The organism is Pseudomonas sp. MF09156, assembly GCF_059862305.1.
Map to the genome: position 1 here is coordinate 1 of NZ_JCBCUR010000006.1, position 115,343 is coordinate 115,343.

99 protein-coding genes and 2 pseudogenes (1 of these 101 running past the window's edge) are annotated in these 115,343 nt (G+C 58.1%); 39 read left to right on the plus strand and 62 right to left on the minus strand.

What is annotated here, in order from left to right:
* Together AC19YY_RS15645 and gmtX are read left to right on the plus strand one after the other, a co-directional pair.
* Positions 1-1,664 (plus strand): annotated as a pseudogene (locus AC19YY_RS15645) (hypothetical protein); the annotation flags it as partial.
* Positions 1,661-2,257: a gamma-mobile-trio protein GmtX gene (gmtX, locus tag AC19YY_RS15650; protein WP_500604472.1), complete on the plus strand. Its 597-nt coding sequence runs from the start codon at positions 1,661-1,663 to the stop codon at positions 2,255-2,257. The pseudogene AC19YY_RS15645 and the gene gmtX, both read left to right, overlap by 4 nt.
* 186 nt (positions 2,258-2,443) lie before the next feature.
* Here the strand turns inward: gmtX and AC19YY_RS15655 are convergent, their stop codons facing one another.
* The 4 genes from AC19YY_RS15655 to AC19YY_RS15670 all read right to left on the minus strand — a co-directional run bounded on the left by AC19YY_RS15655 (position 2,444) and on the right by AC19YY_RS15670 (position 4,520).
* Positions 2,444-2,728, minus strand: a complete 285-nt coding sequence (locus tag AC19YY_RS15655; protein ID WP_500604473.1) for an aldehyde dehydrogenase family protein — start codon at positions 2,726-2,728, stop codon at positions 2,444-2,446.
* Positions 2,721-2,894: an aldehyde dehydrogenase family protein gene (locus tag AC19YY_RS15660; protein ID WP_500604474.1), complete on the minus strand. Its 174-nt coding sequence runs from the start codon at positions 2,892-2,894 to the stop codon at positions 2,721-2,723. Before AC19YY_RS15660 ends, AC19YY_RS15655 begins: the two co-directional genes overlap by 8 nt.
* Positions 2,845-3,048 carry an aldehyde dehydrogenase family protein gene (locus AC19YY_RS15665; protein ID WP_500604475.1) on the minus strand — a complete coding sequence of 68 codons (204 nt, stop codon included), beginning with the start codon at positions 3,046-3,048 and terminating at the stop codon, positions 2,845-2,847. The genes AC19YY_RS15660 and AC19YY_RS15665 overlap by 50 nt, the downstream gene beginning before the upstream one ends.
* Positions 3,049-3,467: 419 nt before the next feature.
* Positions 3,468-4,520: a hypothetical protein gene (locus tag AC19YY_RS15670; protein ID WP_500604476.1), complete on the minus strand. Its 1,053-nt coding sequence runs from the start codon at positions 4,518-4,520 to the stop codon at positions 3,468-3,470.
* Between the two features lie 811 nt (positions 4,521-5,331).
* On the opposite strand from AC19YY_RS15670, the gene AC19YY_RS15675 reads away from it, so the two are divergent.
* The 4 genes from AC19YY_RS15675 to AC19YY_RS15690 all read left to right on the plus strand — a co-directional run bounded on the left by AC19YY_RS15675 (position 5,332) and on the right by AC19YY_RS15690 (position 10,192).
* Positions 5,332-6,192, plus strand: coding sequence for a hypothetical protein (locus AC19YY_RS15675; protein ID WP_500604477.1), 861 nt, complete (start codon positions 5,332-5,334; stop codon positions 6,190-6,192).
* Positions 6,192-6,635 (plus strand): hypothetical protein, encoded by a 444-nt coding sequence (locus AC19YY_RS15680; RefSeq protein WP_500604478.1) that lies wholly within the window; start codon positions 6,192-6,194, stop codon positions 6,633-6,635. Before AC19YY_RS15675 ends, AC19YY_RS15680 begins: the two co-directional genes overlap by 1 nt.
* A gap of 2 nt (positions 6,636-6,637) precedes the next feature.
* Positions 6,638-8,749: an AAA family ATPase gene (locus AC19YY_RS15685; protein ID WP_500604479.1), complete on the plus strand. Its 2,112-nt coding sequence runs from the start codon at positions 6,638-6,640 to the stop codon at positions 8,747-8,749.
* Positions 8,750-9,103: 354 nt separating this feature from the next.
* Positions 9,104-10,192, plus strand: a complete 1,089-nt coding sequence (locus AC19YY_RS15690; protein WP_500604480.1) for a DUF6602 domain-containing protein — start codon at positions 9,104-9,106, stop codon at positions 10,190-10,192.
* A 27-nt stretch (positions 10,193-10,219) separates the two neighbouring features.
* On the opposite strand, the gene AC19YY_RS15695 is transcribed toward AC19YY_RS15690, so the two are convergent.
* A complete protein-coding gene (locus tag AC19YY_RS15695; RefSeq protein WP_500604481.1) occupies positions 10,220-10,750 on the minus strand; it encodes a PAS domain S-box protein in 531 nt (176 codons plus the stop codon).
* 585 nt (positions 10,751-11,335) lie between these two features.
* On the opposite strand from AC19YY_RS15695, the gene AC19YY_RS15700 reads away from it, so the two are divergent.
* From AC19YY_RS15700 to AC19YY_RS15715, 4 genes are all read left to right on the plus strand, one after another.
* Positions 11,336-13,324, plus strand: a complete 1,989-nt coding sequence (locus AC19YY_RS15700) for a hypothetical protein (protein WP_500604482.1) — start codon at positions 11,336-11,338, stop codon at positions 13,322-13,324.
* A gap of 33 nt (positions 13,325-13,357) precedes the next feature.
* Positions 13,358-14,032, plus strand: a complete 675-nt coding sequence (locus AC19YY_RS15705; protein WP_500604483.1) for a vWA domain-containing protein — start codon at positions 13,358-13,360, stop codon at positions 14,030-14,032.
* A 3-nt stretch (positions 14,033-14,035) separates the two neighbouring features.
* Positions 14,036-14,830 (plus strand): PP2C family serine/threonine-protein phosphatase, encoded by a 795-nt coding sequence (locus AC19YY_RS15710; protein ID WP_500604484.1) that lies wholly within the window; start codon positions 14,036-14,038, stop codon positions 14,828-14,830.
* A gap of 64 nt (positions 14,831-14,894) precedes the next feature.
* Positions 14,895-15,389 (plus strand): hypothetical protein, encoded by a 495-nt coding sequence (locus AC19YY_RS15715; protein ID WP_500604485.1) that lies wholly within the window; start codon positions 14,895-14,897, stop codon positions 15,387-15,389.
* A 63-nt stretch (positions 15,390-15,452) separates the two neighbouring features.
* Here the strand turns inward: AC19YY_RS15715 and AC19YY_RS15720 are convergent, their stop codons facing one another.
* On the minus strand, positions 15,453-15,662 hold the full coding sequence (locus AC19YY_RS15720; RefSeq protein WP_500604486.1) for a hypothetical protein: 210 nt from the start codon (positions 15,660-15,662) through the stop codon (positions 15,453-15,455).
* A gap of 302 nt (positions 15,663-15,964) precedes the next feature.
* On the opposite strand from AC19YY_RS15720, the gene AC19YY_RS15725 reads away from it, so the two are divergent.
* A complete protein-coding gene (locus AC19YY_RS15725; protein ID WP_500604487.1) occupies positions 15,965-20,041 on the plus strand; it encodes a KAP family P-loop NTPase fold protein in 4,077 nt (1,358 codons plus the stop codon).
* 125 nt (positions 20,042-20,166) lie between these two features.
* On the opposite strand, the pseudogene AC19YY_RS15730 reads toward AC19YY_RS15725, so the two are convergent.
* Positions 20,167-20,458 (minus strand): annotated as a pseudogene (locus AC19YY_RS15730) (LysR substrate-binding domain-containing protein); the annotation flags it as partial.
* Between the two features lie 83 nt (positions 20,459-20,541).
* On the minus strand, positions 20,542-21,927 hold the full coding sequence (locus AC19YY_RS15735) for an AbiJ-related protein (protein ID WP_500604488.1): 1,386 nt from the start codon (positions 21,925-21,927) through the stop codon (positions 20,542-20,544).
* A 166-nt stretch (positions 21,928-22,093) separates the two neighbouring features.
* Between AC19YY_RS15735 and AC19YY_RS15740 the strand changes: the two genes are divergently transcribed.
* The 4 genes from AC19YY_RS15740 to greB all read left to right on the plus strand — a co-directional run bounded on the left by AC19YY_RS15740 (position 22,094) and on the right by greB (position 24,326).
* On the plus strand, positions 22,094-22,285 hold the full coding sequence (locus tag AC19YY_RS15740; protein ID WP_500604489.1) for an MbcA/ParS/Xre antitoxin family protein: 192 nt from the start codon (positions 22,094-22,096) through the stop codon (positions 22,283-22,285).
* Positions 22,286-22,568: 283 nt separating this feature from the next.
* Complete coding sequence (locus tag AC19YY_RS15745) at positions 22,569-23,168, plus strand: HEPN domain-containing protein (RefSeq protein ID WP_500604490.1); 600 nt, start codon at positions 22,569-22,571, stop codon at positions 23,166-23,168.
* A 325-nt stretch (positions 23,169-23,493) separates the two neighbouring features.
* Entirely contained in the window at positions 23,494-23,712 is a 219-nt protein-coding gene (locus AC19YY_RS15750) for a hypothetical protein (RefSeq protein ID WP_500604491.1), read from the plus strand.
* Between the two features lie 140 nt (positions 23,713-23,852).
* Positions 23,853-24,326, plus strand: a complete 474-nt coding sequence (gene greB, locus AC19YY_RS15755) for a transcription elongation factor GreB (protein WP_500604492.1) — start codon at positions 23,853-23,855, stop codon at positions 24,324-24,326.
* A 348-nt stretch (positions 24,327-24,674) separates the two neighbouring features.
* Here the strand turns inward: greB and AC19YY_RS15760 are convergent, their stop codons facing one another.
* Positions 24,675-25,025, minus strand: coding sequence for a hypothetical protein (locus AC19YY_RS15760; protein ID WP_500604493.1), 351 nt, complete (start codon positions 25,023-25,025; stop codon positions 24,675-24,677).
* A gap of 50 nt (positions 25,026-25,075) precedes the next feature.
* Between AC19YY_RS15760 and AC19YY_RS15765 the strand changes: the two genes are divergently transcribed.
* The 3 genes from AC19YY_RS15765 to AC19YY_RS15775 all read left to right on the plus strand — a co-directional run bounded on the left by AC19YY_RS15765 (position 25,076) and on the right by AC19YY_RS15775 (position 26,979).
* Complete coding sequence (locus AC19YY_RS15765) at positions 25,076-25,270, plus strand: hypothetical protein (protein ID WP_500604494.1); 195 nt, start codon at positions 25,076-25,078, stop codon at positions 25,268-25,270.
* A gap of 915 nt (positions 25,271-26,185) precedes the next feature.
* Positions 26,186-26,605: a hypothetical protein gene (locus AC19YY_RS15770; RefSeq protein WP_116552589.1), complete on the plus strand. Its 420-nt coding sequence runs from the start codon at positions 26,186-26,188 to the stop codon at positions 26,603-26,605.
* Entirely contained in the window at positions 26,602-26,979 is a 378-nt protein-coding gene (locus AC19YY_RS15775) for a hypothetical protein (RefSeq protein WP_116552588.1), read from the plus strand. Before AC19YY_RS15770 ends, AC19YY_RS15775 begins: the two co-directional genes overlap by 4 nt.
* A 220-nt stretch (positions 26,980-27,199) precedes the next feature.
* Here the strand turns inward: AC19YY_RS15775 and AC19YY_RS15780 are convergent, their stop codons facing one another.
* The 3 genes from AC19YY_RS15780 to AC19YY_RS15790 form a co-directional block, all read right to left on the minus strand.
* On the minus strand, positions 27,200-27,697 hold the full coding sequence (locus tag AC19YY_RS15780; protein WP_500604495.1) for a hypothetical protein: 498 nt from the start codon (positions 27,695-27,697) through the stop codon (positions 27,200-27,202).
* 218 nt (positions 27,698-27,915) lie between these two features.
* A complete protein-coding gene (locus AC19YY_RS15785; RefSeq protein ID WP_500604496.1) occupies positions 27,916-28,233 on the minus strand; it encodes a hypothetical protein in 318 nt (105 codons plus the stop codon).
* The gene (locus tag AC19YY_RS15790; protein ID WP_500604497.1) at positions 28,233-28,967 is read right to left on the minus strand and encodes a metallophosphoesterase; all 735 of its coding nucleotides are present in this window, start codon (positions 28,965-28,967) and stop codon (positions 28,233-28,235) included. Before AC19YY_RS15790 ends, AC19YY_RS15785 begins: the two co-directional genes overlap by 1 nt.
* Before the next feature lie 254 nt (positions 28,968-29,221).
* Here AC19YY_RS15790 and AC19YY_RS15795 point away from each other — a divergent pair, with 254 nt between their 5' ends.
* Together AC19YY_RS15795 and AC19YY_RS15800 are read left to right on the plus strand one after the other, a co-directional pair.
* Complete coding sequence (locus tag AC19YY_RS15795) at positions 29,222-29,743, plus strand: helix-turn-helix domain-containing protein (protein ID WP_500604498.1); 522 nt, start codon at positions 29,222-29,224, stop codon at positions 29,741-29,743.
* A 48-nt stretch (positions 29,744-29,791) separates the two neighbouring features.
* On the plus strand, positions 29,792-30,598 hold the full coding sequence (locus AC19YY_RS15800; protein WP_500604499.1) for a hypothetical protein: 807 nt from the start codon (positions 29,792-29,794) through the stop codon (positions 30,596-30,598).
* 811 nt (positions 30,599-31,409) lie between these two features.
* Here AC19YY_RS15800 and AC19YY_RS15805 read toward each other — a convergent pair.
* From AC19YY_RS15805 to AC19YY_RS15815, 3 genes are all read right to left on the minus strand, one after another.
* Positions 31,410-33,143 (minus strand): DUF6119 family protein, encoded by a 1,734-nt coding sequence (locus tag AC19YY_RS15805; RefSeq protein WP_500604500.1) that lies wholly within the window; start codon positions 33,141-33,143, stop codon positions 31,410-31,412.
* Between the two features lie 589 nt (positions 33,144-33,732).
* Complete coding sequence (locus AC19YY_RS15810; RefSeq protein WP_500604501.1) at positions 33,733-33,939, minus strand: transcription elongation factor GreAB; 207 nt, start codon at positions 33,937-33,939, stop codon at positions 33,733-33,735.
* Positions 33,940-34,078: 139 nt separating this feature from the next.
* Positions 34,079-35,224, minus strand: a complete 1,146-nt coding sequence (locus tag AC19YY_RS15815; protein ID WP_178121056.1) for a hypothetical protein — start codon at positions 35,222-35,224, stop codon at positions 34,079-34,081.
* Between the two features lie 300 nt (positions 35,225-35,524).
* Here AC19YY_RS15815 and AC19YY_RS15820 point away from each other — a divergent pair, with 300 nt between their 5' ends.
* From AC19YY_RS15820 to AC19YY_RS15830, 3 genes are read left to right on the plus strand one after another with little or no spacing between them, the layout of a single operon-like run.
* The gene (locus tag AC19YY_RS15820) at positions 35,525-36,451 is read left to right on the plus strand and encodes an ABC transporter ATP-binding protein (RefSeq protein WP_500604502.1); all 927 of its coding nucleotides are present in this window, start codon (positions 35,525-35,527) and stop codon (positions 36,449-36,451) included.
* Positions 36,448-37,173, plus strand: a complete 726-nt coding sequence (locus tag AC19YY_RS15825) for an ABC transporter permease (protein ID WP_169952681.1) — start codon at positions 36,448-36,450, stop codon at positions 37,171-37,173. Before AC19YY_RS15820 ends, AC19YY_RS15825 begins: the two co-directional genes overlap by 4 nt.
* A 13-nt stretch (positions 37,174-37,186) precedes the next feature.
* Positions 37,187-38,980, plus strand: coding sequence for a Gldg family protein (locus AC19YY_RS15830; RefSeq protein WP_500604503.1), 1,794 nt, complete (start codon positions 37,187-37,189; stop codon positions 38,978-38,980).
* A 10-nt stretch (positions 38,981-38,990) separates the two neighbouring features.
* Here AC19YY_RS15830 and AC19YY_RS15835 read toward each other — a convergent pair whose 3' ends face one another.
* From AC19YY_RS15835 to AC19YY_RS15845, 3 genes are all read right to left on the minus strand, one after another.
* Positions 38,991-39,299 (minus strand): class I SAM-dependent methyltransferase, encoded by a 309-nt coding sequence (locus AC19YY_RS15835; RefSeq protein WP_169952685.1) that lies wholly within the window; start codon positions 39,297-39,299, stop codon positions 38,991-38,993.
* A gap of 247 nt (positions 39,300-39,546) precedes the next feature.
* Positions 39,547-39,981 (minus strand): DoxX family protein, encoded by a 435-nt coding sequence (locus AC19YY_RS15840; RefSeq protein WP_057439195.1) that lies wholly within the window; start codon positions 39,979-39,981, stop codon positions 39,547-39,549.
* A 103-nt stretch (positions 39,982-40,084) separates the two neighbouring features.
* Positions 40,085-41,506, minus strand: coding sequence for an MltF family protein (locus tag AC19YY_RS15845; protein ID WP_169952687.1), 1,422 nt, complete (start codon positions 41,504-41,506; stop codon positions 40,085-40,087).
* 235 nt (positions 41,507-41,741) lie between these two features.
* Here AC19YY_RS15845 and AC19YY_RS15850 point away from each other — a divergent pair, with 235 nt between their 5' ends.
* The 3 genes from AC19YY_RS15850 to AC19YY_RS15860 all read left to right on the plus strand — a co-directional run bounded on the left by AC19YY_RS15850 (position 41,742) and on the right by AC19YY_RS15860 (position 44,634).
* Complete coding sequence (locus tag AC19YY_RS15850) at positions 41,742-42,548, plus strand: TatD family hydrolase (RefSeq protein ID WP_500604504.1); 807 nt, start codon at positions 41,742-41,744, stop codon at positions 42,546-42,548.
* A 96-nt stretch (positions 42,549-42,644) separates the two neighbouring features.
* Positions 42,645-44,126, plus strand: coding sequence for a methyl-accepting chemotaxis protein (locus AC19YY_RS15855; protein WP_500604505.1), 1,482 nt, complete (start codon positions 42,645-42,647; stop codon positions 44,124-44,126).
* A gap of 145 nt (positions 44,127-44,271) precedes the next feature.
* The gene (locus tag AC19YY_RS15860; RefSeq protein WP_170042804.1) at positions 44,272-44,634 is read left to right on the plus strand and encodes an Mpo1-like protein; all 363 of its coding nucleotides are present in this window, start codon (positions 44,272-44,274) and stop codon (positions 44,632-44,634) included.
* 7 nt (positions 44,635-44,641) lie between these two features.
* Here AC19YY_RS15860 and AC19YY_RS15865 read toward each other — a convergent pair whose 3' ends face one another.
* From AC19YY_RS15865 to AC19YY_RS15875, 3 genes are all read right to left on the minus strand, one after another.
* A complete protein-coding gene (locus tag AC19YY_RS15865; RefSeq protein WP_169952696.1) occupies positions 44,642-45,439 on the minus strand; it encodes an acyl-CoA thioesterase in 798 nt (265 codons plus the stop codon).
* A gap of 101 nt (positions 45,440-45,540) precedes the next feature.
* Positions 45,541-46,302: a CHAD domain-containing protein gene (locus AC19YY_RS15870; protein WP_170042802.1), complete on the minus strand. Its 762-nt coding sequence runs from the start codon at positions 46,300-46,302 to the stop codon at positions 45,541-45,543.
* A gap of 95 nt (positions 46,303-46,397) precedes the next feature.
* A complete protein-coding gene (locus AC19YY_RS15875; RefSeq protein WP_029300795.1) occupies positions 46,398-46,676 on the minus strand; it encodes a hypothetical protein in 279 nt (92 codons plus the stop codon).
* A gap of 216 nt (positions 46,677-46,892) precedes the next feature.
* On the opposite strand from AC19YY_RS15875, the gene AC19YY_RS15880 reads away from it, so the two are divergent.
* Positions 46,893-47,930, plus strand: a complete 1,038-nt coding sequence (locus AC19YY_RS15880; RefSeq protein WP_169952699.1) for a patatin-like phospholipase family protein — start codon at positions 46,893-46,895, stop codon at positions 47,928-47,930.
* Positions 47,931-48,054: 124 nt separating this feature from the next.
* On the opposite strand, the gene AC19YY_RS15885 is transcribed toward AC19YY_RS15880, so the two are convergent.
* The 6 genes from AC19YY_RS15885 to kdpF all read right to left on the minus strand — a co-directional run bounded on the left by AC19YY_RS15885 (position 48,055) and on the right by kdpF (position 56,229).
* Entirely contained in the window at positions 48,055-48,750 is a 696-nt protein-coding gene (locus tag AC19YY_RS15885) for a response regulator (RefSeq protein ID WP_170042801.1), read from the minus strand.
* 49 nt (positions 48,751-48,799) lie between these two features.
* Positions 48,800-51,451 (minus strand): DUF4118 domain-containing protein, encoded by a 2,652-nt coding sequence (locus tag AC19YY_RS15890; RefSeq protein ID WP_500604506.1) that lies wholly within the window; start codon positions 51,449-51,451, stop codon positions 48,800-48,802.
* A gap of 256 nt (positions 51,452-51,707) precedes the next feature.
* Positions 51,708-52,253: a potassium-transporting ATPase subunit KdpC gene (gene kdpC / locus AC19YY_RS15895; RefSeq protein ID WP_170042799.1), complete on the minus strand. Its 546-nt coding sequence runs from the start codon at positions 52,251-52,253 to the stop codon at positions 51,708-51,710.
* Between the two features lie 114 nt (positions 52,254-52,367).
* Positions 52,368-54,431 (minus strand): potassium-transporting ATPase subunit KdpB, encoded by a 2,064-nt coding sequence (gene kdpB, locus AC19YY_RS15900; protein ID WP_500604507.1) that lies wholly within the window; start codon positions 54,429-54,431, stop codon positions 52,368-52,370.
* Between the two features lie 5 nt (positions 54,432-54,436).
* On the minus strand, positions 54,437-56,131 hold the full coding sequence (kdpA, locus tag AC19YY_RS15905; protein ID WP_432754416.1) for a potassium-transporting ATPase subunit KdpA: 1,695 nt from the start codon (positions 56,129-56,131) through the stop codon (positions 54,437-54,439).
* An 8-nt stretch (positions 56,132-56,139) separates the two neighbouring features.
* Positions 56,140-56,229, minus strand: coding sequence for a K(+)-transporting ATPase subunit F (gene kdpF, locus AC19YY_RS15910; protein WP_032863112.1), 90 nt, complete (start codon positions 56,227-56,229; stop codon positions 56,140-56,142).
* Positions 56,230-56,606: 377 nt separating this feature from the next.
* On the opposite strand from kdpF, the gene eat reads away from it, so the two are divergent.
* The 3 genes from eat (at position 56,607) to AC19YY_RS15925 (ending at position 58,975) form a co-directional block, all read left to right on the plus strand.
* Entirely contained in the window at positions 56,607-57,971 is a 1,365-nt protein-coding gene (gene eat, locus AC19YY_RS15915; RefSeq protein WP_172313989.1) for an ethanolamine permease, read from the plus strand.
* Between the two features lie 111 nt (positions 57,972-58,082).
* On the plus strand, positions 58,083-58,250 hold the full coding sequence (locus tag AC19YY_RS15920; protein ID WP_003172675.1) for a DUF2897 family protein: 168 nt from the start codon (positions 58,083-58,085) through the stop codon (positions 58,248-58,250).
* A gap of 134 nt (positions 58,251-58,384) precedes the next feature.
* Entirely contained in the window at positions 58,385-58,975 is a 591-nt protein-coding gene (locus tag AC19YY_RS15925) for a TetR/AcrR family transcriptional regulator (RefSeq protein ID WP_500604508.1), read from the plus strand.
* Positions 58,976-58,992: 17 nt separating this feature from the next.
* Here AC19YY_RS15925 and AC19YY_RS15930 read toward each other — a convergent pair whose 3' ends face one another.
* Positions 58,993-59,328: a ComEA family DNA-binding protein gene (locus tag AC19YY_RS15930; protein WP_170042796.1), complete on the minus strand. Its 336-nt coding sequence runs from the start codon at positions 59,326-59,328 to the stop codon at positions 58,993-58,995.
* A 309-nt stretch (positions 59,329-59,637) separates the two neighbouring features.
* Here AC19YY_RS15930 and AC19YY_RS15935 point away from each other — a divergent pair, with 309 nt between their 5' ends.
* Positions 59,638-60,156, plus strand: a complete 519-nt coding sequence (locus tag AC19YY_RS15935) for a GNAT family N-acetyltransferase (RefSeq protein ID WP_500604509.1) — start codon at positions 59,638-59,640, stop codon at positions 60,154-60,156.
* A 51-nt stretch (positions 60,157-60,207) separates the two neighbouring features.
* Here the strand turns inward: AC19YY_RS15935 and AC19YY_RS15940 are convergent, their stop codons facing one another.
* The 23 genes from AC19YY_RS15940 to mtnA all read right to left on the minus strand — a co-directional run bounded on the left by AC19YY_RS15940 (position 60,208) and on the right by mtnA (position 88,770).
* Entirely contained in the window at positions 60,208-62,202 is a 1,995-nt protein-coding gene (locus tag AC19YY_RS15940) for a polysaccharide biosynthesis protein (RefSeq protein WP_169952718.1), read from the minus strand.
* A 222-nt stretch (positions 62,203-62,424) separates the two neighbouring features.
* Positions 62,425-63,435, minus strand: a complete 1,011-nt coding sequence (locus AC19YY_RS15945; protein WP_169952720.1) for an MraY family glycosyltransferase — start codon at positions 63,433-63,435, stop codon at positions 62,425-62,427.
* A complete protein-coding gene (locus tag AC19YY_RS15950; protein ID WP_492633524.1) occupies positions 63,432-64,400 on the minus strand; it encodes a UDP-glucose 4-epimerase family protein in 969 nt (322 codons plus the stop codon). Before AC19YY_RS15950 ends, AC19YY_RS15945 begins: the two co-directional genes overlap by 4 nt.
* Complete coding sequence (locus AC19YY_RS15955; protein ID WP_170042790.1) at positions 64,397-65,308, minus strand: glycosyltransferase; 912 nt, start codon at positions 65,306-65,308, stop codon at positions 64,397-64,399. The genes AC19YY_RS15950 and AC19YY_RS15955 overlap by 4 nt, the downstream gene beginning before the upstream one ends.
* 65 nt (positions 65,309-65,373) lie before the next feature.
* On the minus strand, positions 65,374-66,279 hold the full coding sequence (locus AC19YY_RS15960) for a glycosyltransferase family 2 protein (protein ID WP_169952726.1): 906 nt from the start codon (positions 66,277-66,279) through the stop codon (positions 65,374-65,376).
* Position 66,280: 1 nt separating this feature from the next.
* Complete coding sequence (locus AC19YY_RS15965) at positions 66,281-67,384, minus strand: hypothetical protein (protein WP_500604510.1); 1,104 nt, start codon at positions 67,382-67,384, stop codon at positions 66,281-66,283.
* An 84-nt stretch (positions 67,385-67,468) separates the two neighbouring features.
* Entirely contained in the window at positions 67,469-68,896 is a 1,428-nt protein-coding gene (locus AC19YY_RS15970; protein WP_492633526.1) for a hypothetical protein, read from the minus strand.
* A complete protein-coding gene (locus AC19YY_RS15975; protein ID WP_170042786.1) occupies positions 68,893-70,170 on the minus strand; it encodes an O-antigen translocase in 1,278 nt (425 codons plus the stop codon). Before AC19YY_RS15975 ends, AC19YY_RS15970 begins: the two co-directional genes overlap by 4 nt.
* A complete protein-coding gene (locus AC19YY_RS15980; RefSeq protein ID WP_500604511.1) occupies positions 70,167-71,294 on the minus strand; it encodes a DegT/DnrJ/EryC1/StrS family aminotransferase in 1,128 nt (375 codons plus the stop codon). Before AC19YY_RS15980 ends, AC19YY_RS15975 begins: the two co-directional genes overlap by 4 nt.
* A gap of 107 nt (positions 71,295-71,401) precedes the next feature.
* Positions 71,402-71,806 carry a sugar 3,4-ketoisomerase gene (locus AC19YY_RS15985; protein WP_170042784.1) on the minus strand — a complete coding sequence of 135 codons (405 nt, stop codon included), beginning with the start codon at positions 71,804-71,806 and terminating at the stop codon, positions 71,402-71,404.
* A complete protein-coding gene (rfbC, locus tag AC19YY_RS15990) occupies positions 71,803-72,369 on the minus strand; it encodes a dTDP-4-dehydrorhamnose 3,5-epimerase (RefSeq protein WP_170042783.1) in 567 nt (188 codons plus the stop codon). The genes AC19YY_RS15985 and rfbC overlap by 4 nt, the downstream gene beginning before the upstream one ends.
* The gene (gene rfbA / locus AC19YY_RS15995; protein WP_500604512.1) at positions 72,366-73,259 is read right to left on the minus strand and encodes a glucose-1-phosphate thymidylyltransferase RfbA; all 894 of its coding nucleotides are present in this window, start codon (positions 73,257-73,259) and stop codon (positions 72,366-72,368) included. Before rfbA ends, rfbC begins: the two co-directional genes overlap by 4 nt.
* A 479-nt stretch (positions 73,260-73,738) precedes the next feature.
* Positions 73,739-75,091 carry a Wzz/FepE/Etk N-terminal domain-containing protein gene (locus AC19YY_RS16000; protein ID WP_432754423.1) on the minus strand — a complete coding sequence of 451 codons (1,353 nt, stop codon included), beginning with the start codon at positions 75,089-75,091 and terminating at the stop codon, positions 73,739-73,741.
* A gap of 368 nt (positions 75,092-75,459) precedes the next feature.
* The gene (locus tag AC19YY_RS16005; protein WP_170042780.1) at positions 75,460-75,693 is read right to left on the minus strand and encodes a lipopolysaccharide assembly protein LapA domain-containing protein; all 234 of its coding nucleotides are present in this window, start codon (positions 75,691-75,693) and stop codon (positions 75,460-75,462) included.
* Positions 75,694-75,718: 25 nt separating this feature from the next.
* Entirely contained in the window at positions 75,719-76,015 is a 297-nt protein-coding gene (gene ihfB / locus AC19YY_RS16010; protein ID WP_169952746.1) for an integration host factor subunit beta, read from the minus strand.
* Between the two features lie 329 nt (positions 76,016-76,344).
* Positions 76,345-78,039, minus strand: a complete 1,695-nt coding sequence (rpsA, locus tag AC19YY_RS16015; protein ID WP_029298694.1) for a 30S ribosomal protein S1 — start codon at positions 78,037-78,039, stop codon at positions 76,345-76,347.
* A gap of 121 nt (positions 78,040-78,160) precedes the next feature.
* On the minus strand, positions 78,161-78,850 hold the full coding sequence (gene cmk / locus AC19YY_RS16020; RefSeq protein ID WP_032863151.1) for a (d)CMP kinase: 690 nt from the start codon (positions 78,848-78,850) through the stop codon (positions 78,161-78,163).
* Complete coding sequence (locus tag AC19YY_RS16025) at positions 78,847-81,057, minus strand: bifunctional prephenate dehydrogenase/3-phosphoshikimate 1-carboxyvinyltransferase (RefSeq protein ID WP_500604564.1); 2,211 nt, start codon at positions 81,055-81,057, stop codon at positions 78,847-78,849. The genes cmk and AC19YY_RS16025 overlap by 4 nt, the downstream gene beginning before the upstream one ends.
* 28 nt (positions 81,058-81,085) lie before the next feature.
* A complete protein-coding gene (gene hisC / locus AC19YY_RS16030) occupies positions 81,086-82,198 on the minus strand; it encodes a histidinol-phosphate transaminase (RefSeq protein ID WP_169952748.1) in 1,113 nt (370 codons plus the stop codon).
* 9 nt (positions 82,199-82,207) lie between these two features.
* The gene (gene pheA, locus AC19YY_RS16035; protein WP_025113086.1) at positions 82,208-83,302 is read right to left on the minus strand and encodes a prephenate dehydratase; all 1,095 of its coding nucleotides are present in this window, start codon (positions 83,300-83,302) and stop codon (positions 82,208-82,210) included.
* Complete coding sequence (gene serC / locus AC19YY_RS16040; RefSeq protein ID WP_169952750.1) at positions 83,302-84,387, minus strand: 3-phosphoserine/phosphohydroxythreonine transaminase; 1,086 nt, start codon at positions 84,385-84,387, stop codon at positions 83,302-83,304. Before serC ends, pheA begins: the two co-directional genes overlap by 1 nt.
* A 227-nt stretch (positions 84,388-84,614) precedes the next feature.
* Positions 84,615-87,269 (minus strand): DNA gyrase subunit A, encoded by a 2,655-nt coding sequence (gene gyrA, locus AC19YY_RS16045; RefSeq protein WP_029298707.1) that lies wholly within the window; start codon positions 87,267-87,269, stop codon positions 84,615-84,617.
* A gap of 424 nt (positions 87,270-87,693) precedes the next feature.
* A complete protein-coding gene (gene mtnA / locus AC19YY_RS16050; RefSeq protein ID WP_172313997.1) occupies positions 87,694-88,770 on the minus strand; it encodes an S-methyl-5-thioribose-1-phosphate isomerase in 1,077 nt (358 codons plus the stop codon).
* 109 nt (positions 88,771-88,879) lie between these two features.
* On the opposite strand from mtnA, the gene AC19YY_RS16055 reads away from it, so the two are divergent.
* From AC19YY_RS16055 to AC19YY_RS16075, 5 genes are all read left to right on the plus strand, one after another.
* On the plus strand, positions 88,880-90,211 hold the full coding sequence (locus tag AC19YY_RS16055) for a TRZ/ATZ family hydrolase (RefSeq protein WP_172313999.1): 1,332 nt from the start codon (positions 88,880-88,882) through the stop codon (positions 90,209-90,211).
* Positions 90,212-90,274: 63 nt separating this feature from the next.
* Positions 90,275-90,973: a bifunctional 2-polyprenyl-6-hydroxyphenol methylase/3-demethylubiquinol 3-O-methyltransferase UbiG gene (gene ubiG, locus AC19YY_RS16060; protein ID WP_003172645.1), complete on the plus strand. Its 699-nt coding sequence runs from the start codon at positions 90,275-90,277 to the stop codon at positions 90,971-90,973.
* A 4-nt stretch (positions 90,974-90,977) separates the two neighbouring features.
* Complete coding sequence (gene mupP / locus AC19YY_RS16065; RefSeq protein ID WP_169952756.1) at positions 90,978-91,649, plus strand: N-acetylmuramic acid 6-phosphate phosphatase MupP; 672 nt, start codon at positions 90,978-90,980, stop codon at positions 91,647-91,649.
* A 137-nt stretch (positions 91,650-91,786) separates the two neighbouring features.
* The gene (locus AC19YY_RS16070) at positions 91,787-92,527 is read left to right on the plus strand and encodes a YciK family oxidoreductase (RefSeq protein WP_032863166.1); all 741 of its coding nucleotides are present in this window, start codon (positions 91,787-91,789) and stop codon (positions 92,525-92,527) included.
* Positions 92,528-92,885: 358 nt separating this feature from the next.
* Complete coding sequence (locus tag AC19YY_RS16075) at positions 92,886-93,812, plus strand: GGDEF domain-containing protein (RefSeq protein WP_169952758.1); 927 nt, start codon at positions 92,886-92,888, stop codon at positions 93,810-93,812.
* 22 nt (positions 93,813-93,834) lie between these two features.
* Here AC19YY_RS16075 and AC19YY_RS16080 read toward each other — a convergent pair whose 3' ends face one another.
* The 7 genes from AC19YY_RS16080 to AC19YY_RS16110 all read right to left on the minus strand — a co-directional run bounded on the left by AC19YY_RS16080 (position 93,835) and on the right by AC19YY_RS16110 (position 101,633).
* On the minus strand, positions 93,835-94,593 hold the full coding sequence (locus AC19YY_RS16080) for an iron-containing redox enzyme family protein (protein ID WP_178123756.1): 759 nt from the start codon (positions 94,591-94,593) through the stop codon (positions 93,835-93,837).
* A 79-nt stretch (positions 94,594-94,672) separates the two neighbouring features.
* The gene (locus AC19YY_RS16085) at positions 94,673-97,135 is read right to left on the minus strand and encodes an EAL domain-containing protein (RefSeq protein ID WP_500604513.1); all 2,463 of its coding nucleotides are present in this window, start codon (positions 97,133-97,135) and stop codon (positions 94,673-94,675) included.
* 95 nt (positions 97,136-97,230) lie between these two features.
* Positions 97,231-99,036, minus strand: a complete 1,806-nt coding sequence (locus AC19YY_RS16090; protein WP_500604514.1) for an ABC transporter ATP-binding protein — start codon at positions 99,034-99,036, stop codon at positions 97,231-97,233.
* On the minus strand, positions 99,029-99,631 hold the full coding sequence (locus AC19YY_RS16095; protein ID WP_169952869.1) for a DsbA family protein: 603 nt from the start codon (positions 99,629-99,631) through the stop codon (positions 99,029-99,031). The genes AC19YY_RS16090 and AC19YY_RS16095 overlap by 8 nt, the downstream gene beginning before the upstream one ends.
* A 36-nt stretch (positions 99,632-99,667) precedes the next feature.
* Positions 99,668-100,609 (minus strand): oxygen-dependent tRNA uridine(34) hydroxylase TrhO, encoded by a 942-nt coding sequence (trhO, locus tag AC19YY_RS16100; RefSeq protein WP_170057031.1) that lies wholly within the window; start codon positions 100,607-100,609, stop codon positions 99,668-99,670.
* 205 nt (positions 100,610-100,814) lie between these two features.
* Positions 100,815-101,114 carry a BolA family protein gene (locus tag AC19YY_RS16105; RefSeq protein ID WP_115127821.1) on the minus strand — a complete coding sequence of 100 codons (300 nt, stop codon included), beginning with the start codon at positions 101,112-101,114 and terminating at the stop codon, positions 100,815-100,817.
* Positions 101,115-101,117: 3 nt separating this feature from the next.
* Complete coding sequence (locus AC19YY_RS16110; protein WP_115127820.1) at positions 101,118-101,633, minus strand: DUF2059 domain-containing protein; 516 nt, start codon at positions 101,631-101,633, stop codon at positions 101,118-101,120.
* Between the two features lie 194 nt (positions 101,634-101,827).
* Between AC19YY_RS16110 and AC19YY_RS16115 the strand changes: the two genes are divergently transcribed.
* Entirely contained in the window at positions 101,828-103,216 is a 1,389-nt protein-coding gene (locus AC19YY_RS16115) for a class II fumarate hydratase (RefSeq protein ID WP_169952765.1), read from the plus strand.
* A gap of 105 nt (positions 103,217-103,321) precedes the next feature.
* Here AC19YY_RS16115 and AC19YY_RS16120 read toward each other — a convergent pair whose 3' ends face one another.
* From AC19YY_RS16120 to AC19YY_RS16135, 4 genes are all read right to left on the minus strand, one after another.
* Positions 103,322-104,284 carry a DMT family transporter gene (locus AC19YY_RS16120; protein ID WP_170042771.1) on the minus strand — a complete coding sequence of 321 codons (963 nt, stop codon included), beginning with the start codon at positions 104,282-104,284 and terminating at the stop codon, positions 103,322-103,324.
* Between the two features lie 268 nt (positions 104,285-104,552).
* The gene (locus tag AC19YY_RS16125) at positions 104,553-105,737 is read right to left on the minus strand and encodes a thiolase family protein (RefSeq protein WP_169952767.1); all 1,185 of its coding nucleotides are present in this window, start codon (positions 105,735-105,737) and stop codon (positions 104,553-104,555) included.
* A 101-nt stretch (positions 105,738-105,838) separates the two neighbouring features.
* On the minus strand, positions 105,839-107,356 hold the full coding sequence (gene pap / locus AC19YY_RS16130; RefSeq protein ID WP_500604515.1) for a polyphosphate:AMP phosphotransferase: 1,518 nt from the start codon (positions 107,354-107,356) through the stop codon (positions 105,839-105,841).
* A 90-nt stretch (positions 107,357-107,446) separates the two neighbouring features.
* On the minus strand, positions 107,447-112,237 hold the full coding sequence (locus tag AC19YY_RS16135) for an NEL-type E3 ubiquitin ligase domain-containing protein (protein WP_500604516.1): 4,791 nt from the start codon (positions 112,235-112,237) through the stop codon (positions 107,447-107,449).
* A gap of 194 nt (positions 112,238-112,431) precedes the next feature.
* Here AC19YY_RS16135 and mnmC point away from each other — a divergent pair, with 194 nt between their 5' ends.
* Both mnmC and AC19YY_RS16145 read left to right on the plus strand, forming a co-directional pair.
* Positions 112,432-114,429, plus strand: coding sequence for a bifunctional tRNA (5-methylaminomethyl-2-thiouridine)(34)-methyltransferase MnmC2/FAD-dependent 5-carboxymethylaminomethyl-2-thiouridine(34) oxidoreductase MnmC1 (gene mnmC, locus AC19YY_RS16140; protein ID WP_172314012.1), 1,998 nt, complete (start codon positions 112,432-112,434; stop codon positions 114,427-114,429).
* A gap of 509 nt (positions 114,430-114,938) precedes the next feature.
* Positions 114,939-115,343, plus strand: the beginning of a protein-coding gene (locus AC19YY_RS16145) for an N-acetylglutaminylglutamine amidotransferase (protein ID WP_169952772.1). The gene runs 1,368 nt beyond the window's last position; 405 of the gene's 1,773 nt are visible here — the first part of the coding sequence; it begins with the start codon at positions 114,939-114,941; its stop codon lies beyond the right edge, outside the window.

Below are 115,343 nucleotides of genomic sequence, written 5' to 3' on the forward strand. Positions count from 1 at the left end.
TCGCGGCGGGTTTGCTTGCGCTTGCCGGCGTACTCGAAGTCGGAAAAGCTCATCTGGCTCATGGGAGGCTCGGATCAGGTGGTCGGTCGATTTTCGCATATCCGGGACTTGTTCGGAGATTCCTTAGCAACCCCATGCGATGGGAAGACTGCGAAAACACCAATTTGAACTTGGAAGATCGAAAGGCAAAGCAAGAAAACTGCTTTCTATTTCGAGATCTTGATAAAGAAGAATGTATCGGAAGTTTTGGCTTACGCCTAGGCTGGCGGATTGCCATTGCACTTTATAACATTCAGCCGCCTGAGATAGAGCTGGCCACGCTTCAGGGCGACCCGACTAACGTCAGCTCATATTCCTCTCAGTACACAGCCCACACAATGAGGGTCAGCCTCATTACTGCGTACGTGATGGAGTTCAGACTGCCTCTTGAAGATATTGTAAAGATTGCAGGCCACAGCTCAGTAATCATGTCCATCTATTATGTCAAAGCGAATGGAGAAATGCTGCGCATGAAGTTTGAGGAAGGCGAAAAACGGGCATTAGCAGATCGAGCCAAAGCTGTTTGGCAAATGGTTCAGCAAGGCCGAGCCAATGCAGTTAAAGGCCAACTCGTCGCCAACAACGAGGAAGCCATCAAACGTTTCGCAGGAGACATCGTTGCTGGCAGTGCATTATTCCGAGATTACGGCCTCTGCACGTTTGCTGGCAGCCGATGCCACGACGGCTACTTGAATGAGCTTGGTAAGGCCATAGCAGTTCCCGCCGGTTACTTGGGCAGCGAAAACTGCATCCGTTGCCGTCACTTTGTAACGGGGCCCGTTTTCTTAGGCGGCCTTCTTTCCCTGGCTAATGAAATTTCACTTGCTGCCAGAATGCAATTTGACCACCTTAACAGCATGGGCCAGAAAGTCACCGAGATCGACGAGCACCTGCAAGAACTTGGCTATCAGCAGTATGATATGGAGAAAAAAGGGCTGGTATTTGACGAAACGCCCATTCGCGAACTCGAACTCGAAAAGCTCGCCATTAAGGGGCAGATAGAGACTGCCTCCCAGAAAGCGAACATGTATTTGTCGGACATGAACTCTATCAACCGGCTTGCCGGCCAGTGCCAGGCTGTCATGAACGAGCGCATTGAAAACGACGATCACGCTGACTCGACCCAGCTGATTATGCACAGTGATCATGAGACCACGCTTCAAGTAGATGAAACGTCATTCTTTCATCAACTGAACGAAGTTTGCGAAAATGCTGAGATCTATGTTTCTGCAAAGGCAGAACTGGCGGTTACACCCCGCACCCAGCTTCTCGACCGAATGATCCAGTTCAATGAAATGAAGCCGTCGCTTTTCATGCTGGACGCAAAACAGCAATTGACTATCGGCAACCAGCTAACCAAGTTTATGTTATCCCGACTTAACTCGTGGACAAAGCTTGATGCGGTGGTAGAGGGGCGCCTTCTGATGCGTGATCTTCCCGAGGATGAGCGGCTGTCGGAACATTCCATTAAACAGTTGCTGTCTGGCGCGAAAGCTCAAGAGGTGCTGGCTCTCGAACAAAATGAAAAACCATACCCTAAGCAGCCCAGCGGCCTGTCTAAGGAGCTTGGCCGCGCCCCCCATCCACACGCACTGATCGAATACGATGAAGAGGCCTATGTATGATGTCGCCTGAAGAAATCCTTGAAAGCCTCAAGGCCAGTAGTCCGCCTCGGGTGCATAAAACCCTTGACGCTGTTTATCTGGCTTGCCAGGAGCAGAAGGAGCGCAAGAGTACTGACTTCAGTTATGCCACGATCGCTAAATTCGGCAAGGTATACGGCGTTCCGGCCAAACAGAGCCTTCATAATGAAGGAGGTGCCCGGTACCGCGCGCTGATCGACGCCTTTGCCGCCGAGGTACCTGCAAAACCGAAACCAGTGGCTGGCAAGTATGCTTGGATTGACGCGCTCCCGATTGGCGAACAGAAATTATTAACCAATATGCTCCTAGCGGAGTTGAAAGCTTCGGAGTTCAAGCTTCGAGAGATTGTGCCACCCAATAAAATCCTCTCCATCGACACACGCCAGCAACCCTCCGAGCTATTTAAACTTTCGCCCGGCGAACGGCGCGCACTTGAGTACCTTGTTTCAAGTGAGTTCCTCTCTGAACGCTCACTTACACTTGGTGCTCGCGGAGATGCATACGGCCCGAACGGCGAGCAGTTGTTCCGCCCAGGCACATTCGATGCGTTGAAAAAAGCGCTTGAGCACCTTTGAGCAGCGAAGCGGGTCTGCAGCACATTTTGTGGGCTCGTCGCCAGGAACCCTTGCGACGCCAAGAACATCCTCGGCGCCAGGATCTCCGGCGCCATAACCCGGCCATGCTACCCCTGAAGGTGGCGACCTCTTCAGCCCCAACCACAGGCGGGCAGCCACCCAAAGTCCTGGCGCCCAGGGCCTTTTCTACAGTGCGAACCAGGGCTGATTGACCTGAGTTTGCACAGTGATCGTTTTCACGTGGGAGTCCTGATTCAGGGTATCGTGACAATACTCGCGGCCGATCCCGCTCTCCTTCAAGCCCCCGAACGGCGCGCGACTGTTGAGGTTGAAGTACTGGTTGATCCAGACGTTGCCGGCTTCAAGCAGAACTGCGGTCTTCATGGCGTTGGCCAGCTTGGACGTATAGATCCCAGATGCTAGGCCGTACAGCACGTCATTTGGCCTGTTCGACCATGGCGTCCTAATCATTCCAGCCAATCACACACAGCATCGGGCCGAAGATCTCTTCTTGCGTAATGTGCATCCGGTTCGTTGCTTCGAACACGGTAGGCACAATGAAGTAGCCGCAACCATGTCCCGCAATGTCACGGCGCTGTCTGCCGATGAGCAGTTTCGCACCCTCCTCTCGCCCCACGCCGATGTAGCTGAGGACTCGTCTCCCCCTGCTTCTGATTGATCAAGCAAATGAGGCGCGTGGACTCGGACATCGGATCGCCCAATGTGATACGGGAAACGGCTTGCTTCAGCTTGTCGATGAAGGGGGCATAGATGCCGTCGTGGATGAACATCCCTGCAGTTCTGCGTCAGTCTGTCGATGCTCTGGGTGGGCTTGGCAGTGTGAGTTTGGTCGGCGCGTCGCACCTGGGCGCCCTGGTCTCGTTCGATGTTAACGACTGCTCATCAACGGGAAAAGCACCCGAGGCATCTGCGAGAGAGACAGCGTACCGTAGAAGTTCATCCCAGACCTGGTACGCCTGCTCATGCAAGGACGCTTCCCGTTCGACCGGATGGTGAAATTCTATCCTTTCGACAAGATCAACGAAGCAGGGGCCGGCAGCGAAAAAGGCACCACCCTCAAGCCCATTCTGATCATTGATCCGACCTTTCCAATGAGCCACGGACGTCCTACATCAACAGCACTCTCCGAGTGCACCAACAGCCTGTGGGTGCACTCGGAATGGATCGCGAGACGGCATCCTTTGGGGCTTCAATCCTCAATCCAGATCTGGCCGTCCTTGAAGGTGACGAGATAGACGTTTGTCGAGATATCCAAGAACTCGTAAATCGCCCGCACTTTGCTGACGAAGGCCGTGTCTGCGCTTAGTAGTACGTGCGAATGGGAGGCGACTGACGCATGCGCGGCGTCGCTGATCGCTGCAATGTGACGGTGTTCTTTATTGAGGCTGCTGTCTGGCTTGTAACCGATCACGTTGAGCACGTTGTAGACACTGGTCACCTTCTCATGCTGGTGCATCTCTCGCCCATAGATGGGGTGCAGTGAGATCCCGACAAAATCCTCGATGACATAGCCCATGCCCCTGTAGCCATTCAGCTCCTGGTGCATCTCCCATAATTTTCGGATGACATTGGGCGGCTGAACATTGTTGAGCTGTACAGGCCCGACACCCACCGCGCTGCGATAGGCCTGAATGCCTGACTGGCCCGAGGCATCGTCTATGTATTTTTCCAGCTCCCCACTCGACACCTCAGTCGCAATTTCGAACTGGCGTTGGAGCATGTCCATGTATTGCTTCATCGCAGTGGCGATTTCCGGCTGCTCCTCACCCACCAGCTCCAATTGCTCGGACGCATGCGACATGAAGACATTGAACGCCTCCACTTGCTCGCGAGAAATGGCTGAAAAACTGCTGTCCTTACGTCCGCCATAGAGTTTCAGATTGGTCTGATGAGCAGCGGCCAGCATCACATCGTAGATCGGCTCAATAACCAGGTAGGTTGCATAGGTCTGAAACGGCGAATGACTGGTGATCATCATGCCCCCAGTGGGCTGGAGGGTATGATCGGTTTGGAACTTGAAGTGCATCGCACTCATGGATTCCAAGGCAGCGAGGAACACTTCAGGCTGCCCACTGCGCTTGATCTCCCTGAGGGTCTCATCAGAATAAACCACCTGATAATCGTTCATCAGCCGAGAAAAAAACGCCGGATCCTTTTCCTTCACCACGAGGTCGAGGACATTCTGGTCTAAGTAGACAGTGGGTTTACCGACATAATCCGGGGGCGGCTCTTGTTCAACCATGTGTGGGCATCCCTGCGAGTACCATTAACTGCGTAGGCCTTAACCTTAGCAAAGTGGCGCCCCCCGTCGAACAGCTTTCTCTTCACCCAGGCCAAGGTCATCCGAGCGCCTGCCCGCTCCCAATCACAGGCTAGGCCAGGACGACCAATCAGCGCCTCTCTGATCCCAATCAACCTAGTTTCGCCCTCCCTCACCCCACGGCAGATCCGCCGTCAGGATCCATCCTAAGTGCTTACAGCCATGCTCCACCAGGGTAACCCTGGGAATGCCTCGACTACCCCTCCAGCCCCCTTTACCGACGCTTACCTCTCGATGCACATCACGTTGTGCCACCTGATTTTCTGGGAGCGCCAGGTCGGCATCGATAGCTTGGAGGTTGTTAGCACAGCAGAAGGTGGTAGAGGGTTGCAATTGCTCGCCCGTAGCTGCAAAGAGGCCCGGCTATTCGAGAGAACTGACACTCCCATTTGCGCCCTGAGACCCACTGCATTCGCAGCACCTTTCAGGACAAATGGTGGTTGTCGTGTGCGTGACTCTCGCCGCGCTTTACCTTTCCTGGCGACCTTTGGTTAGACAGTGACGACCTGAGCAACCACTTACACTGTATTTATATCCAGCTTGTTTTGATCACCCTTCCACGCGATAACTAGACCAGATAGCGGCATTTTGCTAGCGTCGCCCGATACGGTCTTTTGACTCCAACACGGCTGACGCAGTTTGGCGGGAATGGATTAACCTGATGCAGCGGGGCAGGTAAGCTTTGATTAATACATCAGTGGGCGCATTTAACGGAACCAGTTGGGAATTGTTGATGCAGCTCGTCTTAAAAGCAAAGTACGGCGCTGAAGGGTATCAGCATGTACCTGCTACGCCGGGTGACTTTGGTATTGAAGGTTTTACCCGAAGTACAGGCCTCGCGTTCCAATGCTATTGCCCCGACTTCCACTATGAGCGTAAAGAGCTCTATGAGAAACAGCGGGACAAGATGACCCAGGATCTCAAGAAGCTAAAAGATAACGAGAAGAGCCTGTGCACTATTCTTGGTGGCACGCGGATCAAAAGCTGGTACCTGATAACCCCTGACGTTATCCATAACAAGATACTGTCGCACGCTGTAGAAAAACAGACCGAAGTCCGAGAGTGGAAACTACCCCACCTTCATGAGGATTTCACTGTTTACGTGCATGATGCCGGTTATTACATGCAAGAGATCAATCAGCAAAAGAAATTCGATGGCTTGCCCATTTCTTTGGGCCAAGACCTCCATGAAATACCTAAGGTCAACGAAGGCAACACCGAGTATGACGACAACTTGGAGCGCAAGACCAACCTGCGTATGGCTGAGAAGGGCGCATTGGCGGCTGAGGGTTTGTTGAGGGTCACGAAGAAGTCGTTCCTCGATCACGACAGCTACTTCCAGAACCTGTACGACTCTCACCCTCAAACGTATTTCCAGTTGGCCAGGGCCTTACATGGCTTTGAGAATAACATTGAAGAGTGGAAATTCACGATCACTGGCGACCCTGATCAGCTGGTTGAGAAGGTCAAAACCAAGTTGCAGGAGCGCTTGGTCGGCGATGAGCTTTTGAGCATCGATGCAACCACTGCCGACGAGATCATCCGAAGGACAATGGCTCGCTGGCTGGCCGTCTGCCAGGTGGACTTCTACTAATGGCCACGCTCAAATTCACCCCACGGCCCAGCCCAGTACTGACGGAGTTGAGGCCAATTTACAAGATCTGCCAAGCCCTTTTGATCATGCATCTCACCGCGCGTGGCGACAAATGTAGCTTGGTAAAACTGCATCTCATGAACTGGGCGATAAAAACGCCACCCCGTGTCGAGACGATGAAGCTTGCAGCCGACCTCGGACAGATCACGCTACCGGTCTGGGGATTCGACCCTGCCCTTTCCATGGCGCTCAACCTCGCTTACAGCGATCGGCTGATCGAACCCACTACCACGGGCTTTGAGCTGTCTTCCAAAGGTAAACAGCTTGTGAAAACGATCATGGACGATAAGAGCGTCATGGTTGAGGAAAAAACAGCGCTACTCAAAATCGGCAAGAAAATTACGGAAGATATGGTCAAGACCGTGTCCAAGGAATGGGAATAACCGTGTTCATCAAATCGATCAAGATTTCAATTGATACCAACGAAGGACCATTTGGCTTTCTGACTTATTTCAAACGCAACCTGAACATCATTCGCGGGCGTAACTCAGCCGGTAAAAGTACCATTGTACATAGCATTCTCTACGCACTGGGCATGGAGCAACTGCTCGGCGCACAGAACGACAAAGCCCTGACCTACGTCTTGAAAGACTATGTCGAGTACGGCGGACGAAAGTGCTTCATCACCCGCTCTCTCGTCATGATGGAGCTTGAGTCGAACGGTAAAACCATTACCGTGACTCGCAAAATCAGGGAAGAAAAGGTCGATCCGCGACTTGTCGAGATCCAAGAGTGCGCGGTGCTAACCAAAGGCGAACAGGCCGAACCGCTCTACCGTTACCTGCACGACGGAGGCAGCGCACAGATCGAGGAAGGCTACTACACCTACTTGGAAAACTTCCTTGGCCTTGACCTGCCTCAAGTACCGCACAAGAGTGGCACACAGACAAAGCTCTACCTGCAGTATGTCTTTGCTGCGCTGGCCATTGAGCAGAAACGGGGATGGACGGATTACATTGCCAACCTGCCCTATTTCGGCGTCCGTGACGCCCGCATCAAAATTGTGGACTACCTGGTCGGCACCAACGTATTCGAACTGGATGCGAAACGCGCGAGGCTTGACCATGAGTCCGTCCAGCTCAACACTGCGTGGCTCGACATAACCAAGGCGCTTTTAAATGATGCGCTGAAGAACTCGATTCAAGTGCTGAGTCTACCCACGGCGCCCACGTCAGTATTCCACGCCAGTGAAGTGAGCTACCTCAAGCGTACGGCTCAAGGCCCAATGAGCCTGGACGAGTACAAAAACAGCCAATTCCAAGCTCTGATGAGACTTCAGCAAGAAGAGCTGAAATGGAAAGATACCACTCCCGAAGCCACGCTCACGCAGATTGAGGGCGAGACCGAAAGGCTGCTGAGATTGACCGCTGCGTATGAGGCGAGTTTAGGCGAACTCACCCTGCACCGGGCTTCACGCAACGCCAACACGATTCACCTGAAGCAGGCACAAGACGAACTCATTAAAAACAAAGCTGCGCAAAAGCTGATCAACTTCGGCGCATCGTTGGATCTGAGCATTGCCAAGGATGTCTGCCCGGCGTGCCACCAGGATGTAGGTCACTCCCTGACTGACCTCCATGAGCACACGCCCCATATGGACATCAAGACCAACATTGACTACCTGCAGGCACAGATCCGAATGCTAGAGCGCGACAGTGCCTCCATCGCCCTGTCCATGAAAGAAACCACCGTCACCAGTGAGGATCTGACACGCCGCATCTCCGAATCCAAATCCAGGCTGCGCGCGCTGAGATCCGACATTACGACGACCTCCACAGTCTCGAAGGCCAATCTACGTCAGCAGTTACAAATGGAGATGGACATCGAGGAGGCCTCGATGTTTTCTCAGCGTAACCGAGAGCGCCTGGAAAAGCTGGAAGCCCTCGCCATTGAGGTCGATCTGAACCAGAAAGCCCGTGCCGACTTGCCCAAAGAACATTACTCCGAGACAGACCAGACGAAGTACGATCTGTTTGCCAAACTGTTCAGATCCAACGTAGGCGCATTCGACTACCACAGCGCACCTGTCAGAGACATCATATTCAACACAGATAATCTCTTGCCGGAACTGGCCAAGATAGAACTCAGAGAGATTTATCAAAAAGACTTCAGTGAGATCAAACAAGCCTCCGAGGAGCGCTCGTCGCGAGACAGTAGCAACATCGCCCAAGAATCGAGCGCAAGCGACTTTGTCCGTCTGATATGGAGTTACATCTTCACTTTGTACGAAACCTCCTCGCACCCAACGGTGAAAGGTAACCACCCAGGTTTTCTTCTCCTCGATGAACCAGGGCAGCACTCTATGGCGACTAAGAGCCAGCAAGCCCTGTTCATGAAGCTCGCGGCAGCCAAAGACCTTCAGAGCATCGTTGCGGCGTCCTTCGACGACAGCGAATCGACCTACCGCGAGTCCACCCACAACGTAGATTTCAAACTCATCAAGCTGGGCGATAAGGCAATCACTCCAGGCGGCGACACCGATCCTGTTGGCGAATGATGCCAGTCACGTGCTCGCCGATCGATCTGCTTCTTCGACGGCGAGCCTGACCGCGATATCTACCTGTTCCTACCACGCTGGGAACCTTCGCCAAGGCTTCGAGCGCAACACTCAGCACGTCGCTTCAGGGTCAGCAGAGCGCTGGCCCCGGAGCGCTGTGCCTATTTTTTGATCGGATATAGCCCACTACGCTAAACCCTCTTCATGACGAAAGAGGGTCGCACCATGGGACATTCAGTGGCGGGCCATCCTAGTGGCATGGCGGGCTGAAGAATTGATCTAAACGCTAGTGCAAATTATCATCAGGTAAATGCAGCTTCCACAGCGATTCAGCGCCACCTCAAGGCATAGAACATGAGCGAACAAGCGGAACCCTCAAAGCTGGAACAGGGAGACAATGACTCGTGGTCGCCTCCTGTTAATGACATAGATAAACTTGAGCAGTACATGGAAGCGGAATTCATGACATCCGCAGCATATGAAAAGATAAAGAATATTTCGCTGGAGTTACGAAAATGCAGTGACAACCTGATGAGCCACTACGAGTGGCTTCAGACTGTTGTTAAGCGCAACACGGGGGTCGCCGGTGGGGATTGCGAAGACCAATTCGCTAGGTTCTTGGGGCGTTTTTTACCGTCAGGATTCGGAGTCACCACCAGGGGCATTATATTTCTAGAAAGCGGAGAGCTTTCACCTGAAATAGATCTTATCCTCACCAAGGATTTACCGGAAGACCTTTTCAAAAACTACATACCTCATGAGTACGTGGTGGCTGCCTTTGAAGTCAAGTCCACACTCGAAAACAGGTATATGGAAAAAATAGCTACGACCGCAGCGCTCCTGCGACCAGTTCCTCGCGAGGGAAAACCTAGAGAGGTATTGTTTGGGAGGATCATCTACGGTGTTTTGGCGTTATCCAGCAACTTCAAAGGGTCAAGAAAACCCACGAGACTCAAAACGCTGGATGACAATGATCAGGAGCTACATGCCTTTAGAAAATCTCTGGAGCAATGGAGACCCGCTCACCCTAGCCAGACGATTGATTTAGTCTTGGTGGCCGATGCGTTTTCTCTGGCCGCAACGAAAACCATCAACTACTCCGAGAAGTACCCTAATGATATGCCAGATGTGAATGTTAGTTACTCATACAACATATCAAGCGGCAGCGACAGAAAGTCAGCCAGCAACCTGGCCAGACTAGTATCAGCCCCCCCTAGAGACCAGATACTTGGTGCATTTATATACAAATTATCTTTGATGCTATTCCACGAGAACATCTTCACATGGCGTCATCCACAGGCATTTTTCGAGTTCAGATCGAATATGGCTGTCGGATGCTATGAGTGGGATATAGAGTCGTTAGGTGAGGATTTTAAAAGCGAGTGGATTAACCATCCAGGAGGGTGCGACTATGATTGGACTTCAACGCACCCAGTCGAATGATTAAATAGACCCCATCGAATCTGGAGATTACGTACTAGCTTTGGGCGCGCTAGCGCATACACCAGCGAAGACTGCAGCACCCCAATCAGCGCTCAGCGCACCCACACCAATCGAGGAAATGATCAGTCCGCACAGCATTGCCCCAGGCAGGTAAGATCGCAGGGCCGGAATCCAGTCTCTGAATTTTCCCCGCCCAACAGGTGCGCTAACCTCAAATCGGTCATAGAAACGCTCAGCACGCTGTTGTAATGCCGCATCCAAAGGATGATAGAGCGCACCAAACGCGAATACTTGCCCTGCCTTCACCAAGGGCATGAAATAGGATTCACGCCAAAAAATCTGACCCTCTTTACTTCTTCCACGAAAGGGAAGGCAAAACGGCTTTCCTTGCCGGAGCCGCTGGTACCCGTGCTCCATTAAAGCCGACGGCATCGAACCATCAAATATCATTTGATGACTTTTGCCCATTAGCTGATGCCGTGAGTATCCACACATAGCGAAATACTCATCGTTAAAATCAATGAGCTCTCCTTGAAGATTAATTCTGGAAAATGGCAAAACATCCCTCGCCCTAATCCTCGGGTAGATTTCGCAGAGCGCTTGCCCGTTCAGCAACCAGGCACTTCAAGTACCGCAACCCAGAAACAGGTCAATCCATCAACAGTTCGCGCTCACCGCACGAGGATCTAAATTCTTAAACTTAGAATTCCAAGTCAAAAACCATCAAAGCCTCTTCTCCACGCTCGGCCATCGTGCTTTCTCGCCTCTAGCGGTCTGTTTGGTGAGCGCTTAATGCGTGTGAAATTAGATAGAGCCACCAGTCGTACGTCTATCCAGTTAATTCGAGAAACCCATCCGGTAATTATGCTAAATCGCAGCCAATAATCTTCTACGGCTTCGGCCCTATTCAGAGGGACGAGGAGTGTGCTGACAGTTGATGAGTTGTGATCCATCAAGAACGCTTCATCGCTGCTTCAGTCAAAATTTCCCTTTCCACAGGACTGAAAACGTGATGCGCGTCACAAAAAAAATGATCTCTAGATGGCCAAGAGCCATTTCGGCATGGGGTGGCCAACCGAGGAATGGCTTTCGTTGTAAGCTCGGGCGACCCAATCAAATGGAATTGCGCGACGCCCCGAGCCCATGAAGGAACCACAAATTCGCAAAGTGTTGATCGACGCGGGAGTGCTTCTCGCCTACCCAGACATCATTACGAAAATTCGCCTCAAGAATAATCTGCCCGTGCTCCTCGCTCAGGTGATGACGACGCTCATTGAGCACAGAGGTAAGCCTACCGTTCAAGGAAAGAACGCCGAGCGCGTCCTATCGCAGATTGAGGGTGGTCATGCGAAAGGTATCGCTTCCTTCCCCACTGGCGAGCCCATCCGCTCAGGTGATCTGCTGGCCAAATTTCGATTCGATGAAGATTCTGCATTCATCTTGAAGCGCCAGGTGTTTGCCGCGCAGGGCATGAACGCCCAGCTGATTGAAGTGGCCCGGGACTACGGGATGGCCGTGGTGACCTGCGATGATCACTTCAAGGGCCAGGCGGAGGCTGCCGGCGTGGCCTGCCACAAATGGCCGCCTCAAACTCAAGCATCAACGCCCCCTCAAGCTCAAGCGCCACGGCCAGGCCCTTTCCCGCTCAAGCCATTTGCCGAGCACCGCACGCCCATGAGCACTGCCGACGTGCACGTCGACGTCAAAATGCTCCCGGGCTCAAACGATGCCGTTGTTACACCAAGTGGAAAACGGGTGGTGCTGGGCAAAAAGATCAGTGAAGGCGGTGAAGGGGTCATTTACGAAACCGATACCCCCTCCCTGGTGTGCAAGATTTACCACATGGGGAAGATGACCCGGCTCAAACGTCAGAAGATAGAGTTGATGGTGTCGCGCAAGATCAACCGCGAGGGCATCTGCTGGCCCACTGACCTTCTGTTCAACCAACACGCCGAATTCGTCGGCTACCTCATGCCGAAGGCTCAAGGTAAAACGATGCAGGTCTCGATGTTCGTGAAACCTGTCCTCGAAAAGTCGTACCCGGCCTGGGGACGTATTGACCTGCTCAATCTCTGCCTCGTCTTCCTTGAGCACCTACGTTTCCTGCACAGCCTGAACATCCTGGTTGGGGACATCAACCCGATGAACCTTATGGTCACCCAGGACAGCAGCAAGCTCTGGCTGGTTGACACAGACAGCTTCCAGATCGAGGGCTTTCCCTGTCCGGTGGGCACCGTGAATTTCACTGCGCCTGAGATCCAGGGTGTTGCCTACGAAAGCTTCCTGCGCACCCGAAGCCATGAGCTTTTCGCAGTGGCAACCATGCTGTTCATGATTCTGTTGCCTGGCAAACCGCCGTACTCGCAGCAAGGCGGCGGGTCACCCTCGGATAACATCAAGGCGATGAAGTTTCCCTATCGCGACTTCAGCGACAAGGACAATCACGCCGGAGAGAACGCTCCCAGGGGCTCCTGGGAGATCATTTGGAATCACCTGAAAAAAGACGTCCGCGAAGCGTTTCACCGCACCTTCCGCCAGAATGACAGGGTCTCCATTGAGCAGTGGATCGACCTGCTATCCCGCTACCGCTTCTCTGTAAAAAAGGGATATCTGGCTAACGAAATCTTCCCGACCTCGTTCTTCATGATCAGGGATCCGGTGGAGGTCGCGTGCGGGAAATGCTCGGAGAAGATCACCACCTCGAAGAAGAATGTTGAGATTCAGGCGAGCAAGGGCCGCAAGGTGTGGTGCCAAGACTGTCACAAGCAGTACCGACTGAAACGCATGGCTGAGGAAAGCTATAAAGAAGGCTTACAAGCGGAACAGCAAAATCAAGGAAGACCCGCCCCACCTGCGCAAATCACTCGGCCGGCAGGCGCTCCACGCCCGATGGCCGCACCGGCCCCAGCGAGGGCCGCGCAGGCAGTCCAGACAGCGCCAGTACGCCCGTCACCGCCAAAGCCTGCGAACCAGCAGCCGCAACCCAGCAGAGCAGCCGCGACGCAGCCGCATGCAGCACAACCTACCCGCCCGCAGCCAATACATGCACAGCGATCGGTATCGCAACGCCCCAGACAACAGTCCAAGGTTGCTGAATTGCTCAGCAAACTCTGGCGCGCAATCTTCGACTGATTTTTCGATGACCATGCAACTGAGAGATCGACCATGAAGGAAGAATACATCCTCAGCCAGGAAGACCTGGTAGATAACCCAACCGCAAGGGTACCCATCTGCCTCGTGCTGGACGTCAGCGGCTCCATGAGCGGCGAGCCCATTCGAGAACTTCAGGCTGGAGTACAAATGTTCTACGAAGCAATCCGAGATGATGAGATTGCTCAGTACGCCGCTGAAATCAGCATCGTTACCTTCGGCAGTCAGGCGCAAAGGACGGTCGACTTCATGTCAATCGAACGCCAGGACGTGCCTGCATTGATAGCAGAGGGAACCACCGCCATGGGCCAGGGTGTAAACCTTGCACTGGATCTGCTGGAGGTGCGCAAAGGCGACTATCAGCGAGCGGGCGTCGACTACTACCAACCCTGGATGGTGATCATGACCGACGGTGAGCCCACCGACGACATCAGCCGTGCAAGTGAACGCGTCCGACAGCTGTGCGAGACCCGAAAACTTTCGGTGTTCCCGATTGCGATCGGCGCCGCCGCCAATATGGACACCCTCGCCCTGCTCTCGCCTGGCCGCCCTCCCCTGCGCCTGAAGGGACTGAACTTCAAAGAATTCTTCCTGTGGCTCAGCCGGAGCGTATCGCGCGTGTCGCAGTCGACTCCGGGTGAAACGGTGCCGTTGGATCTAGCCGGTATCGAAGCTTGGGGTCAGGCGTAACTCATGAGTGAAGCGGATCGCAGCTACTCCTACCGCACGTCGTGTGGGCAAATCGCCGGACGGTCGCACCTGCAAAGCAATGCCCCCTGTCAGGACTACGTTGCGGCCCGCGCTCAACGAGACGTTGCCTGTGTCGCTCTCGCAGATGGTGCCGGCTCCAGATCGCACTCGGAGCATGGCGCTCGGGTTGTCGTAAAAGCGACCACGCGCTTGCTGATGGATCAATTCGAGGAGATCTGGTCGCTTGCCGGAACGAATCCCAGCCAGGCCACCGCTGATCTGCTGGATCACTGCCTGACAGCCTTGCAACGCCAGGCATCTGAGCGGAACTGCACTGTTTCGGCCTTAGCTAGCACGTTGCTCTTTGTCGCGCACTCCAAAGGCCGTTTCCTGGCAGGCCACGTGGGCGACGGCTGCATCATACACCTGCAGGACGACGGCCAAATCGTGGTGCTATCGCATCCCGACAATGGGGAATACGCGAACACCACGTTCTTCGTCACAGACGCGACAGCGCATGATCGCTTTCGGTTGTACCGAGGTCATTGTGCACAAGGTTCTGGATTTGTGATCATGAGTGACGGAACGGCAGAGAGCTTGTATCGCAGACTGGACAAAACACCCGCCTCTGTGGCGTTACGGCGGATGTTCGCCTGGAGTAATAGCTCAACGCCTAGCGAAATGCGGGACGCGCTGAGCCGTAACTTGAGGGAGATCTTCGCCGTGAAATCAGCCGACGATTGCTCCATCGGCGTTCTGACACTCAGCTGCGCCAGTGAGAGCCAACAAGCAGGCTAGGAACGCGAAGTTGGCCAGGCCTGCTCAGCGTCTCAGCCCCAAGGTTAATCGCCAGGGAGACATGATGAAGCAGTTGCACGACCGAGCATCAGACCCCATGAGGCAGGACGTGATCGCGTTGCGGCCTGACAACTTGGCTGAGCTCGAAGTCATTGAGCGACTGGCAGAAACAATTGGCCTCGCAGCGTTCGCCGTCCAGGTGCAGCGCTTGGCTGAGCTGCATAAAATTGACCCAACGGCGCCGATTCAGTCGATCACGCGCTGCAGCCACCCCACTCAGATCGGGATGACCGATGGGCCCTTTGAGGTGTTGAGCAATCTGTGCGAGCAGCTGATAGCGCGTGAACCCTCACTGCTGGAACGGCTGAGCTATCGGTCTCGTGACATCCAACGCACAGCACTACCCTTGCTGCTCTGGCTCGACCTGGTCAGGTACGCTCGCGAATGCTTTGACCCAGCGGCACTGGACGCAGAGTTTTTGGTAGCAAAGCTGAAGGAGGGCCTGTCGAGCGAAGAGGCCTTTTATGCCCTGATCGCTTCCAAGCGACGCAAGTCATAGTCCTTCCCTGAAGCAAGCGCTGGCAATGGTTGCGCGACGTGTTGGCACACGCCTTTGATGGCGTCAATGGCGGGTGAGAGGCTGGTAGCCCAACGCTGCGAGTTGATACTCGCCGATCGTGGCAAAAAAATGTTCTGCCTCAAGACGCAAGCGCTCGACCTCCGCCTCAGGAAGCCCCGCTTCCTGCGCTTGGTGGTAGCGTTTCATTGCATCGATGGCCTGGGTCATCAAGGGATCACCTGGCATGATCATGGCTTCGAGTGTGCGTTTCATACTCCCTCACTGCCCCCGCTGTAGGCTCTGATCATAGCGCATGGACTGCTTTTGCGCTTTCAGGGGTAGGCGTAAGCACCCGAGACCAAACCGGCAGGGCCAGCGAAAAATACGCCAAAAACCTCCCGCGCTCATCAATAAAACCTCTCTTGCCCAGCAACCTTGTCCGCTTCACGCCGTGTGAAAAATCGTGTGACGGCATCGTCTTGGGACTTCGCGTTCGATGACTGGCGTCCTGCTGGCGACCCCAGTAAGCTTCGTCTCACGTTGGCCACATGCCATTATGATTTAGGGATGATCGAATGCTAGATTCTCGTCGCTCAATGCCCGCTGTGCTGGATCGTCACATTGAGACTGAAGACCAGGATGCTTTCGGGCATCGGCACTATGCCCAGGCACTCCGATGCCTGATCGAAGACCAAGGCCATCGGCCTCCTTTCAGCATCGGCCTACTCGGCGGCTGGGGTACCGGCAAAAGCTCGATCAAAGAACTCTACACGCGGGGCTTAGCTGACGACACCTCGACATCTGGAGGGCGTCACCCCCGAAGCCAGCGCTTCAAAAGCATCACATTCAACGCATGGCGCTTCGGTGGGAAAGAACAGGACATCAAGCGCGCGCTGCTGCGTCATGTGTTCCTTGAGCTCGGTGGTGACGAAGGAAAACTTCATGACGAGCTCTACCGAAATGTGACGCACACGGAGTCGGTCACCAAGCCCATTGGTGAATTGACCAAGCAGCATCTGATCAGCTGGGCCGCTCCGGCACCGGCCTTCTTGATCGCTTTCCTCGTTTATCTTCTGATCGTTGCTGCAGGTCTGAGCTTGCTGCCGCTTCAAAACAGTTTCGTCCAGTCACTCTTCCTTGCAGCTGTCACCGGCATCTATTACTACCTCATCAAGGTCATGAAACCGTCGGCAGTGAGCCCGTTCAACACCATCACCCGGGTGCACCTCCCCAGCGTGAGCGCAGAGCAGTACGAGGAGCTGTTGCTCCAGCAGTTACGCAAGTTCAAGCCTGCAAGATCCAACGCCGTCCCCTACGAGCGCCTCGTCATTTTCGTGGACGACCTTGATCGCCTCTCCGCAGAGGAGATGGTCTTGGGCCTGGACGCGGTTCGCACATTCATGGAGATTCCGACCGACAAGCTTCCTGAGAACCTGGGGCTGGTGTTCGTCATTTCCTGCGATGAAGGCAAGGTCGCCGACGCCCTCTCCCGCCGGCGCGGCAACCCCGAGCAACCTGGCTCCATCTTTAACCCGACAGATGCCAGACGCTACCTCGACCGCATTTTCCAGTTCCGACTGGAAATCCCACCACCGCCACGAAACGACATGCGCCAATTTGCGCTGTCGAAGCTGAAGGATTTTCCGGAGCTCGTGAAAGAGGTCGCGGACAAAGGCGCAACGGTTGAACAGGTGGTAGATCGGATGATCCACACCAATGTCAGCGATCCGCGCAATGCACTCCAGATCGTTAACGCGTTCACGCAGACCTGGTGGCTCGCTAAGGCGCGCGAGCTTGACGCCATCGGCAGTGAGCGCCCCGGCGGACTTCATGAAGGCGCCGTGACCAAGCATCCGATCGCCCTCGGCGCACTGAGCGCTGCAAGGGTCAGCTTTCCAGGTTTCTACCGAGACCTGCAGGACGATCCTCAACTGCTCCATCGCCTGACCAACCTGATGGTCAGACAGACGCTGCTCAAGGACGAACCGCTGGAGTCCCAGCACATCCTCAAGCGGTACGTGGCAGAGGATGACAAGGGGAAAACCATCTTGGTCGAGGGTTGCCGCGACCTGCGCCAATTCTTGGCAAGCCTGGTCGGCATCAATTGGCCGGATTCACTGCAGAGCCTGCTGCTTCTGTCGGAAGACTTTGCCACTCGCCAGTACGGTGGACACGCGTCACGAATCTACAGTTACCTGGTTTCCGGTGATACTCAAGGCTTCCTCGAAGCCCTCTCCCCTCGCGCCAATGAGTTCCTGAGTGACAAGGAGATGGAGCTGCTTCACGGCATGCTGAGCGAACTTCATCGCACCGAGGAGGCTCTGAAGTTCAACGCCATGCGCGTGGTCGCGGACGTGATTGATCGGCTGCCTCCGCGCACCCGCAGCATGGTACTGGGCATCCTGTGCAACGATATCGTCACCTCCCGAGAACTCAGGTCGCTGCTGGGCGTGGAGAAGATCGGCCGAATCACTGCCGTCGCCAACGCCACCGACCAGCAACTCATCGCCTCAGTCCTCATTGATGAACTGCTCACCATCGGCAAACAGAGCACAATGCGGCTGCAAAGCGGACAGACTCCCAACATGGAAGAAGCCATTGCCATGGCCAAGGGAGCGGCAGAAATCGCGTTGTCCGTGCTGGATGTTCACGGCCTGCCTGCTCATCCAAAAGCGATGTTCATGGCATGGCTGTGCGAGCGCAATATCCTGGCTGACGCAGGCTCTTACAAGCTCCGTTTCATTGAGCTACAGCAGTGGGTAGACCGCTTCGAGACCGCTCTTTTGCCTGAAATAGGGGCAAGCTACATCGAGCAACTCACGAATGCGCTTCACCAGTTTGAAGCTAAGGCGAATGAGGACATCGAGCCCCTCGAATCGCTGGACTTGCAGCTCACCGCAATACGCATAAACACCGTGTGGGAGCGCTTGGCCGCCGAGGGAGAGGAAAGCCGTACGCAGCTATGGCAGCAAGTGACCAAGCTTTCAACCATCACCGCTTCGGAGTTGATCGACAGCGTGATCAACGCGCTGGAGCGGTATGTTCCCCACGCAAACGATGAGACACTGCTGGACTGTCTGGCCAGATTCAGCCTCCGAGTAGCCGGCTTCAACGCAGAGCCGCTTGACTACAAGCGCGCGTTCCGCCTGCTGGTAGACTTGGGCGCTCCAAGGCTCGCACAGTTCAATGACGACCATTATGAGCGTTATGCCGGCCTCGCTATTTCGCTGAGCAGTATCGAAGGCTGCGAAGAAGATGCATGCGAAGTGTTCCGCACGTTCGTTGCTCACAATGAAGATGCGCTCAGCCAAGTCGCAGACAACTGGATCGGCGAGCTTTTGCACATACCAAGCGCGTGCCGTATCGAGTTGTTCTCCGCCTACGCGAGCCTGGGTGAAGCCGATCAAGAGTCTCTGGTCACTTACCTCAAGGATCTGACAAGTAATACAGAACTCGACAGCGACGATGAGGCTCTGTACTCCGAGGCTGCGACACATATTCCCGCTGCGAACTGGGAAGAAGGTTACCTGCAGCCGCATCTCGACGCGCTGCTGCCAACGTTGCATACCAAGGTCAACAACTGGCCCAGCTACTTACCTCACATTCTGCCCGGTCTCACGAAGGTGTTTACGCATGCGACCCCTGGCGTGCTCGGCCCCGCCCTGCAGAAGCTGGTAAGCACCGCCAAATCGTACGAAGACGCCCTCGATCCACTGCATGGTTATTTCATTGGCCTATGGCCAACCGTGGAGCAACTCTCTACCGGATACGCACCTCAAACGCTGCTTGCTGAGGCTCAGCAGACCGCCGTCTCATCCCCCGGGTTCGTGGGAAGAAACACACTGGCATCCCTGAACAGCATGCTGTCTGACGGAGTCATTCCTCAGGCGCTGTCTTCAAACCTGGTTGAGACAGCCTGTGTGGTCTGGCAGCAAAGACCTCTTGAAGCTGCAGATTTCCTGAGCACTGGCGTGGATATGTCCATTACCCAGATCGCGGGACTGTCTGACGCCATTGATTACAACAAGCCTGAGGAAGTGGTACTGCTGGAGCGCGTTTGGAAGACAATCACTCCAAACCTGTCCATTGTGGATGATCTGGAAGCTACGAAAGCCGTTCTGGTCAAGGGCAAGCGTGGCTCCTCTACCGACCCTGATCTGTGCCTGGCGTTGTGGTGCCGCGCACTGGGTATGGAAGCACACAGCAACCTGAAAAAACTGATACTCGCCGAAGAAACCAGCGACGGACAGCGCACGCGACTGCTGCATCAAATCATTCGAAACGAAGGACAGCACAGCGAAAAAGAGTCAAAGGAGATACCCGCTTTGGCCCTACAGCTGCTGAAGATGGAGGAAAGCCCGCTCACATGGGCAGCCGTCAATGCCCTGCGCGCTGACGTGAACAAGCGCCTCATCACTCACGAAGACCGGTTGGCTTACGCGAGGTTGCTGCTCAGTGAGCTGGCGAATGGGGGGTCTGACACCGCCAAAGGGCACATAGTGAGCTGGGCAAAAGCCCTGGGAACTGAAGCCGTGCTCAGAGACGTCAGACCAGAGGTGCTGAGCGAGGCTGATGTCACGATCATCAACAACATTTTCGGAAACAGTCGCGCAATGACCGGCCTGTGGAAGCGTTGGAAAAACCGCCAGTAGATTTCCAGACCTCAGCCCCTGCCCGACCGTACGCGGAAAGGGGCACTCAGATATTCATAACGCATAGGCCACGGAAATTATGGCCGTGGCCCCTCACATGAGGGGCTCGCAAGCCGCTCACTCAGTTAGCTAATCAGGGCGCGCACCTTCGGCGCCACGTGCTTGCGACTTGGATAAACCGCATAGATCCGAGCTCGACGGAGCTGAATCCAGGGAGTACTTCGACTAAGTCACCTCTCGTCAGATCGTCCGCCACCATGAAGCCAGGTTGCAGTGAGATCCCCCGCCGACCAACGTGATCATTCGAAAGGTATCGCCGTTGTTGAAGCGAAACGCTGACCGTGTGCGAACGCTCTCTTGCCCTTCAGGGCCCTCAAAGAACCATTCATTGCCGGTGGCAAAATGGGTGGTTGCAACGCGTGCTGCCGCGCGCTGAGTGGTCTGCGAATCACTGCCGACAACGCCGTGAAGCCCATCAACTGACGGTCACACAGTGCCGCTCAAGCTTCCTTGGTAGGTAGAAGAGCGTACCGTTTGAAAAGCGCCCGGTAGAAGGCGATCAACTGCTCTTCAGCATCCGGCTGGGAAAGTTCGTGACCTCCAAATCGATACACCTCATACCCGGCAAGTCTCAAAGCCCTGTCTGCCGACATCATTGCTGAATAGCGGCGGGGGCTCGCTCGCCCATCATCTGTCGCGTAGTGATGATCACCATCGACCTCGATGACTACTCGGACTCCTCCAGGTAGCAACAGCAGAAAGTCCATGCGTGAACGGAGCAGCGCGTCCTTGCCTCGTTGAGAGACCGTCTGCGGATCCCAGAAGAACCAGACCTCCGGCAGGAGGACTGGGAGCTCGGGAATTCGAGCTTTATCAAAGGCCTTGTAGAAGCTTGTGAAGGCCAAGATCTGAGGCGGCGATGACTTGGGTAAACAGTTGCCCAATCGTTGATACAACGCCTTCTTGCCCTCGCCTGCTGCCAACCCCTGAGTGTCCTCGAACCAGGACTGCAGGTCACGCCAAAGCAGCCCCGCCGGCCCTATCGCGCGGTCGTACATCAAGACTTTGTCAGCATTGCTGACCACTTCAACGTCGTTGTCCAAGGCGCTGCTGAATCGCAGGTCGGGCTTGGCCTTGGATGCAAAGATAAGGTTCTTGGGCGAAGCCTTTGCATGACCGCCAAGATACGTGAGCTGCCCCTCCAAATAGGCATCAGCCCCGATCGTAGCGATGAAGTGGACGCCGTATGGCTTCAACACTTCATCCACTGCATCCATGAACGCCCGCTGAGCGGCCTCGTCGGGTCGCACCGAGGAAGAAGCCAGTGCTTCGATGAATCGCACGAAACGGGCATCCGTGGATTTGAAGGCGCCCATCTTTTCAAAGAGTGTCGTGGCGTTCCAATCATCGTTGGCAATGCAGTGACGCTCAATATGGTCACGCAGGCTGGGGGCCAGCGAAAAATCCGCCAGCAAGCTTCGTTCATCGATACGCCAGAAGCTGGCGAGGGTGGAGAGAAACCCTTCCGCGTGGAGAAACAGCTCCAGTTGATCCAGTCGCCGGCATAAATCGCGCCGGTACCGCGCGGGGATGGCCGGACGAGAGCCATCGTCCCAGTAGAGTTCCTGAAGTTCATCGCGATGCACGACTGGTAAATCAAGCTGTGCCAACGCCGCTCCGGCAGCGAAGACCAACTGCCCGTCTGAAGCTTCATACACCGCGCCACGAAAGTGATCGCGCTTCGAAGGTGCACCCAAGAAGTCGTTCAGCCCTAACGACGCGAGAACGCCTGGAATTTGAGTACCGGTGTAGTGACTCTTCTGCTCGCCCAGGATCTCGCCTAGACGCTCACGTAACGCAATCAGGTTTGACGGGGTTCGGGGCATTCGAGAACCTTTGTGCAGAGGACGACAGTGAACTTGAACGTGCGTGGTGCTACGGTCTCGCCGCGATCGGCAAAGCCTACCCTTTGTGATGCCTTGAACGTAGCTGTATTCGCACTGAACAGCAGCTACGCTTGGCACACACCATTTAGGCCCGGAGGAAATCACGATGGCGTATTCAGAGCTCCTGCGCGACCAATCTGAGCGAGTCTTTGGGAACAAAGTCAAATCAGCGGTGTGGCTCAGTCAGCCACGTTCTGCGTTCGATGGGCTAAGCGCGCTGGAGTATGCCCGAGACGAGCCTACGTATCTTCGCGTAAAGGAAACACTGGACAGCATCGAGCATGGGTTTGCAGCCTGATTCCGTTTCAGCAAGGCCTCTGTCCGAAGATCACTCCGACTAAGCGCTCGGACGGTAACCGCTATCCAACATCCTGAGCGATGGCAAACCCTCATCATGGGAGGTGCAGCTGAATGTTCTACAGCCCGCCCCGCACTCCCAAAACCTCTGCTTTCCAGAATGATCCTTTCACCGAGGTAATGCGTGTTCGTAGGGGGGCGATTCTAAATCGCATGTTCCAAAACACCTGACACTGAGTTTTCATAGGTCAATCAAGTTTTTCAAATCGAGCACAGGAAGCCCCATGGACACCATCGACAACGAACCGTTAGACCTCTCGATGTTTATGAGGCGCGAGTCCTTGACGGAGATGAAAAATCATCCGAACCATTGGTTCAATCGGTCTTCAGACTTACACGCAAGCGCCGGCGCGGTATGGCACTCCATGGGCGCTCAATCAAAGGAAATTGCTCAAAAACTCGGACTTTCATCTGGTTTTGACATGGGTATAGCCTGTTACCACGTCTACCACATGCTCTGCGGCCTAGCCCTTGAAGTCATGATGAAAGCCGTGCTGATGCATCGCCAGGTCGAAGAGAGCGAATTCAAGACCCATTCCTTCGAGAAGCTCCATAGGCTCCTGGATATCTCATTGACAGAGGAAGAGCTATGCCTGCTCAAGTTCTATGAAGGTGCTCTGGTCTGGGCGGGGCGTTACCCCACCCCCGTAAAGGCAAACGATGCCAAGCTCATGGAATTTTACAGTTTGGCCAACAGCGTGCTCACCAAGGATGGGCCACCCTTAGAAGACACTAGCTTGCGATTCACTGTCGATAGCGGTGCAACAGACTGGCCGCAGTATCATGAGCTCTGGGCCAAATACGCCAGGATGTTTCACGAGTAGGATCACAATCGACCGCATGATGGGGAAGGCCCGATCCCCCTACCGGCATAAATCATCCTGCAGATCGCCTCTGAGCTTCTGAGTTGAGTACGGACTCAGCGCAAGCGGCTCAGGATGCGATCCAGCATGTGTTCTGACCTGACGCTGGAGTGACCGGCCAGAGGGTGCTCTGCGTGATTCCGTTTTAGTTAGGGCTCTGTCCGGTGGTCAAATTTTCAGCTCGTGTCAGCGTTTGAAGCGCTCCTACGGATCAAGCCTCGCGGACGTTTGAGAAGAAGCGCTCGGCAGTGCATCATCCACTGCAATACTCAATAGGAGGGTAGCGATGATCGTATGTGAAGGACAACTCAGTGGCGACTTTGAAGGCTTTGACGACACCGACACCATTTTCGAGTTCTACAACGGTCAAAAATGGCAGCAGGCGGTGTACTCCTACTCCTACTTCTACTCCTACATGCCGCAGGCCAGGGTCGTCCAGGAGGGCGGTGTTTATCGACTGCATGTGCAAGGCATGATGGGCAGCGTTGAAGTGAAACGAGCCTGAAATGCGGGTAGCGGGTACCAAGCCTTGCCCCCATTGAACGCTTGACCGAGTAGACTCCCTCAAAGTCCATTCAGGCTCTGGCCAGCGCTCTCCCACAGCCTGAAAGCTGCCAAAGAATTTCCGAGGTAAGGAGCTGTTGATTGGCTACAAACATCATCACCCGAGCAGGGCATGAGAAGCTCAAAGGCGAGCTCGATCACCTGTGGCGTGTGTACAGACCTGAAATTACTCAGAAGGTCGCCTGGGCAGCATCCCTCGGGGACAGAAGCGAGAACGCAGACTACCAGTACAACAAAAAGCTTCTACGCGAGATTGATCGCCGCGTCAGGTATCTGCGTAAGCGACTGGAGGATGTGAAGGTCGTGGACTACTCGCCGGAGCAGGAAGGAAGAATTTTCTTTGGCGCTTGGGTAGAGATAGAGAACGAAGACGGAGAACGGAAGAAATTCCGGATCGTGGGCTACGACGAAATCTACGAACGCAACGACTACATTTCCATCGATTCCCCAATGGCGCGCGCCCTGCTCAAGAAAGAGGAAGGCGATGAATGCGTGGTGAAAATCCCGGACGGCGAAGCCACCTGGTATGTGAGCCAGATCTCGTACGAGCCATGAGGATGGCTCGATGGTTCAGCGCCGGCTGTGACCATGCCCTAGCCTGCTTTGACGCATTTACTCATCGCTGCAAGCATGCACCTGCTGCTCACGTGTCGCGGGCACCGTCACCCTCCCCTGGAGGCACTGAGCCTTGGCTGATCTCATTCGCCACGGCGGGGCCTAGTGCTGAACACTTAAGTGCGAGTTGTTCAAACATCCAGTCGCCCTCTGAGTTGAACTCGCGCATCATCGACTCGAACTCTTCGTCACTCAGTGATAGTGGCACGTTAACGCTCTCCATGGGGTCTCACCGAACTCTCCCGAATCGAGTCACTGGCTCCACGCCATTTTCGACCGAATCGTTTCTCACACACCAAGATCCGCCGCGAAGAACGCGTCCCTCAAGTCAGGAATGCACAGATGGTCGTGAAAGATCTTGCGCAGCAAGTAGTCCACCAAGTAAGCCCGAAGACGGGAGCGCAGTTCGATGTAGGATCCCGAGGACTCAATGGTGTGGCTGGGCCAACAAAGCATCAGGGCATGCCTCAACGCCATGAGTGCATGGCCACCGGCAATGCTCTCGTACAACCGCGTTGAATCATCAAAACCTGCGACGCGCTTGTACCGTCCCAAAGCCTGACTCAAGACCTGGGCCAGGGACTCCCGGTACACGTCCGACGCCCGATGCCATACCTGTTTCTCAACATCACTGTTCAACGATAACCTCACTGTCGACCGTGCACTGCCCTTGACCCAGGCGCAGCACGATGACCTCCACCATCCATGACACGAGCATCAGCATGCACATCGAATTCGATTTGAATCAGAACGAGCTTGAGGCCCTTCTACGCCACTGCCAAACCTACAAGCCCACCAGTGGTGACGTTCGAGAAGATCGACGTGTACAAGACGCGCTTGAGGCTCTGGAGGAGGCCCTGCTGTCAGCCAACGCCTCGCGTTGAGCTTTGTTGCCCGCTAGGTGCGCTGATGCGTCGCTACCCTAGCAGCAGGCCGCGCACTCTCAAAAACGCAGGCCGACTTCACCCAACGCTGACACATGTTGTCCGAAATGGGTATGTCTTCAGACGCAGCTGTCCCTTCAAAAAAAAGCTGGAAAAGATGGTGCTTTGTAGTCAAAAGCAAAAGCAGCGGCCTAACGGCCGATGTACCGATCTCCCCTACCAGCCCTGCCTCGCCTATCGGCAAGGCATACCTGGCTGAAAAACCTCGAAAATCAAAACCGTAAAGCGAGTCCGCGACACCGCGCTCTACCTATGCATCGGGGGTGCAAGCATTACGTAGCTTTTTCTTTGCTCTCAAATATAAGAACTCCGTTTCGTTTAAAAATTTTCAAGAGGGGGAGTGAAAAATGAAGAAAAGTAAAATCCACTTAATTAATCAATAGAATTAGTGATAATCACTGGTTTTTTGCACCTCTACCCGTTCAAGGGTGGCTGGATCAGGTCATCCCAAATCGGCATCCATTACCTGCACCAGTGCGCATGATCGTGTGGTTTCTTGTCGAGGTCATGCTTTGGTGGATGACAGCTTAAAGCCATGCAGAACGTATGGTTAGTCATCCTGGCAAACCTCCTCCGATCACAACCCTCGATCGGCCAGGAGGCTGCTCCATTCGCCTTGTCCGCCCCGCCAGTACACAGCATAAGCTCCGGTGATGGCCTGGGGGGCGGCAGCACTCAACCGGCAAGGTTGATTCCCTCCAATGGCCTGGCTTATTCAAAGGCGCAGACCGGGTCGTCACCCCGCCCCTACCCTGCAAGCCTGAGCTAGACAACGCGAGAGAAATTGGTAAATTCCAATTGTTGCCCCCATACGGCTCGCAAGTAGCCACACCTCAGGTCTAAGGAAGATCTCAGATGTCAGTCGATAACGTCGTTCGCCATTACAAGCAGAATGAGGCACAGCGGGAAAGCAATCGGGTCAAAGAGAAGGAGCGTGAACCGCACACCATCGCACCCCTCGACGGCCACCGAGATTTCATCCTTCGTATACAGCTCAGCCACGAGCGCCACTACGACCAAATTCACGATCTGCTGGAAGAGAGCGGCTGTACTCGAACGGTCATCACGCAAGACGGGGTCAAACGTGATCTACCCCACGCGATGTTTTACCTGCGCGCGCAAGGGTCACCCACTAACCAGATGGTGTTCGAAGCTGTGGCCGAGATTCTGAATGAGCACGCTGATCTGCACCCCCTGGACGACCTCAATCCTCAAATCATTGTCATGATCGCACAGGACGTTTACCTGGATCTCGACGTGAGCAAGCAACCATGATCGGTCATACCCACGGTTTTCCAGACTCCGATTGGGCGCAAGCCAAAACCACTGCACGAGAACTCCTGATCAGGCGCGCACGGCTCAAGGATCGCGAGTTTGTGACCTATGGTGAGCTCGTGACCAAGCTCCCACTGGCTATAGAGCCCACCGATCCCCGGCTCAGCTACCTGCTGGATGAGATCTCGACCGAAGAATACGCCGAGGGTCGAGGCTTCCTCACAGCACTCGTGGTGCATCAAGAAGACTGGCTGCCGGGCACTGGTTTTTTCACCATGGCTCGCCGTTGCGGCGCTGAATACAAGAATCAGGAGACGTTTTTCTTGGAAGCGTTTAATTACGTGGTCGAATACTGGCGAGCGCACCGGGACTGAGTGTATGGGATCCCTGCTGCGACAGGGCCCACTACTCATGAGCTGATGTGGGGCACCTCCCGGACAGAGCTTATCTGGGGGCCCACATCAGCCTAAAGCGCTTGTACCGCTGAACGGATGAGCCGCGCGCAGCGAAAGGCTACTGGCTTTGAGCGTGAAGAATGCCCTCAACAGTAGCCCTACAGAAGCCCCCGTCCGAGAGGGTGAATGGCCCCCGCTGCTACCGAACAGTAACCCCATGACTGGCCAAATCATTTACCAAAGTATTGCGTCGGAGCATGCCTGGAATTTTAAAGACATTTCGATAGCCGTAATACATAAAGCCGGGAATCAGCAGTAAGCCCAAACCGTAAGTCGCAGTCGCCACAATGATGCCTGCAGGAATAGCTGCAAGGGACATCAAAACACCCTTAAACATGCTCGACTTGGCAACAATTCGCATATCATCCAAGTCATATTCCACTTTACCGTCACTCTTTTCAAACGCAATCAGCACGATAGAGCTTTTAGCAAGATGCTTGTAGTACCAAACCCTGGGCACATCAGTAACGAGCGCACCCTGATATTTAAGATACTTCAACATCACAACTTCCTTGAAGTAAAACGTATTACCTTGCTCGTCCTCTAGCCTGACCCTGCCATAGAGCGCATCGATGTCACCTACCGCCTTAACATCAAAGTTTTTAACGGTGACTTTCAGCTTCTTCAATTCAGACATGCATTGTCCTTAACTGCACTTAACCATAAGACAAGCGGATGAAAAAGGCCGCATACCTGGCGTTTTACCAACCGACCCAAATCATCGAGTTGATCGTTGATTACCTTAAAGCGCTCAAGATTGCGGGTACCCACGAAAAGATCCTGCAGGTAGCGCCCTGGCAGTCCGGGCTACAGCACGCAATCCTTGCCGGGCAAGCAACAAGATGTCCTCGTCCATCACACGCTCAGCTCACTCGTGATCACAAAGTGGTCTGCCCCGCCGACGCTGCGCATCAGCTTGAATCCCGCCCTCTCATCGACGAACTCCAACGGAGGAGTGGCAACAGTCATCCCGTTGTCGCTCGCGCCCGACAAATCGCTGAAAACAGTTGCTGCGTAGCGTTGACCCGCCCTCGCAGCACTGGCCAAGTACGCGTCAATGGTTATCCCCCAATCAATGCTCTGCGCCTGAACGACCTCGATAGGCACATTGTGCTCAAGCGGCACAGACTTCAAAGCGTGCGGGAAAGCCTGCTTTCTCACAGAAGTCGACATCAAATTTCAATCTCCAATAAAGGGTCGAAACCGTTTGCTTCGTTGGGATAGCCCCGAGGATTGGAGATCACCCGGCAGCCTGCCAGCTCGACATCAACACAGTGATGCGTATGGCCGAACACCCACGCATCGGCCTTTTCAATTAACGTCGACCACTCGTTGGTGTAGGCAGCGTTAAGATGTCCCTCATCCTTTATCCCGGCCACAAATGACGCTGGGGCATGGTGGGTAACGACGACCGTTTTGCCTTCAAATTTTTGGTCAAGCTGCTCGGTTAGCCACGCTCTGGCCGCGTGGTTGCGAGTCACGAGATCATCAGGCCTGAGCCGCCTGTAATTGGTATCTATCCGGATGTATCTAAAATCGTTCATCCACTCTTTTGCCATCTTGCATGCCGCAACCTGGTCACCGCTGCTCGTGAAATCTGTCCACGCTGTCGTGCCTAGGATCCGGACGCCGTTGATGATCAGCATCTCGTTTTCCAAGACGTGTACGTGATCGAGCGCAGCGTCCTTCATCTTCTGAAGGGTTCGGTCGATGTGACCATCATAGAATTCGTGATTTCCGCAGACATAAACGATGGGGCAGTCGAACGCTTCACTGGCCCACTTCACGCCGCGACCCTTTTTGTCGATATCACCGGCGAGGATCACTAAGCCAACGCTCGGGTCTAGGGGCGGTGGGTCGAAGCGATGAAGCTCTCTGTGCAAGTCAGAGTAAATCCGAACTCTCAAACACTACCCTCCGTTGGATCGGCCACCGTCTCATCTTGCGATAGCAGCAGATCCCGATTCGATTTAGCGGTGAATTGAAGCCACTACCCAGGCCACTACCCTGCCCCACCTCTGGAGCTACAGGCATGGCGACGGCCACTGGCTCCGGGCCTGGTAGCTCACCGACAACCGAATCAGGAAACGCCAATAGCCACCTACGACCAGCGCATCGTCCAGTTTTATACACCATATGCGGTGTAACTGTACATCCCGGCATGGCTACATCCTCCAATTTGAGGATATTCGCGTTGACGTTGATCAGACCGGCCCTCGCGGCCGTCATACGAGCAGTTCGAGGCAGCCTGGGGCTAACCCAGGAGGGCTTGTCTCACGCAACCTCTCGCACCTACGTGGCAAAGATCGAAAACGCGCAGAGCACGCCAACGTTGGACAAGTTTTCGGAGCTTGCCGAGGCACTCGGGCTGAGCCCCTTAGCGTTGCTTTCACTCGTTCTGGCCACACGTGACAACGTCTCGACTCAGAGCTTGCTCGCTCAAGCCACAGCGGAGTTGGAGGCCCTTGAGCAACGGATAAGCGCCTCAGATATCGCCGAACATCTCACCGGGGCGGGCGTCTTGAAGCGGCCGGCCGCGCGACCAGTCAACGTGGTCAAACTCAAGAAGGTGCTCCAGTGCAAAGAGTCGGGCTTGACCCAATCTGAGACTGCACGGCAACTCGGCATCACTCGATCCACGGTGAATTTCTTGTGGAAGCGATCACTGCCGGCTGACGATTGAGTAGCTGATACACGACCCGCAGCAGAAACACTGCCCAAGGAAAGGCGCATGAAGCAACGCACACTAGACTGGCGCAAACGCCGTAGCTGGCTGGCCTCTATCCGCTTCTACGCGAGCGACCTGCTAGACCCAGCACTGCGTAGCCACCTCCAGCGAAGCCGTCCAGACTGCTGGCCAGATGATCTAACCTGGCTGCCGGATCATGATGAACTCGTCCCCGCCTTCTGCGAAAAGCTGACTGGCTATTACAGCCATGTGAAAGCCTTCCACGGATGCCGCCCTGAGAACCTCCGTTCCTATTACGAACTAGGGCTACAGGGTCAACAGATCGACCGCATTCAAACGCGCTTTCGGCAGCTTTTCCATGACGTCGATCCCGCTAGAGTCCAGCAAGCACTCGATGAACTGCAGACTCGGAGCACCAGTGAGAAAGGGAAAATCTGGTTATCCGGGGATGACCGCGACATGCTCAAGGACTATGGCCACTACGCCATCAACGGCAGTGAGTACCTCATGGCGCTCGCCGCTGAGTTGAACGGCGATAGCGGCCGAGGGGTGGACTATCGCTGGCGACTTCGCGAAATCGGAGTACCGACCATTCTTGAGGTGGACATACCCTTCTCCTTCGTCCAAGAAGTGCAGCAAGTTCGACTGGCGAAAATGATCCTTTCCACGTGGGGTCAGAACATGACGGGGCGGCAACTAGGTAGGGATGCCCCACCGTGCTACATCATCCGCCAGGATATTCCGCCTGACTGCATCAAGGGTCACTATCACCCCGAGCGCATCCGCGATCCCCACCGTGCCCATGCCATGTACGTAAGTCAGGTAACCCGGTGCGAGATGTGTGCGTAGCAACCCGCTGCGCTGGCACGCCCACCCGTTCAGGGCTCCGCCATGGAGACCTAAAAGCATTTCTGGCCGCTCAACATCGATTACCCCGCGTCTCGTCTCCCACCCCACGGATCTGGTCGATTCTCCTTGGCTGAGTCGAATATCGAGGGGTTTGTCTCTCGGCTCCAGGGCTGCTGGGCTGCTGTGCTGCTGTGCTGCACAACGCCGGGCCTCTGGCGAATATGCCGCGTTTCATCTCTCACCACGCGCATCTGTCGATTCGCCGTGCATGAGCTGAATATCGGGGGGTTTGCCACTCAGAGCTGGGGCTACTGTGGGGCTTATGTGGTGCGCAACGCCGGGGCTGTGCCGAATATCACGGGTTTTGTCTCTCGGCTCCGGGGCTGCTGGGGGCTGCCGGGGGGCTGCTGGAGCCCGCAACGCCGGGGGTATGGCGAATATCGCTGGATTTGTCTCTTAGCTCCTGAACTGCGGCGCCGCGCAACAGCGATACTCAGAGGGAAACCAAAGCCAACGCTGGTGAGTCCGCGACGCTCTGATCCAGTTCTACCTGGCCCAGGGATGTGAACGCCTGCTGTAGTGGCTGCCTGCTGCCCTGGCACAACCCGTCTATTGAACGAGCACTGGCCTGCAGGCAAGCGGAGCGCGCAGCGGTGAAGGATGGAAGCCCGAAGGGCCAAGACAGGCGATGGCCTGGCTTGGTTCACGACAGCCAGCCCGCTAGGGCACCGCAAACGAGAAGACGTACCCATTGGCAGAACTGATGGGCGCGGCTGGGATGCTGAGATCAATCGTGGATATACCGGTTCCCCTACTCTTCCTCTCCGAAACCTGCCTCGGCGTCATCAACCTCGTCGCCAACCTCGCCGCCCTCCTCCTCGTCGTCAACGCCCAACTCATCCTGCTCGTGCGCCGGCTTTGCGATGATTTCCAGCGCCACTGGGATGTCCAGTCGCTCAATCCGATCCACCGCAGCCTGCAGGCTGACTTTGCTGAAAAAGGGAAGATCCAGGTCGCCGTTTCTGTAGGGCTTGCGCATCACCCCATACACAATCGTGTAATCAGCCCGCGCCACGCGGCCATTGATTGCGGGTAACAGCGCCAAAACCGCCCGCCTGCGGTTGCTCACAACCCTGCGCAGCTTCTTGCGAAAGTCTGCATCACTCACCAGCGCTTCCGCGCTGACCACGCCTTGCGACCACAGGTGGCTGATGGGGCCTGACGAGTGTCCGTCCTTCAGGTGGATGAACTGCCTGGCGTTCGACAGGAAATCGCACGGCTCAATGTTCGCGTATCGAACCCCTTCCGGGTTGATCTTCACCTGATCCAGGCACAGCAGGTCAGCCCGGTTTTCCTCCAGATGAGCGATGAGCTCCCGCTCATTCCGGCAATGCGTGGGCCCGATGATTTCCACCCTCGGAATGGCCTGGAAACGCTCCTCCACCTGACGCTTGAAGTTGCGCTCGACGCAGTACCATTGCCCGGAGAAAAGGACGTAGCTGTTGTTGACACCACCAGACCGGACGTTGGTTTCAAAGGTAAAGCAGTTGTAGACGCGCCATTGCACTTTGAAGACGTCTGAGTCCGGGGCTTTGGCCTTGATGTAGTGGCGCTCGCGGATGTCATCAATAGTGCCGTCGAATTCGCAGCGATCGAGCTCGGCGACGTAGTCCTCGATCGACAGGCTGTGAAAATCCGTGCCGCTGCTGCCGAAGCCGTTGTAGTGCAGCAGGCACCCCTCCTGGTAATCCACGATCTCCGGGGGCGCCATGTGGAGCTCGCTGTCCCTTCCTTCACGCAATGCTCTTAATGCCGCGAATAGCTTGCGATCAAGGGCGTTCAGGGTGCCCCTGTCCCGGACAACCTGCATGTTGTCGATCCACGGGAAGCGCTGCTTGTAGGTGTTGGTGCGGTATACGTGCAGGATCTGCTCGCACTTGGTCAGCAAGTCGTCCGACGCGAGCTTGCAGGTAATGGAAAGGCTGTCTCGACCCGCAACGAATTTCGCAAAATTTGCTTCGTTAGGAGTGCCGCCGGCAACGCGCGCAAGATCCCTCAGCACGTCAACGCCGAAGTCCTGGACGTCACTGTCTTTGCTGGCCTGCACACGCTTCTGGAACGTCACGGCGTCAGGGGTCGCCAGATCCAGCGTGCGTAACCCATCACGTGGCACCGAGTTCAGCGTGACTTTCAGGCCAAACTGGCGCTCGAACGCCTCTTCCTCCAACGCCATGTGGATATGCCCAAAGCAGATCGCGAAAATCCGATCATCAACGGGCAGGAACAGCACGGCACCGGCGCCGCTGGCGATCAGGTTGTCAGGCTGTGCGCCCACCTGCTCCTCGACAAATGAAATCCAGCCGGGCCTGCTGGTGAAGATCTGGCCGACCAACAAATGCGCACCTTCGACCCCTGGCCAGTCCGATCGCGTAAGTCGATTGCGACGCGCCCCCGATATGTACTCTTCCTTGAGGGCCTCGTCGGCCTCGTAGTCACTACGCAGTAACCGTACGGAAAGCGTCCTGACTTTCTCCGGATTGGGCAAGGCAGCACTCCCTAGACATGCTGATGATCTGGGCTCGGTTTTTGGCCCTGGGTGTTTGTTCGTTTGGCTTGGTTTTTTTCTTGGGTTTGGTTTTTTCTTGGGCTTGGTTTTTTCTTGGCCTGGGTTGCTTACCTGGTACCCGACACGGAGACGGGCACAGCTAGCACTGGGCCAGCATGACTATGGGCCAGAAAACGTGTTTTTTCCAGGTGAGGAATTGGCTCGCCTGGACGTCTTCGAGGTGTGTCCAGTGATGGGCGTGTATCCGGGTGATGCGCGGACTGACGGTTTATTGGCGATGCGGAGGTTAGCGGTCGTTCGGTGTTTGTTGAGAGATGGGGGGGCGTTTGCAGGTGTCGGCGTCAGGGCGAATGAGGGAGTGCGTAATCCTTGCCGGGCTGGTCGGGCGTGATGGGCTTAGGGGTTGGACGAGGGGGAAGTCGGGTTGGATTTGGGTGGGTTGATCAGCTGGGCCGACATGGATCTAGGGAAGATTGCGGGTGAAATGGGCTTGCGGCGTCTGAACAAGCCCCTCCACCAGCTCCATTTTCTACTCGAAAGAGTAGGCCTGAAATAGTAGGCCTACTATTTATGCGGGCCTACTGGGGCAAGGGGTGCGCTCGAAATAGTAGTTCCGTTGGGGTGCCTGCGCGTAGTCGGCGTTCTCGCTGCGATCTCCCAGCGAAGCGGCCCAGGTCACCTTGCGCGTAGTATCCGGACGCTTTTCTCGCCACAGGTAATCCAGCTCTTTCTTCAGCGCCTCATGACCTTCTTTGGTAATCAGCTTGGTACTCAAAAGCGTCACATCCCCAGGAAATATCCATTGGTTCAAACCAGCCTTGCATCAGCCACGGATGCACTGGCTGGCTGCCGGCAACCGGTCAGGTTTGATAATAAATGAACGCCAAAAAGTAGCCAGGCCTGATTCCCTCAGGTCAGTCGGCCCTAGGCACGTTGCCCGGCTCCTGCTCGACCTTTCCCACAGGAAACAAGGTTCCATCCAGGCGATAGAGCAACGCCTTTAGATCCCCCCTGAAACCCGACAATTGCCCCAGGCCATTCGCCAACTGTTCAGCCTGCTGTTGGGATGCCCTGTCATGGGCCTGTAGCCTGAACGACTCATCTTCCAGCTGTCGCGCCCAATCTTCCAGGCGCCGTTGTTCCGCCTCCTGCAACTGCGTATCCCGGACCAGATTTGCCTCGCGGCTATCCAAGGCTTCTGTACGCTGTTGCAAGGTAACTTCCTGGGCGCTGACTTGTTGGTGAGCCCGCTCCAATGTTGCTTTTTCCTGGAGCAACTGGCTGCGCTGTTCCTCCAACTCCTCCTGTTGCTGGAGCACCGCGCGCTTTTGCTGCGTCAACTCATGTGCCACTCGGGCCAGATTGGTCAGGGTGGTGTCTACTTCAACCAGGGTCGACTGATCCGCGACTACAGGTGGCCGCTCCTGCACCTGCTGAACGGGGGCGGTTGGCGTCGGCAATGGCAAGGACTCAACGGCCCGGATGGCGGGCACCACCACCGGCGGTTCTTCCTGGGACTCAGGCGGCAAATCCTCCGCATGACTTGCTATACCGGGTGGCGACACCATTTTTGATGAGAAGCGAATAGACGGCACAATCAACTCGGTGCTCTCAATCGCGGGCAAGCCAATGACTGACGTCCCAAGGGTGATCACCTTCATCACCAATGCTTTCTTGATCATCAGCGAATGGTGATCCTCCGGCCGAGCCGTCGGCAGCTTGCTGCCCTTCAGGTCGATGAAGTGATAAGGCACCTGCGACTCTGAGGCGTTGCCATCCTTAGCGCCAGATGCCGTGGCCAGGGTGATGATCTGCTTGAGGACGCTCATTGCCAGTTGCAGGCTCTCCTTGGACTCGATGCCTCCAAGAAAATACCGCTCGGCTTTTTTGCGCAAGGCGGCGAGATAGACCCGGGAGCTTCCGGGCTCGACCTCTTCATCCAGGCTATAGACAAGAAAGTTCGATGCGATTTGCGGTACCGCAAAACAACAGAGCAATGCACCGTTAACCGGGGAATCATGACCAGAGTGTTCAAGAACAAGAGTACGTAGAAGCATCATGAGTGTCGAACTCCATTACGGTAGTACTTCATATACACGCCATCTATAAAATCAAAAATCAACACCACACCAAGAGCAATGCAATTGTTTCAGCGAGTGATTGGGGCACATGTAGGACTTACCTTATTCGCGCGTCCTAGCGTTTCCAAGCGCCCCCATTGAACGTACCATTTTTTAACAATGCCGCAGATCAATACTTTTCATCTTAAACCTTTGGCAACTCGCAGCCTGAAGACACAGGTTAATTGAGGCCGTGTCCAACCTGGCGCGTCCTGGCAAACAACCAAGCAGAAAAGAATAATGATCGAAATAACAAATCTAACAAAGAAAGCCGGACGCACTACGATCCTCGACAACTTGACATTCAGCGCTCAGCCCCGGGAATGCATAGGATTGTTCGGACATGATGGCGCCGGCAAAAGCACCCTACTAAAACTACTTTCAGGTGGCATTCCGGCAACTTCCGGAAATATAAAAATACACGACCTGGCTATATCCACACACCCTATAAAGACCAGAAAGATAATAGGTTACCAGCCTGAATCCGCACTCAGCCATGGCAGCATGAAGGTTAAGAGCTTTCTGGGTTTCATGGCTGAAGTTCGTGGGTTCCGGGGCCTGGAAAAACGCAAGATGGTGGATCGCGCCATCACCCGCCTGGAGCTATGGCGGGTACTCAACTCACCCGTCGCCGCCTTGCCTGCGGGGCACCGACGCAAAGTGGCACTGGCCCAGGCCATTGTGCATGACCCCAAGCTGCTGCTGCTCGATGAACCCACCGAAGGCCTGGACGCCCTGCAAAAACATAAGGTCGGGATGCTCATCCAGTCACTGACCGAAGACATGACCGTGATGATCGCCTCGCGTAACCCCGAGGAGTTTTCCTCGATCTGCCAGCGGGCGCTGGTCCTGGCCGAAGGCCGCCTACTGGCTGATGCCCCGGTCACGCAACTGCTGCGCAGCTCGCGTCATTACCAGGCAATCACCCTGGCCGCCGATGCTCCCCTGGACCTGCTGGCGCTGGCCGTACTTCCTGGGGTGGCCGGCATTGAAGAAGACCGGCACGCCGACGGCAGCGTGACGGTACTCGCGATGCCGGGGCAAATCATTTATCCCCACGTCAATGCCCTGGTCGCCAATCGTCGTTGGAAGATCAACTCCTTGAGCATTGAGCCGGGACGCCTAAGCGATGTCATCCACCATATGAGCCAGGAGGCACCCAATTGAAACGTCTACCCGTGATATTCAAGCGCCAACTCAGCAGTTACTTGTCGAGCCCAGCCACTTACTTCGGCATCGCACTCTTCCTGCTGACCAATGCTGCGCTGGGTTTTTATGTAGGACACTTCTTAGATAAAGCCCCGACTAATTTACATGCTTTTTTTCAGTTCCATCCCTGGCTCTATCTAATTTTCATTCCATTTATTTCCACATTACTTTGGCTGGATGAGCATAAAGATACTGCACTGGTCTTTACCAACACCCTGCCAGTTTCCGCATTAGAACTGACATTGGGCAAATTTTTCGCCGCATGGGTCCTGTGTGCCCTGACCCTGCTGTTAAACTTTCCGCTGATTATTGCCATCAACTATCTGGCCCCGGCGGACAACTCAACGATCCTCGCGCAATGTATCGGGAGTTGGCTGCTGGCTGGGGCCTATCTTTCGTTCTCCGGTCTGATCTGCGTACTGGCCTGTAACCGACTGATTATCTTCAGCCTCACCCTTACGTTGCTATTGATAACCAGCACTTTATCATCCGTGCTGGATATGCTGGCCCATCAGACACCGATCTGGATTATTGACAGTTTGATCTCACTCAATCCACGGCTACGTTTCAGCGCCATCGACAGCGGCCTGTTGACGCTGCAGGACACCTCGTACTTCGTCAGCATGATCATCGCTTTCCTCACTGCAACCACCCTCACTTTAAATTTCAGAAAAGGCTGAGAACGGATATCCCATGAGGAACCTTATAAACTTTGGCGTGACGTTGGTCGTCATCGCCCTGCTTTTTCTCGCCTTCAATCTGGTCTGGGTCCTGAAACTGCCCAACTATCGCCTGGACCTTTCCGGGCACCAAATCCATACCCTGTCTCCCTCCACCGATGCCCTGCTCGCGACACTTGAAATGCCCATGGACCTGTACTTTTTCAACGCCAGCCACCCCCGTAAAAGTGAAGTTTTGAACAATCATGGCGAACACATCGCAATGCTGCTCAAGGCTTATGAGAGCGCGGCAAACGGCAACATCAATCTGCACCTGATCGACCCCCGGCCCTTTTCCGAAGATGAATATAAGGCGCAGGTATTGGGACTGGACAGTAAACAAGGACTGTTTGGCCTGATCGGCATCCGTGCAAACCAGGAGCCGCAGAAAATCGAAAGGTTCGACCCCAGCCAAGCGGACTTCCTGGAATATGAGATCAGCCGCCTGATCCACAACGTCGCCCGCCAGGAGCAACCGACTATCGGGCTGATCTCCGGATTACCCATAGATGGCAGCCGGGACGAGCTCAATCAGGCCACCGCGCCGCCGTGGCAGTTGCTCAAGGAGTTGCGCAGCCATTTCAACCTGATGAGCCTGGGCAACGACATCCCGCGCATCCCCGAACACATCAAGACCTTGATGGTCGTCCAACCCGCTCGACTCGCGCAACAAACACTTTTTGCCATTGACCAATTTGTCCTGGCAGGGGGCAGGTTGATGATGTTTATCGACCCGCTGAACGATCTGGACTCGACCGCCCACACCGCCATCCAGCAAAGCCTGCTCGCGGCTTGGGGCGTGCAGATGCCGGCGAATATGGTATTGGCGGACAGCCTCTATGCAACCCCGGTAGTCATGACCAGCGGCCAGCCGCCTGTACGCCACCCCGGGGCAATTACCCTGCCCAGAGAGGCGATGGCGCAGCACGATATCAGTAGCTGGGGCGTCGACAGTGTGACGCTGTTAAATCCCGGCACACTCATACCACTGAAAAAAAGCCGCACCACCTTCACCCCGCTCCTGCAAAGTTCCGAGCAAGCCAGCACGTTCGATGGGGCACGTTTCACTCAAAAGGACGCTTTCGACGCCATGCTCGGCGAGGCGGCCAATCGTGGTCGGAGGAATGTAATCGCCGCCCGTATCGAAGGGCCCGCCTATTCCGCGTTTGCGGACGGTATCAACGGCCAGAAAGCTACGCTGCAAAAGGCCACGAATATCCAAGTAGTTGTGGTTGCCGACATTGACCTGCTCAGCGATCGCGTCTGGCTGGCCCCACGCAATGCCAACGGGCAAAAAGCGCCGCGTCCAGGCAATGCCAGGTTTGTCTTGAATACCCTGGACAACCTCGCAGCACCCGACATGCTGCGCGCGATCAGCCCGCGTGCGAGTGACCAGCAACCACCCGGGTTGCTGGACCGGCTGCGCAACGAGGCTGCACAAACCTACCGAAAAAAGGCGGCCCTGCTGGAACAACGCCTGGACCAGGCAGAAAAGGAATGGCAATTACTGAACACGCCGCCATCAATGCTGGGGGGGCAGGCTGTCCCTTCGAGCGCGCTGTTGCAGGCGCTGAACAAAGAACGCCTGCGATTACGCATGGAGCTTCACACCTTGGAAGATACGGCCTACAAGAGCGTCCGCCAGTTGGAGCTCAGCGTGGTGCTGCTCACCAGCATCACCGTTGCGCTGATCGTAAGCCTGTTGGGCTTGGGGATCTTCGTCTCGCGTCGCCGTCGCCAACACCCGCCTGCCGCAGCGTTCTACTGAGCGTCGCGGCTTAACGCCGGGTAATCAAACCCTGGCGCGCCACGCGGGTCAGGTGGCGGATGAACTCGCTGGCATCCTCGGCGTTCGGCGCCTGGATCACCGCCAGGTCAAAGCTGTTGGTGGCAAAGCGGGCCAGGGACTCGCCGTCTTCGACAAACTGGATCAGGAACGCCGAAGGACGGCCAGTGCGGCGGGGCCAGCCATCCAGGTAACGCAATAGCGTCGGCTGGTGCTTGCCGCCAAGGAGGATTTTCGGGTTGCGCTGAGTCAGGCCCGCAGTGATCGGGGCCAGGCGTACAAGAGGTCGTAGTGCATTCATCGTGTCGTGTCTCTGCCTCAAAAGTCTGCGGGCAGGTGAGAGGCAACACCGAACCAGCGCTTTAGCGGTATTTCGAAACCTGGAGCAGGCTTCTGTCGGGACTGCAGCGAGTCCCTGTGGCGCCCCGCAATTAGCTGTTTAAATCGGCGCATGCAGCATCCTAGAGAAGCCGGTGGGGCGGTGTCAAGAATCCCGTACAACGAAAAAGGCCCGCACAGGGCGGGCCTTTAACACGTGTGCAGCGCGATCAATTGGCGATGGCGCGGTCAGCAGACAGTTTGCCAGCACCTTCGAACAGCACCGCCACTGTGCCACCCAGCAGTGCCAGGGCGAACTCATAGCCGTTGTTGGCCATGAACAAACCGTTGCTGATATGCACCGAGAAGATCGCCACCAGCGAGACAATGGTCAAGCCCAGCGCCGCTGGACGTGCCAGCAAGCCAATGATCAGCGCCAGCCCGGCAAAGAACTCAGTACCGCCCGACAACAGTGCCATCAGGGTACCCGGGGCCAGGCCGATGCTCTCCATCCACTGCGCCGTGCCTGCCAGGCCGCCGCCGCCGAACCAGCCGAAAAGTTTTTGCGAACCGTGGGCGGCAAAAATGATACCGACGAAAATCCGCAGGACTGTCAGGCCGTAGCCTGCGCGGGTGGACAGAAGGTTTTTGATCATTGGGCTCATAGTGATAATCCTTTTCGAAGTAGGGGTTGGTTGGTCGCTATATTAATCAGTTTAAATAATGATAAAAGCCGAAAAAAGCGCTAATCAATATCGATAAATTAGATTATTTGCGTGAGACGATCTTTGCCCCCACCGGCTCCAGGGAGTCCCGTTCCCGATCAAAGGCCAAGTAGTACTTGTTCACGCTATTAACATAGCTGACGCCGCCCATTCCGACCTGCTCCATGGCGATGCGCTCGACCTGGAAGAACCACTGATTGGGGTTCAAGCCCCGGCGTCGCGCCTCGGCGCGCATGCCCTGCACCCGTTCCGGGCCCATGTTGTAGGCCGCCAGGACGAACGCCATGCGCTCGCGCTCATTGAGCTTGGGGCTGGCGAAGAACTTGCGCCGAATCAGCGCGAGGTAGCGCGCACCCGCCTGCACATTGCTGTCCAGGGTCTGAATATTGTTGACCCCTACCCGCTGGGCGGCCGACGGAGTGATCTGCATCAGGCCGGTTGGCCCGCTGCCGCTTTTCGCGCCGGGATTGAGGGACGATTCCTTGAAAGCCAGGGCCGCCAGGTTCAGCCAGTCCATGCCTTGCTCACGTGCATGCTTTTGCAGGATCGGGCGCAGTTTTTCCAGGCGCTGTCGATCCGCCCGAGCCAAGGGGTAACGCACCTGATAGAGGCGGCGATAAATACGCTGGAAGGCCACATCCTGGTCTGACGGAGTCTTGTAGGTTTTCAGGAAGCGATCGATGCTCGCCCGCAGCATCGAGGCATCCTGACGTACGAACCAGTACTCCTCCCCCGGCTCGCTGATCGCTACTTGCTTGTCAAAACGCAACTTGGGCAGGATCTTCGACCAACGCTCGGCAATCGGCCGCTCGACAATGGTCAGGTGGAAGATCCCCGCCTGGACCATCTCCAATACATCTTCCACCGCCAGGCTGGGGTCCACCCACTCCACCTTGACCGGCGGCAGTTTGCGCAGCGCCAGTTTCTGGTTGATCTGGTTGACCGCCTCCCCCGCTGCACTCCCCGTCGTCAGGGCCAGGGTGCGCCCCGACAACTGCTCCAAGCGGGTAAACCGTCGCTCGCCCTTGAGGCCCACCAGCCACAGCGGCACATCGCTGGCAATCGGGTCACTGCTGCTGATCTTGTGGGCCGCCGTCGCATCCAGCAGTTCACCGGGCGCTACCAGGTCACCTTCACCACGGGCCAAGGCGCCCAGCAACTGATCCTTGGCCTTGGGGATGATTTTGAGGTTGATTTCCTGGCCATCGCGGGCACGGCCATTGAGGTAGTGTTCGAAGGCGCGCAGGCGGTGATACTCAACGCCAATGGACTGGCCCTGGACCTCACCGGAACTGTTACGGCTCTGGTTGACCAGCACCCGCAAAGTGCGGCTGCTGCGGATTTCTGCCAGGTCCCGGACTTTGCTCGGCTTGGTCACTTCCAGCGGCCCGTCCAGACGCGCAACCGCCGCCGTGGGCAGCAGCAGGGTCAGGCACACCATGAGCATTGCCGAGGGTCGGATCATCCGCTCTCCGGAAAGAACAAGGCCCCATGCACCGCGAAAAACGCCGCATTGGGGGACAGAAACAGAGCGCCAGAGGCGCAGACTTTGCATGCAAGGGTGTCACAGCAGCAGGCCATCGGCCAACCACGGTGTTACTTGCGACGTTCAAAGACAGCGATAACTCGTTGTAGTTCTTGGTTTTTCTTATAAATCTACAGCTCTGATAGACTTTCCGACCGCAGGCGGAGATAGCACCATGCAACTCATTGATATTGGCGTCAACCTGACCAACCCCAGTTTCGACGACAAGCACCAGGCCGTGCTCGACCGCGCCTATGCCGCTGGCGTGGGCCAATTGGTCGTCACCGGCACCAGTGTGCAAGGCAGCGAAAAGGCCCTGGAACTGTGCCAGCGTTGGGATGAAAGCGCCCGGCGACTGTTCTCCACTGCGGGCATTCACCCCCACAGTGCCAGCGACTGGAACGCCGACAGCGCCCGGCAACTGCGTGATCTGCTCAGCCAGGACCGGGTACGCGCGGTGGGTGAATGCGGGCTGGACTTCAACCGTGACTTCTCACCCCGCCCCCAGCAGGAAAAAGTCCTCGAAGCCCACCTGGCATTGGCCGTCGAATTGCAGTTGCCGGTGTTTCTCCATGAACGGGACGCCAACCAGCGCCTGCTGGAGATCCTGCGCGACTACCGTGATCAACTGCCCGCCGCCGTGGTGCACTGCTTCACCGGCGAGCAACGCGCGCTGTTCAGCTACCTCGATCTGGACCTGCATATCGGTATCACCGGCTGGATCTGTGACGAACGCCGTGGGATGCACTTGCACCCGCTTGCAAGGGAAATCCCTCGGGGCCGCCTGATGCTGGAAAGCGACGCGCCCTACCTGCTGCCACGCACCCTGCGCCCCAAACCGAAGAACGGGCGCAATGAGCCGGCCTATCTGCCGGAAGTCTTGCGCGAAGTCGCCCTGCACCGCGAAGAAAGCCTGGAAGACCTGGCCCAACACAGCACCGCCTGCGCCCGCGCCTTTTTCGGCCTGCCTGCGTTGGATTGACGCGGTGCATTGACCCATATCAACACCCATTTCCCGGATAGCGGCACAATAATGGCACCTTGCCAATACTGTTTCCGCTATCAGAGAAAACCTTCCATGGGTGCCTGGCTTAGCAATATCTCGCTGAAGTACAAATTCTGGGCCGTGAATGCGGTCGCGTTCATCACCACACTGCTGCTGGTGCTGTATGCCGTGCAGCTTGAACAACAGGCCCGCAGCCATGCCTCCCAAGCCTCGGCACAAGCCCAGGGCCGCTTGCTCGGTGCCTGGCCGGCCGGGCAAGCGCTGCCCACAGGCGAGCACTGGCTGACATTTGCCCGGGGCCAGGTTCCCGAGTTGGCGGACCAGGACTTGTCCGCCCTCAGCGAAGCCAGCGGCTGGGTCGAGTTCAATCACATGCCGCTGTTCGGCGAGAACCCGTTGATGGGCGCCGAAGTCGTCGCCCGCGCCGATGGCCAGCAAGTTGCGGTATTGGCCTATGCACCGAGCCTGAGCCAGGTGTTTACCGAACGTTTCACCAACTACGCGGTGGCGGTGCTGATCCTGATGCTCGCCATGCTCTGCGCCTCGCAGTTACTGATCCGCTTTTTGCTGGCCCAACTCAACACCTTGAAAGACGTAATGCTGCACGTCGAGAAAACCGGCGACCTCTCGGCCCGCGTGCCCCTGGCGTGCAAGGACGAAGTCGGGCAGATGGCCAGTGCCTTCAACGCCATGCAGGCCGGGTACCAGCGGGTGGTCAGCACCGTGGCACGCACCGCCAAGCTGTTGGACGATGGCGCCGCGCGCCTGGCCAGCAGCATGAATGAGGTCCAGCACGGCATGCTCGGCCAGCAAAGCGAGACCGACCAGGCGGCCACCGCGATCAATGAAATGACCGCCACCGTGTATCACATCGCCCAACACGCCGGTGCCACCCGCGACTTGTCCCAGACCGCCGACACCCTGGCCGGCAGCGGCCAGGAAGTGGTGAGCCGGGTCCAGCGCTCGATTGCCGGGTTGTCCACCGGAGTGCAGCAAACCGCCGAGATGATCCAGAAGCTGGCCGAGGACAGCCAGAAAATCAATGGCGTGGTCGGCGTGATCCACAGCATCGCCGAACAAACCAACCTGCTGGCCCTCAACGCCGCCATCGAAGCCGCGCGCGCCGGGGAAATGGGCCGCGGCTTTGCGGTGGTGGCCGATGAAGTACGCAACCTGGCCAAGCGCGTGCAAAGCTCCACCGATGAGATCACCCGCATGGTCTCTGCCCTGCAGGCCGGTACCCGGGATGCGGTGGACTTTATGCAGGAAAGCTCGTTCAAGGCCGACGACTGCGTGCAGCAGGCCCAGGAAGCCGGCGCTTCACTCGCCGAAATCACCAGCGCCGTGGCGCAGATGCGCGAGAGCAACACGCAAATTGCCGTTGCCGCCGAGCAGCAGAGCCATGTGGCCGAAGAGATGAACCGCGCGGTGGTGAGCATTCGCGATGTCACGGAAAACACCGTGCAACAGACTGTGGATTCGGCCACCACCAGCAACGAACTGGCGACCCTGGCCGGCGAGTTGAGCAAGGCTATCGGCCAGCTCAAACTGTAACGTTTGCCCACCGATCAGCCAGCGCACGCCGCTGGCTTGCTCCATCAAAACGCTATAATCCCCATAGCCAACCCCAATTCGCCGCCCCTGCCCGCCCGACCTAAACTCTGTTCATCAAGTATCAATGGACAGAGGATTTATCATCATGGGCAAACGTCACCCCAATCTCCCGGCCTGGCAATGGCGCGCCTACCCGCAGAACCATCAGCACCCGACCAACCTGGTATTGCACCTGATTGCCGTGCCGTTGTTCATCGTCGGGTTCCTGCTGATTGTGTCCGGCGTGTTCAGCCTGAGCCTGGCCAGTTTCGCCATCGGTGTGGTCGGCGTAATGGCCGGCCTGGCGCTGCAACGCCACGGCCATAGCCTGGAAGCCCAGGCCAGCGAGCCGTTCAGTGATCGTAAAGATGCAGTGCAGCGCCTGGTGGTCGAGCAGTTCGTGACCTTCCCGCGCTTTGTCCTCAGCGGTGGCTGGTGGCAGGCCTGGCGTCAGCGCCACCGCCACTGAGGATGGCTCAGGCGAAGACCACCACGGTCTGGCGGCTGATGGCGATCAATTGGCCGTCAGGCCCCCACAACATCGCCGCAGCATGGCCGTAACCGTCGCGGGCATGCTCGATCTGGACGTGGTACTGGCACCAGTCCAGCGTCGTCAACTGCGCCAGGGGCTGGATGAATTCGATGGTCCAGGTCAGGGTGCTGCCGGGTGCCGGCTTCTTCAGGTGCGGCAAGAGCGCCGGCGGCCAGGCATCCACCAGGGCGAGGATATGGGCTTCGGTCAGAGGCTCTTCTTTCACATCCCCCCGCAAGCGCACCCAGCCGCCCATTTCCCGGGATTTGTTGCCGGTGAACGGCAAGCCACCGACACTCCAGCGCATCGCCAGGTGGCGCATGAATTCAGGCGTCACGCCTTTGATATAGGGCAGTTCCTGGCACTCGTCCCAATGCTTGAAGGCCGGCGCGGGCAAGGCCGGCACGTCGATCTCTGAAGGCCGCGATGCGCCGAAGCTGGCCTGGGCCAGGGTCATCACTTCACCGCCCTGCACCACCCGCCCCAGCAACTGGCTGACCGCCTTGCCTTCGCGCAACACTTCCACTTGATAGCTCGCCGATAGATCTGGCGCCACTGGCCCGACAAAGGTCACGGCCAACGAACGCAATGGGCGATCAGCCGGCACCTGGGCACGCAACGCTTCGTATTGCAAGGCGGCAACCAGCCCGCCAAACGTGGCGCGACCCTGGGCCCACTCGGCCGGAATAGACACGTCCAACGGGTTGTTACGGGCAGCATCGAGCAAATCACTAAAGCGCATGGCGACCTCACATCAAGAAAACCGATGAGCGATCTTAACCAGCGCGCCAGCCCGGTACAGCGCTTATTCCGGCCAAATACCCAGACAGATAAGCCGCAGACTCAGAAACAGTCCGCCGCCAGCTTGTCGAGGACCCGGTCCGCCTTGCCCTCGGCCTGAGCCATGGTGCGCTGCCAGACCGCGACACAGGGCTGTAGATCGGCCTGCTGCGCGGCTTGCGCCAGCCATTGCCAGCAGTCATGCCAATCCCCCAGCGCGCCCTGGGCAGACTTGAGGCGGGACATGGCCTTGGCCGGCACCTGGCCCAATTGCGGGTAGGCCTCGGCCGCGTAGCGCACGCGCTTGATCAACAAGCGCAGGCGATGGCGGTCGTGATCGGGATCGTGCAGTGCCACTTCCAGTGCCTGCCATTGCTTGGCCAGGCGCTTTTCGATGCGCGTGCGCAGGCCCTTGAGCAGTTTTTGCTGCTGGGATGCGCGGATAAATCGTGGAAAGGCTTCGAGGATCAGCAGCAGTCGCGCCAACTCCGGGCTTTTCGCCACCTGTTGATAGGTCTGCGACTGCAGGCGCAGGCGCCGGGCGGCTGCTTGGTGATAACCGTGCTGCTGCAGATACGCCGCCAACACCTCGCGGTCGCGCAGCGGCGTGGTCAATTGGCCGACTGCGCTGGCGGCCGTCTCCAGTTGCTCGACGCCGGGCAGCCCGCGCAAGGGCCGCAACAGGCTGCGCAGACGGCGCACGGTGGTGCGCAGGTCGTGCAACGCTTCGTCATCGGTAACCGCCGCCAGGCGCGCCTGGCAACTCAACAATCCGACTTCCAGGCCAATGACCTGGGCGACTAACTGATCCACCAACGCCGACATGCTGCTTCCCCTGTTAAACAACGTCCATGCACCTGCGCAAAACAGGTGTCTGGAACCACCTTAACCATTCCCCCCGCGGGTTGCGCTGACTCGGATCAACGCCCGGCGCGCGACTCACGGATATAGAAACGGGCTTTTTCGGCTTTGCTGGCACAGCCTTCAAACGCTTCGAATTGCTGCTGGGTCTTGGCGCCGGTCAGCAACGACAGGGCCTTGGAATAGCTGACCGTGCCGGCAAACCCTTCGGCCTTGGCCAGGTCCAGTTCGTGCCACGCAGCATCCAACTGGCTGCCACAGCTATCGCGATAGGCCGTTTTGCCGGCACAACCGGCCAGGGCCAACACAATCACAGGCAAACACATCCAGGCTTTCATCAATGACACCTCAAGAAAAGAAAACAGTCGTGGGATGTAGACGCTGCCTACATCGAAAAGTGCCTTGTCACACAGCCTGAAATGCCCAGTACTGATAGCCAAAGCATACCCGAGCAAATAGGTCGGTTTACGAAATTTATCGCTCCGGTCAACTAGGATTGAAGCAGCCCCCTGGTTAGGTGCATTGTGGACAGCTGTTTTGCGAAGGATCCGGTCATGAAAAAACGCGTTGCATTGGTCCTGGGCTCCGGCGGAGCAAGGGGTTATGCCCATATCGGGGTGATCGAAGAGATCGAAAAACGAGGCTATGAAATCGCCTGTATCGCCGGCTGTTCCATGGGCGCGGTGGTGGGCGGGATCTATGCGGCGGGCAAGCTGCAGGACTACCGGAACTGGATCGAAAGCCTGGATTACCTGGATGTGCTGCGCCTGGTGGATGTGAGCTTTCGCCTGGGGGCGATACGCGGCGAGAAGGTCTTCGGGCAGATCCGCAAGATCGTCGGCGAGATCAATATCGAAGACCTGCGCATTCCCTACACCGCGGTGGCCACCGACCTGACCAACCAGCAGGAAATCTGGTTCCAGGAAGGCTGCCTGCACCAGGCCATGCGTGCCTCGGCAGCGATTCCCAGCCTGTTTACCCCGGTGATGCAAGGCAACCGCATGCTGGTGGACGGCGGCCTGCTCAACCCGCTGCCTATCGTGCCGGTGGTGTCGAGCCATTGCGACCTGATCATTGCGGTCAACCTCAACGCCACCAACCAGAAACACTACACCCTGCCGGTGATCCAGCGCCCGCCGGCGTTCAAGAGCCGCTTCGATAACCTGGTGCGTTCACTGGGCTCGCACCTGCCGTTTCGGCGCAAGCAGGCCGAGCAATTATTGTTGCTGGAACAAGAAGCGCTGCAGGCGCAAGCCGCCGATATCAACCCTTGGCTCGAAGGCGCCGAGCCCGAATCCCAGCAACCGGCTGCGGCCCCGGAAACGCCCGGCGCCCCCAAGTCGGCCACCGGTTCGTTCATCATCGACAACGTGGGGCCGGCATCGCTGCTGGACTTGATCAACCAGAGTTTCGAGGTGATGCAGACGTCGCTGGCCCAGTACAAAATTGCCGGCTACCCGCCGGATGTGCTGATCAACGTGCCCAAGCGCGTGTGCCGCTTCTTTGAGTTCTACAAGGCGCCGGAACTGATCGCGTTGGGGCGGGAGATTGCCAGTGATACGCTGGATCGGTATGAGAGTGAGCAGAGTTGAGCTCTGCGGCGGGGTTTATGGCCTCATCGCGGGCAAGCCCGCTCCCACCTTTTGCATGTATTCACACAGCTAAATGTGGGAGCGGGCTTGCCCGCGATGAGGCCGGCCCAGCAACCACAATCTTTCAGCCCTCCCCCCCCAACAACCGATACCCCACCCCCGCCTCGGTCACGATAAAACGCGGCTGGGTCGGGTCATCCGCCAGCTTTTGGCGCAAGTGCCCCACCACAATCCGCAGGTAGTGGCTGTCTTCGGTATGGGTCGGGCCCCAGATATCCTTGAGTAGTTGCTGCTGGGTGATCACCCGGCCCGGATGACGCGCCAGTTGCGCCAGGACCGCGTATTCCTTGCGGGTCAGGGCCACATCGACACCGTCCAGCAACACCCGCCGATACGCCAGGTCGACCGTCAGCGGGCCGAAACTCAGTGCGGCTTGCTGCGCTTCGCCGGTGGGCGCCTGGCGCAGCAGCGCACGCACCCGGGCGAGGAACTCCTGGATGCCAAATGGCTTGGTCACATAGTCGTTGGCGCCCCCATCCAGGGCCTGGACCTTCTGCCCTTCGCTGGCACGCACCGACAACACCAGCACCGGGGCGCTCGACCATTCGCGCAGCTCGCACAGCACCTGTTGGCCGTCCATGTCCGGCAGGCCCAGGTCCAGCACCACAAGGTCCGGCTTGCTCAAGGCCGCCTGGGCCAGCCCTTCGGCGCCGGTCCCGGCCTCAATCACTTTGTAGCCCTGGGAGGCCAGGCTGATGCGCAAGAACTTGCGGATCTGCGGCTCGTCGTCAATGACCAAAATCGTCGCAGTCTGGCTCATGGTGTTCCATCACAATCGCTGAAAAAAGATAAGAGTAGCGCAGCGGGTATCACGCTTCACTCTCCAGGCTCGGCTGCGTCTGCAACGGCAGGAACAAGGTGATGCAAGTGCCCCGCCCGTCGATGCCCTCGGCCACGCTGATATGCCCGCCGTGGGCGCCAACCATGCCCTGGCAGATTGCCAGGCCGAGTCCGGTGCCCTGCCCACCCCGGTCGCCCCGTGCGGCGGTGTAGAACATATCGAAAATCTTCGCCCGTTCGTCTTCGGGAATCCCCGGCCCTTCGTCACTGACCGAGAAAAACAGCGCCTGCTCCGCCACGCCGGCGCGCAGTTGCAAGCGGCCATGGGGCGGTGAAAAGCGTGCAGCGTTTTCCAGCACATTCACCAGTGCCTGCTCGATCAACGCGGCATGTACATAAAGCAGCGGCAACTCGGGCGGCACATCGGTGCTCACCTGCAACGGCGCCAGCACCGCGCGCAAACGGGCGAGGGAACTGCCAACGATATCGCCGGGCGACACCCAGTCCCGCGCCAGCTTCAAGGCGCCATGGCCCAGGCGGGTCATGTCCAGCAGGTTCTGGATGTAGCGGTCCAGGCGCTCGGCTTCATCGCGGGTGCCTTCCAGCAACTCACGCCGATCTTCCAGGGGAATGGCTTCGCCCAGCGCCAGCAGGCTGTCGATGCTGCCGCGCATGGAGGTCAGCGGCGTGCGCAAGTCATGGGACACCGAGGCCAGCAAGGCGCTGCGCAGTTGTTCGGTCTCGCCGTGCAAACGGGCGGCCTCCAGGTTCTGGGCCAGTTGCGCGCGGGCCAGTGCCTGGGCCAACGGTTGGCTCAAGGCCGTGAGCAAGCGCCGGCGTTGGCCACTGAGTTCCAGGCCGGCCTTGGGGCTGACGCCGAGCAGGCCCAGCGGACCGTTTTCAGCAGACAACGGCCACCACCACCAACGCCCAAACGGCAAGGTGCCGGTGCCCATGCCCGCTGGCTGATCGTGCTGCCAGGCCCAGTCGGCGGCGGCACGTTCAGCCTCGGTGAAGGTGATCGGCCCACCGGTCTCGACCTTCCAGTCACTGGGCCCGTCGCGATTGACCAGGCACAGCTGCAAATCGCTCCAGCCCTGCAGATGGTGGGCCGCAGCGCTGACCACCGCCTGGCGATCGGTGGCGGCGGTGAGTTTGCGCGACAGGTCGAGCAGTTCACTGGTTTCTTCCTGGGTGTCGCGCAGGGCCTGCAACTGCCGACGCTGGCGCGCAGCCAGGTTGCCGGTCAGCGCCGCCATCAGCAGGAAGAACAGCAACGTCAGCACATCCTCTTCACGCTGGATGGCGAAGGAGAAATTCGGCGGGATAAACAAAAAGTCATAGGTCATGAACGACAACGCCGCACACGCCAATGCCGGCCCCAGGCTGCTGCGCACCGCCACCAGCAGCACCGCCGCGAGGAACACCAGGGAGATATTGGGCAGCGGCAGGACACTCGACACGCCCCATGCCAATGCACTGGCCAGCACGGTTGCCAGCAGCGCCAGGGCGTAGTCGAACCACACCAGACCACGTACATCGGGCAAGCGCGGCGGCACCGGCGTTTCATCGCTATCGAGGACGTTGATCTCCAGGCCCCGGGCATTGCGCAACAGGCGCGCCGCCAAGCCACCGCCGAACAGCCGGCGGCGCCAGCGTGGGCGCGACTGCCCCACCAGCACCAGGCTGGCACGGCGTTCGGCCGCGTGCTGGATCAGGGTCTTGGCCACCTCGCCGGCCCGCAGCAACACCACCTCACCGCCCAGGCGCTCGGCCAGTTGCTGGGCGTTTTGCAGGCGCAGCCGCGACTGTTCGTCACGTACCCGACCGTTGTCCACATGCACCAGGCTCCAGGGCAAATGCCGGCGCTGGGCCACACGGCTGGCGTGGCGCACCAGGCGTTCGGCCTCGGCATCGCCATCCACCCCCACCAGCAAGCGCCCGCGCACGGTGGGCGCGGCCTGGCCCAGTTGCCGGTAGCCCTGGGCCAGATCGTCATCGACGTGCGCGGCGGCGGTCTGCATTGCCAGCTCGCGCAGGGCCATGAGGTTGGTCTGGGTAAAGAACGCATCGATGGCCGCGCGCGCCTGCTCCGGCACGTAGACCTTGCCGTCACGCAGGCGCTCCAGCAGCTCGCGGGATGGCAGGTCGATCAGCAATAATTCATCGGCTTCCTGCAATACCCAGTCCGGCAGGGTTTCACGCACCTGCACGCCGGTGATGCCACGTACCTGATCATTGAGGCTTTCCAGGTGCTGGACGTTGACCGTGGTGAACACGTTGATCCCGGCAGAGAGCAGCTCCTGGATGTCTTGCCAGCGCTTTTCGTGGCGGCTGCCGGGGGCGTTGCTGTGGGCCAGCTCGTCCACCAGCACCAGCTTGGGCTTGGTGGCGAGCAAGCCGTCGAGGTCCATTTCTTCGAGCATCACCCCACGGTATTCGGAGCGCAGCAGCGGCTGCTGGGGCAAGCCACTGAGCAAGGCCTCGGTCTCGGCGCGGCCGTGGGTTTCCACGACGCCGGCCACCAGTTTGACGCCCTGGCGCAGTTGGGTGTGGGCGGCCTGGAGCATCGCGTAGGTCTTGCCCACGCCCGGTGCGGCACCGAGGAACACTTTGAGCCGGCCACGGCCGTGCTTGGGTAGGTCGGCTAGAAGGGCGTCGGCGCGGCCGGAGTCACTCATGGGGCAGTCTTCTTTCAGTTAGGGATGTTGGGAACAGGTTGGCGCCATCGCGGGCTTGCCCTAATGCCAGTCAGTTAAGCGCAGATCCCCTTTGGGAGCGGGCTTGCTCGCGAAAGCAGTGGGTCATGGGCCGACGTCTTCGCGGCGATGCGGCGATCCGACAAGCCCGCTCCCACATTTGATCTTCACTGCTTTGAGCATTGCGTTCGCTTAACTGATCGGCACTAGGGCAAGCCCTCGATGGCGGCGCAACGGTCTACAACTTTTCCAGCGCCATATTCAGCGCCAGTACATTCACCACCGGCGGCCCCACCAGCGGCTGTTCGATATGCTCGTCCATCAAGCGCTCCAGGGTCGACACCGGCAGCTGGCGTGCCGCCGCTACCCGCGCCAGTTGATAGGCAATCGCCTGCGGTGGCAAGTGTGGATCAAGACCGCTGCCGGAGGTAGTCAATAGCGCCAGGGGCACCGGGCCCTGGCCGGGGCCCTGGATTTTCGCGGCGTCGTCAAACACCCGCGTCGCCAGCGCCGGGTTGCTCGGGCCGAGGTTGCTGGCGCTGCTGGACACGGTGGCAAACGCACCCGCCGAAGGCCGCGAGTGGAACCAGCGCTCGCCGGTAAATTCCTGGGCAATCAGGCTGGAACCGCGCACCTTGCCTTGGTCGTCACGCACCAGGCTGCCATTGGCCTGATCGGGAAAGGCCACCTGGGCGACACCGGTCACTACCAACGGATAGGCCACGCCCGTGATCAGGGTCATCAATACCAACAGGCTCAAGGCCGGACGGATCATGCTGGACATTTCATCTTCCTCAATTGATTCGTGACCTGTAGGAGCCGGCTTGCCGGCGACAGCGGTGTGTCAGTTACACCGCGTCAAGCGGATCGCCGGCAAGCCGGCTCCTACAGGGTTGGGTCAGACCAGGTGCAGCGCGGTCAAAAGCATGTCGATCGCCTTGATCCCGGCGAACGGCACCACAAGCCCGCCCACGCCATAGATCAACAGGTTGCGTCGCAGCAGCGCCGCCGCACTCGCCGCCTGCACCCGCACACCGCGCAGGGCCAGGGGGATCAGCACCACGATGATCAGCGCGTTGAACACAATCGCCGAAAGGATCGCGCTCTGCGGGCTATTCAGGTGCATCACGTTAAGCACGCCCAGTTGCGGGTAAATCGAGGCAAACAGCGCCGGCAGGATCGCGAAGTACTTGGCCACGTCGTTGGCGATGGAAAAGGTGGTCAACGCGCCCCGGGTCACCAGCAATTCCTTGCCGATCTGCACCACGTCCAGCAGCTTGGTCGGGTCGCTGTCGAGGTCGACCATGTTCGCCGCCTCGCGGGCCGCCTGGGTCCCGTCATTCATGGCCATGCCCACATCCGCCTGGGCCAGGGCCGGGGCGTCGTTGGCACCGTCGCCACACATGGCCACCAGGCGCCCGTCGTTCTGCTCATGGCGGATGCGCGCCAGTTTTTTCTCCGGCGTGGCTTCTGCCAGCACATCATCCACGCCGGCTTCAGCGGCAATCGCGGCGGCGGTCAATGGGTTGTCGCCGGTCACCATCACCGTGCGGATCCCCAGCTTGCGCAGCTCGGCAAAGCGCTCACGGATACCCGGCTTGACCACGTCCTTGAGGTGGATTGCGCCAAGCAATTTACCGTCGGCACACACCAGCAACGGGGTGCCGCCGCTCTGGGCGATCTTGTCGATTTCCCGGGACAGCGCGGGCAACAGGTCTTGGCGTTGCAGGCCGATAAACGCCAGCAGCGAATCGACCGCACCTTTACGGTAGACCCGGCCCTGATAGTCCACACCAGACAAGCGCGTTTCGGCGCTAAATGGCACGCCTGTCAGCTCTTGCACGGAGGGCTCGTTGTACGGATGCAGGGCGCGCAGGTATTCGACGATGGATTTGCCTTCCGCCGTATCGTCGGCCAGCGAGGCCAGCAGCGCGCCTTCGGCCAGTTCCTTGCCGTTGACGCCAGGCGCGGCATAAATGCCTGCACAGCGACGGTTACCGAAGGTGATGGTGCCGGTCTTGTCCAGCAGCAGCACATGCACGTCCCCCGCCGCCTCCACGGCGCGCCCGGACTTGGCGATCACATTGAGGCGCACCAGGCGATCCATGCCGGCGATGCCGATGGCCGATAACAGGCCGCCGATGGTGGTGGGAATCAACGTCACCAGCAGTGCCACCAAAAACACCAGCGGCAGGCTGCCATTGGCGAAATGGGCGAAGGGCTGCAAGGTCACCACGACCAAAAGGAAGATCAGGGTCAGGCCGATCAGCAGGATATCCAGCGCCACTTCGTTGGGGGTTTTCTGGCGCTTGGCACCTTCGACCAGGGCGATCATGCGGTCCAGCGTCGACTCACCGGGGTTGGCGGTGATGCGAATCAGCAGCCAGTCCGAGACCAGCCGGGTATTGCCGGTGACGGCCGAGCGGTCGCCGCCGGACTCGCGGATGACCGGCGCGGACTCACCAGTGATCGCCGCCTCGTTGACCGCCGCGATGCCTTCAATGACTTCGCCGTCGCCAGGGATCATTTCCCCGGCCGCGACCCGCACCACATCGCCTTTGCGCAGGCTGGTGGCAGGCACTACCGTGAAGCTGCCATCGGCCTTCTGGCGCCGCGCACTCAGGCCTTCGCTGCCAGCCTTGAGGCTATCGGCACGGGCCTTGCCACGGCCTTCGGCCAAGGCTTCGGCGAAGTTGGCGAACAGCACGGTGAACCACAGCCACAGGGCGATCTGCACCGCGACAAAGGTCGGCACGCTGCTGTCCGGCACCAGGCACAACACGGTGGTGAGGATCGCGGTGAGCTCGACCACCAGCATCACCGGCGAACGCTTCAGCTGGCGCGGGTCCAGCTTGACGAACGCCTGGATCAGCGCCGGGCGCCACAGGGCCGAGATCGCGGTCTTGGCCGACTCCTGGGTCTTGACCGCAGCGGTATTGTTTACAGGCATATTCATGTTCATACCCCTTAGAAGCCCATGCTCAGGTGTTCAGCAATAGGGCCCAGTGCCAGCGTCGGCAGGAACGTCAGGCCGCCCACCAGCAAAATGGTCACGGTCAGCAGCGTCACGAACAACGGGCCGTGGGTCGGGAAGCTGTTTTGGCCAATCGGTGCGCTTTTCTTCATCGCCAGGCTGCCGGCCAGGGCCAGGACCGGGAGGATGTAGCCAAAGCGGCCGATCAACATGCCCAGGCCCAGCATCAGGTTGTGAAACGGGGTGTTGGCGCCCAGGCCACCGAAGGCCGAACCGTTGTTGGCACTGGCCGAGGTGTAGGCATAAAGCAACTGGCTGAAGCCGTGGGGGCCGGGGTTGCTGATGGTCGCGGCGGTGGCCGGCACGCTGGCGGCAATCGCGCCGAGTACCAGTACGCCGACAGGCATCACCAGCAGCGTCACCACCAGCAACTGCACTTCCCGGGCCTGAAGTTTCTTGCCGAGGTATTCCGGGGTGCGGCCGATCATCAAGCCGGCGAGGAATACCGCGATCAGCACGTTGAGCAACATCCCGTACATACCGGCACCGACGCCACCGAAGATCACTTCGCCGACCATCATATTGACCAGCGCGACCATCCCGCTCAGGGGGTTGAGGCTGTCCTGCATGCCGTTGACCGAACCGTTGGACGCCGCCGTGGTGGTCACCGACCACAACACGGTGCCGGTGGTACCGAAGCGCGATTCCTTGCCTTCCAGCGGCGCAGCCTGCTCGACGGCCGGGTTGTTCAGGGTCGGGTTGGGCTGGTACTCAGACCACAACGACACCGAGCCACCGATCAGGAACAGCGCCAACATGCAGCCGAGGATCGCGCGGCTCTGGCGCAGGTCCTTGACGTAGTGGCCAAAGGTGAACACCAACGCCACCGGGATCATGATGATCGCCGCCAGTTCAAACAGGTTGGCCCAGGCGGTTGGGTCTTCAAACGGATGCGCCGAGTTGACCCCGAAGAAGCCGCCGCCGTTGGTCCCCAGTTGCTTGATCGCAATCTGACTGGCGGCCGGGCCGAGCGGGATCACCTGATCGACGCCTTGCATCGTCAGGGCGTCGACATAGTGGGCGAAGGTTTGAGGCACGCCCTGCCAGACCAGAAACAACGCCAGCACCAGGCACAATGGCAGCAGGCCATAGAGGGTGGCGCGAGTCATATCCACCCAGAAATTGCCCAGGGTGCTGGCGGACTTGCGACCAATCCCACGGCAAAGGGCGACAAGCACCGCAAGGCCAGTGGCCGCACTGACAAAATTCTGCACGGTCAGGCCGACCATCTGGCTCAGGTAGCTGAGGGTGGCTTCACCGCTGTAGGACTGCCAGTTGGTGTTGGTCATGAAACTGACGGCGGTGTTGAACGCCTGCGTCCACTCCTGACCCGGCAATTGCTGCGGGTTGAGCGGCAAGTAACCCTGGAACAATAGGATTGCAAACAACAACAAAAAGCCCGCCAGGTTAAAGGCCAGCAGGGCCAGGGTGTACTTCTGCCAACTTTGCTCTTGTTGCGCATCAACCCCGGCCACGCGATAACACACGCGCTCCACCGGTCCGAACACCGGCGTCAGCCACGTGCGCTGCCCTTCCATCACCTTGTAGTAGAACCGCCCCAGAAATGGCGCCGGAACCAGCACCACGACGAAGAAGGCGATGATCAGCCAATAGTCATAACTGTGCATAGCCGCTCCTAGCCCCGGTCCGCGCGCAACAGCGCAACCAGCAGATAAATGAACAGCGCCACGGCCAGTAGCAGTGACACCCCGTCCAGAACACTCATGGAAGTTTCTCCGTCAAACGGCGACTGCCGCGTATGGGGCATTGTCCGCAGGAGGCGCGTAAAGGAGCGAGGGCGAGTGGGTGGTGGAGGCGTAAAGACGGCGTAAAGAGTGGGCTGGGCTTAGGTCTGCGAGATGGCTATCGCGGCTAAGCCCGGCGCCTGCGCTTGAGCGTGTTCACCGAGCCCATGTGGGAGCGGGCTTGCCCGCGATAGCATCTGCACATCCACCACCGCCCTACCCTGGTGCACGAAATAACAGTCTCAAACAACAAACTATCTCCCAGGCGACAGTTCCTGCCCTTTACGACGCCCTTTTCCAAGCTGGCATGGCCGCTGCAATGTCCTGAAACATTCCAAACCGTTCAGGGAGCAGCACGATGAACACACAACTCAAGCCCACCTTGGGCACCTTGCACCTGTGGGGCATCGCCGTCGGGCTGGTGATCTCCGGCGAGTACTTCGGCTGGAGCTATGGCTGGGGCGTGGCCGGGACGCTGGGCTTTTTGGTGACGTCATTGATGGTCGCCGCCATGTACACCTGCTTTATCTTCAGCTTCACCGAACTGACCACCGCGATTCCCCACGCAGGCGGGCCGTTTGCCTACAGCCGCCGAGCGTTCGGCGAGAAAGGTGGGTTGATTGCCGGGCTGGCCACCTTGATCGAATTCGTCTTCGCGCCCCCGGCGATTGCCCTGGCGATCGGCGCCTACCTGAATGTGCAATTCCCGGCACTCGACCCGAAACACGCAGCGGTCGGGGCCTACTTCGTGTTCATGGGCTTGAATATTCTCGGGGTCAAACTGGCTGCGACCTTTGAATTGGTGGTGTGTGTGCTGGCCGTGGCCGAACTGCTGGTGTTTATGGGCGTGGTCGCCCCGGCGTTCAGCTTCAGCAACTTCGCCCTCAACGGCTGGGCGGGCGCCGACACCTTTGGCGCACCGGCCGTTGCCGGGATGTTCGCGGCGATCCCCTTTGCCATCTGGTTCTTCCTCGCCATCGAAGGCGCCGCCATGGCCGCCGAAGAAGCCAAGGACCCGAAACGCACGATTCCCAGGGCTTACATCAGCGGCATCCTGACCCTGGTGTTCCTGGCCATGGGCGTGATGTTCTTTGCCGGCGGCGTGGGCGACTGGCGCACCCTGTCGAACATCAACGACCCCCTGCCCCAGGCGATGAAAACCGTGGTGGGCGACAGCTCCGGCTGGCTGCATATGCTGGTGTGGATCGGCCTGTTCGGCCTGGTCGCCAGCTTCCACGGCATCATCCTCGGCTACTCGCGGCAGTTCTTCGCCCTGGCCCGCGCCGGGTACCTGCCCTCCTCCCTGGCCAAACTGTCACGCTTCCAGACACCCCACCGGGCCATCCTCGCCGGCGGCGTGGTGGGCATCGCCGCAATCTACAGCGACGGCCTGATCAACCTTGGCGGCATGACCCTGACCGCCGCGATGATCACCATGGCCGTGTTCGGCGCCATCGTCATGTACATCATGAGCATGCTCAGCCTGTTCAAACTGCGTAAGAGCGAACCGCTGCTGGAGCGCACCTTCCGCGCGCCGGGCTACCCTATCGTGCCGGCCATCGCCCTGATCCTGGCGCTGGTGTGCCTGGTGGCCATGGCGTGGTTCAACACCCTGATCGGCCTGATCTTCCTCGGGTTCATGGCCGCAGGTTTCATCTACTTCCAACTGACCGCCCAAGACCGCGCCGATGCGCCGGCAGATGCAATGTTGACCGGGCTCTAAACCAGCGAGGCAGAACGGGCCTACAATGGAACGACTGACGAATGCCGTCACTCAAAGCTGATAGTGCCGTGGGGAATTTTCCCCATGGCAGTCGGCCTCAAGGAGAGCCCTATGCCCTGGTATGCCTGGTTGATCATGGTGGTCGCTATCGGTTCGATCGTCGGTGGCTTGATGATGCTGCGTGACAGCGCCAACAAAGTGGAACTGACCGACGAACAACGCAAACGCGTCGCCGAGCGCAATGCTCAGGCGGACGCCAAGGATGCGCAGGATCGCTGAAACAAACGCCTCGTGCTGACCGCTACTGGCAGCACGCCAGGCGAATCGATTTAGAGTAGTGCAAATTTGTAATCGCACCGAGAAACGCCGCCAAACCTTGGTTAATATGGCCTGATGTTTCAGAGGGCCTTCTTATGCGCTACTCGCAAAATCACAAAGCTCAAACCCACCAGCGCATCATTAAAGAGGCGTCGGTCCGGTTTCGTCGCGATGGCATCGGCGCCACCGGTCTGCAACCCCTGATGAAAGCCCTGAACCTGACCCATGGCGGGTTCTACGCCCACTTCAAATCCAAGGACGAACTGGTGGAAAAGGCCCTGCAAGCAGCCTCTGCCGAGCTGGACGCACATTGTGCGATGCTCTTCAGCCAGGAACGACCGCTGGAAGCCTTCATCGACAGTTACTTGTCCGAGTGGCACCACACCTCCCCGGACCAAGGCTGTCCGTTACCCACCATGTCCTCGGAACTGGGACAGCGCGGGCAACAGAGCCCCACCACCGATACAGTCCTCGGCGCCCGTCTCAGTCAAATCGAAACCGCATTGGGCAACCCCAACGCAGACGAGCAAAGCCTGGTGATGATGTCCACACTGGTGGGCGCGTTGGTCCTGGCGCGTAGCGTCGAAAACCCGGAACTGGCGACACGCATTCTCGACGTGGTGCGAGAAAGCCTGAAAACCGGGGTCAATACAGCCTCTGCAGACATAAAAAAGGCCGGTCAATGACCGGCCTCGTGCCTTGATTACTTAACTTCCAGCCTGTCGCGATTCTTCTCCAGCAGCGACTTGCCAATTCCCTTCACTTCCAGCAACTCATCCACCGCCGTGAACGATCCATTGGACTCGCGATAAGCAATGATCGCCTTGGCCTTGGCGGCGCCAATGCCGAACAGATCACGGCGCAGGGTTTCAGCGTCTGCTGCATTGAGGTTGACCTTGGGGGTTGCTTGTTCGCTTGCACTCAACTGGGCCGCGAGCGGTACAGGCGCCTCGGGTTTGGACGATGGGGCGGCGATGGCCGTGATGGAAAGGCTGGTGAGAATGGCAAAAAACAGGGAGGAAAAAACCGATCTACGCATTGGAGACGCTCCATGACATCAGTGGGAAAAGCAGCTTTGCGAAGCTGCTTTTCAAACTTAGGTGATGTGGGATGGCTGTCAAAAATGGAGGTATTGCAAGATGTAGCTTCACTGGCTTTAGCGCTCAAAAAGCGACAGATGTTTTCGGCACTCTGTAGATTGGACTATAGATAGAACTTTTCGACTTAGACATAGGGACGTATCATGTCTATCCGGCCCCAAGCATCGTCAGCCCGAATGAAAACTTCGACGCAGCGCCTGTGAAAAACATGCACCATATATTAACAAAACCAGTTAAATGGAAAAAAAATGAACTTAGAATCAAAAACGGTAAGACTACGACTCATTGAAGAGAGCGATGCTGGATTTGTTCTGAAGCTGCGCCTCGACAACAACTACAACCAGTTCCTCTCTTCTGTAAACCCAAGTGTTGAAGCTCAAAGAGAGTGGATCAACAAATACAAGGGCGATGAGCAGAAAGGCGTTCAATATTACTTCATCATTGAACGCCTTGATGGCGTACCTTGCGGCACGGTCAGACTTTATGATTTCAAAGAAAATTCATTTTGTTGGGGCAGTTGGATTCTCAACGAAGACAAAACCAGATATGCAGCCCTGGAAAGTGCTTTCCTAGTTTATCAGTTTGCCTTTGAAAGTCTTGAATTTGAAAAATCACACTTTGATGTTAGAAAAGGTAATGATCGAGTTATCTCATTTCATGAGAAAATGGGAGCAATCAAGACAGGTGAAACCGAACTCGATTTTCTTTTTGAAATCACCAAAGACGCAGTTAATAAAACCAGAGTCCGTCTATCGAGCAAAATATAAAACCAACTTGCCAGGCATTATGCCTGGCAACATTGACGCACACCTTGCGCTCTAAGGCTCGAGGCGACGCTGCTGATAGATCCAGTCCACGATCTCGCCATCCGGAGCATACCCACTGACCGTATCGCGTAGCAGTTGACGGACCCGGCTGTAGTCGTCCGCATCAACCGCGGCGAGCAGCTCTGTCAGCTTCCCTTTGAGTAACTCCCAATCCAGATGATCCTCGTTGGCACTCATGATCATCGGGTGCTGGGTCGCCACGACGTTATCGCCAATCAGCAACTCCTCGTAGAGCTTTTCACCGGGACGTAGCCCTGTAAACTCGATGGCGATGTCACCATGTGGGTTTTTATCCGAACGAACACTCAGGCCGGACAGGTGAATCATCTTCTCTGCCAGCTCGACGATTCTTACCGGCTCGCCCATATCGAGCACGAACACATCTCCGCCCTGCCCCATAGAGCCCGCCTGGATCACCAACTGGGCCGCTTCGGGAATAGTCATGAAGTAACGCGTGATCTTGGGGTGAGTGACCGTAAGCGGCCCACCAGATTTGATCTGCTTGTGAAACAACGGAATAACCGAGCCAGACGAGCCCAATACATTGCCAAAGCGGACCATGGTGAAGCGGGTCTTGTTGACGCGGGAAACATTAGCCTTGTCGCCAAACAATACCGGGGCCAACTCACGGCTCAACGCCTGCAACGTCAACTCGGCCAAACGCTTGGTACTGCCCATGACATTGGTCGGGCGCACAGCCTTGTCCGTGGAGATCAGCACAAAGTTGGAGACCCCCGCCTGAAGCGCCGCCTGGGCGGTATTCAATGTACCAATGACATTGTTAAGGACACCCTCGGCAATGTTGTGCTCAACCATCGGTACATGTTTGTAGGCTGCCGCGTGGTAGACCGTATCAACATGCCAGGTCTTCATCACGTCGAGCAATTTTGCCTGGTTGCGTACCGAGCCTAGGATCGGTAGCAAGCGAACAGGCAGCGACTCACGAGTGATGCGCTGCTCAAGCTCGGACAGAATGCTGTAAAGGTTGAATTCACTGTGCTCGAACAGCAACAAGGTAGTAGGACGCAATGCCAGGATCTGGCGGCAAAGCTCTGAACCAATCGAACCACCCGCCCCCGTGACGAGCACGCTCTGACCTTTGATGCAATGCTCCAGCAAATCGCCCTGGGCAGGCACGGCATCCCGCCCGAGCAAGTCGGCAATGTCTACTTCCTGAATGTCATCGACCTTCACCCGGCCGCTGGCAAGATCCATGAAACCCGGCACACTCCGTACGTGCAGCGGGAACCCTTCCAACAGGCCGAGAATCTCGCGCCGCCGCGCACGATTGGACGACGGAATGGCCAACAGGATTTCCTGGGCCCCCGTGGTGTCGATCATCTGTTGAATGTGCTTGGGCTTGAACACTTGGAGGCCGGAGATGACGCGATCGGAAATACTGCTGTCGTCATCGATAAACGCCACCGGACGCATGACCCGCCCCATGCGAAGCGCAGCCACCAGTTGATTGCCGGCAGCACCTGCGCCGTAGATCGCAACCTTGGTCAGGCCATCATCGCGACTGGTAAACGGCACATGCTGGGCTGCTGCAAACCAATCCCCCAGAAAGTACTGGCGCATGGCCAGGCGCAAACCACCAATCATGATCAGGCTGAGCCACCAGTAGTTGAACACGATAGAGCGTGGTACGACGTTCTCGTGGTTGCTGTACCAATAGACTACAACCCCCAAGATCAACGCCGACAGGCTGACCGCCTTGATAATCGCGATAAGCGCATCGTTACCGAAGTACCGCATCACGGCGCGATACATGCCAAAACGAATAAACAGCGGGATCGAGACGATTGGCGCGCTGATGAACAGCCATGAATGCAACACGACGGGGTTGACCAACTCGTCGATCCCCAGACGAACCACAAATGCCATCCAGAGGGCGAGCCAGACCAGCACGATGTCGGCAATGACCTGGAGGATGCGTTTGCGTCTGCGAGGAAGGCTCAGCAAATATGCCCGTAATTTATCCATGTTATTCCCGACTACCCCTTACTGCATACAATTGAAAAAACGCCCGGCTGGAGACTTCCGACAGTTATTCTGATCCGGCGTAAAAAGCATGTTGCCACGGTTTAGCTCCTTGATACTAAGAATGTAAAGCCCGTAGAAAAAAACTGCCGGTGATTTACATATATCAGTGCCGAATCCAAGCCCACCTAGCAGCAAGGAAAATTGACGCTTTGGCCAGCGGCGCTACTCTCTCTGCCCTGCACTATATTTGACAGCCAGGAATACTAGGGGAAGATACGCAATAACTGTTCCCACCCCTGCGTCCAGCCCAAAAAGCGCCACCGCCAATGCCAACGGCAACAGCCAAACTACATTGATAACGGCAACCGCAAGTGTGACGGGCAGATGACGGCCATATTGGCGGCTGGCAAATTGGTAGGCATGGCTGCGATGGGCCTCATAGACTTTATCGCCCCGGGCAAGCCGTCGGATGAGAGTAAAGGTCGCATCCACGATAAAGACACCCAGCATGATCAGCCAAGCGAAGAAAAACTCACTACCGGCCCAGGCAGCCTGAACAGAAAGACCTCCCAGAATGATCCCCAGAAACCCACTACCTGCGTCGCCCATGAAAATACGGGCCGGCGGGAAATTCCAATACAGGAAGCCAGCCACAGACACACTCAACAACAAGGGTGCCCACATCATCGACGGCTGCCCGCTCAAAAAGTAAATAAGCGTCAGCGCAAGACAGGCACAGATAGCCTGCAGACTGGCAAGACCGTCAATACCGTCCATGAAGTTGTAGAGATTCAGCATCCAGACCAGGTAAAACACGGCCAGGACATGGCCTACCCAACCAAGATCGAACGTAACGCCAAAAGCTGAAATTGCCGGTAGTCCCTGCATCCAGGACAACATCCAGATCGCGGCGGCAAAATGCCCCAACAAGCGCCAACGAGCGGCGATATGACCATGATCGTCCATAAAGCCGATGATTGCGATCAACAACCCTGCACCTAGCAGAGCAGCACTCTCAGCAACCGTTATCAACTGGGCACCCGCCAGCCACACGAGTGCAAAGGCAAACGTCAGTACAATCGCCACTCCCCCACCGCGAGGGGTGGGGACCGTGTGCGAACTGCGGGCATTGGGAATATCAATGATGCTGCGGCGCAACGCGTATTGACGCAAGAGCGCCGTTAGCGCCAGGGAAACCAAGGCGACAATGGGAAAGATGTACCAGTACTTCATTCAGTTCGCTCGCTGACATAGTGTTGCGCAGTAACAGCAAGACCTTGCTCGAGTGTAAGTGGCGGCTGCCAACCCAACACCTGGCGCGCCTTGGTGACATCGACTTGCAGCGAGCCGCAAAGACGTTGGGACAGCGCTTTTTTGCCTAACAAGGTCGCCCCCCAGACCAGTACCCACTGTGGAACCGGTATCAACCTGGCTGGGGCGCCCAGGGCTTTTGCAAGTTTACGTAGCAGCTCACTGGTCGACACGTCATCCCCGTCGCTCGCCAAGAAGGTCTCATTGGACGCAGCCGGGTGAGTCGTACAGGTCAAGATCAGGCTCACGAGATTGTCCAGCGCAACGAGGCTTCTTTGGTTGCGTATGGCACCAAATGGCAGAGGAACGCGCTTCACGAGCCATTTCATCATGCTTTCAAAGTTGGCTTTGACTCCCGGTCCATACACAAGTACCGGTCGGATTATCACCACTTCAAGCCCGGTCTCAAGCGCAAGAGCTTTCAACGCCTCCTCCGCCTCCATCTTGGAAACACCATAAGGATCAACGGGCGCCGACGGGTCTGTTTCGCGAAAAGGTCGGCCCGGGGCGGTTTGCTCGCCGTTGACTTTCACCGAACTGACGAACACAAATCGCCTGGCTCCTGCGGACGCTGCGCTACGGGCCAACGCAAGGGTATGCCCGACATTGACCCGCCGAAACGCCGCAAGAGGATCCGTTTCGGTGTCGTTCATGACGTGAACGCGTGAAGCGAGATGAACAACAACATCTACGCCCTGCAAAGCTGGGTGCTCTGGTGACACAGCCGAGAAATCGGCAAGCACGACGTACTCGACATCTGAAGCAGAAGCATCCGGCAAACGACGGACAAGGGCACGCACCTGATAATCAGTGCTCCCCTGCAATTGTTGAATCAGATGACGGCCGACAAAACCGCTGCTGCCGGTGACCAATAACTGGGTTTTCATTTCTTTTGCCTCAAAACCGCCAACACCAGACACAAACCAGCGAATACCAACTTATCCCGTGGGCGTCTGCGGCACTTCGCGGCACTGGTCGCCAAGCGCAGCAGGTCCAGGCGCCCCAGCCCGATCCAGCGCCGGACAAAAGGTTCGTCAGCCATACCGACCATGCCGGCGATCAGTGCAGCCTGATTCAGCCACCAACCATCTAGCACTTGGGAAAGGCGTTTCTTGAACGCCTTTGAGCCGCTATTCACCCCGACCTGGTTACCACCATGCTGGCGATAGCGCATATAAGGCCGGCTATCGATCACCCACTTGAATCCGTGTGAACGGCTATAGGCATAACAATACCAATCATGCAGCGTCACACCCTGTACTTGTACAAAACGACTGTTGATATGCTGTTGAAGCTCAACAAACAGACGCTGGGAAAAGACGTAAGTGCACCCAGGGCCGGCAGCCTCGAACAAATGATCGTACGCAACCTGAGGCTGCGATTTGACAATGGTCGACTCACGACCATCAGGCCAGAATGCCGTTACATTGCCGGAGTAGCCGTCAGCCCCTGTATCGTTCATGTGCTGCGTGGCGCTGACAAGTTTGTCTGGCAGCCAGATATCGTCCTGGTCGGCGAATGAAAAATAATCAAAGTCTTCAGTGGGTGCTTCATTGACCAGGCGGAAAAAGTTTCGTGCCGCACCACCAAATTTTTCACCGTGGGCCAGGGATTTGACCCTTGAGTCTCTCTGGCACAGTTGATCGACCCATTCTTCGGTACCGTCGTTGGAGCTGTCCACACTGATCAGAATCGAGACGGATACACCCACTTGCCCCAAGATCGAGTCAACTTGTTCGGCCATCCAACGCATACCGTTGTAGGCAGCGAGCAGAACCAGAATACGTGGCTGCATCAGAATCCACCCTTAGTACTTGATCCAAAAACAATCCTTGAAAAATTACGTCCTGAAAATAGCATTCAACGCACCCCGCCCAACTTTTTCTGCCAGCCATGGCTTACGCCGCGAATCATCATTCTCAGCGATTTGAGCTTATTGTCGTCAATCAGCAGATTAACGAAAAAACGCAGTACCAATGCAGACAGCAGACGTTTTTTCCAACAGGTCGGCGTATGGCGCATACGGCAAACAGCGACGGTATTACGAAAGAAAAAATAACGGCGCACGGGGGAGTATCTAAAAAAACTCAAGCCAAAAATCTTGACGGGAGGAGCATCAGACAATGCATGGCCCATTTCCACATTCAGGCAACCATACAACGTATAGCCCTGGTCACGGACCCGAAAGCACCACTCCGTATCCGTAAAGTCGACGAACATACCTTCGTCATAGCGAATACCCTCGATCCACGCCTGAGTGCTGATAAACATCCCCGAGGTAATGAGCGCATCCGCTTTTACCAAGCCGTGCTCATCATCAGAGCTGAAAACCGGCTTGATTGCGCCGTCGATTGAACTGTAAAAAGGGAAATTGATTTTCTTTCCATCACGACGGTCAAAAAACGCCGGGCTAACAGCAATACAACTGGCGTCCTTTGCCTTGGCGCTCATCATCGCCTGATACAACCGCGCAATCAGATCGGGTTCAGCATGACTGTCCTGGTCGAACGTCACGACGTATTGCATACCCGCTTCAATCGCCATGGCAAAGCCGGTATTGAGCGCGGTGCCCAACCCCTGGTTGCCATTGAGCGAGACATAGTTGACCCGCGCACGCACTTCAGGCTCCTGCGCCAGAAATGATTCGCTCCCGCCGTTATCGACCAACACCAGAAACTCAACCTGAGCTGCCAGGGACGTCAGCAGCTCATCAAGTATCTTAATATCGGGATTATAACCGACGACTATTGCTGCAACAGTATTCAACTTACCTCCTGACCTCGGCATGCAACGCCGAAGGTTCTTGATTTTTTAACACGACAGACCAGTACCACAATATCACTAAGAACCCGAAGGAATTAAAAAGAACGGGATTACTTAAAGACATTATAAGATACATAAAAATTATCAAGCGGCTGGACGAGCCTTGCACGCTTGGCACATACCTGCGAGTAGGAAAAAGCAGAATACTAAACAAGAGAATCGATAAAGGAAGGCCAACATACCGGATTGAATCCATCCAGGTAATTTCAGTTTGCGACACCAGCCTTTGATAGCCTTCAGTATAAAAAAATGAGCCAAGGCCATTACCGAACACCAGCATTTTCCAATCCACAACATTCAGAAACGACAAAAAGTGGCCAATCTTGATACTGTTAGACGCTTCATCGGAGCTGAATACGCTAGTTTCCGCGACCAAGTATCCCACAACCAAAGAAACCGCAGGAACCAAAGCACTTAACACCAACAGGCGCACAGCCCAACTTTGGTTATAAAAGTACAAGACAAACATCGAAATCATACCCATCACCATCAACCCTCTAGAGGCTGACGAGACAATAGCGACCATTATCACAATCATAAAAAATAACGAATGAAGTCTTTTAGACTTCAAAAAATCAATAAAAAACAAAGATAAAGGAAGCAACATAAACGGAGAGGAGCGATGATGAAGCATAAACATATCCAACCCGCCAAAATTACGTAGACCGTAATATCCAAGCTCGTTAGCATTATAAAAATCGAGCAGTGTCACCGCCAGAAATGACCCTGGCTCGACCATCAATATAAAAGAAAACATACACATAATAAGCGCGAAGATAGCACCTACAGATTTGACAATTGACCCCATATCCACCCTGAATTCAGCGATGGAATAGATCAGAAAAAGCGACACCGCGCCCAATAGCATTTGCCGGGAAAAATCGGTGTCTGTGTCACCTACCAACCCGAGAAGAAAACCATATAAAAAAATCGAAACCACAATAATCGGCGCAATTGTTCTCAGTGGCCGAGTCAACAAAACATAAACCGCCATCAAAAAAAGCGGTATGAAAAACAATTTATTCAATACAAAGATCGGCACCAGCACGGTTGACAGACAATAAAAGAACAAAAGCCAACTTACAATCCGACTAGTCATTGAAAACCCACGCTCGATCAACGAAAACAATATTCATCGAAACTTCCTCGCCAAGATCATCTTCGCCAACAGCTTTAATTTTTTCCCCATAGATAGCGCGGCGAACAAGCGGCATGCCAGTTTCCGCTCAAGTCTGGACAGCAATAAAAAAGTATCCAAGGCGATATCCAAGTTTAAAGAGCCTTTTTGCTCCTCAAAAAAAGCAGTATCTCCTGCCCAATTACCGTCTGAATCCAGTGGGTTCGCGCAAAGCTGCCCATCGTACAGGCACTTCAGATAGCGCTCCTTTACCGAGTCGTACGCATTAACTTTCTCAATAGCAAAAAAAGTTTCCTTGTCGAATCTGTAGTCTGCTATAGATTCCATAACAGCGTTGATATCGGCTCGCTTGAGCCTGTCCGCCGGGGAGTAGCCCTGGACCGGGGAGATCAGCCCGACACACCGCTGCCCTTTGACGAATTGCTCTGCGAAAGCAGTCCCGCCTGGCAGAGGGTGGCTATCAACGTAAAAGTCCGCCTTAGCGACCAACTTACTGTACTCCTGAAAATCAAGGTGTGCCCTGATACTCAGCCTGGAGCCATATCGAAGTTTTAATGGCCACCACCAGAACGCTTTTTTAACGTCACTACCAATAACCATGAATGTGGAAGCGGGGTAATCATCAAGAATACGTGCTACTAACTTGAAAATACTAAAGCCTTTGCGGGGCTTGTACTTGATATCTGAGCCTGCAGAAATGAAAAGCAACGCAGCCTGCGTGGTTGGTTTGAAATCACCAGCCATCTGCGCACGTGGCATGTTCAGCGGGATACCCAGGAAGCTCTTACGCCCCTGAATACACTTCGTTAAATCAAAACGGCGGCCGTGGCCGCTGAGCTCAAAGTAATAGTCCGCGACCGAACTCCCATAGGAGAAAACGTGGTCCGCATGATTGACAAAAAACACTTCAAGCCCGGAAAGGCGTTTTGCTACTCCACACGCGATGACTACCAGGATATCGTCAGGATGGATATGCAGGACGGCCTTTTTATAGCCCGACAATAGACCAACCATCTCCGCCAGCGCATCGACAGGACACGAAGCACTAACGACTCTGGTTTTATCAAAAAATCTACAAACGTGGGCCTTGGCATCTGGTGCAGCCTGGCGTGAGATCAACAGATCGGCAGGTTCGGCATGCATGGAGGCAAGCTTTTCCATCAACCTCGTATGCCCACCGGTCATGAAGGGCTCGCTCACAACATGCAAAACCTCCCCACACTCATTTAGCGCCGCCACAGAACCTGTATCCGCCATCGAAAGACAGCGCTCAATGAGGTCCGCTTCGATAAGCGGCGCATCGTGAATCCCTACATCCGCAAACCAGAGAAGGTTGCCGTAGGCACACGCCAGTGCGAGCGCCTGATTCAGGTCAGCCGTCTCGCAAATGGCAATTTCAAAATCCTTAAGTAGTTTTTTCAAGCGTGATGTTCCAGCTTCTTATGAAAATAATCATCAAGCCTTAGATACACAAAAACATACATAACCAGACTGTAAACCGCATAATTTACCGCATAAGCCCAAGTAGCAGCTTCGACCCCCCACCATTGCGTGAACGCCATGGTCAGTAAATACAAGGAAACACAAAATATAATTTCAGTAGTGATAAAGATCTTGACCATAGCCCGACTGAGCATGACATACGCCATTATCCAGCTAAATATTTTGAGGCAGTCGCCCACTACTTGCCCGGCAAAAAACATCCTGACCGGGTAGAAATCGGCGGTAAAGAGCAAAGCTACGACAAAGTCCCGAAGCACGTACATTGCAGCGGCTGCTAACAGGGCAACAGGGAAAATCAGTTTATAACCCTGTAGAATTTCTGTTTTTACTTCAGTTGCCGTTTTTAACTCAGAAAGCTTGGGTAGGTAATAGACGCTCAATGTTGTCGTAACCAATAGAAGATACGCCGCGCTCAAACGCCACATAGCCTCCCAATAGCCAGCCATCTCCCACCCGTAAACTGTTCCTATATGATTCCTGACCAGCATCTGGGCCAACGGCGCACATGCAGCAGAAACAACTGCCATCAAGAAAAAAGCGAATAACTTTTTCGCAATCTGCTTATCCGGGCGCCCGAACAGAAAGGAAAGCTTAAACCAATGCGTTCGCAGGCATAACAATAATGTTACGACAAAACTGATAGATTGATAAACTACCAGCGCTACCAGCGCTCCATACAGACCAAAACTGGTTGCCAAGTAAAACGTCACACCAAATGACAAGAAACTACCAGCGATGTTAGCCACGATATATAGTACGATTTCCTTTCGACCGTTCAATATCGCTAACAACAATATGTTCAACGAGAAAAATACAACGACCGCGGAAAACCAAAGAAAAACACCGCCCAGGGCGGTATCCTTCAGAAATAGCGAGGCAAGCTCTTTATTAAATAAAGCGACAAGTAATGCAACGACCAGACTTCCCAGAATCGCTACAAACCCTGCCGTTCGCCATAACTTTATCTGCTGCTCAGGCTGCTCATGATATTCCGCAGTGTATTTGACTACGCCATTGGTAATCGCGCCACCCGTAAATATCGTGATTACCTGCAACGCATTCTGAAACTGCCCTATCGCGGCATATCCTGCAGGCCCGACATAGATCGCCAGCACTTTATTAAGACCCAGCAAGGTAAGCATTTTAATGGCAACTGCAATGCCATTTAACAGGCTGGTCCGAACAAGATTCATACAGCATCCGGTCTAAAGCTATTGCAGGCTTCTATTACAACGCGGGCCTCCTCTACAGACAGCGTAGGCCCTAATGGCAAGCTCAGAATCTGCTCATGTATCTGTGTCGACACCGGGAGCTCTTGACCCTTCAGTTCAGCATACGCCTGCTGGAGATGAGGCGGGATCGGATAATGGATAAGCGTCTGGATGCCTTTGGCCAAAAGGTGGGCTTGAAGACTATCCCGCTGAGCACAGAGTACGGTGTAGACATGCCATACATGGCATTCGTTAGTTGATGCTTTGAATACGGCATCTACGGGTAACGTGATCGCAGGGTTGGTGATCGACGTGCTATATAGTTCAGCGATCTCGCGACGATAAGCGGTTTGCTTGTCCAGGTGCTTTAACTTCACTGACAAACATGCGGCCTGCATTTCATCAAGCCGGCTATTCACGCCGCGATAGACGTTTTTATATTTTTCATGGGAACCATAGTTCCCCAGCGCACGAACAGTCTTGGCTAAGACTTCATCGTTGGTCGTAACAGCTCCGGCATCCCCCAATGCACCGAGATTTTTTCCAGGATAGAAGCTGAATCCGGAAGCGTGCCCCCAGCTACCGGCCTTCTTCCCATCGATCATCGCGCCATGCGCTTGCGCCGAGTCTTCCAGAACCAGTAAGTCATGGGCACGAGCTAGGTCCATGATTTTTGGCATATCAGCCAATCTGCCATAAAGGTGAACCGGTAGAATCATCCTGGTTTTTGGTGTGATCGCAGCTTTTGCATTCTCCGGGCAAATATTAAAAGTCTTCGGATCAGGCTCAACCAATACAGGAACCAATCCGTTTTCCGAAATGGCCAGGATACTGGCGATGTAGGTATTGGAGGGAACGAGAACCTCATCTCCGTCATTGAGGCGGCCCAGCTCTTTCCAAGCACGAATGACCAATACCAGAGCGTCCAGTCCGTTGGCAACGCCAATACAGTGCTGAGCACCGCAATATTGGGCAAACTCATGCTCGAATGTTTGGAGCTCTTTCCCACCGATGTACCAACCGGAATCAACCACACGCGTGCAGGCGGCTACCAACTCATCGCGACAAAGGTCATTTACAGCCTTCAAATCAAGAAACTTTATCATTTACCAAGCACTCGTTTACTTTGACAGAACCAGAGACAGGGTCCGCTTCAACTATCTTATTAATTAGCCGGTCGTTCTCAACAGAAAATCGGCGTTTTCTCTATATTTCAGGATTGATGAGCCAAGCCCTTGAACACCGAATAATCCCTTATATAGTCACGCTCGTCATAAACGGCACTTGCCAACACCAGCAGTACGCAGTCTGGACTGAAGTGATGCATTTCTCGCCAGATCATACGGTCGATCACAATAGCCTTGTCAGGAGCGTCCAGCCAAACCTCCTCTTTGTTCACGCCATCATCAAGTTTCATCAGGCAGCGCCCAGACACGCACACCGCTACCTGCATCAGTTCCTTGTGCGCGTGAAACCCTCTTGGAACACCCTCTTTTGTTTCAGTGAGGTAATAAACACGTTTAATTTCAAACGGAATATCATTTTCATACTCCAGCGCAACCAGTTGGCCCCGCTCATCACCTTTGGAGGTGATGTCCAGAAACTTGATCAAACTCATGCTTGCTTCTCCGAGAGGCTATCGGATGTCGGAGCCTTGTCATCTTTATCACTAACGTTAAAGCCGCCGGTAGCAGGCCAATTTATCCCAAGCCTTGCATCACTCCAGTGCAGCGCCCCTTCAGAGTCTTTATCGTAATAATCTGTCGTTTTATACAAAAAGTGCGTGTCATCTTCCAAAGCAACAAAACCGTGGGCAAAACCCTCAGGAATCCATAGCATCAAGTTGTTTTGGGTGTTTAGCTCCACGCCGACCCATTGCAGGTAAGTGCTGGACTCAGGCCGAATATCCACTGCCACATCAAAAGCGGCACCGCGTACCACACGCACCAGCTTGCCCTGGGCATGCGGTGCGCGCTGGAAGTGCAGCCCCCTTAGAACGCCCTTTGCCGAGCAGGAATGATTGTCCTGGACAAATGCTCGCGGAATAGGCAACTCAAGCTCTTTAAGTGCTGTATGAAACCGTTCTTCGTTAAAGCTTTCCATAAACCAGCCGCGATCATCGCCAAAAATTTTTGGCTCAATGATTACAACGTCAGGAATAGCAGTCTGAATCAGTTTCATACCTTTGAGGTCTCTTCCAGAAGTTTCTGCAAGTACTGGCCATAGCCTGTCTTTTTCAGTTTTTCCGCCTGAGCACCCAGTTGCTCTGGGGTGATCCAACCTTTGTGGAATGCAATTTCTTCAAGGCAGGCGACTTTCAACCCCTGGCGGTGCTCAATGGTATGGACGAAATGACTCGCTTCCAGGAGCGACTCATGAGTACCTGTGTCCAACCAGGCAAAACCACGGCCCAGCATCTCGACGGTTAATGACTTGTCATCCAGATAGGCGCGGTTGACGTCAGTGATTTCAAGCTCGCCACGCGGCGACGGCTTGATGCTCTTGGCAATGTCCACCACTCGATTGTCGTAGAAGTACAAGCCTGTAACTGCATAGTTGGACTTCGGTTTCGCCGGTTTTTCTTCGATGCTCAATGCTCGACCAGTTGCATCGAACTCAACAACACCAAAACGCTCAGGATCTGATACGTGATAACCAAAGACTGTCGCACCTGATGTCTGGGACATGGCGGAGCGCAAGTTATCGGAAAAGTGCTGACCGTAGAAAATATTGTCGCCAAGGATCAGGCAGCAAGGATCGTCACCAATAAACTCCTCGCCAATCAGGAAGGCCTGGGCCAAACCGTCCGGACTGGGTTGCTCGGCATAGCTGAGCTGGATGCCGTACTGGCTGCCGTCTCCCAGGAGCTTTTTAAAGCAAGGCAAATCTTCAGGGGTAGAAATGATCAAGATTTCGCGCATGCCAGCCAGCATCAACACCGACAACGGATAAAAAATCATCGGCTTGTCGAAAATAGGCAACATTTGCTTGGATACACCCAGGGTCAGCGGGTGCAAGCGCGTCCCGGAGCCGCCAGCGAGGATGATGCCTTTACGTTTGATGTCCGTCATATCTTTAAAACTTCCTTAAATATCTGCATTACACCAGGCCAACACGCAGGTTGACGGGTGAAAAATAGCGCGTAGCTTCTCGGTATTGAGCCACAATTTCAATGCCTGCGGCCGGCAATCCGAAATCGCCAATATGAAAATTTATTCTTTTCTGGGCAGAGCCCTCACCTGCTCCAGCCTCCTGCGCAACGCAGACAACTGTCTACGCCGGTAAATAACCGCCCAGGCCAGGTAGATCGACTTGCGTGATTATGAGCCATCCGCCGCAGGTCGCCGCCGTTTTTTTACATGAAATAACCCGACAAGCAGGAAGACCGAGCCACAAACGCCAGTCACACCGGCCGGCTCCAGGCCTCACACAAGACCTGAAGCCGAGAAACCCTTAACCGGTGCGCTATACACAACAAGTTGCGAGCTAGTTTCCAAATGAAATCAAATCTCGCACTGGCCGGGGAGCACAGTGCAGATTGCGCTGATACCTATTGCGGCCTGTTCAAACCTGTATCGCTACCCACCATGGTCGGTGAGCCCGGTTGCACGGACAACATTACCGACTGGGGCTGAGGCTGGCGGGTTTTGACGAGATGACGAACTACCGCAATGAAGGCCCCGACAAAGCCACCCAAGACCAGGCCAAGCAGGATAATCAAGGCCTTCTGAGGCTTGACCGGGCGCAAAGGTTCCAGCGCCTGCTTATCGATAGTGACCAGCTTCAGCCGGCTCATATCAATGCTTAAGTTACGCAATCGAGCCACTTCGGCGCGCACCGGCTGAACACCGGCCAGGAATAGATCCTCGTTTTCACGACGATTCAGCACTTCAATCTCGCGGTTTGACTGGAGCAATTGAAGCTCCCTGGCAATCTGCGCGATACGACCCTCAGTAAAATCATCGGACTTACGCTGCATCAACGCAGTGCGTTCAGCCTCGAGCGCCTCGACGCCCATGAAGTACAGAGGGATTTGCTGATTGTTTATTTCGGTACGCATCACACTTGATGAGCCATTACGGTCTGACTCACCCAGAGCGGAAGGCGTGCTGGGTTTTCTGATTCCCAGGGACTTGGCGATTCCGATGGCCTCGTTCAACTGCGCCACTCGGTCAGTGCGCCCAGTCTTCAGCTGTGCTCGCAATGCTTTGAGTTCATCCTGCAACTGCGCACGTCGCAGGCTGTCCGTTTCTCGCAGCGATGCTATCCGCGCCTCTTTATCAACCTCGTAGCTGGAACGGGCGGCATCAATCTTGCCCTTGAGCTCGTTCAACCGGTTTTTTACGATGACGTCCAGATCCGCCGCAATCTGCTCACGCTCCGTTGCAATCGCGTAATCGATGAAGCCATTGAGTATGGCGACGCCATCCACGCCTTTCGGATAACTCATCTCAAGCTTGATATAGGCACTGAGGGAGTTGGCTTTTTTGGGGTCGGGCAGACTGAGTTCGATAGAGTTGCGGTTGAACTCTTCGAAACTCTGCTCCAAGGTCCTGCCAGGCTGCTCAAAGGCCTTGAACAGCTTCTGGTTTGAACGGAAAAACCCCAAGCGGGTATCGTAGGACTCCAGAGATGCGCCCACTCTGACCAGGGCATCACCAGGAGGAAGTGTATAAATCTCTGAGCGATTCAAAGCATCCAGCTCATTGATTGCGGCCGGGCGCAGCACACTGCTGACTTCGTACTGAGGAGGCGTGAGGAACGCATAGATAGCAGCAATCAGCCCGGCACCTGCGGTAGCGGCCATAACTAACTTTTTCTGCTTCCAGATAGCCTGAAAAAGCACAACGAGATCAATCTCGCCGGACGAAGGAATCGGGGGCGCGCGGAAGCTACTACTCACAACAAAAACCTGCCTTCAAAGAGAAACTGCGGGCTCGTTATGCAGACGATCTTGTGGTTTTTTTGTATTTATAAGGGTCGGCCAAAAAGCCCAGCGTCGCTGCCAGGCCCTGGACACACAAAATGACTGGAATCGAGAACAGGTTGCATTTTGCCATCTCGCGATAACATTGCAAGACTTGACATGACTGTAAGGCAATTCCTATTTATTGCAGAGTTTTCAGGGAAAACACGTCAGAGGAGCCCTAAAGCCACTATTTCCTGAGGACAGAGAAGCGTTTAACGCACTCTAGTCGTAGTAGCCAAGCCCCACTGCATAGCTTGAACCCGCAATACAGGCGACAAACGGTCTCCGCTGTCAGACTGACCCTACAACACGGGTTTAGGGTGCCTCTTGCGCCGCATCAGCAGACTCAAGAACGGCCCCACCAACATCCCGACAATCAACGCCAACGTCACAAACACCGAGACCGGCAGTTGTGGTGTAGACCACCCCAAAAACGCCAGGGTGACGTCTTGCTGGTTTTCCAGTACGAAAGCCAGGATCGCCAAGGCAGCGATCAGCACAATCAGTACCAGGGCGACGCGCTTTACACCGCGCATAAACTTCTCCTATCCCCAAAAAAACTCAGACGCTTTCGTCTTCGTCTTCGTTCACTCGATCCCGTAATTCCTTGCCCGGCTTGAAATGGGGCACGAATTTGCCGTCGAGGCTGACGGATTGGCCGGTTTTCGGGTTGCGACCCACGCGCGGGGCGCGGTAGTGCAGCGAGAAGCTACCAAAGCCGCGGATCTCGATTCGATCACCAGTGGCCAGGCACTGGGACATTTGCTCAAGCATGGTCTTGATGGCCAACTCCACATCCTTGGATGAGAGCAGCCCTTGATGGGTGACAATTCGTTCGATCAACTCCGACTTCGTCATATTTTTCCCTTCTTTTTCAAGCAGCTAGGAAAAGCGCTCCGAAGGTTTTAGCATGACCAGATGAATTTGAACAGCCTGTGGCTTGACTTATCTTGCGCAAATTCTGGCGACACTCACCAGACCAAGGATAAGAGCGGGACGAGCCCAGGAAAGCGCAGGAGACGCTTCCCGGAAAAAGCGCTGGAAGTGACTGGATAACAAGATCACCTCCCGCAGACAGCCCCAGGGGCGATCACACCACATCAGCCGCTCTGTCCTACTAAAAAAACCAAATCCCAGGCACAAAAAAGGGCGACCGAGGTCGCCCTTTTTCTATGGTCTAACAGAACTTAGTTCTGTTTTTCCATTTGTGCACGCAACAGGTCGCCCAGAGTGGTCGGACCCGAAGCAATGTCAGAGGTCGCTGGCTTGTCGCGCAGGCTCTGGATTGCTTCTTTCTCTTCGATCTCGTCCTTGGACTTGATGGAGAGTTGGATCACGCGGCTCTTGCGGTCAACGCTGATGATCTTGGCTTCTACTTCCTGGCCTTCTTTCAGAACGTTACGCGCATCTTCAACGCGATCACGGCTGATTTCGGAGGCTTTCAGAGTCGCTTCGATATCGTCACCCAAAGTGATGATGGCGCCTTTAGCGTCAACTTCCTTCACGATGCCTTTAACGATTGCACCCTTGTCGTTCTCTTGAACGTACTCGGAGAACGGATCGCTTTCCAGTTGCTTGATACCCAGGGAGATGCGCTCGCGCTCTGGGTCAACCGACAGGATAACGGTGTCCAGCTCGTCGCCCTTCTTGAAACGACGAACAGCTTCTTCGCCAACTTCGTTCCAGGAGATGTCGGACAGGTGAACCAGGCCGTCGATGCCGCCGTCCAGACCAATGAAGATACCGAAATCGGTGATCGACTTGATGGTGCCGGAGATTTTATCGCCCTTGTTGAACTGGCCAGAGAAATCTTCCCATGGGTTAGATTTGCACTGCTTGATGCCCAGGGAGATACGACGACGCTCTTCGTCGATGTCCAGAACCATAACTTCCACTTCGTCGCCGACTTGTACGACTTTCGAAGGGTGGATGTTCTTGTTGGTCCAGTCCATTTCGGAAACGTGTACCAGGCCTTCCACGCCTTCTTCCAGCTCTGCGAAGCAGCCGTAGTCGGTCAGGTTGGTAACACGCGCGGTAACGCGAGTGCTTTCTGGGTAACGGGCTTTGATAGCAACCCATGGATCTTCACCCAGTTGCTTCAGGCCCAGGGAAACACGGTTGCGCTCGCGATCGTATTTCAGAACCTTGACATCGATCTCGTCGCCAACGTTGACAATTTCGGAAGGATGCTTGATACGCTTCCAAGCCATGTCGGTAATGTGCAGCAGGCCATCGACGCCACCCAGATCGACGAATGCGCCGTAATCGGTGAGGTTCTTGACGATACCTTTGACTTGTTGGCCTTCCTGCAGGGATTCCAGCAGAGCTTCACGCTCGGCGGAGTTCTCTGCTTCCAGGACGCTGCGACGGGAAACGACAACGTTGTTGCGCTTCTGGTCGAGCTTGATGACCTTGAATTCGAGCTCTTTGCCTTCCAGGTGCGTGGTGTCGCGCACTGGACGAACGTCGACCAAAGAACCTGGCAGGAACGCACGGATGCCGTTAACGTCGACAGTGAAGCCGCCTTTAACCTTACCGTTGATAACGCCCTTGACCACTTCTTCAGCTGCGAAGGCTGCTTCCAGAACAATCCAGCATTCAGCGCGCTTGGCTTTTTCACGGGAGAGCTTGGTTTCACCGAAGCCGTCTTCAACCGAGTCCAGAGCAACGTGAACTTCGTCACCGACATTGATAGTCAGGTCGCCAGCGTCGTTGTAGAACTGCTCAAGCGGGATGAGTGCTTCAGACTTCAGACCAGCGTGAACGGTTACCCAGCGAGCTTGGTAATCGATATCAACGATAACACCGGTGATGATGGAGCCAGCCTGAAGGTTCAGGGTTTTTAGGCTTTCTTCAAAGAGTTCCGCAAAGCTTTCGCTCATTTTAATTCCTGTTGATAAGGGCGAAGAATACGCCCATCTGCCACACCCCAGACGGTGTGGGTTACGTTCATATAAGAGAAGAAGCGCAGGTCTAGGACTGGTCCCCTGCACTTCCTCTGAGTCATCCGGCGATATCGCGCAGGGCGATTTCACTCAAGATGCGTTCCAACACCTGCTCGATGGACAATTCCGTGGAATCCAGCTGTATGGCGTCAGCCGCCGGTTTAAGCGGGGCTACCGCACGCTGGGTGTCGCGCTCATCGCGCGCACGAATCTCATCTAGCAGACTCGACAGACTAACACCATCCACCTTGCCCTTCAACTGCAAGTAACGGCGGCGCGCCCTCTCCTCGGCACTGGCCGTCAGGAAAATCTTCAGCGGCGCCTCGGGGAACACCACGGTGCCCATGTCGCGACCATCGGCTACCAGGCCCGGCGGCTCTTGAAACGCCCGCTGGCGCTGGAGCAAGGCATCGCGCACCGCCGGCAATGCGGCGACCTGCGAGGCCCAGGAGCCGACCTGCTCGTTGCGCAGGTCATCCGTTACATCATCCCCTTCCAGGATAATGCGCAGCGAGTGGCCTTCGGTCGCGCCGACGAACTGCACGTCAAGGTGCGCCGCCAACAACACCAACGACTCTTCATTGGTCAAGTCGACACCATGGTTACGCGCAGCGAAAGCCAGCAGGCGATACAACGCCCCGGAATCCAGCAGGCACCAACCCAGGCGCTTGGCCAGCAGGCCCGCGACAGTGCCTTTGCCAGAGCCGCTTGGGCCGTCGATGGTAATCACCGGTGCTTTGATATTCACAATTGAGCCTCTTGGGCTACACGCATGCCTACTTGGGCAGACAGTGTAAGAAAATTCGGAAAAGATGTAGCTACGTTGGCACAGTCATGGATACGAATCGGCGCAGTGGCACGCAGGGCCGCGACGCTGAACGCCATGGCGATCCGATGATCACCGTGGGCATGCACCTCGCCACCAGCCAAGCCGCCACCATCAATGATAATCCCATCAGGGGTCGGCACACACTTCACACCCAGCGCCAGCAGACCGTCGGCCATCACCTGGATACGGTCGGACTCCTTGACCCGCAACTCCTCGGCACCCCGCAATACCGTGCGCCCTTCGGCACAGGCGGCGGCGACAAACAGCACCGGGAACTCGTCGATAGCCAGGGGCACCAGCACCTCGGGAATCTCGATCCCCTTGAGCGGTACCGAGCGCACACGCAGGTCTGCAACCGGCTCGCCACCCACTTCACGCGGGTTTTCCAGGGTGATATCAGCGCCCATCAGGCGCAGGATATCGATCACCCCGGTGCGGGTCGGATTGATGCCCACATGCTCCAGCAACAATTCGGAACCCTCGGCAATCGTGGCAGCCACCAGGAAGAATGCCGAGGAAGAGATATCGCCCGGCACCTCGATACGCGTGGCTAGCAACGCATGACCCGACTCTACCGCCGCCGTCGCACCATTGACCTGCACCGGGCAGCCAAAACCGCGCAGCATTCGCTCGGTATGGTCACGGGTAGGCGCAGGCTCGGTCACCGCTGTCCGGCCCTCGGCATACAGCCCGGCCAGCAACAGGCTGGACTTGACCTGGGCACTGGCCATCGGCAGCGTGTAACTCATACCCTTGAGCACTTGCCCGCCACGAATGGTCAGGGGCGGCCGCCCCTCCGGCCCGGTCTCTATCACTGCACCCATTTCTCGCAACGGTTTGGCCACGCGATTCATCGGCCGCTTGGACAGCGAAGCATCACCGGTCAGGACACTGTCAAAACCCTGCGCCGCCAATAAACCGGACAACAGACGCATGGAAGTACCCGAGTTACCGAGATAAATCGGCCCTGGCGCTGGTTTCAAGCCGTGCAGGCCAACGCCATGGATAGTCACCCGACCATGGTGCGGACCTTCGATCACCACGCCCATGTCGCGGAATGCCTGCAGGGTCGCCAGGGCATCTTCACCCTCGAGAAACCCTTCGACTTCGGTAACCCCGTCCGCCAGCGACCCGAGCATGATCGAGCGATGGGAAATCGACTTATCCCCCGGCACCCGGAGCTTGCCCTTCAGTTGCCCACCTGGGCTGGCGACAAACACTACATCGTCAGCGGTGGCGGCCGCATCCATATAGGCCCGGCGCGCCAGGATCTTACTGAAATGCTCGCGCGCTACCCGCGCACGGGTAAAGACGCCCAGCAACTGATGGCCATCCCCCGCATCAACCGCGTCGCGCAAGGCATCCAAGTCACTGCGAAAGGTGTCCAGGGTCCGCAGCACAGCCTCGCGATTGGCGAGAAAAATGTCGTGCCACATCACCGGGTCGCTACCGGCAATCCGCGTGAAATCGCGAAAGCCACCGGCGGCGTAACGGAAAATCTCCAGGTTTTCGTTGCGCTTGGCCAGGGAGTCGACCAGGCCAAAGGCCAGCAGATGCGGCAAATGGCTGGTCGCCGCCAGCACTTCGTCATGGCGCTCGACCTGCATATGCTCGACATCCGCCCCCAGCTCGCGCCACAACCGGTCCACCACGGCCAAGGCTGCCGGGTCGGTTTCTGCCAGCGGCGTGAGGATCACCTTGTGTCGACGGAACAGCTGGGAATTGGACGCCTCCACCCCACTCTGCTCGGAGCCGGCAATCGGGTGCCCTGGCACGAAGCGCGGCGGCATGCCGCCAAACGCCTGGCGCGCCGCACGCACCACATTGCCCTTGGCGCTGCCGACATCCGTGAGAATCGCCTGGCCCAGGTCCATGCCGGCCAACAGCGCCAGCAGTTTTTCCATGGCCAGGATCGGCACCGCCAACTGGATGACATCGGCGCCCTCGCAGGCAACAGCCAAGTCCGCCTCACAGCGGTCCACCACGCCCAGCTCAACCGCCAGTTGGCGCGATTGCGGGTCAAGATCCACACCGACCACTTCGCCACACAGGCCGCTTTCCCGCAGGCCCTTGGCAAAGGAGCCGCCAATCAATCCCAGACCGACCACCACCAGGCGGCCGATCACAGGCACAACAGGTTGCATTGCAATCACATCAACCACGGGCCAGAACCTTGGCCAGCGCCTCAAGGAAGCGACTGTTTTCAGCCGGCAAACCGATGGTGATGCGCAAGTGGTTCGGCATGCCGTAATTGGCCACCGGACGCACGATCACGCCTTCGCGCAGCAAACCCTGGAAGACCGGGGCGGCCTCTTGGGCGAGATCCACGCAAATAAAGTTGCCCTTGGACGCAATCCAGCCCAGGCCCAGTTCGCGGAAGCCTTGCTGCAGCTGCTGCATGCCGCTCTCGTTGATCCGTCGCCCTTCTTCCAGGTACTCGGCATCCTTGAGCGCCGCACAGGCCGCCGCCAATGCCAGGCTGTTGACGTTGAACGGCTGGCGCACGCGGTTCAGCACATCGGCGACAACCGCCGTGGACAACCCGTAGCCGACCCGCAGCGACGCCAGGCCATAGGCCTTGGAGAAAGTGCGCGATACCAGCAGGTTCGGATAGGCCGCGAGGAAATCCAGGCCGTCGGGCAAGTCGCCACCTTCGGCGTATTCGATGTAGGCCTCGTCCAGCACCACCAGCACGTGCCCAGGCACATCCTGCAGGAACTCGTTCAGCGCATCGGCACCGAACCAGGTACCAGTCGGGTTGTTCGGGTTGGCGATAAACACCACGCGGGTCTGGGCATCGATGGCCGCCAGCATGGCCGGTAGGTCATGCCCCCAGTCCCTGGCCGCAATCACCCGCGCCTCGGCACCGACGGCCTGGGTGACAATCGGATACACCGCAAACGCGTGCTCACTGAACACCGCGTTCAGGCCAGGCGCCAGGTAGGCACGCGCCACCAGCTCCAGAATGTCGTTGGAACCATTGCCCAGGGTGACCTGGCTCAACTCGACCCGGCAGCGCTCGGCCAACAGGGACTTGAGGGCAAAGCCGTTGCCGTCGGGGTAACGGGTCAGCTCCGCCAACTCTTCACGGATCGCCGCCAGCACCTTGGGACTTGGGCCCAGGGGGTTTTCATTGCTCGCCAGCTTGACGATCTTCGCCGGATCCAGATTCAACTCGCGCGCCAACTCGTCCACAGGCTTGCCTGGAACGTAAGGCGACAGTTGTTGCACGCCCGGCTGTGCCAGGGCGAGGAAGTTGCCACTCATGTCAAAGCCTCACAAAACCGCTTTCGGGTAGGAGCCCAGCACCTTGAGTGCCACGGCTTCCTGACTGATTTTCTCCAGCACACTCTTGACCAGCGGATCACGGTGGTGACCGACGAAGTCGATAAAGAACACATAGGTCCATTTACCGCTGCGCGAAGGACGCGTCTCGATGCGTGTCAGGTCTATCCCGTTGTCGTGGAACGGCACCAGCAGTTCATGCAGCGCACCCGGCTTGTTGCTCATGGAGACAATGATCGAGGTCTTGTCGTCGCCGGTCGGCGGTACTTCCTGGTTGCCGATCATCAAAAAGCGCGTGGAGTTATCCGGGCGATCCTCGATTTTCTCGGCCAGGCGCGTCAGACCGTACAGGCCCGCCGCCATATCCCCGGCAATCGCCGCCGAATTCCACTCACCCTTGACCCGCTTGGCCGCCTCGGCGTTGCTGGACACCGCCACACGCTCGACATTCGGGTAATGGGCATCCAGCCACTTGCGGCACTGGGCCAGGGACTGGGCGTGGGAGTAAATGCGGCTGATGCTGTCGGTCTTGGTGTTTTCACCCACCAGCAAGTGGTGGTGGATGCGCAGCTCGACTTCGCCACAGATCACCATGTCGTGCTCAAGGAAGCTGTCGAGGGTGTGGTTGACCGCGCCTTCGGTGGAGTTTTCCACCGGCACCACGCCAAAATTCACCGCACCGGCCGCCACTTCGCGGAACACTTCGTCGATGGCTGCCATCGGCTTGCTGATCACCGCATGGCCGAAATGCTTCATCGCCGCCGCCTGGGTGAAGGTCCCCTCGGGGCCGAGGTAAGCCACTTTCAATGGCTGCTCAAGGGCCAGGCACGAAGACATGATCTCGCGGAACAACCGCGCCATCTCTTCATTGCCCAGCGGCCCCTGGTTACGCTCCATCACCCGCTTGAGCACCTGGGCTTCGCGCTCCGGACGGTAGAACACCGGCACTTCACCTTCAGCCAGGGAGGCCATCTTGACCCGCGCCACTTCCTGGGCACACCGCGCGCGCTCACTGATCAGCTCCAGGACTTTGGTGTCCAGGGCGTCAATGCGCACACGCAGGGCCTTGAGTTCTTGCTCAGACATTAGCCGTGTTCCTTCTCGAACTCTGCCATGTAGGCTACCAGCGCCTTGATGGCATTGATGTCGACTGCGTTGTAGATCGAGGCGCGCATGCCGCCTACCGAACGATGGCCCTTGAGGTTCAGCAGGCCACGCTCGTCGGCGCCGGCCAGAAATGGCTTGTCCAGGCGGTCATCGGCCAGGCGGAAAGGCACGTTCATCCACGAGCGGTCGCTCAGGTTGATCGGGTTGCTGTACAGGCCGCTGGCGTCGATGAAGTCGTACAGGGTGCGCTTCTTCTCTTCGTTGAGCTTGCCCATGGCGGCCACGCCGCCCTGCTCTTTGAGCCACTCGAACACCAGGCCCGACAGGTACCAGGCAAAGGCTGGCGGGGTGTTGTACATCGAGCCGTTGTCGGCCGCGACTTTGTAGTTGAGCATGGTCGGGCACACCGAACGGGCACGGCCGAGCAGGTCTTCACGAATGATATTGACCAGGATGCCGCTGGGGCCAATGTTCTTCTGTGCGCCGGCGTAGATCATGCCGTAGCGCGACACATCCATCGGGCGCGAGAGAATGTCCGAGGACATGTCGCACACCAACGGGACGTCACCGACTTCAGGCACCCAGTCGAACTCCAGGCCGCCGATGGTTTCGTTCTGCACGTAGTGAACGTAAGACGCGTCCTTGGATAGCTTCCACTCGTTCTGACCCGGGATAGCGAAATAATCGTAGGGCTTGGCAGTACCGGCCACATTGATATTGCCGTAGCGCGAGGCTTCTTCAATGGCTTTTTGCGACCAGATACCGGTATCGATATAGTCGGCAGTGCCGTCTTCCGGCAGCAGGTTCAGCGGCAATTGGGCAAATTGCTGGCTGGCGCCACCTTGCAGGAACAACACCTTGTAGTCCGACGGGATATCCAGCAGGTCACGCAGATCCTGCTCGGCCTTGGTGGCAATGGACACAAACTCATCGCTGCGATGGCTCATTTCCATGACCGAGAGGCCTTTGCCATGCCAGTCGAGGAGTTCACCCTGCGCGCGCTGCAGGACTGCTTCAGGAAGTGCCGCGGGACCAGCACAGAAGTTATAGGCTCTCTTGCTCACATCCAATCTCGCTCTGATCTGGTGGTCACATAATTCGTGTTCGACATATAACCCCATGTGGGAGCGGGCTTGCTCGCGAAGGCGGAGTCTCAGCCAGCACATGTGTTGACTGACACGCCGCCTTCGCGAGCAAGCCCGCTCCCACAGGGGAATGCGCAGTATCGCAAATTTTCAAAAGGGACAAATAACAAGGGGGCGAATCTTCATCCGCCCCCTTGGTTGTCCGCTTATTCCTGCGGTTCTTCCTCGTCTGCGGCAGCATCGAGGGTTGGCTCGTCGACGCTGTCATCGCCGGCTGCGATCACCTCGCCATCAAACTCCTCGCCTTCCAGCTCCTCGCCTTCGACTTCCGATGGCTCCTGGACACGCTCCAGACCCACCAGGGTCTCGTCGCTGGCCAGCTTGATCAAGGTCACGCCCTGGGTGTTACGGCCCAGGCTCGACACTTCATCAACCCGGGTACGCACCAGGGTGCCCTGGTCGGAAATCAGCATGATTTCCTCGCCATCCAGCACCTGCACCGCGCCGACCAGACGGCCGTTGCGATCGTTGCTGACCATGGCGATAACGCCCTGGCCGCCACGCTTGTACTCGGGGAACTCGCTGATGGCGGTGCGCTTGCCATAACCACGAGCCGAAGCAGTAAGGATCTGGCTGCCTTCTTCCGGGATCAGCATGGAAATCAGCTTCTGCCCTTCCGGCAGGCGCATGCCGCGCACACCACGGGCGGTACGCCCCATGGCACGTACGTCGGATTCCTTGAAGCGCGTCACCTTGCCACCGTCGGAGAACAGCATGACTTCACGCTCGCCATCGGTAATGGCGGCGGAAATCAGTACGTCGCCCTCGTCCAGCTCCAGGGCGATCAGGCCCACGCTGCGCTGGCGGCTGAAGGATTCCAGCGGGGTCTTCTTCACGGTGCCTTTGGCGGTGGCCATGAAGATGAAGTGACCCTCGGTGTATTCCTCGACCGGCAGCATGGTGGTGATGTATTCGTCGGTGTCCAGCGGCAACAGGTTGACCAGCGGACGACCACGGGCAGCGCGGGACGCTTCCGGGATCTCGTAGGTCTTGAGCCAGTACACCTTGCCTTTGCTGGAGAACAGCAGCAGCGTGGTGTGGCTGTTGGCTACCAGCAGGTGAGCGATGTAGTCCTCATCCTTGACGCCAGTCGCCGACTTGCCTTTACCACCACGACGCTGGGCCTGGTACGCAGCCAAAGGCTGGGTCTTGGCGTAGCCGCCGTGGGAAATGGTCACCACGCGCTCTTCTTCCGGGATCATGTCACCCAGGGTCAGGTCCAGGCGCGCATCGAGAATTTCGGTGCGGCGCACGTCGCCGTATTCGGCGCGGATCACTTCCAGTTCTTCGCGGATCACTTCCATCAGGCGCACGGCGCTATTGAGGATGCGGATCAGCTCGCCGATCTGGTTGAGGATCTCCTGGTACTCGGCCAGCAGCTTCTCGTGCTCCAGACCGGTCAGGCGGTGCAGGCGCAGTTCCAGGATGGCCTGGGCCTGTTCCGGCGACAGGAAGTACTTGCCATCGCGCAGGCCGTATTGCGGATCCAGGGTCTCCGGACGGCACGAATCGGCACCGGCACGTTCAACCATCGCCACGACGGCGCTGGATTCCCACGGCATCTTGATCAGTGCTTCCTTGGCTTCCGACGGGGTCGGCGAGGCCTTGATCAGGGCGATGACCGGGTCGATGTTCGACAGCGCAACCGCCTGGCCTTCCAGGATGTGCCCACGTTCACGGGCCTTGCGCAGCTCGAACACGGTACGGCGGGTCACCACTTCGCGACGGTGACGGACGAAGGCTTCCAGCAGATCCTTGAGGTTCAGGATGCGCGGGCGACCGTCGATCAAGGCCACGACGTTGATACCAAACACGCTTTGCAGCTGGGTCTGGGCGTAGAGGTTGTTGAGGATCACCTCAGGCACTTCGCCACGACGCAGCTCGATCACCACGCGCATACCGTCCTTGTCCGACTCGTCGCGCAGCTCGGTAATACCTTCGAGTTTCTTCTCTTTAACCAGCTCGGCGATCTTCTCGATCAGACGCGCCTTGTTCAGCTGGTAAGGCAGTTCGGTGATGACGATCTGCTGGCGGCCACCGACCTTGTCGATGTCTTCGATCATCGAGCGCGCACGCATGTAGATGCGGCCACGACCGGTGCGGTAGGCTTCGATGATGCCGGCACGACCATTGATGATCGCGGCGGTCGGGAAGTCCGGGCCGGGGATGTACTGCATCAGCTCATCGACGGTCAGCTCAGGGTTGTCGATGAGGGCCAGGCAACCGTCGATGACTTCACCGAGGTTGTGTGGCGGGATGTTGGTGGCCATGCCCACGGCGATACCGCTGGAGCCGTTGACCAACAGGTTGGGAATACGGGTCGGCATGACCGCCGGGATCATTTCGGTGCCGTCGTAGTTCGGCACCCAGTCCACGGTTTCCTTGTGCAGGTCGGCCAGCAGCTCGTGTGCCAGCTTGGTCATGCGCACTTCGGTGTATCGCATGGCCGCAGCGTTGTCGCCGTCCACCGAACCGAAGTTGCCCTGGCCGTCTACCAGCAGGTAGCGCAGGGAAAACGGCTGGGCCATCCGAACGATGGTGTCGTACACCGCAGTGTCGCCGTGAGGGTGATACTTACCGATCACGTCACCGACAACACGGGCAGATTTCTTGTACGGCTTGTTCCAGTCGTTACCCAGCTCGCTCATCGCGAACAGCACACGCCGGTGCACGGGCTTCAAGCCATCGCGCGCATCAGGCAGTGCCCGCCCGACAATTACGCTCATCGCGTAGTCGAGGTAGGACTGTTTCAGCTCGTCTTCGATATTGACCGGGAGGATTTCTTTGGCCAGTTCGCCCATGAGAAGCCTGATTCCTTTTTCGGGTGAAACCTCGTCACATCCATTTGGGACGAACGAAGCTCGCCGCCGCCGACATGATGCCTGGCAACGACTTACGACAAATCAACGAGTTATGACACGGATCTGCGCATTAAGGGCCGCCCCTTGGGGTGACCCTGGAAACCGCCGAATGGTATCACAATCGCCGCCACGCACCTATCCCCCAGATGCGCATGGAGCGTAGTAAGTTGACCGATGACAGGCTTGAGGGCGACGAGAGGGGCTCAGAGCTGAATCGAGGCTTGGATTTGCCTATGGAACCGAGGGTTTTGTTGGCTTTCGAAGCCCATCGCGGGCAAGCCCACTCCCACAGTTGATTTGTAAATGCATTCAACGTGTGGGGCCACGCGTGCCCGCGATTGCAATCTGCCAGATATTACAGCCCTTAATGCAGACGCTTGCGACACATCAACTGGGCCAGCTTGGCCGCGTCCGGCCGCTCGACAATGCCTTTTTCGGTGACGATCACGTCGATCAGGTCCGCCGGCGTGACGTCAAACACCGGGTTAAAGGCTGCGACATCGGCGGCAAACCGCTGACCGGCGACCTCCAGCAGCTCGCCGGCATCCCGCTCTTCCAGGGCAACGTCATCGCCAGTGGCCATCATCAGGTCCAGCGTAGAGCTGGGGGCCACTACCATGAAGCGCACACCATGGTGCATGGCGCTTACCGCCAGTTGGTAAGTGCCGATCTTGCTGATCACATCGCCATTGGCCGCGATGCAGTCGGCGCCAACAATTACCCAGGTCACGCCTTTGGTCTTGAGGATATGCGCGCCGGCCGAGTCGGCATTCACCGTAACCGGGATGCCCTCGCTCGCCAGCTCCCAGGCAGTCAGCCGCGAGCCTTGCAGCCAGGGGCGGGTTTCGTTGGCATAGACCTGTTCGACCATTCCTTCCAGAAACGCCGCGCGGATCACCCCCAGCGCGGTGCCCACGCCACCGCTAGCCAAGGCCCCGGCATTGCCGTGGGTGAGGATGGCCTGGGCATTGCCCTGGTGTTTGCGGATCAATTCGACGCCCAATTGCGCCATGGTCAGGTTGGCTTCACGGTCGCTTTCATGGATCGCGATAGCTTCGGCCTCCAGCACCGCCAACGGGTCGGCGTGCTTCTTGAGGCGGTCGAGGCGATCGCGCAAGCGCTTGAGGGCCCAGAAGAGGTTTGACGCGGTGGGCCGGGATTCGGCCAGCAGCGCGTAGTCCTCCTCCCATGCAGCCTGCCAGTCACCGCCCTCGGCAATCCGTGCACGGGCGGCCAGCACCAGGCCGTAGGCCGCGCTGATGCCAATGGCCGGCGCGCCGCGCACCACCATCATACGAATGGCTGCGGCCACTTCGTCGACCGACGAGCATATGACCCAGCTTTCCCGGGACGGCAGCGCACGCTGATCGAGCAGGTGCAGTGCGCCATCACGCCAATCGATGGCCCTCACTTTCTCCGCCGCCAACAGTCGATCGCGCATCCCTCACCCCGTACTCATCAACAAAAGCCGCGGATTATAGCGATCCGCCAGCCAGGACGCTCGGGTATACTTCGCCCTCTTTATATGACCGCCCCGGACGATGCCCGCTATGACGCCACCTGCCGCCCCGCTCGACTTACTGCTGCTGCCAAGCTGGCTGGTACCGGTCGAGCCTGCGGGCGTGGTGCTCAAGGCACATGGCCTGGGCATTCGCGATGGCCGCATCGCATTTATCGGCCCGCGCGCCCAGGCGCTGAAGCTGGCAGCCCACGAAGTACGCGAGCTGCCGGGGGTGCTGCTCAGCCCGGGCCTGGTGAATGCCCACGGCCATGCGGCGATGAGTCTGTTTCGCGGCCTGGCCGACGACCTGCCGCTGATGACCTGGCTGCAACACCATATCTGGCCGGCCGAAGCCAAGTGGGTCGATGAAGCCTTCGTGCGCGACGGCACTGACCTGGCGATCGCCGAGCAGATCAAGGGCGGCATCAGTTGCTTCTCAGACATGTACTTCTTCCCCAAGGTCGCCAGCGAACGCGTGCACAACAGCGGTATGCGCGCGCAAATTGCGATGCCGATCCTCGACTTCCCGACCCCCGGCGCCGCCACCGCCGATGAGGCGATCCGCCAGGGCGTGGAGCTGTTTGGCGACCTCAAGCATCACCCACGGATCAAAATCGCCTTTGGCCCCCATGCGCCCTATACCGTCAGCGATGCGAACCTGGAAAAAGTCCGGGTGATCGCCGAGGAGCTGGACGCCGCCATTCATATGCATGTCCACGAGACGGCCTTTGAAGTGCAGCAGTCCATCGAGCAGTATGGCGAACGGCCCCTGGCCCGCCTCGCACGCCTGGGCTTGCTCGGCCCACGGCTGCAGGCCGTTCATATGACCCAAATCAGCGAAGACGACCTGGCGTTGCTGGTAGAAAGCAACAGCAGCGTGATCCACTGCCCGGAATCCAACCTGAAACTGGCCAGTGGCTTCTGCCCGGTGGAACGTCTGTGGCAGGCCGGCGTCAATGTGGCAGTAGGCACCGACGGCGCGGCAAGCAACAATGACCTCGACCTGCTGGGTGAAACCCGCACCGCCGCGCTGCTGGCCAAGGCCGTTGCTGGCTCGGCCAGCGCCCTGGATGCCCATCGCGCGCTGCGCATGGCCACCCTCAACGGTGCACGGGCCATGGGCCTGGAAACAGAAATCGGCTCGCTGGAAGTGGGCAAGGCCGCGGATATCGTAGCCTTCGACCTTTCTGGCCTGGCCCAGCAACCGATCTACGATCCGGTCTCGCAGCTTATATATGCCACCGGCCGCGATTGTGTGAAACACCTTTGGGTCGGCGGCAAGCAACTGCTCGACGACCGGCAACTGACCCGCATGGATGAACAGCAACTGAGCGCCACGGCCGCTGCCTGGGGCCGGCGCATCAGCGGACACCCAGAATAACGCCGCCCCCGGATCAGCCTTCCGGGCGAGGCACACCGTTTTATCGGATTTAGAGGACTACCCATGAGTAACGTCGACCACGCCGAAATCGCCAAATTCGAAGCCCTGGCTCACCGCTGGTGGGACCGCGAAAGCGAGTTCAAGCCACTGCACGACATCAACCCGCTGCGGGTCAACTGGATCGACGAGCGCGTCAACCTGGCCGGCAAGAAGGTCCTCGACGTGGGCTGCGGTGGCGGCATTCTCAGCGAGGCCATGGCCCAGCGCGGCGCTACGGTGATGGGCATCGACATGGGCGAAGCGCCCCTGGCCGTGGCCCAGCTGCATCAGTTGGAGTCGGGCGTGAGCGTGGAGTACCGGCAGATCACCGCCGAAGCCCTGGCCGAGGAAATGCCCGAGCAGTTTGACGTAGTGACCTGCCTGGAGATGCTGGAGCACGTGCCCGACCCATCGTCGGTGATCCGCGCCTGCTTCCGCATGGTCAAGCCCGGCGGCCAGGTGTTCTTCTCCACCATCAACCGCAACCCCAAGGCCTACCTGTTCGCGATCATCGGCGCCGAATACATCATGAAGCTGCTGCCACGCGGCACCCATGACTTCAAGAAGTTCATCCGCCCTTCCGAACTGGGCGCCTGGAGCCGCCAGGCCGGGCTGACCGTCAAGGACATCATCGGCCTGACCTACAACCCACTGACCAAGCACTACAAGCTGGCCAGCGACGTCGACGTCAATTACATGATCCAGACCCTGCGAGAGGAATAAGCCTGTGAAGTTGAAAGCGGTTCTTTTCGACATGGACGGTACGCTGCTCGATACCGCGCCGGACTTTATCGCCATCTGCCAGGCCATGCGCACCGAGCGCGGGCTTGCGCCGATCAACGACCAGCATATCCGCGATGAAATTTCCGGCGGTGCCCGGGCCATGGTCGCCGTGACGTTTTCCATGGACCCGCAGTCCCCAGGCTTTGAAGAGCTGCGCCTGGAGTTCCTCGAACGCTACGTCAAGGGCTGCGCAATCCACAGCAAGTTGTTTGATGGCATGGCCGAACTGCTGGAAGACATCGAGCGTTCCAAGCTGATCTGGGGCGTAGTCACCAACAAGCCCCTGCGCTTTGCCGAGCCGATCATGGAACAACTGGGCCTGGCCCAGCGCTCGGCGCTGCTGATCTGCCCGGACCACGTAAAAAACAGCAAGCCCGACCCGGAGCCGCTGATCCTGGCCTGCAAGATGCTTGACCTGGACCCGGCCAGCGTACTGTTCGTGGGCGACGACCTGCGGGATATCGAGTCGGGCCGCGACGCCGGCACCCGTACTGCGGCCGTCACCTACGGCTACATCCACCCTGACGACAACGCCCGCAACTGGGGCGCCGACGTCGTGGTCGATCACCCGCTGGAACTGCGCAAGGTGCTCGATAGCGCACTCTGCAGCTGCTGACACTGAAACACTGAGATCAATGTGGGAGGTGGCTTGCCAGCGATAGCAGTGAATCAGTTGCCGATTTATTGACTGACACTGTGCTATCGCGAGCAAGCCCGCCCCACATTCAGACTGAATTTTTGTTGAGGTCGATTATGTTTGATTACTCCGCACGCCCAGAATTGCTCAAGGACCGGGTCATCCTGGTCACCGGTGCCGGTCGCGGGATTGGTGCAGCGGCGGCCAAGACCTATGCCGCCCACGGTGCCACCGTACTGTTGCTGGGCAAGACCGAAGCCAACCTGGCCCAGGTCTACGATGAAATCGAAGCCGCCGGTCACCCGCAACCGGTGGTGATCCCGTTCAACCTGGAAACCGCCCTGCCCCATCAATACGATGAGCTGGCGGCAATGATTGAAAAAGAATTCGGTCATCTCGACGGGCTGCTGCACAACGCCTCGATCATCGGCCCACGCACCCCGATCGAACAGCTGTCGGGCGAGAATTTCATGCGGGTCATGCATATCAACGTCAACGCCATGTTCATGCTGACCGCCACTCTGCTGCCGCTGCTCAAGCTGTCCCAGGACGCTTCGGTGGTGTTCACCTCCAGCAGCGTCGGGCGCAAGGGCCGGGCCTACTGGGGCGCCTATGGTGTGTCGAAATTTGCCACCGAAGGCCTGATGCAAACCCTGGCCGACGAACTCGACACCGTCGCGGCAGTACGTGCCAACAGCATCAACCCCGGCGCCACCCGCACCAGCATGCGCGCCCAGGCCTATCCAGGGGAAAACCCGGCCAACAACCCTCTGCCGGAAGAGATCATGCCGGTGTACCTGTACCTGATGGGCCCGGATAGCTCGGGGATCAATGGGCAGGCGTTCGACGCGCAATAATCTTCGGACATGACACCACGCCATTGTGGGAGCGGGCTTGCCCGCGATGGCGCAGTGTCGGGCTCAATGGGCCTGCGCCAAATCCCCACCGCCCCCTTTCCTCAATAAATCCCATCCCCTTGTTTTATAAGCACTAAAAACTAATTGCACTAACTGGCACGGTTTTCGCTCCAATATGCTTAAGCAGGCAGCGCGACATCAAGACGTGCGGCATGGGATCAGGGGTTATAACCCCCGGCAAAGCGGACTAGACTGTTACCTAAGTTTTACGGAACTGAAGGAACAGTAAGACGCCCGCCAGTGGCCGCTCCCATCGAGCCTGTAAGACAGCATTCTGTGCTTAGAGGCCTGCCCGTTTATGAAAACACCGACCCAGACCAACGCAATTGACTTCGATAGTGCCAAATTGCAACGCCTGGGCTTTGGCCAGCCTTCCCTTATCGCACGGCGCCCCATCAGCCTCGCGCAACTGCGCCAGCAGCTGAACCTGCAATTGCAGACCAGCCTGGAAGCCGAGCGGATCCTTGGCCTGTTCTTTCGCGAAGTGCAGCGCCTGGTGCCCCTGGACGCCCTGCAATACCGCCATGAAGCCAGCGACCTGCGCCTGGAATATGGCCAGCGCGGCCATCACTCCGTGAGCTATAGCCTCAGCCACCAGGGCGAGCATCTGGGAGAGCTGGTGTTTCGCCGTAACCAGCGTTTCAGCGAAGAAGAACAGGGCAACCTGGAGTCGCTGTTGGCCAGCCTGCTCTACCCGATGCGCAACGCCCTGCTGTATCGCACCGCGACCCGCAGCGCCCTGCGTGACCCGCTGACCGAGACCGGCAACCGCATCGCCATGGACCAGACCCTGGGCCGGGAGATCGAGATGGCCAAGCGGCACCTGCATCCGCTGTCCTTGCTGATGCTCGATATCGATCACTTCAAGCGCATCAACGACAGCCACGGCCACGCCACCGGCGACAAGGTGCTCAAGGCCGTCGCAGCCTCGATCAAGGGCCAGTTGCGCAATGTGGATATGGTGTTTCGGTTTGGCGGGGAAGAGTTCCTGATCCTGCTGTCCAACACCGGACGCGATGCCGCGGCCATGGTGGGCGAACGCCTGCGCCAGGCAGCACAGGCCCAGGACTACTGGGCGGACACTACGCGTATCGAATTGACGGTGAGCCTGGGTTGCGCGACCTTGCTGGCGGGCGAGTCGGCCGAGAGCCTGCTGCGCCGGGCCGACAATGCCTTGTATGTGGCCAAGCGCGAAGGCCGCAACCGCCTGGCAATGGCGGGGTAAACGCTACCCCGCCCTGCCTGGGTCAGGCTTCGCTGGTCGCCAATACCTGGCGCTCGCGGGTCACTGGGGTTTTCTCCAACTGCATGCAGCGTTCCAGGAACAGGTACATGTAGTCGTAGCTCTTGCACACGGCCTGGCGCAACTCCACTTGCAACGCCTTGCTCGGGTTCATCCCCGCCAGGGTGCAGATGATTTCCAGTGCTTCCCACGGGTGGGCGTCATCGTACTGGGCATGCATCTTCAGCCACTTCATGGCGCGCTTGCGATCTTCTTCGGGGAACGCTGCGGCATACACGCCCGTCGAACACACCAGCGCAGACCACTCCCCAGTGGCCCCCTCGATGGCGTAGTTGGTGGCGGCAATCGCGACGATCAACGAGTCGGCCGAACTGGTGTGCCAGCACCAATGACTCAGTGCGTGCAACTCGGGCGGTACGTTCTGCGCCTGCAACTCTTCCAGGCCAACACCATGGGCGCGCGCCCAATGCACCCAATAATCGGCATGGTTCAGTTCCACGCGAATATTGCGCATCAACCAACGTCGCGCCATATCCTCGCCGGGGTGACGGGCAAACTTGGTCTTGGTCAGGTTTTGTGCCATGTACAACGCGAACTGTTCCACCACTGGCCAGCCACCAATCAGGTAATGGCGCATGGTCTTGGCACTGAGCTTGTTATCGCGCATGCGCTGGTACAGTTCGTGTTCGACAACTCGGCGCTTGCTCTCGCTACAGTCCTGGATCAGTTGCTGAGCCCAGGCGGGGTAACTTGAGGCTTCCATAAGCGGGCCGGTTCTGCTGAATGTGTCGATCACTGTCGGGCTCCTTTTGATGTGTGATGTGTACAGACCAGCAGATGTTTCAGCGGAACGTGCCGGGCGCCCTGAACAACAGAGGCTGCGGGCGCGCAGGTCGACACTGCAAACTATCGAAGGTAAACAATTGCGGGCGTTCAATCAGGTAGCCCTGAGCGTAGTCCACGCCGATCTCGAGCAATGCCTGCTCGATGTGCGGCGTTTCGACAAACTCGGCAATAGTGCGCTTACCCATGACATGGCCGATGTGGTTGATCACTTCGACCATGGCGCGGTTAATCGGGTCGTCCAGCATATCCTTTACGAAACTTCCATCGATCTTCAGGAAGTCTACAGGTAAATGTTTGAGGTAGGCGAATGAGGACATCCCCGCACAAAAGTCATCCAGGGAGAAGCAACAACCCAAGGCCTTGAGCTCATTGATAAAACGAATCGCGCTGCCCAGGTTGGAAATTGCACTGGTTTCAGTGATTTCAAAACAGATCATCCCCGGCGGAATGCCGTAGGCGCTGAACTTTTCCCGCAAAAAGCGCAGGAAGTCGTCATCGCCGATGGTGATGCCCGACAGGTTGATCGCACACATCGCCATGGGCCTGCCCGGTCGCTCGACCATGCAGCGGGCAATCAGCTTGAACACGTTCTCCACCACCCAGCGGTCCAGGGAGGTCATCAACCCGTAACGCTCGGCGGCCGGGATAAAGCTGTCGGGCAAGATCATCCGCCCGGCCTCATCGTGCAGGCGCAGCAGAATCTCGATATGCCCGTTGCCCGCCTCGGTGTGGCCCAAGGGGGCGATTTCCTGGGCATACAGGCAAAAACGGTCCTCTTCCAGGGCCATGTGCAAGCGCTGGATCCAGGCCATTTCGCCAAAACGCAGGGACAATTCGGTGTCATCGGCGTGATAGACCTGCACCCGGTTGCGTCCCTTCTCCTTGGCCATGTAGCAGGCCATATCGGCAGCACGCAACGAAGTTTCCAGGGTGGTCGGGGTGTGGGTGATATGCACCAGGCCGATACTGACCGTGGTGACAAACGGTCGGCCTTTCCAGACGAAGTGCAGGTTTTGCACGGTGTGACGCAGGCTCTCGGCGATTTTCTCGGCCACTGGCGCCGGGCAGTTCTCCAGCAGAATGCCAAATTCATCACCGCCCAGGCGGGCCAGGGTATCGCCTTCGCGCAGGTCCGATTGCAGCAGGGCGCAGATATGCCGCAGCAATTCATCGCCTGCCGCATGGCCACAGGTGTCGTTGACCAGTTTGAACTGGTCCAGGTCGAGGAACATCAAGGCATGCCGCGCCGACTGCTGGCGCCCGATGCCGTGTAGCACCTGCTCCAGGCGATACTCAAATTCGCGCCGGTTGGCCAGCCCGGTCAATGCATCATGGGTCGCCTGCCAGGACAGGTTGGCAATGTATTGGCGCTCCTGGGTCATGTCGTGCAACACCAGCACCGCCCCGCTGACCTTGCCAGCACTGCGGATCGGCGCGCCCACCAGGGTCACGGACACGGTACTGCCATCCAGGCGCTGGATCAGCTTGGAGTGCTCGCTGCCACCACTGAGTTGGCCGTCAAGAATGTGATCGATCAGGGTAAACCCATCGGCCTGGGCGTGTTCATCCAGCAGATTGAACAGCGCGGCCAACGGCAAGCCCTGGGCCTGGGCCGCGTTCCAGTGGGTCAGGGATTCCGCCGCCGGGTTCATATAGGCGATCGCCCCGTCGACATCGGTGGTGATCACCCCATCGCCAATGGACTCCAGGGTGATCTGCGCCCGCTCCCTCTCCAGTTGCAAGGCATCAGCAAACGCGTGCCGCTGGGCCAAGAGCTTGCGGGTGCGCAGCAACGCCAGGGCGATCAGGCCGAGGGCGGTGGCCAGGTTGGTGGTCACCAGCAGGCGCAGAATCATCCTGGAGCCTTCGCCCAGGGCATCGCTGAAGGCCTTGGCCGCCGGTGTCACGCCATCGTTGATGGCGATAATCCGCTCTTTCCAGGCATGGATGTCGGCGCTGCTGACCCGATTGGCAATGATCCCCCTGTGCATCTCCTGCGCCAGGTCATCGAGTTGCACCAGGTAGCCATCACCGATGGTCCACAGCTCGATGGCTTTTTCCAGGTAGCTGAAATGGCGAAAGTTGAGATAGAGCCAGATCAGGCTCGCCACATCATCTGGATGGTTACCGCCCTTGAGAATCCCCAGGCGCGCCGCCGCGAGGTCAGGGCTGGGGCGATCCAGGGCAACCCGCAACTCGTGCCCGCCCTGGGGCACCGCAATCGCATTCTGGTATTTGAGAAAGGTCGCCTGGTCGCGGTTGTCGGCGTATAGCGTCAGATAGTAGATGGCGTCTTTCTGGCCCTTGGACCACAGGCTCTCGCCCGCCACATAGCCGCGCACGGCCGACAGCATGTAGAGGCTGACGCAGCCCAGCAGTGCCTGAAACAGGACGACGGCAATAAAGGGCCAGACAATGCCCAGCAACCTTGGTGTTCCGAGAGTTCGCTTCTGCTTCATGAGGTCCCTTGCATCAGCACAGGCGAGTAAAAACTGCTCCTGACAGCACAGCCGAGGCCAAACGCGATCCCTCCAGGATCGGATACGGGATCGATTCAGCGAACTTGTTGCAAGTGTCCATAAAGCTTGGCGTACAAGCCGCCATCGGCTATCAGTTGCTGGTGGTCGCCATCTTCGGCAATGTGTCCACCGTCAAACACCAATACCCTATCAGCCTGCTTCACCGCCGACAAACGGTGAGCAATGATCAGTGTAGTACGCCCACTGAGAAACCGCGCCAGCGCCTGGTGCAGGTTGTATTCGGTGGCCGCATCCAGGGCCGAGGTGGCTTCGTCGAGGATCACCACCTTTGGCTCGGCCAGTACCATTCGGGCAATCGCCAGGCGTTGGCGCTGGCCACCGGACAAGCGCACGCCAGAGCGCCCGACAATACTGTCCAGGCCCTGGGGCAACCCTTTGACCGTAGCCTCCATCTGGGCGATTTCTAGGGCCTGCCAACAGGCCTGGTCGCTGCGCTCGCGGCCCATGGTCAGGTTGGCGCGCACGGTATCGTTGAACAGTGCCGGGTGCTGCAGCACCACCGCGACATGCTCGCGGATGGTTTCCAGGCCAATCGCCTGCTGGGTCGCGCCGCCGAAGCGGATCGTGCCTGCCTGCGGGGTGTAGAGCCCCAACAGCAGTTGCACCAGGGTGCTTTTACCGCCGCCACTGGCGCCGACAATCGCCACCTTCTCGCCGGGAGCGATGGCCAGGTTCAGTTGGTTGAGCACCAGGTCTTCGCCGTAGCCAAAGTCCAGGCCCCGCACCTCGATACCCACGGTTTCGCGCCCGGTAAACGGATCCTCGCCCCCGGCATATTGCGGCTCGTCGGCGCGGGCCAGCAGTTCGTTGATGCGCGTCAGCGCGCCACCGGCAGCGTAGTAGGCGTATTGCAGGTTCAGCAGTTGCTCCACCGGGCCGATCATGAACCACAGGTAGCTGAACACCGCGAGCATCTGGCCGATGGACAGGTCGGAAAACAGCACGGTGAGCATTGCCGCCGCGCGAAAGATGTCGATACCAAACTGGAACAGCAGGCCACTGGCGCGGCTGGAGGCGTCGCTTTTCCATTGGGAGTTGATGGCAAAGTCGCGCACTTCCTGGGCACGCTGCCCCAGGCGCCCGAGGAAAAAGCCCTGGCGATTGCCGGCGCGCACTTCCTGGATCGCATCCAGGGTTTCCGTCAGCGCCTGGGTAAACCGCGAGGTGCTGTCGTTTTCCAGCTTCTTCAGGTGCTTGACCCGCTTGCCCAACTGCACCGTGGCATAGATCACCAACGGGTTGAACAGCAGGATCAACAGCGCCAGCTTCCAGTGCATCCACATCAGGATCCCGGAGGTGCCGACCAGGGTCAACGTGGCCACCAGGAACCGGCTCAAGGTTTCACCGACAAACTTGTCCACCGTGTCCAGGTCGGTGACCAGGTGCGTGGTCACGGTGCCGCCGCCCAGGCTTTCGTATTCGCTCAGGGAGATACGCTTGAGCCGTTCGATCAACCGCACACGGATGCGATAGACAATGTCCTTGGCCAGCCCGGCAAACAGGCGCGCCTGGACCACGTTGAACACCAGGGCCGCGCAACGCAGCACCAGGGTGATCAGCAGCATCAGGCCGATATAGCCGGCGGCCTGCTGCCAGGCTGCTGGCAACGCATGGTTCATCACTTTCAACGCGCCATCGCCATTGCCCAGCAGCACCTCGTCCACCAGCAGAGGCAGGAGCAAGGGAATCGGCACGCTGCACAGGGTCGCCAGGACGGCGACACCATTGGCGATCCACAGGGCTTTTTTATGGCGCAGGGCCAGGCGGCGGATTTCTGCCCAGGTCAGCCGATCAACCCGTGGCGTTGGCTGATCATGCACAGGCAGCTCGCTCCAGCCAGCGACCGAGCAAAGGTGCGAGCTCGGACAGCGGCTGGTAGCCGTTGGTCAACAAGGCCAACTGGCCATTGCGCTCGGCCAACAAGGTGGGGAAGCCGGCAATGCCCAGATCCTGCACCCAGGTAAAATCGGCGGCCGTGGCTGCATGCTGCTCGGCACGGTCAAAGGCCTCGGCAAACTCGATACGCGGCACCCCGGCGGTCTCGGCCAGCTCCACCAGCACACTGGCGCGAGTCACATCGCGGCCCTCGACATAAAACGCCTGCTGGATCAGCCCGAGCAAGGTCCAGGCGCAATCCGGCGCCAGGCCGCGCGCGGTGACCAGGGCCCGGCAGGCCGGCTCCGTGTCATACACAAAGCCATCAGGCAAGGCGCCCTCCAGGCGGAACGGCTGGCCAGTGGCTTCAGTCACCGCCTGCCAGTGCTCCAGGATATAGCGCCGGGTGGCCGGCTCCAGCGCCGCGCCACTGCCGGTGCGCAAGCCGCCCACCACCAGGTGCAACTCCACGCCCGCTGCCTGGGCCTGCTCAACCAGGGCCTTGGCCACCGGGGCAAAACCCCAGCACCAGGAACACATCGGGTCCATCACATAGAGCAGGCGCGCAGACATGGTTCAAGCCTCGGTGGATGATTGCTTGTAGTTGTAACCAATCGGGTGCGGCATGTTGCGGGCCTTGGCCAGCTCGATCTGCTTCTGACGGTCGATCGCACTGCGACGGGTCTTCTCGGACAGCTTATCCCAGCAGTGCGGGCAACTGATGCCGGCCACGTAATGCTCGGATGCGCGGTCCTCTACGCTAACCGGAGTACGGCAGGCATGACATTGATCGTAGTCACCTTCGCTCAAGTCGTGGCGCACGGTCACGCGGTTATCGAAAACAAAGCAGTCGCCCTGCCACTTGGTCTCTTCCTGGGGCACTTCCTCGAGGTATTTGAGGATGCCGCCCTTGAGGTGATACACCTCATCGAAGCCCTCGCTGAGCATATAGCTCGAGGCTTTTTCACAACGAATGCCGCCGGTGCAGAACATGGCGACTTTCTTGTGCCGGGCCGGGTCGAAGTTGGCTTTGATGTAGTCGGGAAATTCGCGAAAACTCGTAGTCTTCGGGTCGATTGCGCCTTCAAAGGTGCCGATCGACACTTCATAGTCGTTACGGGTATCGATCAACAGCACTTCTGGATCGCTGATTAACGCGTTCCAGTCTTGTGGATCAACGTAGGTCCCGACTTTCTTGTTCGGGTCGACGCCTTCGACGCCCAGGGTCACGATCTCTTTTTTCAGCTTGACCTTGGTGCGGTAGAACGGCTGCTCGTCGCAGTACGACTCTTTGTGATCGATATCGACCATGCGCGGGTCGTTCTTCAGCCAGGCCATCAGGCCATCAATGCCTTCGCGGCTGCCGGAAACGGTACCGTTGATGCCTTCTTCGGCGATCAGCAAGGTGCCCTTGATGCCGTTGTCGACCATGGCCTGCAACAGCGGCTCGCGCAGGGCCACGTAATCTTCGAGGGTGACGAACTTATACAGTGCCGCCACGACGATGGGTTGTGTCATGGGTGTTCTCTCCAGGTGGCTACCCTCGTAAAGGGTGAACCGGATGCAAAAAAAACGCGCCGACTGAGCGGCGCGTTGCGGATTCTAGCAAAACATAGGCCTTTGTAGGAGCCGGCTTGCCGGCGATGGCGGCGGGTCAGCCACTGAGGGTGGCGCCTGGTTAACCGCTATCGCCGGCAAGCCGGCTCCTACAGAACGGTGGGTGTCAGTGTTTGCTACCGCCAGCGCAGGTCGGCGAGGCCGGGGCTGCGTCGGTTTTTGCCCATTCTTCAGGCGTGTAGGTGTGCAGCGCCAGCGCATGGAACTCGCTCATCAGGTCACCCAACGTGGCGTAGACCTTCTGATGGCGCTTGACCCGGTTGAGCCCCTCGAACTGCTGGCTGACCAGCACGGCCTTGAAATGCGTCTGCAATCCACGGCTGTGCATATGGCTTTCGTCCAGCACACTCAGGTGTTCCGGGCTCAGGGCGGCAAGTGCCGATTCGATACGCTGCTGCATGGTCATTGCTTACTTCTTCTTGGCGGGTGCGGCTTTGGGGGTCAGCTCGTTGGTCATGTCTTCCAACAGCTTGTTCACGACAGGTACCGCGCTTTCCAGCTTGGCCTGGGTCAGTTGGGCCGATTGCTGGGTCAGTTGCGGCATTTTCTCCAAAACTTTCTTGCCCAGTGGCGACTTGTAGAAGGCAACCAGGTCTTTGAGTTCGGACTCGCTGAAGTTGCTGGTGTACAGCTTGACCATGTCCGGCTTGAGCTTGTTCCAGCCAATGGCCTGGTCCAGGGCGGCGTTGGCCTTGGCCTGGTAGGTGTCCAGAACGGTTTGCTTGGCGGCAGGCGCCTTGGTCTGCTCGAAGCGCTGGGCGAACATTTGTTGCACTTGCATGTACACCGGGGTGCCCAGCTTGTCTGCGTGAGCCAGGGTCAGGAAGGCTTCGGCACTGGCGTTGTGGCTGGCGGTATCGGCAAGAACCTGGCCGCTGGCACAGACCAGAGCAACCGCGGTACAGATGGCACGAAGACGAGTCATCGAGTTTCCTTTTCTAGCAGGCGAGGTAAGACCCCAAGGGCGACCATTCTGCGCCTAAAAAACGCCGGCACTCAACCCCACGCCTTGTAGGGCCTGGTTTTGCGAGGGTTTGCCCGATGAAATGGCTTTTATGGAACCCAAACGTGCCGCCAGGGCCTAAACTGCGCAAACCGACTACAAGGAGAGTCCCTGCGATGAGCCGTATCGAAACCGACAGCCTGGGCGAAGTACAAGTCCCGGATGACGCTTACTGGGGCGCACAGACCCAGCGTTCACTGGTCAATTTCGCCATCGGCGAGCAACGCATGCCACTGGCGGTACTCCACGCCCTGGTCCTGATCAAGAAAGCTGCAGCGCGGGTCAACGACCGCAACGGCGACCTGCCCGCCGACATCGCCCGGCTGATCGAACAGGCTGCTGATGAAGTGCTCGACGGCAAGCATGATGACCAGTTCCCGCTGGTGGTCTGGCAGACCGGCAGTGGCACCCAGAGCAACATGAACGCCAACGAAGTGATCGCCGGCCGTGCCAACGAGCTGTCGGGCAAGGCCCGTGGCGGCAAGAGCCCGGTGCACCCCAACGATCACGTCAACCGTTCCCAGAGCTCCAACGATTGCTTCCCCACCGCCATGAGCATCGCCACCGTGCAGGCGGTGCACGAGCAATTGCTGCCGGCGCTGCGTGAGCTGTCCGGCGGGCTGGCGGAGTTGTCGGCGCGCCATATGAAGCTGGTCAAGACCGGCCGCACCCATATGATGGATGCCACGCCCATCACCTTTGGCCAGGAGGTCTCGGCGTTTATCGCGCAACTGGATTATGCCGAGCGCGCCATTCGCAGCGCCCTGCCCGCCGTCTACGAACTGGCCCAGGGCGGCACGGCGGTCGGCACCGGCCTGAACTCGCCCCATGGCTTTGGCGAGGCGATTGCCGCAGAAATCGCCGCGTTGTCCGGGTTGCCGTTTGTCACCGCGCCCAACAAGTTCGCCGCACTGTCGGGCCATGAGCCGCTGACCACCCTGTCTGGCGCCCTGAAGACCCTGGCCGTGGCCTTGATGAAAATCGCCAACGACCTGCGCCTGCTGGGCTCGGGCCCACGTGCGGGGCTGGCCGAAGTGCGCTTGCCGGCCAATGAGCCGGGCAGCTCGATCATGCCCGGCAAGGTCAACCCGACCCAGTGCGAAGCGCTGTCGATGCTGGCCTGCCAGGTGCTGGGCAACGACGTGACCATCGGCATTGCCGCCAGCCAAGGGCATTTGCAGTTGAACGTGTACAAGCCGGTGATTATCCACAACCTGCTGGAGTCGATCCGTTTGCTGGCCGACGGCTGCCGCAACTTCCAGGAGCATTGCATCGCCGGCCTTGAGCCCGACGCCGAGCAAATGGCCGCGCACCTGGAGCGTGGCTTGATGCTGGTGACGGCGTTGAACCCGCATATCGGCTATGACAAGTCGGCGCAGATTGCCAAGAAGGCCTATACCGAAGGGCTGACACTGCGCGAAGCCGCGCTGGAGCTGGGCTACCTCACCGATGCCGAGTTCGACCAGTGGGTACGCCCGGAAAACATGCTCGAAGCCGGGCACTGATCCCCTCTCCTGTAGGAGCCGGCTTGCCGGCGAAAAACGTCAACGATAACGCGGGGTGATTGATGCCCCGCGTTGCCCTTGGGTTTTTCGCCGGCAAGCCGGCTCCTACAGAGGTTGTATCAACCTTGCGCGCCGGGCCTTGAGCCCGGCGATCAAGGACGGCGCCAACGCCACCGACGCCGATCCCAGCACCACCAGCACCGCACCGCCGTAACCCAGGCCGTTGATCTGCTCGGCATGCACATAGTCGGGCCACAACCACGCCGCGATCGCCACAGCGACAAAAGTCACCAACGGGGTGATCGCCAGGGTCGCACTGACCCGCGACGCCTCCCAATGGGCCAGGGCCTCGGCAAATGCGCCATAGGCAATCAGCGTATTGAAGCAGCACGCCAGCAACAGCCAGCCTTGCAATGGGCTCAGTTGCAGCGCCTCCATGGGATGCACCCACGGCAACAGGAGAAACGCGCAACACAGGTAAATCACCATCATCACCTGCAACGAATTCCACACCGTCAGCAACTGCTTCTGGCCCAGGGCGTAGAACACCCAGATGGTGGTCGCCAGCAGAATCGTCAGCACCCCGGCGGTGTAGGTGCCCAGGGACGTCAACAGCTCCGCCAGGCGCTGGTTGAAGAACAGCCCAAAGCCAATGATCAATACCAGCAAGCCAACGCCCTGCCCCAGGCTGAAACGCTCCTTGAACAGGAACACACTGGCAATCATCAAGAAGATCGGCCCCATCTGCACCACCAGTTGCGCCGTGCCGGGGCTCAACATCTTCAGCCCGACCAGGTAGAGCACGTAGTTGCCCACCAGGCCGCACACCGCCATCGCCACCAGCCAGCCACCGCGCTTGCCCAGGACTTTCGGGCTGGGCAGGCGCTTGACCGCGGCCAGGTAGACGAACAGGCAACTGCCGGACACCATCAGGCGAAACCAGGTCACGGTGATCGGGTCCATCACCTGCAGCACCTGTTTGAGCTTGATCGGCAAAATGCCCCAGAGCAGCGCGGTCAGCAGGGTCAGGGATAAGCCGTAGACCCAGCGGCCGGAAGAGATGTGCATGAGTGCCCCAAGAGCCAGAGGTAGAGGAACCCGCATTCTAGGAGGATGTGGGTAAACCTTGGCGAAGTTTTTTATCAGGCACACCACAAACCAACTGTGGGAGCGGGCTTGTCGGATCGCCGTATCGCCGCGAAGACGTCGGCCCAGTAAACATTGATGTTGACTGACCCACTGCTTTCGCGAGCAAGCCCGCTCCCACAGGGGATCTGCGCTTAACTGACTGGCATTAAGGCAAGCCCCCCACATTTGATCTGCGGTGTTTAATAGATCAGCGCACGGCCTCGAACAACCCGGTCGCCCCCATCCCGCCGCCGACGCACATGGTGACGATGCCATAGCGCAAATTGCGCCGTTGCAGCTCCCGTACCAGATGCCCCACCTGCCGCGAGCCGGTCATGCCGAACGGATGGCCGATGGAGATCGAGCCGCCGTTGACGTTGTACCGGGCATTGTCGATCTCCAGGCGATTGCGCGCATACAGGCACTGCGAAGCAAACGCCTCGTTGAGTTCCCACAGGTCGATGTCCGCCACTTGCAGGCCACGGGCCTTGAGCAATTTGGGCACCGAGAACACCGGGCCGATGCCCATCTCGTCCGGCTCACAACCGGCAACGGTAAAGCCACGGAAAAACGCCTTGGGCTTGAGCCCCAGTTCCAGGGCTTTTTCCAGGCTCATCACCAGGGTCATCGATGCGCCATCGGACAATTGCGACGAGTTTCCCGCTGTCACCGAGCCGTCCTCGGCAAACACTGGCTTGAGCCCGCTCAGGCTGGCCAGGGTGGTGTCCGGGCGGTTGCAGTCGTCGCGGTCGACCACGCCATCGAGAATCTGCACCTGGCCGGTGTTCTTATCCTCGACCTTGTACTTGACCGCCATGGCCACGATTTCATCGTCAAACAACCCGTCGGCCTGGGCCTGGGCGGTGCGTTGCTGGCTTTGCAAGGCGTACAGGTCCTGCTCCTCGCGGCTGACGTTATAGCGGCGGGCGACAATCTCGGCGGTCTGGCCCATGGGGAAATAGATGCCCGGCACCTGCTCCTTGAGCAAAGGGTTGATCAGGTTGTCGGTATTCACGCTCTTCATCGTCAGGCTGATGGACTCGACGCCACCGGCGACAATGATGTCGCTGCACCCCGAGGCAATCTGGTTGGCCGCAATGGCAATCGCCTGTAGCCCTGAGGAGCAGAAACGGTTGAGGGTCATGCCGGCGGTGCCGGTGCCCAGGCGCGACAGCACCGCCACGTTGCGACCGATGTTGTAGCCCTGGGCGCCTTCGTTGGAGCCGGCACCGACAATGCAATCCTCGACACTGGCCGGGTCGATGCCGCTGCGGCTCAGCAGCGCATTGACGCAATGCGCGGCCATGTCATCGGGGCGGGTCTGGTTGAACTTGCCGCGAAAGGACTTGGCCAGGCCGGTTCGCACGCTGTCGACGATCACTACTTCACGCATGGGCTACCTCAATCTTGTCGTTGTTGGGAGACAGATCGAGGATAGATCCAGCGCCGGGTGATCGCGACGATCATTCACCTGGCGTATGCAAAAGCATGGCGCTATTTGTGCTTCTTCTTTTTGTCGTGCTTGTCGGACTTGGCGAACGCCTCTTCCAGCGCCAGGTTGATGGTGCGCAACACCTTGACCCGCGCCCAGCGCTTGTCATTGGCTTCCACCAGGGTCCAGGGCGCGATCTCGGTGCTGGTGCGATCCACCATGTCGCCCACCGCCGCCCGGTAGGCATCCCACTTGTCGCGGTTGCGCCAGTCGTCTTCGGTGATCTTGAAGCGTTTGAACGGAATTTCTTCCCGGGCCTGGAAGCGCTCCAGCTGGGTCTGTTTATCGATGGCCAGCCAGAACTTGACCACGATCACCCCGGAATCGCGCAGTTGCTCCTCGAAATCGTTGATCTCGGCGTAGGCGCGCATCCAGTCGGCCGTGGTGCAAAAGCCTTCGATGCGCTCTACCAGCACGCGGCCGTACCAGGAGCGGTCGAACACCGTGAACATGCCCCGCGCCGGGATCTGCCGCCAGAAGCGCCACAGGTATGGCTGGGCGCGTTCGTCTTCAGTGGGCGCGGCAATCGGCACGATGCGGTACTGGCGTGGGTCCAGCGCCGCCGCGACCCGGCGGATCGCCCCGCCCTTGCCCGCCGCGTCGTTCCCTTCAAAAACCGTGACCAGCGCGTGCTTGCGCATGCGCTTGTCACGCATCAGGCCCGAGAGCCGCGCCTGTTCGGTAATCAGTTGCTCTTCGTAGTCGTCCTTTTCCAGGCGCTGGGTCATGTCCAGGCTGTCGAGCAGGCTCATCTGGTCCACCGACGACGGCAATGGCGCCGGCTGGATCCCGCTGGCCCTGGCCTTGGGCACCTTGAGGGCATTTTGCAGGCCCTCCAGGAGGATCTTGCCCACGGTCAGGCCGCGGTAATTGGCGTCCACGCCTTCGATCACATGCCAGGGCGCATAGTCACGGCTGGTGCGGCGCAGCACGCGCTCACCGAAATGCACGAACTTGTCGTAGGTCTCGGACTGCTGCCAGTCCAGCGGGCTGATGCGCCAGCTGTGCAGCGGGTCGTCCTGCAGGGCCTTGAGCCGCGCCTTCATTTGTTTCTTGGACAGGTGGAACCAGAACTTGAAGATCAGCGCCCCTTCATCGCAGAGCATCTGCTCCAGGCGTTCGGCCCCGGCAATGGCCTGGTCCAGGCGCGCATCCTTGATCTGGCCGTGGACCCGCCCCTGCAACATCTGGCTGTACCAGTTGCCGAAAAACACCCCCATGCGCCCCTTGGCCGGCAATTGCCGCCAGTAGCGCCAGGCCGGCGGGCGGGCCAGTTCTTCGTCGGTCTGCTGGTCGAAGGTGCGCACCTCGATCAGGCGCGGGTCCATCCACTCATTGAGCAGCTTGACGGTTTCACCCTTGCCGGCGCCCTCGATGCCATTGATCAGCACGATGACCGGGAAGCGCCCCTGCTGGTGCAACTCGAACTGCGCCTCCAGCAAAGCTTCCCGCAAGGCCGGGACTTCAGCGTCGTAAGTGTCCTTATCGACGGCGTGACCGATTTCGGCAGATTCAAACATGGGCGACTCCCTTCCAAGATGGATCAAGACTAGCGGATTGGGCAGCGTGGCGGGCAAGGAATTCCAGGCCACTTGCCGTGGATCAATGGCTCAGCCCTCGGGCACATGGCAGATGCCCAGGTCCTGGTGTTTCAGCATCTGTAGGGTCAGGCGCTCTACCACCTCGGCGATGGCCTGCCGGCGAGGGGCCTGCAGGTCTTGCATTTGCCTGAGGTAGTCGCCGTCGGTGAGGCTCTGGCTGTTCTCGAAGAGCAGTTGCTGCTGTACATCAAAAGGTTCAGTCGCGGCCTGGAAGGTGCTGGGAAATTGCTGCTTGAGATGGGTTTTCCAGAACGACAGTTGCGTCAAAAACTGCAGGAGTGCAGGTGACAGCTCGGCCGTGCGCACCTGGGAATGGGCGAGTGCCAGCCCTTCGGGGGTCACATTGGCAATCGACACATACTGCGCGTATTTGGGTTGCCTCGGCAGCTCCAACTCCTTGGCCAACCCCATGCGAAACGCCAGGCTGACCTCCAGCGGATCCTCGCTGGCATGCTCGGCCGCATAGCCCAGGGCAATTTTTTCCAACTCGCCCAGGCGAAACAGGCGCCGGCCCAGGCTCAGGAATCCGCCGGGGCTGCCCTGCCTGCGTCCGGCCTGTAGCATCGCCTGCTCGACCTCCATCAAGACTTCGATCTGGCTGAAAATATCAGCGGCGCCATCGCCACAATTCACCGGATGCGCCGCCAGCTGAAACACCCGCTCGCGCAGCTCGATACTGTCATGGCTCGACTGCAAGACGTCCCACACCCGCCGGCTCAAATCCTCGCGCACGTGCCGGCTGTCAGCGGTCCTGGACAATTGCGCAAGCAACTCGAACAGCGGCGCGCAGTCCGGGTCATCGCGCAGGTTGGCCCAGATGCCGCGCTTGATCGCATTGCGATTGGCCACTTCATCCGGCAGCCACAACGCCCGGGCTTTCAACTCGGTGAAGCGCGATTGATCGTCATCGACATAGCCCATGCCAATACCCACCGCCTCGCGGTAGCGCGTGAGCGCCGTCACCGCCGAGGTGGACAACGGGTTGCCCGCCAGGTTGAGTGCCTGGCTGAAACTGCGGGTGGCGCTAAACAGCCATTCGGGCAGCAGGGTGATCCAGTTGTCGCGCAGGTCCACCTGGTCCAGATAGGCCAGGCGCCCGAGCCCGGAGGGCACGTCGACGATGCGGGTATCCTGTAGCAACAGCGTATGCAAGCCGCGCATGGCGCTGACATCCAGCTGCCCTTCCACCGGGTTGTGGCTCAGGTCCAACAGCTGCAACGTGCTCATATCGGCGAGCTTGCGCCGGGTGTATTCGGTCAACGCCAACTGATTGTGGGACAACGACAGGCTGCCCAGATCAGGCATGCGCGACAGATATTCCGGCAACCGGGTCAGGCGGTTACGGTCCAGGTCCAGGCGGCGCAGCCCCTTGAAGCACTTGAGGAAATAAGCCACGTCATCACCCAGGCGCATATTGCGCAGTGACAGGCGCTGCACATGGTCGAAGCGAATTTCAGGCGGCAGGTTCGGCAACGAGCCCACGCGCATCCCGTCCAGGGACAGGCCAGCAACGGGCAGCTCGCGCTCATTGGGCATAAAGCTCTGCTGGCGCCAGCAGGCCTCGATACGCTCGGCCACTTGCTGGCGGCTCTGGCGGATGTTCCTCAGGCCCGGTTGCTGCTCCAAGCCGCCGATGTCGTTTTTCCAGTGTTTGAGTACCACACGCAGGCGCCCAAGCTCGGCGCGCAGACGCTCTACCGCATGGGCACGAGCAAGTTCGTCGGCCCCCAGGCCCTGCAGCAACGCAGAGGCTTGAGCCTGCGTGAACAGCGGATAAAGCCACTGCAACTTGCGCACCAGGGGCGAGTTTTGGGTAAAAGAGCCGGTGGGTGAATCCGCCACACGGCAAGGTGCTTGCACTGCCTGGGGCTCCAGTGCCCCATCGGAAAACGCCTCGGCGGCGCGATCACGCTCACTCTGGGCACTGGCGGCAATCAAGCGGCGCAACCGCCATCCATGCTCGGCCTGCGCCTGGGGCCTGCCCAGAGTGCTTGCGTCTTCAATGGCCTCAAATAGCCCGTCCACTCCGGAACGCACACTACCCAGGCTCAGGCCACTGGCATCGAACGCCTGGAACCCTGCAGCCGTACGCACCACCACCAGCCGCACACTGGCACCTTCGACGGCGCCCACGGCCAGTAACGCCCCCTGGGGTGAATCTGCGCGCATCTCCAGGTGCAGCCGGGGATCCCAACCCTCGATGCGCGGCAGCGTGCGCACCGCCACGCACTGGGTGTCGAGGCCGGCCAATTCCGGCTGTTCGAAACCGGCCAAGGCGCGATCCAGGCGTTGTTCGGCCAGCGCAGCACGCACCGCCTCTGCCAGGCCCATGGGCACTCGCTGCTGCTCGCGCAGCAACTCGAGCTCCACCGACGAGGCGCGCGCCATCAACTCGCGCATCACCCTGGACGGCAATTGCGCATAGGTGCTGCGCAGTACCGCCCACTCCTCGGGCACTGGCCCGTCATAGGCCTGGTACATCTGCTCAAACAGCGGCTTGCGATCCGCCTTGAGGTGCGCCAGTAAGCGCCGCGCCAACACCCCATGTTGCTGGTCGGCAGCAACGTCCTCCCCCAACAGGGCGAGTTTTTGCGATTCGTCGAGCTCCGACAGCAGCACATCAAACACTTGCCCTTCAGCCACTGCGTGCTGCGTGATTGGCAGCCTATGAGTGCCACTAGCGGGGTAACGCGCCGTCACCGCACCCTGCGCATCCACCACCTCGAAATAGCGTCCCTCGGGCCAACCCGGCAACAGCGCCAAGGCCTGCATCTGCGCGGTCGCGTGTTCAGCATTGAGGTACACACCACGCTCCAGCAGCCAGATCAGGTCGCGAATCGATTGCTCCACCCGGAACCGCTCATACACATCACGAAAGCGCGCGGGAAAGGGCAAGCACTCGCGAGCCAGGTGGTACGCCCAGGGGGGCTGCATATCCAGGATGTCGCTGACCAGGCGCAGCTTGCGCGAATCCAGGTGGGGGTGACGACTGCCGGGCTCCAGGCGCGAGAACAGGTAATCCTGGTCCTCCCAGCGTTCAGGCTGTTCGAATGCAAAGCGCCAGGCGCCCTCGCCGTTGTGCAGGAGCGCAGGGCGATAGGCATCCTGGCGTGTCGGATGGAGGGCGTGCCATTGGCCCAGCTTGGCGTCAAAGGCAATCCGATGAACGAAACCGACCACTTTGACGTAGCAATGGCCGCCAATCCGGTAGATGCCTTCTGCGTCCGCCATCACGTTCTCGGGCAACTGCTGACGGTGCGCGTACCGGGCAATATCGGGCCGCCAGAGCCGCAGATGTCCATCGGTCGAGCGCACCGCTTCCAGCTCCGCAAAAAAGCGCCCCATGCTCAACTGCGCACGCTTCAACACGTTGCCCACCACTTTGGCGCCGGCTGCGAACACCACCATCGAGGTGATACTTTGCGCCACCGCGCCCAGTTGCCTGAGCGCCTCGCCCTTGTCCCCCCGCCGCCAGTCCTCGATGCCGTCATACACCTCGCCGAGCAGTTGCCCCACCGCCACGCCCGTCATCAGCAGGGCCAAGGCCGGGACGACAAAACCGGCGAGGTTGAGCAAGGTCAATCCAGCCTCCAGATACTCCATCAGGCGCTGCTTGCGCACCTCTTCGTCCACGTCCGCCACGGGCACCGCCAGCGTGCGCGCATCGATCTGCAGCTTGCCCACGTAAGTACTGAAAAAGTGCCTGGCCAGGCTCACCATGACGGGCCGGGCCTCCAGCACGCCAAGGCTGCGGTGCTCGTCGAATCGCGAGAAAAACCCAACCCGGTCAACCTCTCCCAGGTAGCCGGTAAAGAAGCGCCGATAGCTGCTCACTTCCAGCTTCAGTTCCAGGTAAACCTTGAAGTCGTTGAGGGATGGGTACTCGAAAAACGGCCGCTGCGGTTCATTGGGCATGTAGACCACACAAGGCTGCTGGGGGTATTCGCCAATCGGGCGGGCCGAAAACACCAGCACGCTCCACAGGCAGCAATCGCGTGCATTGAGGCCTTGCCAGAGCACGGGGCGCCCCTGGTACAGCTGGCTCTTCGCCGCGGCCGGGCTGAGGTCCTGCTCCAGCAATGCGCACAACATGGCGTAGGTTTCGCGGCTGATATCGCCGCGCATCAGGGCGATATGGGCATCGATCTTTACGTCCAGGGTTTTCATCCGGCCGATCGACAGCGCCACGTCACTGGCAACGCCCTCGTCGCGATCGAGGTGGAACACCTCATTGATGTGCTGCTGGTACCGACGCCCGAGGTCGAGCGCCCGGCAACCTTCGGCAAACTCATGGGGCGCAACGCCGATAACGCTGCGGTCTTGCGCTTGCAGCCGCGACTCGAGGGGATATCGCTCGGCAAGGGCCTCATCCGCCGAAAAGTTCTGCATGGCCCTATGCAACAGGCTCTGTTTTTCCAGGCGCACGGTGCGCTCATACTCGCGCGGCAACACATCTGCCTGATACTCGTAGAAGGCCCGGATAAACAGGTCCTTTTTTGGCTCCAGCGTGACCTGCCACTGCGCCTGGCCGTAGACCTGCAACTGCTCGCTGCAAAACTCGTCCAGACTGCGCAATGCCTGCAAGTGCTGCGTGACGCCAGCCTTGGCCTCTTCAACATACGCCGCGTCCCGCTCCAGCGCCTCCAGCAACCCTGGCGGGGAATTGATCATCCAGCCCGGCAGGCGCTGTTGCAGGACCTGGGCCTTGGCCAGGTCGCCAGTCATCTCCAGCAAGGCAGCTTGCAACTGCTGCCGGGTCAATTGAGTGAATGTGTGGGTCAAATCAGCCTGTGCGTGCATGCGCAATGTTCCTTATTGCCATGGATCAAAACACCACGATACCCGCTGCGCCATGCTCGATTAACGCTGATTCCTGATCGCTGGCGCGCCATTGCAGAGGTTTTTTGCATGGATCAAATAGCCGGCTAACACCCGCGCCAACCCTGGCCCCCGTGATCGACTAGAATGGCCGCCTTGCCTTTGCCGAGTTGCCCATGAACCCCGTACAGCCCAATGCCCAGCTCGACTGGGACGACCAGGGACGCCCGCGCTCGCGGGTGTTCGACGACGTGTATTTTTCCGACCAGTCGGGCCTGGAAGAAACCCGCTACGTGTTCCTTGAACAGAACCGCCTGCAAGAGCGCTTTGCCGCGCTGCCGGTGGGTGGGCGCCTGGTGATCGGGGAAACGGGGTTTGGCACCGGGTTGAATTTTCTGTGTGCCTGGCAACTGTTTGCACAGCACGCGACGCCGGGGGCGCGCCTGCATTTTGTCAGTGTGGAAAAGTACCCGCTGAGCCACGCCGACCTGCAACGCGCCCTCGCCCTCTGGCCAGAGCTCAAACCGTTGGCCGAGCAATTGCTGGCGCAGTACATCGCCATCCACCCGGGTTTCCAGCGCCTGGTCCTGGATAACGGGCGGGTGACGCTGACGCTGCTGATCGGCGATGCCCTGGAGCAACTGCCGCAGCTCGACGCCCAGATCGACGCCTGGTTCCTCGATGGTTTTGCCCCGGCGAAAAACCCCGAGATGTGGACCGCCGAGCTGTTCGCCGAACTGGCGCGCCTGGCTGCCCCCGGCTCGACCATCAGCACCTTCACCAGCACCGGCTGGGTGCGGCGCCTGCTCAATGGCGCCGGGTTCAAGATGAAACGCACGCCGGGCATCGGCCATAAGTGGGAAATCCTGCGCGGTGAGTTTCTTGGCTGGCCGGCCGACGCGGCGCCAGTTGCGGCGATCAAGCCGTGGTTCGCCAGGCCACCGGCCCCCAAAGGCGAACGACGGGCCCTGGTGATCGGCGGCGGCATGGCCGGTTGCGCCAGCGCGGCCAGCCTCGCCGCACGGGGCTGGCAAGTCAGCCTGCTGGAACGGCATGCCGGCCTGGCCCAAGAGGCCTCGGGCAATCCGCAAGGGGTGCTCTACCTCAAGCTGTCGGCCCATGGCACGGCCCTTTCGCAGATGATTGTCAGCGGGTTCGGGCATACCCGGCGCCTGCTGGAACACTTGCAACGGGGGGTGGATTGGGACGGTTGTGGCGTGCTGCAACTGGCGTTCAATGCCAAGGAGGCCGAACGCCAGGCGCAACTGGCCCAGGCATTTGCCCCTGACTTGCTGCACCTGCTGGACCGCGATCAGGCCCAGGCCCGCGCCGGGATTGGCCTGGAGCATGGCGGGCTGTTTTTCCCCGAGGGCGGCTGGGTGCATCCGCCGGCGTTGTGCCAGTGGCAGGCGAGTCAGCCCGGGATCACGGTGCATGTACATCATCAAGTGTTGGCGCTGCGCAAAGTCAACGATCAATGGCAGGCCTGGGACGGCGACCGGTTGCTGGCCAGCGCCCCCGTGGTGGTGCTGGCCGGGGCGGCCGAGGTCAAGCAGTTTGCCGCCAGCGCCGAGCTGCCCCTCAAGCGCATTCGCGGGCAGATCACCCGCTTGCCACAGACTGCCGCCAGCCAGGCGTTGGCAACCGTGGTCTGCGCCGAAGGCTATGTGGCACCGGCCCGCCTGGGCGAACATACCCTGGGCGCCAGCTTTGATTTCAAGAGCGATGACCTGACCCCCACCGTCGCCGAGCACGCGGGGAACCTGGAACTGTTGCAGGAAATCTCCCCCGACCTGGCCCAGCGCCTGCGCACCGCCACGCTCGACCCGCACACCCTGAAGGGCCGCGCGGCGTTTCGCTGCACCAGCCCGGACTATCTGCCGATTGTCGGGCCACTGGCCGATCCCCAAGCCTTCGCCCTGGCCTTTGCCGCCCTGCGCAAGGATGCCCGCCACACACCGGACACCGCCTGCCCATGGTTGGACGGCCTGTACGTCAACAGCGGCCACGGTTCACGGGGCCTGATCACCGCGCCGCTGTCGAGTGAACTGCTGGCGGCATGGCTGGACAACGAACCGCTGCCCCTGCCCCGCAGCGTGGCCGAGGCCTGTCATCCCAACCGTTTTGCGCTGCGGGCGTTGATTCGCAGCAACGTGGCAAAAACACCTGGCTAAGCTCGCGCCCGCCACTTTCGGCATACGCCTGCTCAATGGCCAGGAGCACCTGGGAATCGGCCTTGACCAGCCAGGTCGGCAGCCGGTCTTACAAGACCTGCGCCTTGTCCAGGTCACCGGTGAGATCCAGCCGCGTTGCCATCAATTCGTCCTGAGTCACAGGTTCGACAACCTGGCTCAAATGACCTGTTTGCGTGATTCACAACGTTCCTTCATTGCATTGTTCAATGACGCCAGACGATAAGCCCACGCTCGCCTTGAAAAGGTTCAAATAGCTGGGGAGTTGCCTGGCGAAACACCCCATTATTTGCATCTGAGCTCGACCTAATTACCCCCCGTTTCACCCACGCCCCGCAAGCCGCGGCGTGGCCCGCGACACAAGCAGGCCGTTTGCCATATAACTTATTGATCTAAAACTCCCCCTATAGCCACGGGTCAGTCCTTGGGTACCCGCCGTTTTGGCGCGTGCATGTTTGCCCCTCCCCAACGGAAAAACCGGTAAGGACTTTATGTGCGGATTAGCTGGAGAACTGCGTTTCGATCATCAACCTGCCGACCTGGCAGCGGTGGAACGAATCACCCATCACTTGGCGCCACGCGGACCTGACGCGTGGGGCTTCCATGCTCAAGGGCCAATTGCCCTAGGCCATCGTCGCCTGAAAATCATGGACCTGTCGGACGGCTCGGCCCAACCGATGGTCGACGCCCAACTGGGCCTGTCCCTGGCGTTCAATGGCGCGATCTACAACTTCCCGGAGTTGCGTACCGAGCTTGAAGCCCTGGGCTACGCCTTCTATTCGGGCGGTGACACCGAAGTGCTGCTCAAGGGCTATCACGCCTGGGGCGAAGCCTTGCTGCCCAAGCTCAATGGCATGTTTGCCTTTGCCATCTGGGAGCGCGACAGCCAGCGCCTG

Bases quoted from the DNA above. Each gene is read 5' to 3' on its own strand.
- gmtX (WP_500604472.1), top strand. From the start codon at position 1,661: ATGATGTCGCCTGAAGAAATCCTTGAAAGCCTCAAGGCCAGTAGTCCG.
- AC19YY_RS15655 (WP_500604473.1), bottom strand. From the start codon at position 2,728: ATGATTAGGACGCCATGGTCGAACAGGCCAAATGACGTGCTGTACGGC.
- AC19YY_RS15665 (WP_500604475.1), bottom strand. From the start codon at position 3,048: ATGTTCATCCACGACGGCATCTATGCCCCCTTCATCGACAAGCTGAAG.
- AC19YY_RS15670 (WP_500604476.1), bottom strand. From the start codon at position 4,520: ATGGTTGAACAAGAGCCGCCCCCGGATTATGTCGGTAAACCCACTGTC.
- AC19YY_RS15675 (WP_500604477.1), top strand. From the start codon at position 5,332: ATGCAGCTCGTCTTAAAAGCAAAGTACGGCGCTGAAGGGTATCAGCAT.
- AC19YY_RS15680 (WP_500604478.1), top strand. From the start codon at position 6,192: ATGGCCACGCTCAAATTCACCCCACGGCCCAGCCCAGTACTGACGGAG.
- AC19YY_RS15690 (WP_500604480.1), top strand. From the start codon at position 9,104: ATGAGCGAACAAGCGGAACCCTCAAAGCTGGAACAGGGAGACAATGAC.
- AC19YY_RS15700 (WP_500604482.1), top strand. From the start codon at position 11,336: ATGAAGGAACCACAAATTCGCAAAGTGTTGATCGACGCGGGAGTGCTT.
- AC19YY_RS15705 (WP_500604483.1), top strand. From the start codon at position 13,358: ATGAAGGAAGAATACATCCTCAGCCAGGAAGACCTGGTAGATAACCCA.
- AC19YY_RS15710 (WP_500604484.1), top strand. From the start codon at position 14,036: ATGAGTGAAGCGGATCGCAGCTACTCCTACCGCACGTCGTGTGGGCAA.
- AC19YY_RS15715 (WP_500604485.1), top strand. From the start codon at position 14,895: ATGAAGCAGTTGCACGACCGAGCATCAGACCCCATGAGGCAGGACGTG.
- AC19YY_RS15720 (WP_500604486.1), bottom strand. From the start codon at position 15,662: ATGAAACGCACACTCGAAGCCATGATCATGCCAGGTGATCCCTTGATG.
- AC19YY_RS15725 (WP_500604487.1), top strand. From the start codon at position 15,965: ATGCTAGATTCTCGTCGCTCAATGCCCGCTGTGCTGGATCGTCACATT.
- AC19YY_RS15735 (WP_500604488.1), bottom strand. From the start codon at position 21,927: ATGCCCCGAACCCCGTCAAACCTGATTGCGTTACGTGAGCGTCTAGGC.
- AC19YY_RS15740 (WP_500604489.1), top strand. From the start codon at position 22,094: ATGGCGTATTCAGAGCTCCTGCGCGACCAATCTGAGCGAGTCTTTGGG.
- AC19YY_RS15745 (WP_500604490.1), top strand. From the start codon at position 22,569: ATGGACACCATCGACAACGAACCGTTAGACCTCTCGATGTTTATGAGG.
- AC19YY_RS15750 (WP_500604491.1), top strand. From the start codon at position 23,494: ATGATCGTATGTGAAGGACAACTCAGTGGCGACTTTGAAGGCTTTGAC.
- AC19YY_RS15765 (WP_500604494.1), top strand. From the start codon at position 25,076: ATGACCTCCACCATCCATGACACGAGCATCAGCATGCACATCGAATTC.
- AC19YY_RS15770 (WP_116552589.1), top strand. From the start codon at position 26,186: ATGTCAGTCGATAACGTCGTTCGCCATTACAAGCAGAATGAGGCACAG.
- AC19YY_RS15775 (WP_116552588.1), top strand. From the start codon at position 26,602: ATGATCGGTCATACCCACGGTTTTCCAGACTCCGATTGGGCGCAAGCC.
- AC19YY_RS15780 (WP_500604495.1), bottom strand. From the start codon at position 27,697: ATGTCTGAATTGAAGAAGCTGAAAGTCACCGTTAAAAACTTTGATGTT.
- AC19YY_RS15785 (WP_500604496.1), bottom strand. From the start codon at position 28,233: ATGTCGACTTCTGTGAGAAAGCAGGCTTTCCCGCACGCTTTGAAGTCT.
- AC19YY_RS15795 (WP_500604498.1), top strand. From the start codon at position 29,222: ATGGCTACATCCTCCAATTTGAGGATATTCGCGTTGACGTTGATCAGA.
- AC19YY_RS15800 (WP_500604499.1), top strand. From the start codon at position 29,792: ATGAAGCAACGCACACTAGACTGGCGCAAACGCCGTAGCTGGCTGGCC.
- AC19YY_RS15815 (WP_178121056.1), bottom strand. From the start codon at position 35,224: ATGATGCTTCTACGTACTCTTGTTCTTGAACACTCTGGTCATGATTCC.
- AC19YY_RS15820 (WP_500604502.1), top strand. From the start codon at position 35,525: ATGATCGAAATAACAAATCTAACAAAGAAAGCCGGACGCACTACGATC.
- AC19YY_RS15830 (WP_500604503.1), top strand. From the start codon at position 37,187: ATGAGGAACCTTATAAACTTTGGCGTGACGTTGGTCGTCATCGCCCTG.
- AC19YY_RS15835 (WP_169952685.1), bottom strand. From the start codon at position 39,299: ATGAATGCACTACGACCTCTTGTACGCCTGGCCCCGATCACTGCGGGC.
- AC19YY_RS15840 (WP_057439195.1), bottom strand. From the start codon at position 39,981: ATGAGCCCAATGATCAAAAACCTTCTGTCCACCCGCGCAGGCTACGGC.
- AC19YY_RS15845 (WP_169952687.1), bottom strand. From the start codon at position 41,506: ATGATCCGACCCTCGGCAATGCTCATGGTGTGCCTGACCCTGCTGCTG.
- AC19YY_RS15850 (WP_500604504.1), top strand. From the start codon at position 41,742: ATGCAACTCATTGATATTGGCGTCAACCTGACCAACCCCAGTTTCGAC.
- AC19YY_RS15855 (WP_500604505.1), top strand. From the start codon at position 42,645: ATGGGTGCCTGGCTTAGCAATATCTCGCTGAAGTACAAATTCTGGGCC.
- AC19YY_RS15860 (WP_170042804.1), top strand. From the start codon at position 44,272: ATGGGCAAACGTCACCCCAATCTCCCGGCCTGGCAATGGCGCGCCTAC.
- AC19YY_RS15865 (WP_169952696.1), bottom strand. From the start codon at position 45,439: ATGCGCTTTAGTGATTTGCTCGATGCTGCCCGTAACAACCCGTTGGAC.
- AC19YY_RS15870 (WP_170042802.1), bottom strand. From the start codon at position 46,302: ATGTCGGCGTTGGTGGATCAGTTAGTCGCCCAGGTCATTGGCCTGGAA.
- AC19YY_RS15875 (WP_029300795.1), bottom strand. From the start codon at position 46,676: ATGAAAGCCTGGATGTGTTTGCCTGTGATTGTGTTGGCCCTGGCCGGT.
- AC19YY_RS15880 (WP_169952699.1), top strand. From the start codon at position 46,893: ATGAAAAAACGCGTTGCATTGGTCCTGGGCTCCGGCGGAGCAAGGGGT.
- AC19YY_RS15885 (WP_170042801.1), bottom strand. From the start codon at position 48,750: ATGAGCCAGACTGCGACGATTTTGGTCATTGACGACGAGCCGCAGATC.
- AC19YY_RS15890 (WP_500604506.1), bottom strand. From the start codon at position 51,451: ATGAGTGACTCCGGCCGCGCCGACGCCCTTCTAGCCGACCTACCCAAG.
- kdpC (WP_170042799.1), bottom strand. From the start codon at position 52,253: ATGTCCAGCATGATCCGTCCGGCCTTGAGCCTGTTGGTATTGATGACC.
- kdpB (WP_500604507.1), bottom strand. From the start codon at position 54,431: ATGAACATGAATATGCCTGTAAACAATACCGCTGCGGTCAAGACCCAG.
- kdpA (WP_432754416.1), bottom strand. From the start codon at position 56,131: ATGCACAGTTATGACTATTGGCTGATCATCGCCTTCTTCGTCGTGGTG.
- kdpF (WP_032863112.1), bottom strand. From the start codon at position 56,229: ATGAGTGTTCTGGACGGGGTGTCACTGCTACTGGCCGTGGCGCTGTTC.
- eat (WP_172313989.1), top strand. From the start codon at position 56,607: ATGAACACACAACTCAAGCCCACCTTGGGCACCTTGCACCTGTGGGGC.
- AC19YY_RS15920 (WP_003172675.1), top strand. From the start codon at position 58,083: ATGCCCTGGTATGCCTGGTTGATCATGGTGGTCGCTATCGGTTCGATC.
- AC19YY_RS15925 (WP_500604508.1), top strand. From the start codon at position 58,385: ATGCGCTACTCGCAAAATCACAAAGCTCAAACCCACCAGCGCATCATT.
- AC19YY_RS15930 (WP_170042796.1), bottom strand. From the start codon at position 59,328: ATGCGTAGATCGGTTTTTTCCTCCCTGTTTTTTGCCATTCTCACCAGC.
- AC19YY_RS15935 (WP_500604509.1), top strand. From the start codon at position 59,638: ATGAACTTAGAATCAAAAACGGTAAGACTACGACTCATTGAAGAGAGC.
- AC19YY_RS15940 (WP_169952718.1), bottom strand. From the start codon at position 62,202: ATGGATAAATTACGGGCATATTTGCTGAGCCTTCCTCGCAGACGCAAA.
- AC19YY_RS15945 (WP_169952720.1), bottom strand. From the start codon at position 63,435: ATGAAGTACTGGTACATCTTTCCCATTGTCGCCTTGGTTTCCCTGGCG.
- AC19YY_RS15950 (WP_492633524.1), bottom strand. From the start codon at position 64,400: ATGAAAACCCAGTTATTGGTCACCGGCAGCAGCGGTTTTGTCGGCCGT.
- AC19YY_RS15955 (WP_170042790.1), bottom strand. From the start codon at position 65,308: ATGCAGCCACGTATTCTGGTTCTGCTCGCTGCCTACAACGGTATGCGT.
- AC19YY_RS15975 (WP_170042786.1), bottom strand. From the start codon at position 70,170: ATGAATCTTGTTCGGACCAGCCTGTTAAATGGCATTGCAGTTGCCATT.
- AC19YY_RS15980 (WP_500604511.1), bottom strand. From the start codon at position 71,294: ATGATAAAGTTTCTTGATTTGAAGGCTGTAAATGACCTTTGTCGCGAT.
- AC19YY_RS15985 (WP_170042784.1), bottom strand. From the start codon at position 71,806: ATGAGTTTGATCAAGTTTCTGGACATCACCTCCAAAGGTGATGAGCGG.
- rfbC (WP_170042783.1), bottom strand. From the start codon at position 72,369: ATGAAACTGATTCAGACTGCTATTCCTGACGTTGTAATCATTGAGCCA.
- rfbA (WP_500604512.1), bottom strand. From the start codon at position 73,259: ATGACGGACATCAAACGTAAAGGCATCATCCTCGCTGGCGGCTCCGGG.
- AC19YY_RS16005 (WP_170042780.1), bottom strand. From the start codon at position 75,693: ATGCGCGGTGTAAAGCGCGTCGCCCTGGTACTGATTGTGCTGATCGCT.
- ihfB (WP_169952746.1), bottom strand. From the start codon at position 76,015: ATGACGAAGTCGGAGTTGATCGAACGAATTGTCACCCATCAAGGGCTG.
- rpsA (WP_029298694.1), bottom strand. From the start codon at position 78,039: ATGAGCGAAAGCTTTGCGGAACTCTTTGAAGAAAGCCTAAAAACCCTG.
- hisC (WP_169952748.1), bottom strand. From the start codon at position 82,198: ATGAGTGGCAACTTCCTCGCCCTGGCACAGCCGGGCGTGCAACAACTG.
- pheA (WP_025113086.1), bottom strand. From the start codon at position 83,302: ATGTCTGAGCAAGAACTCAAGGCCCTGCGTGTGCGCATTGACGCCCTG.
- gyrA (WP_029298707.1), bottom strand. From the start codon at position 87,269: ATGGGCGAACTGGCCAAAGAAATCCTCCCGGTCAATATCGAAGACGAG.
- mtnA (WP_172313997.1), bottom strand. From the start codon at position 88,770: ATGCGCGATCGACTGTTGGCGGCGGAGAAAGTGAGGGCCATCGATTGG.
- AC19YY_RS16055 (WP_172313999.1), top strand. From the start codon at position 88,880: ATGACGCCACCTGCCGCCCCGCTCGACTTACTGCTGCTGCCAAGCTGG.
- ubiG (WP_003172645.1), top strand. From the start codon at position 90,275: ATGAGTAACGTCGACCACGCCGAAATCGCCAAATTCGAAGCCCTGGCT.
- AC19YY_RS16070 (WP_032863166.1), top strand. From the start codon at position 91,787: ATGTTTGATTACTCCGCACGCCCAGAATTGCTCAAGGACCGGGTCATC.
- AC19YY_RS16075 (WP_169952758.1), top strand. From the start codon at position 92,886: ATGAAAACACCGACCCAGACCAACGCAATTGACTTCGATAGTGCCAAA.
- AC19YY_RS16080 (WP_178123756.1), bottom strand. From the start codon at position 94,593: ATGGAAGCCTCAAGTTACCCCGCCTGGGCTCAGCAACTGATCCAGGAC.
- AC19YY_RS16085 (WP_500604513.1), bottom strand. From the start codon at position 97,135: ATGAAGCAGAAGCGAACTCTCGGAACACCAAGGTTGCTGGGCATTGTC.
- AC19YY_RS16095 (WP_169952869.1), bottom strand. From the start codon at position 99,631: ATGTGTTCCTGGTGCTGGGGTTTTGCCCCGGTGGCCAAGGCCCTGGTT.
- trhO (WP_170057031.1), bottom strand. From the start codon at position 100,609: ATGACACAACCCATCGTCGTGGCGGCACTGTATAAGTTCGTCACCCTC.
- AC19YY_RS16105 (WP_115127821.1), bottom strand. From the start codon at position 101,114: ATGACCATGCAGCAGCGTATCGAATCGGCACTTGCCGCCCTGAGCCCG.
- AC19YY_RS16110 (WP_115127820.1), bottom strand. From the start codon at position 101,633: ATGACTCGTCTTCGTGCCATCTGTACCGCGGTTGCTCTGGTCTGTGCC.
- AC19YY_RS16115 (WP_169952765.1), top strand. From the start codon at position 101,828: ATGAGCCGTATCGAAACCGACAGCCTGGGCGAAGTACAAGTCCCGGAT.
- AC19YY_RS16120 (WP_170042771.1), bottom strand. From the start codon at position 104,284: ATGCACATCTCTTCCGGCCGCTGGGTCTACGGCTTATCCCTGACCCTG.
- AC19YY_RS16125 (WP_169952767.1), bottom strand. From the start codon at position 105,737: ATGCGTGAAGTAGTGATCGTCGACAGCGTGCGAACCGGCCTGGCCAAG.
- pap (WP_500604515.1), bottom strand. From the start codon at position 107,356: ATGTTTGAATCTGCCGAAATCGGTCACGCCGTCGATAAGGACACTTAC.
- AC19YY_RS16135 (WP_500604516.1), bottom strand. From the start codon at position 112,237: ATGCACGCACAGGCTGATTTGACCCACACATTCACTCAATTGACCCGG.
- mnmC (WP_172314012.1), top strand. From the start codon at position 112,432: ATGAACCCCGTACAGCCCAATGCCCAGCTCGACTGGGACGACCAGGGA.